General features: G+C 63.3%; 109 protein-coding genes and 1 tRNA gene (1 of these 110 running past the window's edge). 68 read left to right on the top strand and 42 right to left on the bottom strand.

The features are described from left to right. Both JXQ94_RS08410 and JXQ94_RS08405 read left to right on the top strand, forming a co-directional pair. Window positions 1-153 carry the 3' end of a cupin domain-containing protein gene (locus JXQ94_RS08410; RefSeq protein ID WP_421923322.1) on the top strand. Its footprint begins 561 nt before the window's first position, so the window shows 153 of its 714 coding nt (coding positions 562-714); its start codon lies beyond the left edge, outside the window; its stop codon occupies window positions 151-153. 276 nt (window positions 154-429) lie between these two features. After that, window positions 430-738 carry a GIY-YIG nuclease family protein gene (locus JXQ94_RS08405; protein WP_421923321.1) on the top strand — a complete coding sequence of 103 codons (309 nt, stop codon included), beginning with the start codon at window positions 430-432 and terminating at the stop codon, window positions 736-738. Window positions 739-747: 9 nt separating this feature from the next. Here JXQ94_RS08405 and JXQ94_RS08400 read toward each other — a convergent pair whose 3' ends face one another. From JXQ94_RS08400 to JXQ94_RS08375, 6 genes are all read right to left on the bottom strand, one after another. After that, window positions 748-1,665, bottom strand: a complete 918-nt coding sequence (locus JXQ94_RS08400; RefSeq protein ID WP_421923320.1) for an N-acetylneuraminate synthase family protein — start codon at window positions 1,663-1,665, stop codon at window positions 748-750. A 3-nt stretch (window positions 1,666-1,668) separates the two neighbouring features. Continuing rightward, on the bottom strand, window positions 1,669-2,397 hold the full coding sequence (locus tag JXQ94_RS08395) for a cytidylyltransferase domain-containing protein (RefSeq protein ID WP_421923319.1): 729 nt from the start codon (window positions 2,395-2,397) through the stop codon (window positions 1,669-1,671). A gap of 2 nt (window positions 2,398-2,399) precedes the next feature. Beyond that, the gene (locus JXQ94_RS08390) at window positions 2,400-3,443 is read right to left on the bottom strand and encodes a hypothetical protein (protein WP_421923318.1); all 1,044 of its coding nucleotides are present in this window, start codon (window positions 3,441-3,443) and stop codon (window positions 2,400-2,402) included. Continuing rightward, window positions 3,440-4,414, bottom strand: coding sequence for a sulfotransferase family protein (locus tag JXQ94_RS08385; protein WP_421923317.1), 975 nt, complete (start codon window positions 4,412-4,414; stop codon window positions 3,440-3,442). The genes JXQ94_RS08390 and JXQ94_RS08385 overlap by 4 nt, the downstream gene beginning before the upstream one ends. A gap of 83 nt (window positions 4,415-4,497) precedes the next feature. Continuing rightward, window positions 4,498-5,442: a hypothetical protein gene (locus tag JXQ94_RS08380; protein WP_421923316.1), complete on the bottom strand. Its 945-nt coding sequence runs from the start codon at window positions 5,440-5,442 to the stop codon at window positions 4,498-4,500. 5 nt (window positions 5,443-5,447) lie between these two features. Further along, on the bottom strand, window positions 5,448-7,280 hold the full coding sequence (locus JXQ94_RS08375; protein ID WP_421923315.1) for a tetratricopeptide repeat protein: 1,833 nt from the start codon (window positions 7,278-7,280) through the stop codon (window positions 5,448-5,450). Between the two features lie 140 nt (window positions 7,281-7,420). On the opposite strand from JXQ94_RS08375, the gene flbT reads away from it, so the two are divergent. The 7 genes from flbT (at window position 7,421) to pseC (ending at window position 13,220) form a co-directional block, all read left to right on the top strand. After that, window positions 7,421-7,807: a flagellar biosynthesis repressor FlbT gene (gene flbT / locus JXQ94_RS08370; RefSeq protein WP_421923314.1), complete on the top strand. Its 387-nt coding sequence runs from the start codon at window positions 7,421-7,423 to the stop codon at window positions 7,805-7,807. Next, entirely contained in the window at window positions 7,807-8,187 is a 381-nt protein-coding gene (flaF, locus tag JXQ94_RS08365) for a flagellar biosynthesis regulator FlaF (RefSeq protein WP_421923313.1), read from the top strand. Before flbT ends, flaF begins: the two co-directional genes overlap by 1 nt. 200 nt (window positions 8,188-8,387) lie before the next feature. After that, the gene (locus tag JXQ94_RS08360) at window positions 8,388-9,215 is read left to right on the top strand and encodes a flagellin (protein ID WP_421923312.1); all 828 of its coding nucleotides are present in this window, start codon (window positions 8,388-8,390) and stop codon (window positions 9,213-9,215) included. Between the two features lie 352 nt (window positions 9,216-9,567). Beyond that, on the top strand, window positions 9,568-10,392 hold the full coding sequence (locus JXQ94_RS08355; protein WP_421923311.1) for a flagellin: 825 nt from the start codon (window positions 9,568-9,570) through the stop codon (window positions 10,390-10,392). Between the two features lie 189 nt (window positions 10,393-10,581). Next, window positions 10,582-10,857, top strand: a complete 276-nt coding sequence (locus JXQ94_RS08350) for a flagellar protein FlaG (RefSeq protein WP_421923310.1) — start codon at window positions 10,582-10,584, stop codon at window positions 10,855-10,857. 222 nt (window positions 10,858-11,079) lie between these two features. Then, window positions 11,080-11,913: a flagellin gene (locus JXQ94_RS08345; RefSeq protein WP_421923309.1), complete on the top strand. Its 834-nt coding sequence runs from the start codon at window positions 11,080-11,082 to the stop codon at window positions 11,911-11,913. A 140-nt stretch (window positions 11,914-12,053) separates the two neighbouring features. Then, window positions 12,054-13,220 carry a UDP-4-amino-4,6-dideoxy-N-acetyl-beta-L-altrosamine transaminase gene (pseC, locus tag JXQ94_RS08340; protein ID WP_421923308.1) on the top strand — a complete coding sequence of 389 codons (1,167 nt, stop codon included), beginning with the start codon at window positions 12,054-12,056 and terminating at the stop codon, window positions 13,218-13,220. On the opposite strand, the gene pseB is transcribed toward pseC, so the two are convergent. Further along, window positions 13,217-14,290: a UDP-N-acetylglucosamine 4,6-dehydratase (inverting) gene (pseB, locus tag JXQ94_RS08335; RefSeq protein WP_421923307.1), complete on the bottom strand. Its 1,074-nt coding sequence runs from the start codon at window positions 14,288-14,290 to the stop codon at window positions 13,217-13,219. The two genes, pseC and pseB, sit on opposite strands and share 4 nt — an antisense overlap. 237 nt (window positions 14,291-14,527) lie before the next feature. Here pseB and JXQ94_RS08330 point away from each other — a divergent pair, with 237 nt between their 5' ends. Further along, entirely contained in the window at window positions 14,528-17,281 is a 2,754-nt protein-coding gene (locus tag JXQ94_RS08330; protein ID WP_421923306.1) for a hypothetical protein, read from the top strand. On the opposite strand, the gene JXQ94_RS08325 is transcribed toward JXQ94_RS08330, so the two are convergent. The 4 genes from JXQ94_RS08325 to JXQ94_RS08310 all read right to left on the bottom strand — a co-directional run bounded on the left by JXQ94_RS08325 (window position 17,278) and on the right by JXQ94_RS08310 (window position 19,922). Then, complete coding sequence (locus JXQ94_RS08325; protein WP_421923305.1) at window positions 17,278-17,955, bottom strand: class I SAM-dependent methyltransferase; 678 nt, start codon at window positions 17,953-17,955, stop codon at window positions 17,278-17,280. The genes JXQ94_RS08330 and JXQ94_RS08325 overlap by 4 nt on opposite strands. A gap of 70 nt (window positions 17,956-18,025) precedes the next feature. Then, window positions 18,026-18,475 carry a flagellar basal-body protein FlbY gene (locus JXQ94_RS08320; protein WP_295694222.1) on the bottom strand — a complete coding sequence of 150 codons (450 nt, stop codon included), beginning with the start codon at window positions 18,473-18,475 and terminating at the stop codon, window positions 18,026-18,028. Between the two features lie 3 nt (window positions 18,476-18,478). Then, on the bottom strand, window positions 18,479-18,805 hold the full coding sequence (locus tag JXQ94_RS08315) for a rod-binding protein (protein ID WP_421923304.1): 327 nt from the start codon (window positions 18,803-18,805) through the stop codon (window positions 18,479-18,481). A gap of 1 nt (window position 18,806) precedes the next feature. Continuing rightward, a complete protein-coding gene (locus tag JXQ94_RS08310) occupies window positions 18,807-19,922 on the bottom strand; it encodes a flagellar basal body P-ring protein FlgI (RefSeq protein WP_421923303.1) in 1,116 nt (371 codons plus the stop codon). A 249-nt stretch (window positions 19,923-20,171) separates the two neighbouring features. On the opposite strand from JXQ94_RS08310, the gene JXQ94_RS08305 reads away from it, so the two are divergent. Further along, the gene (locus JXQ94_RS08305; protein WP_295694230.1) at window positions 20,172-20,582 is read left to right on the top strand and encodes a flagellar assembly protein FliX; all 411 of its coding nucleotides are present in this window, start codon (window positions 20,172-20,174) and stop codon (window positions 20,580-20,582) included. Window positions 20,583-20,742: 160 nt separating this feature from the next. Beyond that, window positions 20,743-21,171 (top strand): RNA polymerase-binding protein DksA, encoded by a 429-nt coding sequence (gene dksA, locus JXQ94_RS08300; RefSeq protein ID WP_295694233.1) that lies wholly within the window; start codon window positions 20,743-20,745, stop codon window positions 21,169-21,171. 98 nt (window positions 21,172-21,269) lie between these two features. Here the strand turns inward: dksA and JXQ94_RS08295 are convergent, their stop codons facing one another. The 6 genes from JXQ94_RS08295 to JXQ94_RS08270 form a co-directional block, all read right to left on the bottom strand. Then, window positions 21,270-21,569, bottom strand: a complete 300-nt coding sequence (locus tag JXQ94_RS08295) for a hypothetical protein (protein ID WP_421923301.1) — start codon at window positions 21,567-21,569, stop codon at window positions 21,270-21,272. 75 nt (window positions 21,570-21,644) lie between these two features. Further along, the gene (locus JXQ94_RS08290; protein ID WP_421923300.1) at window positions 21,645-22,571 is read right to left on the bottom strand and encodes a TSUP family transporter; all 927 of its coding nucleotides are present in this window, start codon (window positions 22,569-22,571) and stop codon (window positions 21,645-21,647) included. Between the two features lie 120 nt (window positions 22,572-22,691). Continuing rightward, window positions 22,692-23,444 carry a flagellar basal body L-ring protein FlgH gene (gene flgH, locus JXQ94_RS08285; RefSeq protein WP_421923299.1) on the bottom strand — a complete coding sequence of 251 codons (753 nt, stop codon included), beginning with the start codon at window positions 23,442-23,444 and terminating at the stop codon, window positions 22,692-22,694. A gap of 16 nt (window positions 23,445-23,460) precedes the next feature. After that, window positions 23,461-24,405 carry a flagellar basal body P-ring formation chaperone FlgA gene (gene flgA, locus JXQ94_RS08280; RefSeq protein ID WP_421923298.1) on the bottom strand — a complete coding sequence of 315 codons (945 nt, stop codon included), beginning with the start codon at window positions 24,403-24,405 and terminating at the stop codon, window positions 23,461-23,463. 12 nt (window positions 24,406-24,417) lie between these two features. After that, the gene (gene flgG, locus JXQ94_RS08275) at window positions 24,418-25,203 is read right to left on the bottom strand and encodes a flagellar basal-body rod protein FlgG (protein ID WP_421923297.1); all 786 of its coding nucleotides are present in this window, start codon (window positions 25,201-25,203) and stop codon (window positions 24,418-24,420) included. Between the two features lie 16 nt (window positions 25,204-25,219). Beyond that, window positions 25,220-25,969 (bottom strand): flagellar hook-basal body complex protein, encoded by a 750-nt coding sequence (locus JXQ94_RS08270; RefSeq protein ID WP_421923296.1) that lies wholly within the window; start codon window positions 25,967-25,969, stop codon window positions 25,220-25,222. A 262-nt stretch (window positions 25,970-26,231) separates the two neighbouring features. On the opposite strand from JXQ94_RS08270, the gene JXQ94_RS08265 reads away from it, so the two are divergent. From JXQ94_RS08265 to JXQ94_RS08245, 5 genes are read left to right on the top strand one after another with little or no spacing between them, the layout of a single operon-like run. Next, on the top strand, window positions 26,232-26,795 hold the full coding sequence (locus JXQ94_RS08265; protein ID WP_421923295.1) for a flagellar basal body-associated FliL family protein: 564 nt from the start codon (window positions 26,232-26,234) through the stop codon (window positions 26,793-26,795). 29 nt (window positions 26,796-26,824) lie between these two features. After that, window positions 26,825-27,955, top strand: coding sequence for a flagellar motor switch protein FliM (gene fliM, locus JXQ94_RS08260; protein WP_301063920.1), 1,131 nt, complete (start codon window positions 26,825-26,827; stop codon window positions 27,953-27,955). Beyond that, a complete protein-coding gene (locus tag JXQ94_RS08255) occupies window positions 27,952-28,344 on the top strand; it encodes a DUF6468 domain-containing protein (protein WP_421923294.1) in 393 nt (130 codons plus the stop codon). The genes fliM and JXQ94_RS08255 overlap by 4 nt, the downstream gene beginning before the upstream one ends. A gap of 4 nt (window positions 28,345-28,348) precedes the next feature. Continuing rightward, entirely contained in the window at window positions 28,349-29,071 is a 723-nt protein-coding gene (locus JXQ94_RS08250; RefSeq protein WP_421923293.1) for a MotE family protein, read from the top strand. Continuing rightward, complete coding sequence (locus JXQ94_RS08245) at window positions 29,055-32,483, top strand: hypothetical protein (protein WP_421923292.1); 3,429 nt, start codon at window positions 29,055-29,057, stop codon at window positions 32,481-32,483. Before JXQ94_RS08250 ends, JXQ94_RS08245 begins: the two co-directional genes overlap by 17 nt. A gap of 822 nt (window positions 32,484-33,305) precedes the next feature. On the opposite strand, the gene fliP is transcribed toward JXQ94_RS08245, so the two are convergent. After that, window positions 33,306-34,061 (bottom strand): flagellar type III secretion system pore protein FliP, encoded by a 756-nt coding sequence (fliP, locus tag JXQ94_RS08240; protein ID WP_421923291.1) that lies wholly within the window; start codon window positions 34,059-34,061, stop codon window positions 33,306-33,308. Next, window positions 34,058-34,390 (bottom strand): flagellar biosynthetic protein FliO, encoded by a 333-nt coding sequence (locus tag JXQ94_RS08235; RefSeq protein WP_421923290.1) that lies wholly within the window; start codon window positions 34,388-34,390, stop codon window positions 34,058-34,060. The genes fliP and JXQ94_RS08235 overlap by 4 nt, the downstream gene beginning before the upstream one ends. Before the next feature lie 107 nt (window positions 34,391-34,497). Between JXQ94_RS08235 and flgB the strand changes: the two genes are divergently transcribed. The 3 genes from flgB to fliE are packed head-to-tail and all read left to right on the top strand — an operon-like array spanning window position 34,498 to window position 35,724. Continuing rightward, window positions 34,498-34,938 (top strand): flagellar basal body rod protein FlgB, encoded by a 441-nt coding sequence (gene flgB / locus JXQ94_RS08230; protein ID WP_421923289.1) that lies wholly within the window; start codon window positions 34,498-34,500, stop codon window positions 34,936-34,938. Window positions 34,939-34,948: 10 nt separating this feature from the next. Beyond that, the gene (gene flgC, locus JXQ94_RS08225; RefSeq protein WP_295691726.1) at window positions 34,949-35,362 is read left to right on the top strand and encodes a flagellar basal body rod protein FlgC; all 414 of its coding nucleotides are present in this window, start codon (window positions 34,949-34,951) and stop codon (window positions 35,360-35,362) included. A gap of 41 nt (window positions 35,363-35,403) precedes the next feature. Continuing rightward, window positions 35,404-35,724: a flagellar hook-basal body complex protein FliE gene (gene fliE, locus JXQ94_RS08220; RefSeq protein WP_421923288.1), complete on the top strand. Its 321-nt coding sequence runs from the start codon at window positions 35,404-35,406 to the stop codon at window positions 35,722-35,724. 185 nt (window positions 35,725-35,909) lie between these two features. On the opposite strand, the gene JXQ94_RS08215 is transcribed toward fliE, so the two are convergent. The 4 genes from JXQ94_RS08215 to JXQ94_RS08200 form a co-directional block, all read right to left on the bottom strand. Next, window positions 35,910-37,769, bottom strand: a complete 1,860-nt coding sequence (locus tag JXQ94_RS08215; RefSeq protein ID WP_421923287.1) for a DUF885 domain-containing protein — start codon at window positions 37,767-37,769, stop codon at window positions 35,910-35,912. A gap of 187 nt (window positions 37,770-37,956) precedes the next feature. Further along, complete coding sequence (locus tag JXQ94_RS08210; RefSeq protein ID WP_421923286.1) at window positions 37,957-39,855, bottom strand: DUF885 domain-containing protein; 1,899 nt, start codon at window positions 39,853-39,855, stop codon at window positions 37,957-37,959. A gap of 22 nt (window positions 39,856-39,877) precedes the next feature. Then, entirely contained in the window at window positions 39,878-41,779 is a 1,902-nt protein-coding gene (locus JXQ94_RS08205; RefSeq protein WP_421923285.1) for a DUF885 domain-containing protein, read from the bottom strand. 168 nt (window positions 41,780-41,947) lie between these two features. Further along, the gene (locus tag JXQ94_RS08200) at window positions 41,948-43,840 is read right to left on the bottom strand and encodes a DUF885 domain-containing protein (protein ID WP_421923284.1); all 1,893 of its coding nucleotides are present in this window, start codon (window positions 43,838-43,840) and stop codon (window positions 41,948-41,950) included. A gap of 112 nt (window positions 43,841-43,952) precedes the next feature. Here JXQ94_RS08200 and fliQ point away from each other — a divergent pair, with 112 nt between their 5' ends. The 7 genes from fliQ (at window position 43,953) to JXQ94_RS08165 (ending at window position 53,443) form a co-directional block, all read left to right on the top strand. Beyond that, window positions 43,953-44,216 carry a flagellar biosynthesis protein FliQ gene (fliQ, locus tag JXQ94_RS08195; protein WP_421923283.1) on the top strand — a complete coding sequence of 88 codons (264 nt, stop codon included), beginning with the start codon at window positions 43,953-43,955 and terminating at the stop codon, window positions 44,214-44,216. Then, a complete protein-coding gene (gene fliR / locus JXQ94_RS08190; protein WP_295693649.1) occupies window positions 44,213-44,965 on the top strand; it encodes a flagellar biosynthetic protein FliR in 753 nt (250 codons plus the stop codon). Before fliQ ends, fliR begins: the two co-directional genes overlap by 4 nt. A 15-nt stretch (window positions 44,966-44,980) precedes the next feature. Next, window positions 44,981-46,072 carry a flagellar biosynthesis protein FlhB gene (flhB, locus tag JXQ94_RS08185; protein WP_421923282.1) on the top strand — a complete coding sequence of 364 codons (1,092 nt, stop codon included), beginning with the start codon at window positions 44,981-44,983 and terminating at the stop codon, window positions 46,070-46,072. Between the two features lie 39 nt (window positions 46,073-46,111). Continuing rightward, window positions 46,112-48,673: a hybrid sensor histidine kinase/response regulator gene (locus JXQ94_RS08180; RefSeq protein ID WP_421923281.1), complete on the top strand. Its 2,562-nt coding sequence runs from the start codon at window positions 46,112-46,114 to the stop codon at window positions 48,671-48,673. A 119-nt stretch (window positions 48,674-48,792) separates the two neighbouring features. Next, a complete protein-coding gene (locus tag JXQ94_RS08175) occupies window positions 48,793-51,465 on the top strand; it encodes a valine--tRNA ligase (RefSeq protein WP_421923732.1) in 2,673 nt (890 codons plus the stop codon). Continuing rightward, window positions 51,465-52,424, top strand: a complete 960-nt coding sequence (locus tag JXQ94_RS08170) for a hypothetical protein (protein ID WP_421923280.1) — start codon at window positions 51,465-51,467, stop codon at window positions 52,422-52,424. The genes JXQ94_RS08175 and JXQ94_RS08170 overlap by 1 nt, the downstream gene beginning before the upstream one ends. A 44-nt stretch (window positions 52,425-52,468) precedes the next feature. Beyond that, the gene (locus JXQ94_RS08165; protein WP_421923279.1) at window positions 52,469-53,443 is read left to right on the top strand and encodes a DUF3137 domain-containing protein; all 975 of its coding nucleotides are present in this window, start codon (window positions 52,469-52,471) and stop codon (window positions 53,441-53,443) included. A 1-nt stretch (window position 53,444) separates the two neighbouring features. Here the strand turns inward: JXQ94_RS08165 and mnmH are convergent, their stop codons facing one another. Then, window positions 53,445-54,527 (bottom strand): tRNA 2-selenouridine(34) synthase MnmH, encoded by a 1,083-nt coding sequence (gene mnmH, locus JXQ94_RS08160; RefSeq protein WP_421923278.1) that lies wholly within the window; start codon window positions 54,525-54,527, stop codon window positions 53,445-53,447. A 33-nt stretch (window positions 54,528-54,560) separates the two neighbouring features. On the opposite strand from mnmH, the gene selD reads away from it, so the two are divergent. Further along, window positions 54,561-55,610, top strand: a complete 1,050-nt coding sequence (selD, locus tag JXQ94_RS08155; RefSeq protein ID WP_421923277.1) for a selenide, water dikinase SelD — start codon at window positions 54,561-54,563, stop codon at window positions 55,608-55,610. 70 nt (window positions 55,611-55,680) lie between these two features. Here the strand turns inward: selD and JXQ94_RS08150 are convergent, their stop codons facing one another. From JXQ94_RS08150 to JXQ94_RS08130, 5 genes are all read right to left on the bottom strand, one after another. Continuing rightward, entirely contained in the window at window positions 55,681-56,472 is a 792-nt protein-coding gene (locus tag JXQ94_RS08150) for a DUF2145 domain-containing protein (protein WP_421923276.1), read from the bottom strand. Between the two features lie 41 nt (window positions 56,473-56,513). Beyond that, window positions 56,514-56,873: a hypothetical protein gene (locus JXQ94_RS08145; protein ID WP_421923275.1), complete on the bottom strand. Its 360-nt coding sequence runs from the start codon at window positions 56,871-56,873 to the stop codon at window positions 56,514-56,516. Window positions 56,874-56,988: 115 nt separating this feature from the next. After that, window positions 56,989-57,792: a DUF2145 domain-containing protein gene (locus JXQ94_RS08140; RefSeq protein ID WP_421923274.1), complete on the bottom strand. Its 804-nt coding sequence runs from the start codon at window positions 57,790-57,792 to the stop codon at window positions 56,989-56,991. Between the two features lies 1 nt (window position 57,793). Continuing rightward, window positions 57,794-58,072: a hypothetical protein gene (locus JXQ94_RS08135; protein ID WP_421923273.1), complete on the bottom strand. Its 279-nt coding sequence runs from the start codon at window positions 58,070-58,072 to the stop codon at window positions 57,794-57,796. A 166-nt stretch (window positions 58,073-58,238) separates the two neighbouring features. Then, window positions 58,239-59,027, bottom strand: a complete 789-nt coding sequence (locus tag JXQ94_RS08130; RefSeq protein ID WP_421923272.1) for an exodeoxyribonuclease III — start codon at window positions 59,025-59,027, stop codon at window positions 58,239-58,241. A 371-nt stretch (window positions 59,028-59,398) separates the two neighbouring features. Here JXQ94_RS08130 and JXQ94_RS08125 point away from each other — a divergent pair, with 371 nt between their 5' ends. After that, a complete protein-coding gene (locus JXQ94_RS08125; protein WP_421923271.1) occupies window positions 59,399-60,670 on the top strand; it encodes a M1 family aminopeptidase in 1,272 nt (423 codons plus the stop codon). On the opposite strand, the gene JXQ94_RS08120 is transcribed toward JXQ94_RS08125, so the two are convergent. Genes JXQ94_RS08120 through erpA form a run of 3 tightly spaced genes read right to left on the bottom strand, consistent with a single transcriptional unit; the run spans window position 60,664 to window position 62,082 of the window. Then, a complete protein-coding gene (locus JXQ94_RS08120) occupies window positions 60,664-61,341 on the bottom strand; it encodes a nitroreductase (RefSeq protein ID WP_421923270.1) in 678 nt (225 codons plus the stop codon). The genes JXQ94_RS08125 and JXQ94_RS08120 overlap by 7 nt on opposite strands. A gap of 6 nt (window positions 61,342-61,347) precedes the next feature. Next, entirely contained in the window at window positions 61,348-61,695 is a 348-nt protein-coding gene (locus JXQ94_RS08115) for a DUF1428 domain-containing protein (protein WP_421923269.1), read from the bottom strand. Between the two features lie 57 nt (window positions 61,696-61,752). Continuing rightward, entirely contained in the window at window positions 61,753-62,082 is a 330-nt protein-coding gene (erpA, locus tag JXQ94_RS08110; RefSeq protein WP_295693875.1) for an iron-sulfur cluster insertion protein ErpA, read from the bottom strand. 94 nt (window positions 62,083-62,176) lie between these two features. Here erpA and JXQ94_RS08105 point away from each other — a divergent pair, with 94 nt between their 5' ends. From JXQ94_RS08105 to JXQ94_RS08025, 17 genes are all read left to right on the top strand, one after another. After that, window positions 62,177-63,367, top strand: coding sequence for a deoxyguanosinetriphosphate triphosphohydrolase (locus JXQ94_RS08105; protein ID WP_421923268.1), 1,191 nt, complete (start codon window positions 62,177-62,179; stop codon window positions 63,365-63,367). A 98-nt stretch (window positions 63,368-63,465) separates the two neighbouring features. Beyond that, complete coding sequence (locus JXQ94_RS08100; RefSeq protein WP_421923267.1) at window positions 63,466-64,302, top strand: SPOR domain-containing protein; 837 nt, start codon at window positions 63,466-63,468, stop codon at window positions 64,300-64,302. Continuing rightward, a complete protein-coding gene (gene nagZ, locus JXQ94_RS08095) occupies window positions 64,299-65,315 on the top strand; it encodes a beta-N-acetylhexosaminidase (protein WP_421923266.1) in 1,017 nt (338 codons plus the stop codon). Before JXQ94_RS08100 ends, nagZ begins: the two co-directional genes overlap by 4 nt. Before the next feature lie 63 nt (window positions 65,316-65,378). Next, entirely contained in the window at window positions 65,379-66,194 is an 816-nt protein-coding gene (locus tag JXQ94_RS08090) for a segregation and condensation protein A (RefSeq protein ID WP_421923265.1), read from the top strand. Then, on the top strand, window positions 66,187-66,996 hold the full coding sequence (gene scpB / locus JXQ94_RS08085; protein WP_421923264.1) for an SMC-Scp complex subunit ScpB: 810 nt from the start codon (window positions 66,187-66,189) through the stop codon (window positions 66,994-66,996). The genes JXQ94_RS08090 and scpB overlap by 8 nt, the downstream gene beginning before the upstream one ends. A 101-nt stretch (window positions 66,997-67,097) precedes the next feature. Then, entirely contained in the window at window positions 67,098-67,322 is a 225-nt protein-coding gene (locus JXQ94_RS08080; protein ID WP_421923263.1) for a twin-arginine translocase TatA/TatE family subunit, read from the top strand. Between the two features lie 3 nt (window positions 67,323-67,325). Next, window positions 67,326-67,817 (top strand): Sec-independent protein translocase protein TatB, encoded by a 492-nt coding sequence (gene tatB, locus JXQ94_RS08075; RefSeq protein WP_421923262.1) that lies wholly within the window; start codon window positions 67,326-67,328, stop codon window positions 67,815-67,817. Window positions 67,818-67,822: 5 nt separating this feature from the next. Beyond that, entirely contained in the window at window positions 67,823-68,638 is an 816-nt protein-coding gene (gene tatC, locus JXQ94_RS08070; RefSeq protein ID WP_421923261.1) for a twin-arginine translocase subunit TatC, read from the top strand. 70 nt (window positions 68,639-68,708) lie between these two features. Further along, a complete protein-coding gene (serS, locus tag JXQ94_RS08065; protein WP_421923260.1) occupies window positions 68,709-69,986 on the top strand; it encodes a serine--tRNA ligase in 1,278 nt (425 codons plus the stop codon). Window positions 69,987-70,529: 543 nt separating this feature from the next. Beyond that, a complete protein-coding gene (surE, locus tag JXQ94_RS08060) occupies window positions 70,530-71,324 on the top strand; it encodes a 5'/3'-nucleotidase SurE (RefSeq protein ID WP_421923259.1) in 795 nt (264 codons plus the stop codon). A 45-nt stretch (window positions 71,325-71,369) separates the two neighbouring features. Further along, a complete protein-coding gene (locus JXQ94_RS08055) occupies window positions 71,370-72,011 on the top strand; it encodes a protein-L-isoaspartate(D-aspartate) O-methyltransferase (protein WP_421923258.1) in 642 nt (213 codons plus the stop codon). A gap of 36 nt (window positions 72,012-72,047) precedes the next feature. Further along, window positions 72,048-72,437, top strand: coding sequence for a hypothetical protein (locus tag JXQ94_RS08050; RefSeq protein ID WP_421923257.1), 390 nt, complete (start codon window positions 72,048-72,050; stop codon window positions 72,435-72,437). Between the two features lie 123 nt (window positions 72,438-72,560). Beyond that, on the top strand, window positions 72,561-73,493 hold the full coding sequence (locus JXQ94_RS08045) for a peptidoglycan DD-metalloendopeptidase family protein (RefSeq protein ID WP_421923256.1): 933 nt from the start codon (window positions 72,561-72,563) through the stop codon (window positions 73,491-73,493). Between the two features lie 171 nt (window positions 73,494-73,664). After that, the gene (gene yajC / locus JXQ94_RS08040) at window positions 73,665-73,994 is read left to right on the top strand and encodes a preprotein translocase subunit YajC (protein WP_295693916.1); all 330 of its coding nucleotides are present in this window, start codon (window positions 73,665-73,667) and stop codon (window positions 73,992-73,994) included. 50 nt (window positions 73,995-74,044) lie between these two features. Next, window positions 74,045-75,703, top strand: coding sequence for a protein translocase subunit SecD (secD, locus tag JXQ94_RS08035; protein ID WP_421923255.1), 1,659 nt, complete (start codon window positions 74,045-74,047; stop codon window positions 75,701-75,703). A 15-nt stretch (window positions 75,704-75,718) separates the two neighbouring features. Next, on the top strand, window positions 75,719-76,663 hold the full coding sequence (secF, locus tag JXQ94_RS08030) for a protein translocase subunit SecF (protein ID WP_421923254.1): 945 nt from the start codon (window positions 75,719-75,721) through the stop codon (window positions 76,661-76,663). Window positions 76,664-76,757: 94 nt separating this feature from the next. After that, a complete protein-coding gene (locus JXQ94_RS08025) occupies window positions 76,758-77,366 on the top strand; it encodes a urate hydroxylase PuuD (protein ID WP_421923253.1) in 609 nt (202 codons plus the stop codon). A gap of 186 nt (window positions 77,367-77,552) precedes the next feature. On the opposite strand, the gene JXQ94_RS08020 is transcribed toward JXQ94_RS08025, so the two are convergent. Both JXQ94_RS08020 and JXQ94_RS08015 read right to left on the bottom strand, forming a co-directional pair. Next, complete coding sequence (locus JXQ94_RS08020) at window positions 77,553-78,821, bottom strand: serine hydrolase domain-containing protein (protein ID WP_421923252.1); 1,269 nt, start codon at window positions 78,819-78,821, stop codon at window positions 77,553-77,555. Window positions 78,822-78,895: 74 nt separating this feature from the next. Then, the gene (locus JXQ94_RS08015) at window positions 78,896-79,501 is read right to left on the bottom strand and encodes a superoxide dismutase (protein ID WP_421923251.1); all 606 of its coding nucleotides are present in this window, start codon (window positions 79,499-79,501) and stop codon (window positions 78,896-78,898) included. 105 nt (window positions 79,502-79,606) lie between these two features. On the opposite strand from JXQ94_RS08015, the gene JXQ94_RS08010 reads away from it, so the two are divergent. Then, complete coding sequence (locus tag JXQ94_RS08010) at window positions 79,607-80,428, top strand: squalene/phytoene synthase family protein (RefSeq protein ID WP_421923250.1); 822 nt, start codon at window positions 79,607-79,609, stop codon at window positions 80,426-80,428. A gap of 67 nt (window positions 80,429-80,495) precedes the next feature. Further along, on the top strand, window positions 80,496-81,191 hold the full coding sequence (locus tag JXQ94_RS08005) for an SDR family oxidoreductase (RefSeq protein ID WP_421923249.1): 696 nt from the start codon (window positions 80,496-80,498) through the stop codon (window positions 81,189-81,191). 6 nt (window positions 81,192-81,197) lie between these two features. Here JXQ94_RS08005 and trmFO read toward each other — a convergent pair whose 3' ends face one another. Further along, window positions 81,198-82,598 (bottom strand): methylenetetrahydrofolate--tRNA-(uracil(54)-C(5))-methyltransferase (FADH(2)-oxidizing) TrmFO, encoded by a 1,401-nt coding sequence (gene trmFO, locus JXQ94_RS08000; RefSeq protein WP_421923248.1) that lies wholly within the window; start codon window positions 82,596-82,598, stop codon window positions 81,198-81,200. 119 nt (window positions 82,599-82,717) lie between these two features. On the opposite strand from trmFO, the gene JXQ94_RS07995 reads away from it, so the two are divergent. From JXQ94_RS07995 to JXQ94_RS07980, 4 genes are all read left to right on the top strand, one after another. Continuing rightward, complete coding sequence (locus JXQ94_RS07995) at window positions 82,718-83,923, top strand: energy transducer TonB (RefSeq protein WP_421923247.1); 1,206 nt, start codon at window positions 82,718-82,720, stop codon at window positions 83,921-83,923. Between the two features lie 71 nt (window positions 83,924-83,994). Beyond that, the gene (locus JXQ94_RS07990; RefSeq protein ID WP_421923246.1) at window positions 83,995-84,873 is read left to right on the top strand and encodes a hypothetical protein; all 879 of its coding nucleotides are present in this window, start codon (window positions 83,995-83,997) and stop codon (window positions 84,871-84,873) included. A 98-nt stretch (window positions 84,874-84,971) separates the two neighbouring features. Further along, window positions 84,972-86,027, top strand: a complete 1,056-nt coding sequence (locus tag JXQ94_RS07985; RefSeq protein WP_421923245.1) for a hypothetical protein — start codon at window positions 84,972-84,974, stop codon at window positions 86,025-86,027. Window positions 86,028-86,185: 158 nt separating this feature from the next. Beyond that, entirely contained in the window at window positions 86,186-87,067 is an 882-nt protein-coding gene (locus tag JXQ94_RS07980; protein ID WP_421923244.1) for a hypothetical protein, read from the top strand. Window positions 87,068-87,367: 300 nt separating this feature from the next. Here JXQ94_RS07980 and uvrA read toward each other — a convergent pair whose 3' ends face one another. Continuing rightward, window positions 87,368-90,241 carry an excinuclease ABC subunit UvrA gene (gene uvrA / locus JXQ94_RS07975; RefSeq protein WP_421923243.1) on the bottom strand — a complete coding sequence of 958 codons (2,874 nt, stop codon included), beginning with the start codon at window positions 90,239-90,241 and terminating at the stop codon, window positions 87,368-87,370. A gap of 342 nt (window positions 90,242-90,583) precedes the next feature. On the opposite strand from uvrA, the gene JXQ94_RS07970 reads away from it, so the two are divergent. The 4 genes from JXQ94_RS07970 (at window position 90,584) to JXQ94_RS07955 (ending at window position 93,696) form a co-directional block, all read left to right on the top strand. Beyond that, the gene (locus tag JXQ94_RS07970) at window positions 90,584-91,087 is read left to right on the top strand and encodes a single-stranded DNA-binding protein (protein ID WP_421923242.1); all 504 of its coding nucleotides are present in this window, start codon (window positions 90,584-90,586) and stop codon (window positions 91,085-91,087) included. Then, complete coding sequence (locus tag JXQ94_RS07965) at window positions 91,071-91,805, top strand: hypothetical protein (protein WP_421923241.1); 735 nt, start codon at window positions 91,071-91,073, stop codon at window positions 91,803-91,805. Before JXQ94_RS07970 ends, JXQ94_RS07965 begins: the two co-directional genes overlap by 17 nt. A 134-nt stretch (window positions 91,806-91,939) precedes the next feature. Beyond that, on the top strand, window positions 91,940-93,235 hold the full coding sequence (locus JXQ94_RS07960) for an SDR family oxidoreductase (protein ID WP_421923240.1): 1,296 nt from the start codon (window positions 91,940-91,942) through the stop codon (window positions 93,233-93,235). Beyond that, entirely contained in the window at window positions 93,235-93,696 is a 462-nt protein-coding gene (locus JXQ94_RS07955; RefSeq protein WP_421923239.1) for a DUF2269 family protein, read from the top strand. Before JXQ94_RS07960 ends, JXQ94_RS07955 begins: the two co-directional genes overlap by 1 nt. Here the strand turns inward: JXQ94_RS07955 and JXQ94_RS07950 are convergent. Both JXQ94_RS07950 and JXQ94_RS07945 read right to left on the bottom strand, forming a co-directional pair. Next, window positions 93,693-94,736, bottom strand: a complete 1,044-nt coding sequence (locus JXQ94_RS07950; RefSeq protein ID WP_421923238.1) for a Kelch repeat-containing protein — start codon at window positions 94,734-94,736, stop codon at window positions 93,693-93,695. The genes JXQ94_RS07955 and JXQ94_RS07950 overlap by 4 nt on opposite strands. A gap of 11 nt (window positions 94,737-94,747) precedes the next feature. Continuing rightward, a complete protein-coding gene (locus JXQ94_RS07945; protein WP_421923237.1) occupies window positions 94,748-96,049 on the bottom strand; it encodes an alkaline phosphatase family protein in 1,302 nt (433 codons plus the stop codon). A 274-nt stretch (window positions 96,050-96,323) separates the two neighbouring features. Between JXQ94_RS07945 and JXQ94_RS07940 the strand changes: the two genes are divergently transcribed. Continuing rightward, window positions 96,324-96,929, top strand: coding sequence for a type II toxin-antitoxin system RelB/DinJ family antitoxin (locus JXQ94_RS07940; protein WP_421923236.1), 606 nt, complete (start codon window positions 96,324-96,326; stop codon window positions 96,927-96,929). Window positions 96,930-96,978: 49 nt separating this feature from the next. Here JXQ94_RS07940 and JXQ94_RS07935 read toward each other — a convergent pair whose 3' ends face one another. Beyond that, on the bottom strand, window positions 96,979-97,293 hold the full coding sequence (locus JXQ94_RS07935) for a hypothetical protein (RefSeq protein ID WP_421923235.1): 315 nt from the start codon (window positions 97,291-97,293) through the stop codon (window positions 96,979-96,981). Between the two features lie 9 nt (window positions 97,294-97,302). Then, window positions 97,303-98,460 carry a serine hydrolase domain-containing protein gene (locus JXQ94_RS07930; protein WP_421923234.1) on the bottom strand — a complete coding sequence of 386 codons (1,158 nt, stop codon included), beginning with the start codon at window positions 98,458-98,460 and terminating at the stop codon, window positions 97,303-97,305. 89 nt (window positions 98,461-98,549) lie between these two features. Between JXQ94_RS07930 and JXQ94_RS07925 the strand changes: the two genes are divergently transcribed. The 7 genes from JXQ94_RS07925 (at window position 98,550) to JXQ94_RS07895 (ending at window position 106,619) form a co-directional block, all read left to right on the top strand. Further along, window positions 98,550-99,101, top strand: coding sequence for a winged helix-turn-helix domain-containing protein (locus JXQ94_RS07925; protein WP_421923232.1), 552 nt, complete (start codon window positions 98,550-98,552; stop codon window positions 99,099-99,101). Between the two features lie 95 nt (window positions 99,102-99,196). Then, window positions 99,197-100,924 carry an ATP-binding protein gene (locus JXQ94_RS07920; RefSeq protein WP_421923231.1) on the top strand — a complete coding sequence of 576 codons (1,728 nt, stop codon included), beginning with the start codon at window positions 99,197-99,199 and terminating at the stop codon, window positions 100,922-100,924. A 304-nt stretch (window positions 100,925-101,228) separates the two neighbouring features. Further along, on the top strand, window positions 101,229-103,985 hold the full coding sequence (gyrA, locus tag JXQ94_RS07915; RefSeq protein ID WP_421923731.1) for a DNA gyrase subunit A: 2,757 nt from the start codon (window positions 101,229-101,231) through the stop codon (window positions 103,983-103,985). 118 nt (window positions 103,986-104,103) lie between these two features. Next, entirely contained in the window at window positions 104,104-104,592 is a 489-nt protein-coding gene (gene coaD, locus JXQ94_RS07910; RefSeq protein ID WP_421923230.1) for a pantetheine-phosphate adenylyltransferase, read from the top strand. Window positions 104,593-104,594: 2 nt separating this feature from the next. Beyond that, window positions 104,595-105,548, top strand: coding sequence for a peptidylprolyl isomerase (locus JXQ94_RS07905; RefSeq protein WP_421923229.1), 954 nt, complete (start codon window positions 104,595-104,597; stop codon window positions 105,546-105,548). An 8-nt stretch (window positions 105,549-105,556) separates the two neighbouring features. Further along, window positions 105,557-106,009, top strand: coding sequence for a peptidylprolyl isomerase (locus JXQ94_RS07900; protein ID WP_301065711.1), 453 nt, complete (start codon window positions 105,557-105,559; stop codon window positions 106,007-106,009). A 4-nt stretch (window positions 106,010-106,013) separates the two neighbouring features. Then, window positions 106,014-106,619 (top strand): carboxymuconolactone decarboxylase family protein, encoded by a 606-nt coding sequence (locus JXQ94_RS07895; RefSeq protein WP_421923228.1) that lies wholly within the window; start codon window positions 106,014-106,016, stop codon window positions 106,617-106,619. Here the strand turns inward: JXQ94_RS07895 and JXQ94_RS07890 are convergent. Next, window positions 106,616-107,617, bottom strand: a complete 1,002-nt coding sequence (locus tag JXQ94_RS07890; RefSeq protein ID WP_421923227.1) for an endonuclease/exonuclease/phosphatase family protein — start codon at window positions 107,615-107,617, stop codon at window positions 106,616-106,618. The genes JXQ94_RS07895 and JXQ94_RS07890 overlap by 4 nt on opposite strands. Window positions 107,618-107,710: 93 nt before the next feature. On the opposite strand from JXQ94_RS07890, the gene queA reads away from it, so the two are divergent. The 3 genes from queA to JXQ94_RS07875 are packed head-to-tail and all read left to right on the top strand — an operon-like array spanning window position 107,711 to window position 110,438. Next, a complete protein-coding gene (gene queA, locus JXQ94_RS07885; RefSeq protein WP_421923226.1) occupies window positions 107,711-108,772 on the top strand; it encodes a tRNA preQ1(34) S-adenosylmethionine ribosyltransferase-isomerase QueA in 1,062 nt (353 codons plus the stop codon). Further along, complete coding sequence (tgt, locus tag JXQ94_RS07880) at window positions 108,769-109,911, top strand: tRNA guanosine(34) transglycosylase Tgt (protein ID WP_421923225.1); 1,143 nt, start codon at window positions 108,769-108,771, stop codon at window positions 109,909-109,911. The genes queA and tgt overlap by 4 nt, the downstream gene beginning before the upstream one ends. Before the next feature lie 2 nt (window positions 109,912-109,913). Further along, window positions 109,914-110,438 (top strand): GNAT family N-acetyltransferase, encoded by a 525-nt coding sequence (locus tag JXQ94_RS07875; protein ID WP_421923224.1) that lies wholly within the window; start codon window positions 109,914-109,916, stop codon window positions 110,436-110,438. Here the strand turns inward: JXQ94_RS07875 and JXQ94_RS07870 are convergent. Next, complete coding sequence (locus JXQ94_RS07870; RefSeq protein ID WP_421923223.1) at window positions 110,435-111,019, bottom strand: hypothetical protein; 585 nt, start codon at window positions 111,017-111,019, stop codon at window positions 110,435-110,437. The genes JXQ94_RS07875 and JXQ94_RS07870 overlap by 4 nt on opposite strands. A gap of 153 nt (window positions 111,020-111,172) precedes the next feature. On the opposite strand from JXQ94_RS07870, the gene JXQ94_RS07865 reads away from it, so the two are divergent. Next, window positions 111,173-111,248 (top strand) — tRNA-Lys (locus JXQ94_RS07865). The last annotated feature ends 677 nt before the right edge of the window (window positions 111,249-111,925 follow it).

Here is a 111,925-nt window from a genome sequence, read left to right as displayed (position 1 = left end):
CACAAATTCCGCACCTTCGACAGCGAGATGCGGGTGATTGCCTATCATCCGGACAGTGATTTCGGTCCCCAGGATGAGAACCACCCGATGATCAATCGCACGATCGTCGACGGTGTCTCTGCATCGAAAATCGACTCGATCCGCACCAAATAGGGGCGGGTCTGCCGAAACAAAAAGGGGCGCCTCCGGGCACCCCTTTTTTGTTTTAACACGTCGACTTCCAGCCTTCATGCGATGCTCCAAACAAGCGTCACCCTGACGAAGGTCAGGGCCCAGATCATAGAGCGTGATGGCGCCCCAGTTGGATGTACTCAGTCTTATGAACTGGGTCCTGACCTTCGTCAGGATGACGTTTGGAGGAGGCGGAAAAAGTGAGTTCGCATGACCGAAATCACGGGTGGGTCAACAAGCTCGCGTTAAAGTCCAAGTATGGCCCAGCATCCCTGCGTCTCCATCCTCGCCAGCCAACGAAACGGCACGCTCCATATCGGTGTGACGGGCAATATCGCGATGCGGATCATGCTGCACAAGGAAGGCAAGGGGGCCGCCTTCACCCGCATGTACAGGGTCAATCGCCTAGTCTGGTATGAATTTCACCAGGATTTCGGTTTCGCTATCGAACGCGAAAAGCGCCTGAAAAACTGGCATCGCCAATGGAAGATCAATCTGATCGAGCGCACCAATCCCGATTGGGAAGGCCTGTACGACACCATCCAGATGTGGGCGCCGATGGATTGAAGGCGGGGCTCAGGATTCCGCGCGGTCATCCGGAGCGTGTTGTGGGCGCAGCCAGTCGGTGCCGTTTTCGTCCGGCTTTCCGGTGGCGGCGTCATAGCGGCCGCGGCGCAGATTGCGGCGGCGATTGATCTCGCTCGCGGCGGGCCTTTTCTCGCCATCGCCCAGGGCAATTTCCAGATTGCGCAGATCGGTGATCATGGCGGCCAGTTCGTCCATTTCCATGGCGAAGGGATGGTCCGGTCCGGGCGTCGTGCGATCGAAGGTGACATGTTTCTCGATCACGACCGCACCAAGGGCGGCCGCCGCGATTGGTGCCATCGCACCGGGTGAGTGATCGGAGAGGCCGACCGGGAGGCCGAGCGTCCTTCGCATCGTCGTGATCGCGGTCAGGTTAAGATCCTCCCAGGCGGGCGGATAACTGGCGGCGCAGTGCAGCACCGTCAGATTCGGGCAACCGGTCCGGCTGAGCGTGCCCACGGCCTGGGTGACCTCATCCATATAACTGGCGCCGGTGGACAGGATGAGCGGCTTGCCGGTGGCGCCCAGGGCCTCCAGCAATGGTGTGAAGGTGAGGTCGCCGGAGGCAATCTTGTAGCGCTTGACCCCGATCTCTTCCATCAGTGCAACAGCATCCAGCGAGAAGGGCGTGGACATGAATTCCACCCCATTCTCCTCGGCGCAGGCCTTCAAGGGCGCATGCCAGTCATCGGGCAGGCCGGCATTGCCGAATGCGGCGAATTTCGGATTCTCCACGACCTGTCCGTCCGCATCCTTCACAAAGCGGGCGATGAGGCCCTCGCGGCTCAATGTCTGGAATTTGACGATATCGGCCCCGGCCTTGGCGCAGGCCCCGATATAACGCTTGGCGACGTCGATATCGCCGCCGTGGTTGGAGCCGATTTCGGCGATCACATCAATGTGGGTCATGGGTCAGGAGGCCAGGTCTGTGAGGATGGATTTGAGCACATGCGTCTCGTCGAGCAGGCGGCACAAATGCGCCGTGTCGACCGGCCAGTCGCGTTCCGCAAGGCTGGCATAGAGCACCCGCACCAGGGCGAGATCGTCCTGTGTGTCGACCGAAACATCAAACTCCGGCCGATGCAGGGCCTCCGGAAAATCCACCGTGTGACAGCGGAAGCGGTCGAGATGATCCCGAATGAAGACGGTGACATGCTCGCGATCGCGCGGGGTCGTCTCTGCGGCGCTGTCGAGCTGACGCAGGACGGCGGTCTCCACGACCTCGGCGCGCAGGCCCTTGGGCAGGTGACCGGCGCTGGGGCGGGTATATTCGGCGCCCTGGGCCCGATGCTCGGCGACGCAGCGGGCGATCACGGCAGGGTCGCGGAACGGGCTGTCCGAGGTGATTCGGATCAGCGTCTTTGCCAGCGTGTGTTCGGCCACCAGAAGGAAGCGCGACAGCACATCCTCTTCCGAGCCGCGGAAGACACGGATGCCCTCGCTCTCGGCCAGAGCCACGACCGCATCATCATCGGGATTGGTCGTGGTCGCGATGACCAGTTCGTCCACACCCTCAATGGCCCGCAGATGGCGGCACTGATAGGCCAGCAGCGACACATCGTCGTGCAGGGTTTCCAGGATCTTGCCCGGCAGCCGGTTGGAGCCGGTGCGGGCCTGAATGACGGCGACTGTCCGGGTCACGATCATGTCTCCTCGGTCGGCGGGATTTCGATGTCCTGCCAGGTTCGAACCATACGCGTTGGAGCATAGGGCGGAAAGGTTGACGGGATATGGCCGATCAGATGCTCGCGTCCGGCCAGCATGCGGATCAGCAGGGCGGGGATATTGAGGCCTGCCAGCGTCATCAGATAGCCAAAGCCCCACATGCGCGGATTGATCTCCAGCAAATAGGGCAGGGCGTCCCTGGTCGGGCGTTTCAGCTCGACAGCCGCGAGGCCATGCCAGGGGCCGGAAGCCTGGAGCACGGCAAGACCGGCGGCCATCAGGCCGGGATCATCAACCGTCTCGCCGGCGATGGCGACACCGCCGGAAGGCGGGTTGGTTTGCAGCTTTCGGTGCAGGGTCGACACGACCAGGTCGCCCTGGTTCCAGAGCGAGCCGATCGTATAGACGGTTTCCGCCCCGCCGGGGATGAGTTGCTGGACGACACAAGGGCCATGTTCGGCCGACGTCTCGGCCCACACGGCGTGCAGTTCTGCAGGGTCGGCGGGGTAGCTCACACCGCGCGCGCCGCGTGAGCTGCGCGGTTTGAGCACGCAGGGGAAGCCACCGTCCCAGCCCTCGAGGTCCGCGTCGCAGGCGGGTTGCAGCGTGTGTGGATGGGGCAGGCCGACCCGGCTAACCCGATCCAGCAGCAAGCCCTTGTCGATCCCGAAGGCGATCACCTCCGGCTCGGCGACCGGGACGCGCAGGCCGGCTGCGCTCCAGGCGCGGGCAACCGGGGCGAGGGCCGCGATCTCGGCTTCCGATCCGGCGATGATGATGTCGAGCCCCTCGCGTTCGCAGAAGGCCTTCACCGCCGCCCGGTAGGTCGCCGGGTCTGCGGCCGAGGGCAGGATGGTGTGTTCGGTTCCGGGCTCGAAAAGCCCGCCGGCCAGCGCATTGGTGTCAGCGGCGACCAGGCGCAGGGACGGGTCGGCGAGGCGCAGGGACCGCAATGTGCCCAGGCCGGGCGGTGCGCCAACGCCGGTGACGAGGACACCTTTGGTCAGGTCCGACAGGCTCATGTCGACCGCCATTGGTCGAGCGAGCGACCAAGCAGGTGTTCCAGGGCTGCAATCTCGGGCTCGAATTGCGCCTGCAGGCGGGCGCGCATTGCTTCGGCCATTGGCGGGATCGAAACCTTGGTGTCCTGGATCGGGGGGTAGACGCCGTCGGCGCTGGTGGCGCCAGCGACGCCACTGACCGGAGCGATCAGTTCGGCATGCAATGTCTCGAAGCTGGCGCCATCCCGATCATCATGGGCGCCTTCGAGAATGCTCATTTTCGAGCGTGGAATTCCGCCCGTATTATAGCGTTTCTCCACCGTGACCGGCACATCGCTGTCGATCTCCAGAAAGTCGAAAATTCGTCTGACCGTTCCCGGCCCGTCCTGATCGAGCTCGTCCTGCAGCAGGATGAGCATCTTGCCGAAACGGTCGCGATACTCCCGCAGGCGGTCGGCATAGCGGCCGGTATCGGCGTAGAGCCACTGAAAGCCCCAATTGGCGGCAATCCGGCGCGGCTCGTCGGCGAGCGCTTTCTCGAACGAGTAGAATTCCGCATCGCGGCGCACATTCTGGAGGTAGTGGGAATAGGTCCGATCCACCGGATTGCGAAGGATGGCGATGATCCGTGTCTCCGGCCCGCAATAGGTCATCACGCGCGGCGCCGCGATCGGGGCGTAGGCGTAATAGTCCGGCGAGACGTCGCCAATGCGCGCTTGCCCGGCATAATCCACAAACAGGGCCTGATAGTCGCTGACATTCGGCGCCGTGTCGAAATGGTAGAATTCCGGCCAGTAGACCGAGCCGTCGCCGACGCCGGAAAAGAAGCGGCCTTCCTTGCGGACCTTCGACAGGAAGACGTCGTTGTGCTGGCTGAGATAGTGATAGAGCGACGTGGTGCCGGATTTCGGCGCGCCGATGACCAGGAAATTCGGCCAGACCTGGTGGCCGCCGGATGTCGGCCCGGTTTTGCTCCGGCTGTCACCTGTCATGTGCCTGCCCTGTCTTTCTCAATCCGCTCGGGGCGAATCACCGTGGCGCTTGCCGACCAATGGACCTGTTGAGACTTAAGGATTTACTGCGATTCCACGGAACCCGTCGCGGCCAGCCCGATCAGGTGCCGGGCGACCCGGCCTGCACCATCGCCATCGACCAGGGCCTGGCCGGTCCGGGCCATGGCCTGGCGGCGTTCGACATCCGTGATCAGGGCGGTCAATTCGGTCTCGAACTGGCGGTCGAAACCCGGATCCTCCGGATTGAGCGAAAGGCCCAGTCCAACGCTTTCGAATTGCTCCGCCCGGTCCAGCTGATTGGCAGCGATCGGCACGCACAGGGTCGGCAGGCCGGTCGCGGCAGCTTCATGCAGGCTGGTGCCGCCGGCGAGAATGCCGATATCGGCAGCTTGCAGGGCCTGACTCAGGGGCGGTACGGGGCCATCGGTAGCCGGGCCGCGCCACTCGCAGTCGATCGCGGGAAATGCCCGCGCCAGAATGGCGCGAATTCGGGCGAGGAGCGGTGTGTGTGTCCCGCCCAGTGACAGCAGGACATGCCGCGCCGCTGCCCGCACCTTGCGGGCTGGGAGATTGGCGTAGCTATCTGATAGCAACAGGTATTTGGGTCCGCTGAGCGCGCGCGACCCGGAGGGGGACAGGCCGGGCAGGAAGCCCTGGCGGATATGAAGGTCCGGGATGGCGCCATGCAGGAAATTGCCGATCAGGGTGACGTGGAACCCTTGCCTGCGAAGCGCGGCAACCCGTTCAGCCTCGGTGAACTTCCAGTCCGCCACGAGGTGGTGGACCTGCTCTGACCCCAGCTGGTCGACAAGATCGTCATCGCTGTCCAGCGTGACAATCTTGATGGCCGGGGCGAGATCGGCGGGCAGGTGTTGCGGGGTCGTGGTCAGCCAGACGGGCGTCGCGCCTGCCGCGACCAAGGCATTGGCCAGGGCCCCGCATCGCATGACATGCCCCAGCCCGATCCTGTCCGAGCCATCGGCGCGAAGGGCGAGCCGCACCGACATGCGGGTCAGCCCGGTTTGCTGGCCAGCTCGGCCAGATCCGTGGCCACGCGTGACATCGTATTGTCCCAGTCCTGGAAGCCGGAGCCGAAGAAAGAGCGGGTTTGGGGATACCAGTGCTGGCGATCCGATCCGAGTAGCGTCCAGGTCGAGGAGCGGGCGTGGATGAACCAGACCGTGCCACCACAGGCGGCAGCCAGGTTGGAGGTCGCATTCATGGGTCCGATTACAAGGTCACAGGCCGAGGCATAGGCGGCAACCTTGTCGAGATCCATTTTCAGATCGATATCGGTGGGCTGGTGCAGGGTGACGCCAAAACGCTCCTTGGCGAGGGCGAGTTCATCCTCGACCTTGCCATATTGCAGGTTGATGAAGTCCACGCCCGGCGTTTTCAGCACAGTCTCCCAGGCGTCGAAAGCCGAGAAAAAGCGGGAGCGGCGGGCATTCATGTTCAGGGATTTCCACAAAACGCCGACCTTCAGCCCCGTGCCGAACCCGTCGATCTGCTCGCGGAAGGTGGCCTGTACCTCGGCGTCCGGGGTCAGGAAGCCCTTCTCGGCCGGGAAATCCTCAACGCGATTTCGGAATGAGCGAAGCGGCGTGGCCATGGGCGTCCAGAAATCTGCGCCATTCTCCAGCATGGGCGGTACGACGCGCACATCGCGGCCCTCGACACTGGCCGACATGTGATGGCCGACAACCGCGTCGGGAAAGGACCTCTGAACCAGGGGCATGAGGCGGTATTCGCAGGCGATACGCAGCTCCCCGTCCGGCCCGACGGCCTCGAGCAGATCCTTGACGGTATTCATGAAAAGGATTTCGTCGCCGAGTCCCTGCTCGCCAACGAGCAGCAGGGTCTTGCCGCGCATTTGCTCGGCATGGGTGCCATCCCACATCGGGGTTTTGAGGGTGAAAAGCGTGGCCTGGGCCCGGTTCGGGTTGAGCCGGCTCTCATTGGCGGCCCAGCCTTCCTCGATCCGGCCGGCGGCCAGCAGGACCATGGAGCGGCCATGCTGCATGGTGGCCTCCTCCATGGGGTCGGCAGGGTCCAAGAGGGCGGCGTCGAAATGCGGAATGGCAAGCTCGGGTTCGCCCAGCAATTCGTGGATATTGGCCATATTGTTGTGAGCGCGCCCGTAATTCGGCCGCAGGCGAAGCGCTTCTTCATAGAATGTGCGCGCCTGCACGGGGTCACCACTGTCATTGATGACGGTGCCCATCGAATTCCACAGTTCGAAATTGTCCTGATGCGCATAGATCGCCGTGCGCAGGATCTCGATCGCTTCCTCGAACTTGCCCGCATCGCGCAATACGCCGCCGAGATTGATCGCGGCATCGACGGCGGTCGGGGCTAGCTTGTATTGCAGACGGTAGAATTTCTCCGCCGCCTCCAGCATGTCGAGCTTCCAGGCGACGAGGCCGAGCTTCTGGTAGATCTCGGCGTCCTTCGGATCGATTTTCCAGGCGGCTTCGAAAAAGTCGAGCGCGCGCGACAATCGGCCCAGATTGTACAGCATGAGCCCGAGCACATGATTGGTCAGCGCGATGTCGGGGGCGAGCAGCCAGGCCTTGTGGGCGAGACGGGCCGCAGCGACATTGTCGCCTTCGGCTGACGTCTTCATTGCCCGTTTGGCGAGGGCGACGACTTTCTGGAAGGTACGCCGACGTTCGGCAGGCATGCCTTCCAGGTGCGAGTCCACGCGGACCGCCTGGGCACCGAGCGGTACCGCATCGCGGGTTTCATTCTTCTCGATTTCGGCCTGGGCGGATATTTCCGCATCAAGGTCGAGCGCGCTGGCTTCCTGCATGGTCATCAATCCTGCCTCGATTCTGTCGGCCAAGGCAGGAGATTCGCTTTAAGAACTCGCTAATAACGAATGACGGCATGCGGCTGCCGTGGAAACCTTTTCTTCACCCCATATTGCCAACCTGCACGCTGCGAAAATCACTGATCGCACTCGTTGTGGACCGGAGGGACCTCATGCCGCTCAAAATCTCGCTCAAACCCGGCGAGAGGTTTGTTCTGAACGGAGCCGTTATCGAAAACGGTGACCGGCGGGCCAATCTTGTGCTGCAGAACAAGGCTTCGGTGCTTCGCGAGAAGGACATCCTGCAGGCCGAGGACGTCGATACACCCGTCAAGCGGATCTATTTTCCGATCATGATGATGTATCTGTCCGACAAGAATGACGACAAGCTCTACGACGAATTCGTCCTCCGGATGAATGAGTTCATGGGTGTTGTCTCGGATCCGCAGATCCTCGCGCTTTGTGTGAATGTCAGCCGCGATGTCATGGCGGGTGAGCACTACAAGGCGCTGCTGGGGTGCCGCAAACTCATGACCTATGAAGCCGAGAGGCTGAGCTGATGTCGTTTCAAGCCTATCAAAATACCGCGGCGCGGGCCGAAGATCCGCGAGCCACCGAATACCGGCTCTTTGCCCAGGTGACGCGTTCCTTGATGAATGCCAAGACCCTGCCCATGGAAGCAGTCCGCGACCGGGCCGAAGCGATTGACTGGAATCGTCGCGTCTGGAGCAATCTGGCGCTGGATTGCGCCAGCCAGGACAACAAGCTTCCCGAGGCCTTGCGAGCCGCCATCATCTCGCTGTCCATCTTCGTCTCCAAGCACGGCAGTCACGCCATGCGCAATCCCGAGGCGCTCGATGATCTGGTCGACATCAACCGGACTGTCATGCAGGGGCTGATGCCGCAGGCCAATGCCAGCGCGAGCCAGGCCGCCGGGTAACAATTGCCGAGGCGGCAATATCGGGCGGGCAGGAACAGGCACCTTCTTCGGAGGGTGCCTTTTTTAATATCCTAATACTCAGATTTGATTGGTTTTTTCGCGTCCGTTCCGCGGCATGCCGTTTGCGATGCCTGCTGTGAGCAAAAGGCTCGCGGCTGAAAAATTCGGCCTTAAACGCATCCAGAATGGAGAGCAAAAAAATGGCACTTTCTGTCAACACCAACGCTGGGGCGATGATCGCCCTGCAGAATCTGAACAAGACGAACATGTCGATGAATGAGGTTCAGAATCGTATCAACACCGGTCTGGAAGTGGCCAGTGCCAAGGACAATGGCGGTGTTTACGCTATTGCCCAGCGCATGCGCTCTCAGGTCGCCGGCTATGGTGCGGTCTCACAAAGTCTGGACCTCGCAACATCGGTCACCGACGTAGCCCTGGCTGCCGGTGAGGCGATCTCCGATATTCTCGTCGAAATGAAGGAAAAGGCGCTCGCGGCATCTGATGCATCGCTCGATGCAGCCTCCCGAACGGCCCTGAATGAAGACTTCAAGGCCCTGCGGGATCAGATTGCAACGATTACCTCCAATGCGGAGTTCAACGGCACCAACCTGATCAATGGTTCGGTGACCTCGATTTCCGCACTGGCCAATTCGGACGGTTCCAACACGATCACCATTTCTGACCAGAACTTCACTCTGGCAGGTGGTACCGTGACGGTGGCGGCCACGGCTTCCTTCGCTTCGGCAGGTGACGCATCTACGCTTGTCACCACGATCGAGACGTCTCTCGACAACCTGAATACCTCTCTGGCCAAATTGGGTACCGCTTCGAAGTCGTTGGAAATTCACAACAACTTCGTTTCGCGGCTCACCGATACGCTGGAGCAGGGGATCGGCAATCTGGTCGACGCCGACCTGGCCAAGGAAAGCGCCCGACTCCAGTCGCTGCAAGTCAAGCAGCAGCTGGGTGTCCAGGCGCTCTCAATTGCCAACCAGGCGCCGCAGACCATCCTGTCGTTCTTCGGCTAAGTTCGTCCGGCCGGGATCGCCTTCGTGGCGATCCCGGTCATTTTTTTCAGGTTCACCAGCGCTGGCGTATACCCATGTCCAAATTCGACTATTAACCTGATATTAATCATAAAATCTTGCCGATCGGCAGATTTTACCTAGCCATTTGCGCCCTTTGATAGGCAATTTTTGCCGGGCAAATGGTTACCGGGGAAAGTTTGACTCGGCAAAAACAGCCCACCGAATCACGCGACCCCGAGTTAACCTTCGAGGTCAACAGCCAACTGGCACCAGCTTTGCTCTTTCCACAACAGGGTCAGAAGACCCGACGGGCAGAACGTCCGCGTAAAACCAGAATGGAAAGGGCCAAGAAATGGCTACAATCAACACGAATGCTGGCGCCATGGTTGCGCTGCAGAACCTCAACCAGACCAATCGCGACATGGAGCAAGTCCAGAGCCGCATCAACACGGGTCTGGCTGTGGCGTCCGCCAAGGACAATGGCGGCGTGTACGCGATCGCTCAGAAGATGCGTTCCGACGTCAACGGTTATGCCGCTGTCGGCAACTCGCTTGATCTCGCTGCTTCGACCACCGACGTGGCCCTGGCCGCTGGTGAGGCCATCGGCGATATCCTGATCGAGATGAAGGAAAAGGCCCTGGCCGCTTCTGACTCGTCGCTCGACACCGCGTCGCGCACGGCGCTGAACGAAGACTTCAAGGCACTTCGCGATCAGATCACGACGATCGTCGACAATGCTGAATTCAATGGCACGAACCTGATCAACGGTTCCGTGACGTCGATCTCGGCCCTGGCCAATGCTGACGGTTCCAACACCATCACCATCTCCGACCAGAACTTCTCTCTGGGCGGTGGTTCGGTGACCGTGGCTGCGACCGCATCCTTCGCGTCTGCTGGCGATGCTTCCACGCTCGTCACCACGATCGAAACCTCGCTCGACAACCTGAACGCTTCTCTGGCAAAGCTCGGCACCGCGTCCAGCTCGCTCGAGATCCACAAGGGTTTTGTCGGCAAGCTGTCTGACGCCCTGGAAAAGGGTATCGGCAACCTGGTCGATGCGGACCTGGCCAAAGAGAGTGCTCGGCTTCAGTCCCTGCAGGTCAAGCAACAGCTTGGCGTTCAGGCACTGTCGATCGCCAACTCGGCACCCAGCACGATCCTGGGTTACTTCCGTTAATCACGGATTGGGTAGCGGAGCCTCGCTCCGCTACCCGCCTCCGCGGTTGACGCGAAGATTTAGTGAGGCGCTGATGCCTCCGCGTCAGCGAATAGGAAAATGGCAGAAACGGGGTTCAATCCTAGATCTGTTCCCGTCACACCCATCAACGAGAACAGAGACATATCAACTGACCGCCCACGCGATGCCGTGCGGCGGGTCGAGCCTGTTCAGGACAGCGATCGCAGCGCGCAGACCGGTAATCGTCCGGAAGACAATGCCGCTGATATCGAGCGCCTTGCCGCGGACACGCTTGCCAACTCCCGTCTGAAAATCCTCCAGGACAATGCGTCCGGCGACTATATCTATCTGATGGTCGATCAGGATACGGGCGAGACGGTCCGGCGCTGGCCGCCGGAGAAGCATGCCGACCTTATGGAATTCCTGCGTACGCGCACGGGCGGCCTGCTCGATCGACGGGCCTGACGTCCAGGTCCCACCGGGGTGATGACCCGGCAAATTTTGACCCCCCGGGCACATGTGTCCCGGCAATGCGTGGTCAGACGGCGCAAGCCAATCTCTGAATTCATATATCAAGCATTTGACTTAAAACGTTTTTATTGAGCGTCCCAAAACGGCACGCCTTTTGCGCATCCCGTTTCGAACAGCCGCTGAATGGCGGTTTTATGAAACGCGGGAGAATGTCGCATGACGATGAGCGTCCATACCAACACCGGAGCCATGATCGCTCTTCAGAACCTGAACAAGACCAATGACGACATGTTGGGCGTTCAGAACCGTATCAATACCGGCCTGAAGATCAGCGGCGCGAAGGACAATGCGGCCATCTACGCCGTTGCTCAGGGCATGCGAGCCGATATCCGCGCATTGGAAGCGGTCCAGAGCGGTCTCGATCGGGCGTCGACAATCGGTGATGTCGCGCTCGCGGCCGGCGAGTCGATCTCCGACCTTCTGGTCCAGATGCGCGAAAAAGCCACCGCCGCCATGGACCCGTCTCTCGATACCTTCTCGCGCCAGGCCTATGATGCGGACTTCAAGGCGCTGCTCGACCAGATCAGCGGCATCCTCCAGAACGCCGAGTTCGACGGTGCCAACATTCTCGACGGTTCCATCTCCAGCGGTATCGAGTTCCTTGCGGACGCCGACGCGGCCCGCTCGGTCACGCTGAAGGCGCAGGACATGACCATTGGCGGCGCGATCGTCACCATTGCCGCCACCGCCAGCCTTGGTTCTGTGACGCTGGCAACCAACGCTGTTGCCGCGATCAAGACGTCGCTCGAGAATGTCAATCAGGCGCTGGCCAATCTCGGCTCGGATACAAAGAAGCTGGAAGCGCATTCCAGCTTCGTCGGAAAATTGATGGACTCGCTGACCAAGGGTGTCGGCGACCTCGTTGACGCCGATCTCGCGGTAGAAAGTGCGAAACTCCAATCGTTGCAGGTCAAACAGCAACTGGGTGTCCAGGCGCTGTCGATCGCCAATGGCCAGCCGCAGATCATCCTCAACCTGTTCGGCGGCTAACCCGTTCCACCACCTCCACCACCACGGCGCGGCTCCCGGTTTCCGGGGGCCGTTTCCGTTTGGGCGACTCAATCCATGATTTCCGGCATCATTGCGCATGAATGTCGTGCCGCCGGGCACCGCGGCTGGGAGTATTGCCGATGGCTGACGCCTTCTTGCCTTATGGGCGCCAATCAATCGACGACAGCGATATCGAGGCGGTCACCGCCGTTCTGCGTGGCGACTGGCTGACCACGGGCCCGTCAATCGACGCGCTTGAAGTCGCCTTCGCCGCCATGGCCGGCGCCGAGCATGCGGTTGCCTGCTCCAACGGGACCACGGCCCTGCATCTCGCACTCGCGGCTGAGGGCATCGGTCCGGGTGATGTCTGTATCGTGCCCGCGATCACCTTCATGGCGACAGCCAATGCGGCGCTGTATTGTGGCGCCGAGGTCGTCTTTGCCGATGTCGATCCCGACACCGGCCTGATGACGCCGGCGACACTCGCCGAAGCGCTTGCAAAAGCCGGTGATGCGGCTCGGGCGGTTCTGCCTGTCCATCTGGCCGGTCAGTGCGAAGCCATGAGCAAGATGGCGGATCTGGCCGCGAAGGCCGGGGCTGTGCTTGTGGAGGATGCCTGTCACGCGGTCGGCTCGAAATGGCAGGGCGAGCCGGTCGGGAATTGCCGGTTTTCGCGTGCAGCGACTTTCTCCTTCCATCCGGTCAAGACGATCGCGGCCGGCGAGGGTGGCATGGTCACCACCAATGATGCCGAGCTCGCGCGGCGCATGAAGAGCCTGCGCAGTCACGGTATCGAGCGCGATGCCGGTCGGCATCAGCGTCAGGCGGGTGAGCCCTGGTGGCATGAAATGCAGGCGCTCGGATGGAATTATCGTCTCAGTGATATCCAGGCGGCGCTGGCCTTGTCCCAATTGAAGCGTCTCGACGCCTTTGCCGCCCGTCGTCAGGCACTGGCTGCTGCCTATGACGCGGCGCTGGCGGGCAATCATCCCGGGCTTGAGGGGCTGGCAAGAACTCCTGACTGTGATCCCTGTCTTCATCTCTATCCGGTTCGGATCGATTTTCAGGGGAGCGGGAAAAGCCGGGCCGAGGTTATGACCGAGCTGGTCGCGAAGGGCGTGGGCAGCCAGGTCCACTATATCCCGGTTTGCGACCAGCCCTTTTACATCGCGCGCTATGGTGAGGCGGATGTGCCGGGCGCGCGGCGTTATTATGCGCGCACGCTCTCCCTGCCGCTCTTTGTCGGCATGGCCGATGAGGACCCGGCGCGGGTTGTCTCTGTGTTGTCGGACGTTGTGGGCAGCTAGGCGGCGGCTGCCATCCCGATCAATTCGCGCAGCGCCGCACCTGTCAGCTGTTCGGGATTGGTGTTGGACGCGTAGTTGAACCCGTCGGGAACGAGGTGTCCGCCGGACGCCATATAGCGCGCCGTGACCTTGGCCCCGTGCGCCGGCAGGATGGCGAATCGGTCATCCAGCTCGATCGTGGTGCGGGCATCATCTTCCGGGATCATGATCTCGTGCAACTTCTCGCCCGGACGGATTCCGATCACCTTGTGCGGCAGATGCGGCGCCATGGTGCGGGCGAGGTCGGCCGTGCTCATCGACGGAATTTTCGGCACGAAGATCTCGCCACCGCGGGCCATGGACAGGCTGGACAGCACGAAATTCACGCCCTGGTCGAGCGTGATCCAGAACCGCGTCATGCGCGGGTCCGTGATCGGCAGCTCCTGGGCGCCGCTGTCAATCAGGCGTCGGAAATAGGGAATGACCGAGCCGCGCGAGCCGACAACATTGCCGTAGCGCACGACCGAGAAGACCGGCCCCCCTTCACCGCCCATATGCTGGGCAGCGGTGAATATTTTATCCGCAGCCAGTTTCGAGGCGCCATAGAGGTTGATCGGGTTGGCGGCCTTGTCGGTCGACAGGGCGCAGACATGCTTGACGCCGCGCTTGATCGCGGCCCGAACCACATTCTCGGCGCCCATCACATTCGTCTTGATGCATTCGAAGGGATTGTATTCGGCGATCGGCACATGTTTCAGCGCAGCCGCGTGGATGACGATGTCGACATCACGCATGGCCTGGTCGAGCCGCGACTCATCACGAACATCACCGATGAAATAGCGCAGGAAGGGATAGTCGCTGGGCGAAAAATCCTGAGCCATTTCATACTGTTTGAGCTCGTCACGGGAGAAGATGATCAGCTTTTTCGGCTTGTATTCGGCGCAGATGGTCTCGGTCAGCTTGCGGCCGAACGAACCCGTCCCGCCGGTGACGAGAATGGTTTTGCCGTCGAGCGGCATGCGCGGATCGAGGAAGGAGCGTTGGTTCATCATTTCCTCGAAAGGCGTTTCGGGCGCTGTCTTGTCCGACATGCTGGGCCTCGCGATTCGTATCCAGTGACCGACGCTGCGCCGCCAAGGTTAACGGTGGGTTAGGCCTGTCGAAGCGCGAACAGGCTAACAGATTTTCGGCGCTGTGAGCAGGGCAGTCGGATTGCCCTGTCATGCTTGGCGATCCCTCCACTTGTCTCGATCGCATTTACCTTGTTTCGCAACACTTTCTTCGTGTTTCGGGCGCACTGTCGGCACTCAGGAAAAAGGATTCTCGCCGTGAGCGTGATCGGACTCAATGCAGGGCTTCTGACGGGGTGGTACAATTCACGTATCAGCGCCTCGCTGGCCTCCTCGACGGCCCTGTCGTCGGGTGCGTCCGCACGCTCCCAGGCCCCCAAGGCCCCGGCGCCCTGGGAGATCGGGTCTCCGAACCTGATGACGCTGGAAGAGATGAGCCGCAAGGTCCTCGCCAACGGCATCTTCTTCAATGATCCGGATCGCGAGTTTTCCGGCCTCGATGCGCCGAGCGACCACAAGCAACTCTTCTCGCTCCACCAAGGGCTGAAGCGTCTTGCCTCACTGGCGGAAGAGGCCATGGACAAGTCCACGGCCGACACGCGCCGCTCTTTCCTCGACAAGAGCTTCCAGTCAGGCTTGGCCCAGTTCGACGGATTTTTTGACGATCTGGACCTGGAAGAACTGACCCTGTTGAAGGGCGAAGAACTCACCAAGATCGAGAGTGAGGTCGCCATCGCGCGCGGCACCTCCCAGTACAAGACCGATACGATCCACAAGGGCGATTTCGACGCCGAAGTCGCCAGCCTGACCGGCGATGTGCAGTTCTCGGTCTCGGTCAAGAAGAGCGGTATCACCCAGACCATCGATATCAATCTCGCCGATATGGGCGCGACGACCCGCAATCTCGACAACATCTCCGATCACATCAACACGCAGCTGGAAGCCGCGGGCGTGATCTCGCGCTTCGAGCGCACCAAGATCGGCGAGGAAAACGATGTCGGCGTCGTGCCGGGTGACAATTACGGCTTCCTGATCCAGGGCGTGTCGACCGAAACCATATCCTTCTCGGCCAGCGCCGCGGAACCGGCGCTCTATTTTGCCGGCGTGTCGGGGATCAATGACAGTGCCGGCGGGCAGGTGGTGAAACTGACCGACCTGGCCAGCGGCGATCCGCAGACTGGCTATACGACGCGCTTCAGTGCCGACCCGAACGAGACCGAAGTGGCCGTCGTCGGGGGTGAGGAGGGCGAGACCCGGATCAAGCAGGAAGACAATCCGCTCGAGATCCACGCGACGACCGCCTCCAGCGATGGCGGCATTTTTGTCGTCGGCCACACTGGGGCCTCGACGGACGGTCAGGTGCTCAAGGGTGAGCAGGACCTGGTGCTGGCGAAGTATGACTCCACCGGCAATCGCGTCTGGAGTCGTGTTCTTGGCGCAGCCGAGACCGCCGAAGGCCTGTCGATCGCAACCGATGCGGACGGCAATGTCGTTGTCGCCGGCAAGGTTGAGGGCGGTCTGGGCGACAGCACGGATATCGGCGGCTCCGACACTGTGGTCGTGAAATTCTCGGCCAGCGGGGTCGAGCAATGGACCCAGCGGTTTGGCAGCACCAAGGATGACCAGGCCGGCACGGTCGCTATCGGCGATGACGGCACGGTCTATGTTGCGGGCAAATCCGCCGGCGCCTTTGGTGACGATGCCCATGAGGGCGGCAATACCGATGGCTATATCCGGGCGATCGATGCCAGCGGTTCCACTTTGTGGACCCGGCGGGTCGGTTCGACGGGAGACGAGAATGTCGCCGCGATCGCCATCGCCGAGGACGGCAATCTGGTTGTCGCCAGCGAGGAGGATGGCCGGGCCGTCCTGCGCAAGTTTGACGTCTCGGACGACACATCCGCTGCCATCTGGGAACAGGATTTCGGTAGTCTCGATGATGGCCGCATCGGCGGTCTGGCCATCGATGCGAGCGGCATCTATGTCACCGGCGCTGCGGGCGACGGCTTCGCTCCGACCGCCCCGGTCAGCGCCCATGCGGGCGGTGTCCGCGACGCCTTCGTGATGAAGCTGAGCGATGGCGGCACGCCGACCACGGATTTCCTGACTTTTGTCGGGTCGGACAAGGATGACGGCGCTGCCGGTATCCAGGTCGACAATGGCAAGCTCTATATTGCCGGCAAGACGCTGGGCGGGATCAATGGCGATGCCCTGATCGGGGAGCGCGACGCCTTTGCGGCGCAGCTCGACGCCACGACGGGCGCGCTGGACTGGTCGACCCAGGTCTCCGGTCGCGGTGGTCTGGCTGATGCCAAGGGTATCGCCCTGTCGACAACCGATGACAGCGTTCTCGACGCGCTGGGTCTGCCGACCGGCACGCTGACCTATTCCGACAGTCGTGTCGTGACCGACCGCAGTTCGGCGCGCGATGGCGACTATTTCTATCTCTCTGTCGATGGCGGCCGTCGCAAGAAGGTCTCGATCGATGCCGACGATACGATGCGGTCGCTGACCTTCAAGATCAACGCCAAGCTGGTCCTCGACGGGAGCGCCGATGTGCGCCGCTCCAGCGAGGGTGACATGCTGCGTATCAAGGCGGCCGAGGGCTCGACGATCGAGCTCTTTGCCGGCGGCGAGGGGCGCGACCTCCTCAAATCCCTGGGCATCGCGCCGGGGGCCATCGTCAATAACGGCTCTCTGCTCGACAAGGATGACAAGACAACGGATGGGCCACCCCTGTTCGCGCTCGACCTGCCGCAGACCATGTCCCTGAAGGAGTTGGACTCGGCCGAGACGGCGATGGAGGCCCTTCAGGATGCCCTGTCGAAGGTCCAGCGCGCCTATCGGGACCTGACCCTGGACCCGGCCCTGAAGGAATTGCTGAAGGGTCCGCAGGCGGGCAAGAAGGGCGGCACGGTTCCGGCCTATTACAATTCCCAGCTGGCCAATTATCAGGCCGGCCTGGCGCGATTGAGTTCAGGGCCGAGCGGACAGGCCGGGCTCTTCCTCTAGACGCGTTTCACCAGATTCAGGACCAGAAGGCGTGGCGGTGTCTCGGCGCTGATCTTGGTCCCGTCCCCGATCGGCTCTTCGAGCGTGAGCAGCGAAAACCCTGCCGCTTCGGCTGCGGCCAGATAATCTGCAACGCCATGATAATAGGCCTCCACGCGGACGGTCCTGCCATCACCCTGTTCGAAGCGGGCCTGGCTGCCGCCTGACTGCCGGAACGGGTGAATCTCCGACAGGTAAAGGCGTCCGCCCGGGCGCAAGACCCGAGCGGCCTGGACCATGACAGGCAACAGGTCGCGGACATGTTCGAGCACCAGATTGCCAATCACGATGTCCGCGGTCTCCGCGGCCAGCGGCCAGTCCTGGCATATGTCGTGTTCGAGGAAGGTGACATGACCGCCCAGCCTGCGCGCCTGGGCTTTCGCCAGCATTTCCGGTGAGATGTCGATCGCCACCACGCTGGCAGCATGCCGCGCCAGGTGGGCCGTATTCTTGCCGGTTCCGGCTCCGAACTCGACGATTTTTGCGCCGGCCAGGGGCAGGCCGGCAGAGGCGAGGCAAGTCGCGTCAAGGTCACGCGTACGGTTCTCATTCTCGTCATAGATGGCGGCCCAGGCGCGATAGGCGGTCAGGACCGGGATCTCATCATCAGGCGTGTCGGGTGGATTGATCGGCATGAGGCGGCTCCCATGGCGCTGGAATGCCAGCCGGAAGCCGCCTCGTAAATGCGCTATGAACGCCGGCTGGTCAGGCGGTGCGGTTGACCGCGATTGCGAAATTGCCGCCGCGGCCGGCTTGTTGCGCCGCGCCGGGGCCATAGCCGCCCGCCGTGGACCGCTGCCGGGAGGCCTCGTCGGCGATCGCCTTGACCACCCCCTCGGTGACGGTCTTCAGCGCTCCGACAATGCGACCATTTTCAGCCAGGGATTCATGGAAATTGGTGGTTGCCTCCCGCAGGGCAGCCTTGATCGGGGCCGGAGCACCGGCAAACCGGCTCGGCTCCTTGCCGGCGCGGGCCACTTCGGCGCGATAGATATTCGCCAGCTCGGACTTTTCGTCCTGCAGGCTGAGCGCGTCCTGGGGGCGACGGTCCTGGAAGAGGCGGGTTTCCTCATTGATGAGGTCGGTGAGCCGGCGGGTCAGCTTGAGCAGGCCCTCGGCGCGTTCAGCCGGATTGCCGGCAGCGAGTTCGGTCATTGTCTAGATCTCCCCGGTTTCCTGATAGCGCAGGATTTCAGATGTCAGGCGGTCAGCGAGGCCGAGGCCACCGGCCTGAGCCATGACATTGGCGTATTCCTCGTGCAGCAGTCCGGTGAAGGCGCGTTCGCCCGGTCCGCCGCCAAATGGGTTTTCCTCACCGACTTGCGAGAACATCTGCTCGATCATCTGCGAGAGAAAAAAGCTTTCAAATTCCTCGGCCGTTGCACGGGCCTCGGCCTCGTTGCGGGCGCCACCGATATTCGGTGTGCCCTGGGCGCGACCGGCGCCGGCCGCATTGGCGAGCTGGAGTTCGAGCAGATTATCCATCTTACAGGACCTCGATCTCGGCCTGCAGGGCGCCAGCAGCCTTGATCGCCTGCAGGATGGTGATCATGTCACGCGGGCTGACGCCCATCGCATTGAGGCCGTCGACCAGCTGGCTCAGCGAGACGCTCCCGTCGAGCACCCCAAGCTGCATATTGTCCTCTGAAACCGAGACATCCGTGCGCGGCAGGACCACGGTCTCGCCCTGCGAGAAGGGCGCCGGTTGGCTGGCGATGGGGCTCTCGGTGACGGTGATGGTCAGATTGCTCTGGGCAATGGCGACGGTGGAGACGCGGACATTCTCGCCCATCACGATGGTGCCGGTATTCTCGTCAATGATGACGCGGGCCGGGATGTCGGCCTCGACGCGCAGCTGCTCGACTTCCGCCAGCAGGTCGATCATGTCGCCGTCAAACTGGGCCGTGCGCTGCAGGGTCACCGTGCTCGGATCCGACGCGCGAGCGGCGCCCGGGCCGACATAGGCATTGATGGCGTCGGCCATGCGGCGCGCCGTGGTGATGTCCGGATTGCGCAGGGAGAGGCGCAGCGTGTCGCGATTGGCGAGCGCGGCCCAGGGATCGATTCCGGTGCCTTCAAACGGGTTCTCGATAAGCGCCCCATTGGCGATCCGGCCGGACGTCGGCACACCGCGCGTGATCACGGCTGCATCGCCCGCGGCTTCGAAACCGCCAACCGCCAGAGATCCCTGGGCGACGGCCCAGGCGCGACTATTGCTGTCGAAAAGCGGGGTGGCGATCAGGACGCCGCCCTGCAGGCTCGAGGCATCGCCGATGGCCGAGACGGTCACGTCAATACGGCTGCCCTGCGAGGAGAAGGCCGGCAGTGACGCCGTCACCATGACGGCCGCGACATTGCGCGTATTGAGATTGGCCTCTCGCGTGTTCACGTTGAAATGTTCGAGCATCGCGTTGAGCGACTGATTGGTGAAAGCGGAGTTGCGCAGGCTGTCGCCTGACCCGTTGAGACCGACGACCAGACCGTAGCCAACCAGGTGGTTGTCCCGCACATCCTCCACATCAACCATGTCCTTGATGCGCGACGACGCCATGACGGGCGCGGCGAAGGCGAGGGCGGCGAGCAGGGTGATGATCAGGCGCATTTTGCGGTCTCCGGAACGTGTTCGCGTTCGACCTTGCCAGTGCCGTGCCAGTTTTGCGGATTTGGTTAATAAAATAAGACGCTGAAAAACAGGGGCTTACCGTTTATGTTGGCTCTCGCAGGGGCGGAAAATCCCGCCGCCTGCAATCCCGGACCGGCAGAAATTGCCGATCGGGAGGCCCGAGTTAAGGCTCTGTTAATCGGCCCGACCGCATCCCTTGGACGTCATCACGAGGAAATGATTCCCGCCATGAAAGTCTCCGGACCCAGCTCCACCAGTTCCGTTTCAGCCGGCAAGCGCAAGACGACGTCGCGCGCTTCGGGTGAGGGATTCTCGCTGGATACGCCGACCAAGACGGCAGGGTCGATGACGGCCAGTTCCGTCTCCTCCGTTCAATCGGTGGATGCCATCCTCGCGCTTCAGGGCGTGGAAGACTTCACCCATGCCCGCAAGCAGGCGACCGATCGCGCCTTCGACATGCTGGACATGCTTGATGAGCTCAAGATCGCGCTACTGGAAGGCGGTCTGCCCCGCGCCAAGCTGGTCGCGTTGATGGATCTTTTGCAGACCCGTCGCGATGCCACGAATGATGCGCGACTCGAAGCCGCACTCGACGAGGTCGAGACGCGGGCGGCTGTTGAGCTGGCAAAGTTCAGCTGACCTGTTCGGTTCGACACAAATCATTCAAGGTTTTTCGCTATTTGCTTGCCAGGAATGGTGCGGCAACAGCGTCTCCACATTGACTTGAGCCGCTCGGCGAATATTCTCCGCCCGCTTTCTGGGGGAGAGCGGTATACCGCGTTGAGTTGAGTGGGAAGCGATGAGCGAAGCTGAACCGATCGAATTGCCCAAGGATTACTTCCCGTCGGAAGACGAGCCGTTCATGAATGATCGGCAAAAGGAGTATTTCCGTCGTAAACTGCTGGCCTGGAAGGATGACATCCTCCGGGAGAGCCGTTCAACAATCACAAATCTCCAGCAAGACATGGGCGCGCTGCCGGATCTGGCAGATCGTGCGTCGACCGAGACGGACCGTTCGCTTGAGCTGCGGGCCCGTGATCGGCAGCGCAAGCTGATTTCCAAGATCGACAAGGCCCTGCGCCGTCTTGAAGAAGACGAGTATGGCTATTGCGACGAGACCGGCGAGCCGATTTCGCTGGCCCGGCTTGATGCGCGGCCCGTCGCCACGATGAGCCTGGAGGCGCAGGAGCGCCACGAGCGCAAGGAACGCGTCCACCGCGACAGCTAGGCCCAGGCCTTTCAATCCGCTGAAGCCGAGAGCGCGGCTATTGCTGTGACGCGATGGCTTCGCGTGCGTTGAAAGCCGGAATTCCGTCGCGCCTGGGATCACCGGGCGGCTCGGATGCGTCCGGCGCGGAGCTGATCGCGCAACCTGTCCAGCATGTCCCGCGCGTCCGTAACGAGATCGCCCGCATTCGCGGGTTCGCCGCCAGTCTCGAAATGCGTCCGGTCCAGCTCCGTGACCTGATCGATCGCGATGAACAGGTCGCGATAGTCTTCGAGCCGTGTCTGGAAATCCTCTGACGATATGGCGGCCGGTTGGGCGCCAACACCGGGCATCACGGCCAGGAAGGCCAGGCCTGTCAGGCATCGGGAAATGGCGCGGAGCGCGGCGGTCACGGTCATGCTGATCCTCCCCAGTTCAGGCGGGAGCTTAATCCGGTTACGCCAGGCTCGACAATTCATCACGTGGCCGGGTGGCTAGATCACCAGTAGAGCCGAGCTGGATCCGATGATCCAGATCGCTGTCATAAGCTTCAGGCGCAGTCCGCCGAGCGCATGCGCCAGTCGCCGCGCGAGGAAGCCGCCGATCGCGACAGCAGGGGCGGCGAAGACAAGGACGCCCCACTCAAGATGGCCGGCCTCGAGATGGTAGAGACTGCCGGTCCAGACCGTGACGGCAGACACGATGACCGCTGTCGACACGCATATGTCGACCGGGTAGCGGCGCAGGAAAAGCGTCAGGGCCAGCAATTCCCCGATCCCGACCGAGAACAGGGCGGTAGCAGCGCCGCCGGCCAGACCCATGATCGGGATCAGGACAAGGTCCAGTCGTTCCAGTTTCTCACGCTCGGCATGCGGGCCACGCAGGATGACGACCTGGATGATGAGGGCGCAGCCCAGCGCGATCGAGAAGAGCTTGAAGAGCAGGAAGGCGAGTTCGCCATTGATCCGGGCCAGATATTGCGTCGCCAGCAGGGCGGGCAGGCCTGTTGCGAGCGTGATCAAAACGATCCGGCCGACCACGGGTCGGTGCGCGACCTCGTCAGGACGGACATCGGGGCGGTAGTAGCGATTCAGCCAGGTCAGCGCGCCAACGCTCATGCCAAAACACTGGATCGAGAAGCTGACCCCCACGGTCTGCGATGGACCCAGCTCGAGCAGGCCGGTCTCTCGCAGCGCCGAAAACACCGGCACGAAGACGACGCCGCCGCCGACCCCGGTCGAATTGGCGACGAGGGCGCCGGCCAGTCCCACAAAGCTGATCGGCCACAGGCCTGCCAGAGCCGGCCAGTCCGCGGCGGCAAGGACCAGCACGCACAGATAAGCCAGGACCAGCAGGCCGAGACAGGCCAGGGTGAAGGTGCGGACGCGCAGGCGTGGCAGGAAGGAGGGGGCGGGTAACATCGCTCGAGACGTTAGCGCTCCCGGCGCGACCGGCAAGTCTGCAAGCGCACATAAAAAGAGGGCCGTCACGCGCTTGGCGTAACGGCCCAGTTGTTCCCGATGGTGGCGGGGTCTCGTGTCCTAGAACGGCATCAGGATGTCGTAGAGTTCCTGGCCGTAACGGGGGCGCTGGACGTCGGAGAGATGTCCGCGGCCGCCGTAGGAAATGCGGGCTTCGGCGATTTGCGTGTGGGCGATCGTATTGTCCGATCCAATGTCCTGGGGACGCGCAATGCCGGTGATGAGCAATTCGCGCACTTCATTGTTCACGCGGACTTCCTGGCGGCCGGCGATCACCAGATTGCCGTTCGGCAGGACCTGGGTGACGAGCGCCGCCACCGTCAGCGAGATGCTTTCAGTGCGGTTGACCGATCCGGTTCCAGCCAGTGAGGACGAAGAGCCGAGGCTGGTCAGGGATGTCGGATCGATACTGTCATTGAAGAAGCCGGTCAGGTCTGCGCCAAGGAAATTGGTCAGATCGCTGTCTTCGGCCGACGTGCGCGAGCGGTTGGTTGTATTGTTCAGCTGGGCGCTGTCGGAAATATTGATATTGACGGTGACGATATCGCCTACCTGGTCAGCGCGCGGATCGCCGAAGAAGGTCGGCGAATTGGCGTTCCAGAGCGAATTGTTGGCGGCCGAATTCTGCGCATAGCGCTGTTGCGGCATACGCGGCATCGGCATCGGCAATTGTGACGGCCCTGTGCCGGCCAGCGAGGCCGGGTTCTGGATCGGCGTCATTGGCGGGGTCTGTCCAACATAGGACAGGCGATCGGTGGCGCAGGCCTGCAGGGCGAGTGAGGCGAGGACGAGAGCGGTGAATTTGCGGATCATGAGCTGACCTCCTCGATCAAAAGCTTGCGGCCGGCGAGGTGCCGACGCGGGCCCGGCCCGGACCATCGACGAGGGCCTCGACCGTACGGTTCGATTGCAGGTTGACGAAGCGTGCGACTTCGCCGTCGGCGGCATTCTCCATCGCCCGTGCGCGCACGGTGAGCTGGATGCCGGGAACTTCAAACATCAAGGTGACCAGATCCCCACGCTCGACCATGAGCGGGCGTTGCAGGTCATAGCCGCGCAGCGGCTCGTTCGGGCGCAGGGCGCGGCGCGTTTCCATGCCGATCATTTCGGTGGGATCGAGGATGGCATCGGGACGCAGCCGATCGGCGCGCTGACTGATCCAGGCGATGTCGGCACCCGTGATCTCCTGACCCGCAGCGACGGGACGTGCCAGGACGGGCAGATCGATCGTGACATAGGCCCGGCCGGTAACCCGGACGGTCTGGGCGCCGTGATAGGGCGCGATTTCAGCGGCCAGCATGCCGGAGCGACTGTCAAAGCTCAGGTCATGAATCTCCGGACCGCCAGCGCTGTCGAGCGGTGCATGAAGGGCCATCGCCGAATTCGACAACTGCACGTCATGGACCCGGCCTTCGGATGCGAAAAGCTCGCCTTCCAACATGTCGGTCAGGATGTCGGCGGAGACCACGCGGCTGGCCCGTTCGATGGACAGGCGACGCAGGCCGGCGGCATTGGCCCAGTCGAGATCATTCTCCAGCGCGATGCGGCGAATGTAATTGACGTCCAGTGCGGTGCGGCTGCCCGGTGACGGCGCGCGGGCGACGACGATGTCGGCTTGCGCGCCGGTGATGTCGAACAGGTCGCCCAAGGTGATATGGGCACCGTCGACGCGGATCGTCTCGCGCAGCACGACCGGCTCGCCGGCCAGCGCTGCGGATGTGGCCAACGGTACCGTGGTGAGGCAGGCGAGGGCGATGAGGCTTGTACGGATCATCAGTCTCTCCCGTTAGCGAAGGTTGGACGAAGCGGCCATCATCTCGTCCGAAGCGGTGATGACGCGGGCATTCATCTCATAGGCGCGCTGCGCCTGGATCAGGGCGGTGATCTCGGACACCGAGTTGACATTCGAGGTCTCGACGAAGCCCTGGCGGATCGAGCCGAAGCCCGGCGTGCCCGGTGTGCCGGTATTGGCGGCACCGGAGGCGGCGGTCTCCAGGAAGATATTGTCTCCGCGGGCTTCCAGGCCGGCCTGGTTGAAGAAGGTCGCCAGTTCAAGCTGACCAAGGGTCTGCGGATCGACCTGGCCATCAATGAGGGCCTGGACCTGGCCCTGGGCATTGATGGCGATTTCACGCGAGCCCTGCGGAATGGCGATGCCCGGTGCGACCGTGTAGCCGTCGGTGGTCACAAGCTCGCCCTCGGGGCTGATCGAGAAATTGCCGGCGCGGGTATATCCGTCCGAGCCATCCGGCATCTGGACGCGGAAATAGCCATGGCCCGAGATCGCCAGGTCAAACGGGTTGCCGGTGTTCGACAGGGCGCCCTGTTCGGTGATGCGATAGATGGAGGCGGTCTGGACGCCCAGGCCGACCTGGACACCGGTCGGCACGATGGTGCCGGCGTCGGAGGAGTCCATGCCCATTTGCTGGACGTTCTGATAGAGCAGGTCCTGAAACTCGGCGCGCTGGCGCTTGAACCCGGTCGTGTTCATGTTGGCCAGGTTGTTCGAGATCACTTCGACATTGAGCTGTTGAGCCTGCATGCCGGTGGCGGCGGTGGTGAGAGCACGCATATCCGTTCTCCTACGATCAGATCCGGCCAAGGCGCTCAATGGCGCGCTTGTTCAGGTCTTCTGCTTGTTCAAGAAATTTCGAAACCGACTGGTAGCTGCGCATGACAGACATCATGTCGGTGAGTTCGAGGATCGACTGCACATTGGACTGCTCGACAAAGCCCTGGCGGACTGACGGGTCGAGCATGGCCAGCGGTTCGTCGGCAATATCTTCGGCTGGCGGGATCGTGTAGCGACCATTGCCCTGTTTGGACATCTCGGCGCGATTGGCGATCTCGAACACGCCGACCCGGCCGATCTGCTCGCCGTTCTGCACAAGCGCGCCGCCATCCATCACCTCGACATTGCCCCGCGCGGCGTCGATCAGGATCGGGCCGCGGGTATCGGCATCGAGCACCGGCGCGCCATCGGCGGCGACCAGCTGGCCGGCCGCATCAAGGCGGAAGCGGCCGTCGCGTGTGTATTGCTCATTGCCATTCGCCTCGACCGCGAAGAAGCCCTCGCCGTCAATGGAGAGGTCGAACTCGCGACCGGTGAAGGCGAGTTCACCCTGGCGGAAATCACGAGCCATGCCCCACGTATTCACGAACTGGATGTCAGACGGTCCGTCCGCATGTTCGGCGGTGGGCGCAGCGCGGTTTTCCAGCAACAGGGATTCAACCTTGAAGCCGGCCGTGTTGGCGTTGGCGATATTGTTGGCCACGACATCCATAGACCGGCGAAGGGTCATCTGGCGCGAGAGGCCGATCATCATTGCGTTGTCCATCGGGCGGTTCCTTTCTGGAGCCTGGGGTCCGCCGTCGTCATTGCGCGGCAGTTGCCCGACAAGCTGCACGCAGCGTGCCAAGGTTAATTTTCATGGAAAACAAGAGGTTGACGGCGAGAGGTCAAAAAGACCGGCAAGCCTTTCCGGCAAAGACCGTCACAGCGGTGGGAAGAAGTTGCCGGGTCCGCCGCGATCACTACGAAACGTTAACCGCGCTGGCCGTTAATGGGTTCAAGCGATTCCCCCGAATGGGAGCCTGACAATGGCTGACGAGAACGAAGACATCGAAGACGAGACCGAAGGCGAGGAGAAGCCGAAGAAGAACCCTTTGAAATTGGTTCTGTTTATCGGTTTGCCTGTCCTCATCCTGCTGCTTGCGGGCGTGGGTGGTTTCATGATGTTCGCCGGCGGTGGCGATGATGAAGAACAGCATGCGGACGCGAGCCACGGCGAGGCCGGAGACGGTCATGGCGAGGCGGACGCGCACGAGACCGACGAAGTATATTATTATGATCTGCGCGAGGGGGATGGCACCGAAGAGACCATCACCACCAACATCCGGTCCTCGACCGGACGCCCGGTTATCGTGCAGCTCAAGATCACTTTCGAATCGAGCCGTGCCGATCTCGGCCCGATCCTGGAAGAGCATGTCGACCCGATCATGGATCAGTTCATCATGTTCCTGCGCGAACTGCGCGAGGATGATCTCTACGGGTCGGCCGGCATGCACCGCGTGAAGCTGGAATTGCTGCGTCGGGTCAATCTGGCGATCGAGCCGGCCCAGATCGACGCGGTCTGGATCCAGGAATTCATGATTGTCGACTAGGACAGCCCGGACGAACGGAAAGCACGCACATGTCTGACGATATGGACCAAGATGCACTGGCGGCCGAATGGGAGGCCATGGCCGAGGACGGAGACGACCTCGACCTGGCGTCCGAATGGGAGGCGATGGTCGGTGCCGAGGATGACGAGCAGGAGCTGCCCACGGTGGGTGGCGGCGCCGAGCGCATTCTCAACCAGGACGAGATCGACAGCCTGCTTGGCTTCTCGCTGTCCGATGATGACGCTGCGGACAAGTCCGGTATCCGCGCCATCATCAATTCCGCGCTGGTTTCCTATGAGCGCCTGCCCATGCTGGAGATTGTCTTCGACCGCCTCGTGCGGTTGATGACGACCTCGCTGCGCAATTTCACCTCGGACAATGTCGAGGTGTCGCTCGACAATATTTCGTCGATCCGTTTTGGCGATTACCTGAACTCCATTCCGCTGCCGGCCATCCTCGCCGTGTTTCGCGCCCAGCAGCTCGACAATTACGGCCTGCTGACGGTCGACTCCAACCTGATTTACTCGATCGTTGACGTTTTGCTGGGCGGTCGCCGCGGCACCTCGGCCATGCGGATCGAGGGGCGCCCCTACACCACGATCGAGCGCATGCTTGTGCAGCGCATGATCGAGGTCGTGCTGGGTGATGCCAAACAGGCTTTCCAGCCCCTGACCGAAGTCGATTTCGATCTCGAGCGTGTCGAGACCAATCCGCGCTTTGCGGCAATCGCCCGGCCGGCCAATGCAGCCATTCTGGTCAAGCTGCGGATCGACATGGAAGACCGCGGCGGTCGAATCGAGCTTTTGCTTCCCTATGCGACTCTGGAGCCGATCCGGAAAATGCTGCTCCAGCAGTTCATGGGGGAAAAATTTGGACGGGACAATATCTGGGAAGGCCACCTGGCGACCGAACTCTGGTCGACCAAGATGGAGGTTCAGGCCGTGCTCGACGAACAGCGCGTCTCTCTGGGCACCGTGGCCAATTTGAAAGTCGGTGACACGCTCTATCTCGACGCGTCGCCGACCAGTGATGTCGAGCTGCGTTGCGGCCAGGTACCCCTGACACGCGGCCGTATGGGCCGCATTGGACATAGCGTTGCCCTGCGACTGAGCGGTCCGCTCTCGCCGGGTGCCAAGAAAGCGATGATGAGGTTCGCATGACACTCGCCGCCCTGATTTTCGAAGGCCTCGTCGCTGCCCTGCTGGTAGTGGCTGTCGTCATGTGTTGGCGGGTCGACCGTCGTCTCAACGCTCTCAAGAAGGGCCAGGACGGGGTTCGCGAGTCGGTTATCGCCCTCAATGAGGCGACCGACCGGGCCCGTGCCAGTCTTGGTGCACTCGAGCGTGCCACGGCGCAGTCGGCCGAGGTGCTTGAGCAACGCGTGGGCGAGGCCCGCACGCTGGCCGACGAGCTGCGTCTGGTAACCGGCAGTGCCGATCGCAAGGCCGACCGCATGGCTCAGCCCCGTGCGCCGCGCCGTCGCGCTGCCGATATTTTCCCAGATGGTGCCGGTTCGCGTGTCATCAATGATCTCAAGGATGTGAGGTAGCGCCATGCGCGAGCCCCTTCGCTTTCTGACCGTCCTGGCCGTCCTCATGGGCGGGCTGTTGGGCTTGAAAACCCTCTCCATTGCCAATGGCGCCGCCGAATGGTGGGACGCCCAGGGCAGTGCGATGGCCGCGCAGGCGAGCCAGGAGGCCGAGGGCGGTGACGCCGACAGCGACGCGCCAATCATGCCGGCCGAGCACAGTGAGCCGGCCGAGCTCGAAGCCGAGCCGAGCGCGCTGGAGGTCTCTGCGGCCTTCGCAGAACGCATCGCCAGCGGCGTGCGCACCGCCGAGGAAGAGCGTGTCATCTATCGTCTGCGCGAACGGTCCAGCGAACTCGATGCGCGCGAACGTCAGCTGGAAACGCGCGAAGCGCTCATGCTGGCCATGGAGCAACGCGTCGACACCAAGATTGTCGAGCTCGACGCGCTGCGCACCCAGATCGAATCCTTGTCCGGAGAACTCTCCGAACGCGAGGACGCAGATATGGCGGTCATCGTCAGCTGGTACTCGGCCATGGAGCCGGCCGACGCGTCTGACCGCATCGCGACCCTGGACATGGAAACCCAGTTGCAGATTGCCTCGCGCATGTCGCAGCGGACATTCGGCGCGATCCTGGCGGAAATGGATACCGGCTCCGCTGCGGCTCTGACCGAGCGCATGGCCAGCCGCTCCAACCTGCCGGAAACGGTGGCCGAGCTGGAGGCGCGGATTGCCGAAGGCGGCTAGACATATTGGCCGACTGACCGGGAGCCTCCTGCCGCTGCTCCTGGCGTCGACCGCGCTGGCCCAGGCGCCCGCCACGCTCAGTGTCGAGCGTGGCGATAATTCTTTGCGCGTCCTGATCGACTATGCCGACAGTGTTGGCGACTCTCTTCCAAGCGCTGATATCGATGTCGAGCACACGGTTCTCATCGCCCGCCTGAGCGAGCCGATGGAGGCCGATGTCTCCAATCTGGTCGGCGAGCTGGAAGGTCTGGCGGCCCGTGCCCGTCTTGACCCTGACGGCTCGACCCTGCGCATCGCGCTCAACCAGACCGTCGATGCCTATACCTCGTCCAGCTATGACCAGATCGCGATCGATTTCGTGCCGGTGGGCGGTGTCCGCCCGGCCGATATCGTGTCGCCGCGCGAGGCCCGCGAGATCGAGGCCGCGCGGCTCGCGGCCGAGCAGGCGGCTTTGCCACCCCCGCCGCCTCCTCCCGCCGAAGCCCTGCCGGTGCGCTACCGGGTCGGGCAGGCGACCGAATACACCCGCATCGAACTGATGTGGCCACGTGAGGTGGATTTCACCGTCAGCCAGACCGGCAATACGGCCGAAGTCCGCTTTGCTGAACCGGCCGAGATCGATCTCAGCCGTCTGGTCGGATCACCACCCCGTTTCCTCAATTCAATCCAGCCGAGCCGCGAGGGCGATGAATTCGTCCTGACCATGGATGTCGAGCCGGGCGTGACCGTACGGGCCTGGGGCGAGAATGGGCGCGTTGCGATCGATCTGCCTGACCCGGCCTATGTTGATGCTGCCACATTGCTCGCTGAACTGGGTGGGGATGCGGCAGCGACCGCGGCTGCTGCTGCGGCCGAGACGCCAGACCCGGATCCGGAAGAAATTGCGGTGGCGACCCCAACCCGCCCGGCCGAGCGCGCCGTGGCCGAGCCGGTGCCCGTCGCGGACGGGCCGCAGGCTCAGCCTGAGACCGCTCAGCCAGCCATTCTGGCCGCCACGGCGACAGCCCCGCTTCAGACCGCCGCTCCTGGCGCAGACCCGCGTCCGGCCAATGGCATCGTGCGGGCGGAAGTCTCTGATTATAATGGCGACCTTCGGATCGATTTCGAGTGGGCTGCGCCTCTGGGCATGTCGGTGTTCCGGCGCGGAGAAGCGATCTGGATTGTTTTCGACAGCGCGGCCGAACTCGATTTGCGAGAACTGGATGCCGCCAATCGTCGCCATGTCCGGAATTATACCGGCGTCGATGGCGAGGACTGGTCTGCGGCGCGAATTATCGTGCCCTCCACCTCACAGGCCGAAGCGCGGCTCGACGGAAATCGTTGGTCCGTCGTTCTGTCCGAACGCATCGATTCGCCGCCGCGACCGATCAATGTTCGCCGCGATGCCCGGCGCGGTCGCCCCGGTCGGATCCTGATGGATATCACCAGCGCGAATGCCGTTCGCTGGGTCGATGATCCGGTCGTGGGAGACCGGCTGGGCGTAATCACAGCGCAGGGGCCGATCCAGGGGCTGACGGCGCGCAGTGAATTTGTCGGTGGGGCGCTTTTGCCCAGCGCTCATGGCGCGGCTGTCCAGGCCACCGCAGAAGATATCGAGATTACCCTGATTGGCGGCGGAGTTGCGGTCAGCCGGGCCAGCGGGCTCGACCTGACACCGGCCGCCACCGTCGGTCGCAATGACGCGGACGGGTCGGTTCTGGCCAATATCTCCTCGCCCGCCCTGATGTATTTTGACGCCTGGCGCGGTACCGGCAGTTTTGTCGATGAGTGGAATGCCCGGCTGCGCCGCACGGCGTTGGAGGACGGGACAGACGGCCAGATCGCCCTGGCGCGCTTCCTGCTGGCGCGTGACCTCGCCCCGGAGGCGCTGGGCATGCTTCAGGTCGCCGTCGATGCCGATCCGGAACTGGCCAATGACGCGCATGTCCGCTCGATGCGCGGTGTCGCAAGCTACATCATGCGTCGCTATGACGATGCCGACGACTATCTGGCCCATGCCTCGCTGGCCCAGGACCCTGCAGCGGATCTGTGGCGCGGCATGATCGCGGTCGGCGAAGAGCGTTGGCAGGATGCCCGTCGGCGCCTGAGCGCGGGTGAGGCCTCGGTCTACCATTATCCGCCTGAATGGCAGGCGCGCTTCAATGTCGCGCATGCGCGGGCCGCGCTCGAGCTGGGTGATACCGGCGCCGCGCAGGATTATCTTTACGCCGTCGAGGCCGGCGACCCGGACTGGCGGACCCGCCTGGATAGCAATTACGTCGCCGCCCGGTTGTCGGAAGTTTCCGGCGATTCCTTTGACGCAATCCGGCGTCTCGATGCCCTGTCGGAATCCGGTGACCCGGAGATGGAGGCGCGCGCCCTGTTCGACCTCTACCGCCTGCAGTTGGCCGAAGGTCAGATCAGCCGCAGCGAGGCGATCGAGAATCTGGAGAATCTCCGCTTCCGCTGGCGGGGCGACACGATCGAGCTGGAGACGGTTCGTGAACTCGGTGAACTCTATGTCCAGGCAGGCGATTTCGCCGGTGGTCTCGAGACCATGGCGACCGCGCAGGCGCGCTTTCCGGAATCCGAGGCCGGTCGACGTATCGGCGAGGACATGGTGTCCATCTTCCGTCGGCTCTTCCTGGAGGGCGAGGCGGATCGGATGGACCCGGTCGAGGCCGTGGCGATCTTCTATCAATACCAGCATCTGGCCCCGATCGGCGCCGATGGCGACCGCATGATCCGCCGTCTGGCCGATCGCCTGATCGCCTTCGACCTGCTTGATCCCGCGGCGGAACTCCTGCAGCACCAGGTTGACTACCGCCTGCGCGAACCATTGGCCCGGGCGCGTGTCGCGACGGATCTGGCCATCGTCTACCTGATGGATCGCCGCTATGAAGATGCCCTCAACACGATCCGCCGCTCCCGTATCGCGGGATTGCCGGAAGCCATAGTCGATGAGCGCTATCTGCTGGAAGCCCGGGCGCTGTCCGAGTTGGGACGGGCCGATCAGGCGCTTGAGCTGATTGCGTCGGACGAGTCGGAGGCGGCGACGCGTCTGCGGGCCGATGTCGCCTGGACCCAGCGCGACTGGCGCAATGCCGGCCGTCGCCTCGAAGGTATTCTCGGCAATCGTTTCTCCGACCCGGCACCGCTGATCCTGACCGAACAGGATGATCTCCTGCGCGCCGCCATTGCCTACAGCCTGGCCCGTGACAGCGTGAGTGCCGTCCGGCTCGGGGAGCGCTATGGCGAGGCCATGGCCGAGACCGATCAGGCCGCAGCCTTCAATCTCCTGACCGATGATGATGCCACGCCGGGCAATGTCCGCTTTACCGACATGGCGTCGCGCATCGCCAGTATCGACACGCTTGACGCCTTCATGGAGCCCTTCCGGGCCCGCTTCGTGAATGGTGGCGGCCCGAGCTAGGCGCCGCCGTTTTCTACCGGAAAACCGAACAGGCTCTCGCTTCCGCACGCTGTCGCGCCGGAGGATGGGAGGAAGCGGGATGCCGGCGGACACCGGGGTGTCCGTGTGGCGGGTCTGCGGTGTCCGTGGTGTCCTCGGCATCCCGCTTGCGGAGTTTTCCCGGGCTGTCTCCACCCCGTTTCCAATGCGTCAGGTAGATGGGGTCGGTCGTTTAGTGCCCCTCGACCTGGTCGCACGCCCTGCCGGAGCTTCGGATTGTCACATCCGTCGCGCGGACAGGCTCCGCTCGCTTCCGGGCACAAGTGACTGAGCTCGTGCCTCCCGTCCCGAAAACCGAGGGCATTATGGGGCGCGGTGGACGGGGTGCGGACAAGTTTGTCTCTGTCCTCACCCCATAAACTGTCGTCCCGATGACAATCGGGACCCGGGCTGCGACGCGAAGCCGTTGCCAGCACTGGTGAAATCGGGTGTGTGAGCCTGGGTCCTGACCTTCGTCAGGATGACGGTTGGTGGCGGGTTATGCCGGGGATAAACGGCCTCTCCCCGAAATAGATAGACACGCACCCACTCCCGCGCCACGCGCGGATTGACCCATAGATCCCGTGTCAGTCAGCGGGCCGTATCCGGTTCTTGAGGTCAAGGGCGGCGCGTCGGCAAGGGGGTTCGGGCGGGGTGAGCGTGGCCGTGCGGGCGGCTAAGCGTCAAACCGTAGGTGCTCCCGTTTTTCCCGCCTTTGCGGGCATCGGTCGGGATGACAATGACTCTATGGATCCGTCCGCGCGCGACCCGATCACGGACGGGCGCAAGTCCCCGGCTCGGTCGTCAACTCAACGTCCCGAAGCTTTGCACGAGCGATCCCGTCACCAGTCGCCAGCCATCGACGAGCACGAAGAAAATCAGCTTGAACGGGAGCGAGATGACGATCGGTGGCAGCATCATCATGCCCATCGACATGAGGATGGAGGCCACCACGAGGTCGATGATCAGGAAGGGGATGAAGAGCAGGAAGCCAATCTCGAAGGCGCGACGCAGTTCGGAGATCATGAAAGCCGGCGCGACAACCCAGAAAGACGCCTCTTCCGGCGTCTCCGGCACGGCTTGCTGGGACATGTCGATGAAGAGGGCGAGATCGTCCTCGCGCACATGGCTGAGCATGAAGGTCTTCAGTGGGCCGGTGGACAGGTCGAAGGCCTCTGTCAGTTCGATTTCCTCTTCGAGCAAGGGCTGGATGCCCTGTTCGTAGGATTCGGTGAAGACCGGCGCCATGATGAAGCCGGTCAGGAAGATGGCCAGGGAGACCAGGACCGCATTGGGCGGGCTCTGTTGCAGTCCGAGCCCGGTCCGCAGGAGCGACAGGACGACGATAATGCGGACGAAACTGGTCGTCATGATGACGATGGACGGCGCCAGTGACAGGACAGTGAGCAGCGCGATCAGCTGCAGGATGCGCTCGGTGAGGGCCCCTTCCTGCCCGGCGTCGACGGTCACGGTCTGGGCTTCGGCCGGGAAGCCGGCCAGGGTGATCATGCCAATCAGGAAAAGCCCGAGGCAGACCCAGAAACCCTTGCGAGCATTCATGATCGCGACTCCCTGGCGGTGGGCTTCGGCCGGACGGGGTCAGGGCGTGCCGGGCCGGTTGAAAGAAGGGTTTCACGCTCCGCGCCCAGCAAGACGATATGTTCGGTTTCGTCAGCCTGCAGGATGACCAGGCGGCGGCGCGGATCAATGACCAGCGTCTCGCGGATCTTCAGCCGCTTGTCGGCCCCGCCAAGCTGGCGCAGGCCGGTCATTTGCTGCAGCAGCCAGCCTTTCTGGATCGCATAGGCAAACAGGCCCAATCCGCCCAGAAGGACGACCAGGATCGAGATCGCGAACAAGTAGCTGGTCCAGTTGACGATATCGGACATCGAGCCGTGGCCTCATAAACAATAACCACTGTCTGGGGCGATGCGGTTAAGTCCGCGTTAACCGTGCGAGACCACCTTCGTTCATAACTGAGAAAGGGGATTCGCGCATGCGGCCCGACGACGTGCCGGTCCTGGCACTGCTTCGACAATCGATGAGTTTTCACTCTGATCGCCAGCAGGTGATCGCGGAGAACATCGCGAATGCGAATACACCGGGTTACACGCCGCGGGATCTCGATGAGTCCGACTTTCACGCCGCCCTGCGTTCGCAGATGGGCGACCGGTCGACCGCGCCGCGCGGGGCGATTGGCCTGACCACGACCCGGGCCGGTCACATTCCGGCCTCGACGGGTGCAAGCGCCTCCTCGGCGAGCTGGGAACCGATCGACAGCCCGGATTCGGAGACGACGGTAAACGGCAATTCTGTCGTGATTGAAGAACAGATGGTCAGGGCTCAGGAAAACCGCATGCGCTATGAGAGCGCGCTGACCCTCTACCAGAAAAGTCTAGGCCTGTTGCGGACGGCGATCCGTCCGCCGGGCCGCTAGGGAGTGAACCATGGGTAACGCTTCAGACGCGATGCAGATCTCCGCTTTCGGCATGCGGGCGCAAGCCGCCCGGATGCGGATCATCTCGGAGAATATCGCCAATGCCGACTCGACCGCGCGCGAGCCTGGCGGTGATCCCTATCGACGGCAGGTCCCGGTCTTCGAAGCCGAGCTCGATCGGGCGACCGGCCTCAATGCCGTGCGCATGACCGATGTCGCGCACGACCAGAGCGAATTCACGCTCGAATTTGATCCGGGCCATCCGGCTGCCAATGACGAAGGCTATGTCCAATACTCCAACGTGCAGACGCTTGTGGAGATGATGGACATGCGTGAAGCCATGCGAACCTATGAAGCCAATCTCAACATGATCGAAAATGCCCGCCGCATGCAGGAGCGGGCGCTCGATCTCCTGCGCCGCTAGAATAGCCAACGCGCACGCCATCTGAATGAAGGACAAAGTCCATGGCCGCTGACCTTTCTGCCGTACAGGCCTATCAGGCCGCTATCCGGACCGCCCAGCAATCCTCACTGGGCTCGGCCCAGGACGCGGCTTCCGGGGGTGCCGGGATGGATTTTGGCGCGCTGGTCACCAGTGCCGTCGCCGATACCGGACAGACCCTGGCCACTGCCGAGCAAATGACGGCTGCCGGCGCGGCTGGAGAAGCTGAATTGATCGATGTCGTTACCGCCGTCTCGGCTGCCGAAATCTCGCTGGAAACCGTCGTCGCCGTCCGCGATGAGGTGGTGAAGGCCTACCAGGAAATCCTGCGCATGCCGATCTGATCCGGCTGACGCAATACCCGGACCAATGAGCCCCGGCACCGGCCGGGGCTTTTTTGTGTCTGGTGCGGGATGGCGCGGCGTTTATCTCCGCCGCTCGAGCGCGAGTGCCGGTATCGTCGACGTTGAGTGACCACGTGCAAGGTGGGCCCGACCACAGCCGGGCCCTTGATCGCGTGGCGCCCTGCTCAGCCGCGTGTCTCGGCAATCCAGGCCTCGACCTCTTCGGTCAGCATGGAAAGCGGGATCTGGCCAGAAGCGAGAACGCGATCATGGAAGCCGCGCAGGTCGAAATCGGCTCCCAATTCCCGTTCGGCCTGTGCGCGCAGGGCGATGATATGGTTCTTGCCGACCTGATAGGCCGTTGCCTGGCCCGGGAAGACGACATAGCGCTCGACGGCGGGGACTATGTCGGCCTGGGCGTTGGGTGTGTTTTCGGTCAGATAGGTGATCGCGTCCTCACGGCTCCAGCCATAGGCGTGCAGGCCGCTGTCGACGACAAGACGGCAGGCGCGCCACAACTCCATCGCGATACGCCCGGCATTGAGATGAGGATCCTCATAAAGGCCCATCTCCAGCGGCAGGTATTCCGCATAGAGGCCCCAGCCCTCGGCATAGGCGGTGAAGCTGCCAAACTGGCGGAAGCGGGGCAAATTCCCCATTTCCTGCTGGATGGAACGCTGCAGGTGATGGCCCGGAATGCCCTCATGATAGGCCAGCGTCGCCATCTGGTAGGTCGGCATGCTCGCCATGTCGCGCAAATTGGCATAATAGACCGCCGGTCGTGAGCCGTCCGGCGTGGCATTCTGGTAGAAGGCCAGTCCGGCCCCATTCTCGCGGAAGGGCTCGACCCGCCGGACTTCCAGCTCGGCCTGGGGCAGGGTCCCGAACACTTCCGGAAGGCGCTCGCGCATTGCGTCAATGATCGCGGTGGCCTCCGCCATATAGTCCGCCCGACCTTCATCCGTGTTGGGATAATAGAATTGCGGATCTTCGCGCAGATAGTTGAAAAATTCGCCGAGTGAGCCGTCAAAACCGACCTCTGCCATCACGCCGCGCATCTCGGTTTGCAGGCGGTCGACCTCGGCCAGTCCCAGCGCGTGGATTTCCTGCGCGGTCATGTCGGTCGTCGTGAAACCGGTCAGAAGATCGTTGTAATAGGCTTCGCCATCGGGGAGATCGGCGACTCCGTCAGCCGTGGTCGACCGGTCGCGGTGATCTTCCAGCATGGCTTGCAAGCGGGCATAGGCCGGACCGACATCCTCCAGCAAGGCCGTGCGGGCCCGGGCGAGGAGATCGTCGCGCGTGGCCTCATCAAGTTCGATCTCGCCCAGCTTGCGCTGGATATCCGCCCAGAGCGGATGATCCGGTCCGTCATCGAAGGGCGCGCCGGACTGAAGCCCGGCGACGGTTGCGAGGACACGCTCATAGACCCAGGCCGGGGCCTGGATGCCGTTGTCGAAACGGTAGTCGGCTTCCTCGATCTGTTGGCCCAAGGCGTCGTCCATGGTCGACAGGCGCTGGATATAGGCTTCGGCATGTTCGGCGGTCTGGATGCGATGCTGACCGATCAGGAAGGCGACCAGCCCGGTGTGCGGTCCGAAGAGCTGGTTGAAGATGTAGCCATAGCGGCGATAGGGCTCGGCTTCGGCCCCGCGTTCGGTCTGGTATTCGAACAGGCGCCAGGACATCTGGCCGACCGGATCCAGTGCGGCGAAGTCAAAATTGGCGCGCATATGGGCCAGTCGCTCGCGACTCCGGGCAATGGCGGCCTGGGCGGCGGCTTCACTGGTGTCATTCCAGCGTCCGTAATCCTCGTCGATAATGCCCAGGCCGGTCTTGCCGGTGGGGAAGAATTCGAGATCAGCGTTGAAGAGTTCCTCGAACCAGGCATTCAGCCGGTCCGTCTCGGTCTGCTCTGCCGGGGCGGTCTCGGTCTCGGTCTGGGCCTGGGCCGAGGCTGTCACCGCCATGGGTGTGAGCCCGGCCAGGGCCGTGCAGCCGGCCAAGAGCCATGTGCGCAGCGTGGCGCGCGATGTGGTGGTCATGTTGTCCCCTTTACCCTCTGGATCAGCGGGCAAGATCGGGGCGCGGGGCCTGCGGGGGCCTGACGGGCGGCTTACGGTACAGTCATGGCCAATAGATTGCGCCTGTGTCACCAAATGGCCGCCACACATGAAAAAAAGGCCCCCGATCATGCACCGGGGGCCTCGTTTCGTCGGATCGGGGTACGCGCTATTCCTGCGCGTCCTCGATCCAGGCATTGACGCGTTCTTCGAGCACTGACATCGGCATGGCGCCCTGGGTCAGCACCACATCGTGGAAATCGCGGATGTCATAGGCGTCACCGAGCGCTTCCTCGGCGATGCCACGCAAGCGGAGGATTTCCAGCATGCCGACCTTGTAGGCCGTAGCCTGGCCCGGATAGACGATATAGCGGTCGATCGCGGCAACGATATCGCCCTGCGGATTGGGCGTGTTCTCGGCCAGATAGTCGACGGCATCCTGACGTGACCACTGGTGATAGTGGAGACCGGTATCGACGACCAGGCGGCAGGCCCGCCACAACTCCATCGCCAGTCGACCAAAGTCGGAATAGGGGTCGGAGTAGAAGCCGTACTCGACCGGCAGATACTCGGTGTAGAGACCCCAGCCCTCGGTATAGGCGGTATAGCCACCAAAGCGACGGAAGGCCGGAATGCCTTCCAGCTCCTGCATGATGGCCAGTTGCATGTGATGGCCCGGGCTGCCTTCGTGATAGGCGAGGGCCTCCATCTGATAGGTCGGCATCAGCGACATGTCGCGCAGATTGGCGTAGTAGACGCCCGGTCGTGAGCCGTTCGGCGCCGGGCGCTGGTAGAAAGCCTTGCCGGCGCTGTCCTGACGGAAGATTTCGACCCGGCGAACCTCCAGAGCCGCACGCGGGAAGGTGTTGAACATCTGCGGCAGGGTTTCGGTCATCGTATCGATCAGCGCCGTGGCGTCGGCGAGATAATCGGCGCGACCTTCGTCGGTGTTCGGATAGTAGAATTGCTCGTCCGTGCGCATGAATTCGAAGAAGTCCTGCAGCGAGCCCTCAAAACCGACCTGCTCCATGATGCCACGCATCTCGTCGTGAATGCGGGCGACCTCGGCCACGCCGAGCTGGTGGATCTCCTCGGCCGACAGATCCATTGTCGTATAGCCGTTGAGCAGGAAGTTGTAGAATTCGCCGCCATCGGGATGCTTCCACACGCCGTCATCATCGGTTGCGACCTCTGCCTGCTCCTCGAACAGGGCAATCACGCGTCCATAGGCCGGGGCCACGGCCTCGGTGAGGGCGGCTTCGGCCTCAGCGATCAGACGGGCGGTCTCCGCCTCGTCCAGTTCAAGTCCTTCGACCTTGCCGGCGAAGTCGGCGAGCAGCGGGCTGGCCTCGCCATCATCAAACGGAGCGCCGGTGATGATGTTGCGCGCGGTGGCGATCATCGGCTCATAGGTCCAGGCCGGGGTCAGCACGCCGAGTTCGGCCGACCGGCGCGAATTGGCGATATTCTGATCCATATAGGTCGGCAGATTGCGCAGGCGCCCGATATAGGCCTCGGCATCCGCGACCGTATCCACGCGGTGGTTGTTGATGAGGAAAGAGGCCGCATTCATGTGCGGACCGGAGCGCGGCGTGAATGTGTAACCGTGATCGACCCAGCGCTGACCTTCTGCGGCGCGCTCGGCATTGTATTCAAACAGGCGCCAGGAGAGTTGCGCGCTATCGTCCAGCGCATCGAAGTCGAAGGTCTCGCGCATATGGGCAAGATCGGCCTGGCCCATCTGGAAGCCTTCGAGCGCGAATTCCGGAGAGGCGTCGGACCATTGGTCGTAATTGGTCTTCATGCCGAGGAAAGTCTGGGTCATCGGTGAGCGCGCGACATTGCGGTCGAACGCGTCCTGGAACCAGGCATTGAGGCGATCGGACTCGGTCTCTTCGCCGGCGGCCTGCTCGACATCAGCCGAGGTGGCGTCGGCCATTGTCCCGGTCTCGGCTGCAGCCGTTTCGACCGGAGCGGCGTCGCTGGCGAGGGTTTCGTCTTCACTTGCGCCGCAGCCGGCCAGGAGCGCCAGGGCGGAAACGCCGACAATCAGGTTGGAAATACGCATCTTCATATCCCTTGTGCCTTTTCTATTGAGCCGTTTCAGCCCGTTTCTCTTCAACATAATCATTGATCAGTTGGGTCAGAACAGCCAGTGGCAGCGACCCATTGGTCAGGACCACGTCGTGGAATTCACCGTAATCGAAGGCGTCACCCAGCTCGGCCTGGGCGAAATCGCGCAATTGGCGGATCCGCATCTGACCCGTCTTGTAGGAGGTCGCCTGACCCGGCCAGACAATATAGCGCTCGACCTCGCGCGTGATCTCCTCCTCGGTGAAGGATGTGTTCTCGCGCAGATAGTCGATAGCGTCCTCGCGGCTCCATTGCAGCGAATGGATGCCGGTATCCACCACCAGGCGTCCGGCACGCCAGAGCTCATAGGCGAGACGGCCGAAATCCTGATAGGGGTCTGTGAACATCCCCATATCCTTGCCCAGGCTCTCGGCATAGAGCGCCCAGCCTTCGCCGAAGGCAGAGAGATAGAGGAAGCGCTGGAACATCGGCGTGCCCTCCTGCTCCTGCGCCAGCGTCAGCTGGAAATGGTGACCCGGCACGCCTTCATGATAGGCGAGCGTCTCCATCTGGTAGACCGGCAGGTTCCGCATGTTCAGCGTATTGGCGTAGTAGATGCCGGGGCGCGACCCATCCAGGGAACCGGTATTGTAGAAGGCGGAGGGTGAGCCGGCCGCCCGATAGGGTTCGACCTCGCGTACCACCATCTCGCCCGCGGGCAGGGTGTCGAAATAGTCGGGAATGACATCGCGGATGCTGTCGAACACGTCATTGACCTCGGCCATGTAGCGGGCGCGGCCTTCATCGGTGGACGGGTAGTAGAATTGCTCGTCCGTGCGCATGAATTCGAAGAAGTCCTGCAGCGTTCCCTCGAAGGCGACCTCTTCCATGATGCCGCGCATCTCGTCATGGATGCGGTCGATCTCGGCCAGGCCGGTATCATGCACTTCCTGCGGTGACAGGTCGGGCAGGGTGGTGAAAGCGGCCAGCTGGCTTTGGTAATAGGCCTCACCGCGCGGCAGCTTCCAGGCACCATCCCGGTCATCCGTCATTTGCTCATGGCGCTCGAACATGGCGATCAGGCGCTCATAGGCGGGACCGACCACATCCGTCAGCGCGCGGGTGCCGCGGGCAATCAGATCGGCCTTGGCGTCGTCATCTATCTCCAGCGCATTCACCTTGGCGGTAAAGTCGGCGAGGAGCGGCGAAACGGCATCGCTGTCATCAAAGGGTGCGCCGGCGATCACGGCCCGGGTATTGCCCGTCAGGTATTGGAAAGCAAAGCGTGGCGGCATGACACCGGCCTCGGCGCGCCCTTCCGCACGGGCAATCAGGGTGTCGAAGACCGGACCGATCCCGTTGAGCCGCGAGATATATGCTTCGGCGTGCTCGGCGCTTTGGACACGGTGCTGGCCAATCAGGGTCGAGGGCATGCCGGTATGGGGCCCGAACATCTGGGTGAAGACATAGGTCTGGTCCCGGAAGCCGTATTGGCGAATGCCGGTTTCCTGCAGGTATTCAAAAACGCGCCAGGAGACCCGGGCATCGCGATCGAGCGCATCAAAGTCGAACGTCTCGCGCATGTGGGCGAGACGGTCGATACGGCGTTGCTGGGCGGAGGCGGCTGCGGCATCGCTGACATCATCCCAGCGACCATAGGCGTCCAGGTCGTCAATCCGCCCGAGGCCGGTCTGTTGTTGCGGCGAGCGGGCGAGGTCGGCCTCGAAGAGTTCGGAATACCAGGCGTAGAGACGTTCGCTTTCGGTCTGGTCGCTGGAGGCGGCCTCGGTGGCAGCGGCAGCGGCTTCGCTCGTGCCAGTTTCACCCGTCGCAGGCGTCTCGCCAGAAGGCGCAGGCGAACAGGCCGCAAGAAGCGCGGCCAGCGAGGCTGTCGCCAGCCAGATCGGAAGCTTGGTCATGATGGTCTCCCCGGGCGCGACCGATCTCTCTCCCAGACCGGACGGGCCATCGTCAAAAGCAATCCAGCCGCCACACCGATCCCGGTGCGGCGGCTGATGAAATAAGCCGGGCGCAGAATAGCCTCTGCGCGGCCCGGCCTGTCAAACTTCAAGCGCGTTGAATTCGCACTATTCCGTGAGTTTGCGCGCAATCCAGGCGTCGACCAGCTCTTCCAGCAAGGTGAGCGGGATCGACCCGTTGGTCAGCACGATGTCGTGGAATTCGCCGTAGCTGAAGTCATCACCCAGCTGATCCATGGCGCGCTGCCGCAGGTCCAGAATGGTCAGCATGCCAACCTTGTAGGACACGGCCTGACCGGGCCAGACCATATAGCGCCGGACCTCGTTCGCGATGTCGCCTTCCGGCATCGGCGTGGTGGCGAGCATATAGTCAGCGGCCTCCTGCTCGGTCCATTGCAGGTGGTGGATGCCCGTGTCGACGACCAGGCGGGCGGCGCGGAAGACCTCATAGGAGAGGCGTCCGAAGTCCTGATACGGGTCGGTGAAGAAGCCCATGTCCTTGCCGAGATTCTCGGCATAGAGCGCCCAGCCTTCTCCATAGGCGGAATACCATTGCAAGCGCTGGAACATCGGGGCGTTCTCGAGTTCCTGGGCCAGCGAGGACTGGAAGTGGTGGCCCGGCGCGCCTTCGTGATAGGCGAGGGATTCCATCAAATAGGTCGGATTGTCCCGCATATTGGCAAGATTGACGTAATAGGCGCCCGGACGCGTGCCATCGAGCGACCCCTGCTCGTAAAAGGCACCGGTCGCGGTCGTGATACGGTATTCCTCGACCGCACGAACCTCGAGCTCGGCCCGCGGCAGCTGACCGAAATACTCCGGTGCGACTTCGCTGATCTGGTCAATCATGGCCGCCGATTCCGTCAGGTAACGCTCGCGCCCTTCGTCGGAATCCTCGTAGTAAAATTCATCGCTCGTGCGCAGATGTTCGAAGAAGTCCTGCAGCGATCCGTCAAAGCCGACCGTCTCCATGATCTGACGCATCTCGCCATGGATGCGCTCGACCTCGTCGAGACCGATTTGGTGGATCTGGTCCGCCGTCATGTCGGTGCGGGTCGTGTAATTCATCAGCTGGCTGCGGTAATAGGCCTCGCCATCCGGCAGGGCCCAGGCCCCATTATTGGCCTCGCCCGCCATTTCCGCATGTGACTGCATGGTCGCGATCAGATTGTCATAGGCCGGGCCGACGGAGGTGAGCAGGGCAGCCTCGGCGCGGTCGAGGAGGGCCTGGCGGGTCGCGTCATCGATCTCGATGCCGGCCAGTTTGGTCTGGATATCGCCCCAGAGCGGCGAGTCGGTACCGCTGTCATCAAACGGAGCGCCCGTGATGAAGCGCTCGGACGCGCCGACAATGATCGGATAGGCGAAAGCCGGAGCGAGCACGCCCTGCTGGGCCCGTTCGTCAGCCTGCGCGGTATAGACATTGAGTACATCGCCCATGGATTCCAGGCGGCTCATATAGGCTTCGGCATGGTCGAGGTTGTCGATCCGGTGATAGCCGATCAGCGTCGACGGCATCCCGGTATGCTGGCCGAAGAAGGATGAGAAGACAAAGCCGTGATCCCAGAATTCGGACTGCTGGGCGTTGTTCTCGGTGATGAATTCGGCAAAACGCCAGGTGATCTGGGCTTCCGGCGTCAGTGCGTCGAAGTCGAAATTCTCGTGCATGTAGCGCTGGCGGTCGGCGGCGCGTTGCAGACCGGCGCGGAAGGCCGCCTCGCTGGGGTCATTCCATTGGCCATAGGCGTCAAGGTCATCGAGCATGCCCAGATAGGTCTTGCCGATGGGCGAGAACTCGATCTCGGCTTCGAATTCCTGCTGGAACCAGGCGTACAGGCGTTCGGTCTCGGTCTGTTCGCTTGCGGCCGTTTCGGTCGGCGGTGCCGCTGTCTCGATCGCCGGATTGCCCACGGCATCCGCGCGTTCCGGCGTTTCGCCGGGCGAGCAGGCCGCAGCCAGGACAAGAGCGCTCGCGCTGGCGAGCAAGGTGTGAAGGCGCATGGCTGGAGTTTCCCCGTTTACCAGAATTGACTATTTCTTAACGCTGCAAGCTCATGCGTAAAGATAATTAACCGTAAAACCGATTCTCCCCCCGCGGTGAGAGGCGAGACCCGTGACCGGACCTGAAGTCCTTGATTTCGCAAGAGAAGCCATTTGGCTCATGCTGGCAATGTCGGCCCCGGTCATGCTGGTTGGCCTGGCTGTGGGCGTAACGATCGCGTTATTCCAGGCTCTTACGCAAGTTCAGGAGATGACCCTGGTCTTTGTTCCCAAGATCATTGCGATCTTTGTCGCCCTGCTGATTTTCCTGCCCCTCATGGGCGGTCTGATGGCCGGTTTCATGGGCGTTATTTTTGACCGGATCGCGAACCCATGATCCCGGAACTCCCGGCCCTGGTTTATGCGGCGGGTCTGGTCTTTGCCCGTCTCGGGTCGATCCTGATGCTCCTGCCGGGTTTCGGCGAGCCCTCCATCCCGGTCCGCATTCGGCTTGCCTTCGCACTGCTGCTCTGCCTGATCATGGGCCCGATCATCGCGCCGTCCCTGCCGCCCATGCCGGCCCAGCCGCTGGTCATGACAGGTATTGTGATGAGTGAGGTCATCACCGGTCTGATGATCGGTGCGGTGGCGCGTATCTTCATGTCGACCGCCGCGGTGGCCGGACAGGTAATCGGCATGCAGTCCGGCCTCGCCATGGCGCAATCCTTCGACCCCTCCCAAGGGCAGCAGGGCGCGCTGATCGCGACCTTTCTCAATCTGACTTTCCTGCTCGTTCTGCTGACGACAAATACGCATCACATGCTGCTGCAAATGGCCCTGAACTCCTATCAGGTGTTCGAGCCCGGCGGGATGCCGTCCATGACCGATGCAGCGGAATGGGCGCTGACCGCCTTCATCGACGCCTTCCGGATCGGGGTGCAGCTGGCCTCGCCGCTCATACTTTACGGCCTGCTTTTCTATCTCGCCCTTGGCATTCTCTCGCGGTTGATGCCGCAGGCGCAGATTTTCTTTATTGCCATGCCATCGAATATCATGGTCGGTCTGATCATCCTCACGATCGCCCTGGGGGCAATGAGCGCGGTCTGGCTGGAGCGCATGCAGCGCTTTGCCATGGAAATGACCTGACAGGGACGCTAGCGGATGGCCGAAGGCGAAGACGACAGCCAGAAAACAGAGGAACCGACCCAGCGGCGGCTGGATGACGCGCGCAAGAAAGGTGATGTCGCCAAGTCGCAGGAGATTCCCGGCTGGTTCATCCTGGCGGCCGGCCTCGCTCTTCTGGCTTTCATCTTTCCGCTGATGTCCCGGACGCTCGCGGGCTCACTGGAAGTCTTTTTCGAACAACCCCATCGTTTCGCTGTCGAGCCGGGCTCGATGATGACATTGCTGCAGACCATGGCCTGGCAGGTGATTGGCGCAGTCGGATTTGCGGTCCTGGTCCTCGCCATGGCCGGCTTTGCCGGGCATTACATCCAGCAAGGCATGCTGTTCACGACCGAGAAGATCCAGCCCAAGTTTTCAAAGCTGAACCCGATCGAGGGCTTCAAGCGCAATTTCGGTCCCCAAGGCGTGGCCAATTTTCTCAAGGGGGTTGGCAAGATGGCATTGGTCGCCGCTGCCGCTTTCCTGGTCATCTATCCCAAGCGCGAAATCCTGGCAGGCATGCCGGCGCTCGACATTTCAGCCCTGTTGTCGCTTGTCCGCCAGGGGGCGATCGAATTGCTGCTGGCGGCCCTGACCGTCTACGCGGTGATCGCCGGCCTCGATTATGTGTTCCAGCGCCAGAGCTTCATGAAGCGCAACCGGATGTCGCGCCGCGAGATCAAGGACGAGATGAAGCAGTCCGAGGGCGACCCGCTGGTCCGCGCCAAGCTGCGCCAGCTGCGTCAGGAACGGGCCCAGCGCCGCATGATGACCAAAGTGCCCGATGCCACTGTGGTCGTCACCAACCCGACCCACTACGCCATCGCCCTCCATTATGTGCAGGGCCAGACGCCGGCCCCGATCTGTGTGGCCAAGGGGGTCGACGCGGTTGCCCTGCGCATTCGCGAACTGGCCGAGGAAAATTCTGTCCCCATCGTCGAGGATCCGCCCCTCGCGCGTGCCCTGCACGCCACGGCGGATCTCGACGAGGAGATTCCGACCGAACACTTCCAGGCCGTGGCCAAGGTGGTCGGTTATGTTCTGTCTCTCGCTCAGGGACAGCGCGCGCGTTACCGCCCGAGCGAGTAGACTGAGCCGACATCGTTTTGATTCGCGCCGGAGTTCCGCATGGCCGATGCTTCCCCGCCGACCCCGCAGGTCGATGCCAATATTGAACGCAAGCCCTTTTGGTCGAAACCGGCCGGACGTGTGGCGTTCTGGGTGTGCGGGGTCGTCGCGGTCGCGGCGGCGGCGGTGGCGCTGATTGGCGCGGGCCAGGATGGCGGGCATGGCCTGGTCTATCTGTTCGGTCTGGCCGTGATTGCGGTTCTGATCCTGTTTGCCATCGCCGCGGGTGAAGCGGCCGGCCAGACCATGCGGCGCCAGGTGGCGCGCAACCAGGCGCCCAATACCACCGAAATCGGGTTTTCCGCCATGGAAGGCTTTCCCGACCCGGTTCTCATTTCCGACCAGCGCGGCGCGGCCCGTTGGGCCAATGCCGCCTATCGCGAGCTGGCGCGGAAGACAGGTGGTTTTGGTCAGAGTTTCGGCCTGCCGACCGTGGACCGGCTCTGGGCCGGTTCCGGTGGCGGTGACGGCACGGTGTACAGGCTGGCGCGCGCGGCGGCCGGCGGCGAGGGCGCGCGTGAACTCCTGCCACCGCTCGATCTGGGTGAGCATGGTGTCCAGCGTTTCCATCTCGAGGCGGCCCCGCAAGCGGGCGGGCTGATCCTCTGGCGCCTGATGCCGGCCGGCGACCATGAGGCCGGCGCATCCGGCGCCCTTTCGGACTGGTCCCAGCATTCACCGGTCGCCCTGTTTTCCTTGCGGCCCAATGGCGATGTGCCGATGGCCAATGCGACCCTGCGAGACTGGCTCGGCCTGGCCGAAGGCGCTCCGGTCCCCGCGCTCAAGGAGATGCTCACCGGTGATGGTGCCAAGCGCGTCCTGCAGACCCGGGGCGGTGAAGGCGTTGCCCGCATCGATGCCCGTCTGAATGCCCGCGACGGAATCGAGAGTCCGGTCGCGCTGGTTGTCGAATGGGCGCCGGGCGATCCCGGTGCGGGGCGGGCCGTGATGTACGGTCTCTCCGTGACCGGAGCCCCGCCGGGCGTGGCCCAGGCGATGTCTGCCGGTGACGGCTCAGAGGCGCGCCCGACCGGTCGGACCCTGGACGACATGTTCGGCAATGCCCCCTTCGGCGTTGTGCGCCTGGACGGTGCCGATCCGGAAACCGCGATCATCGAGGACGTCAATCCGGCCCTGGTCCAGCTCTCCGGCGGCAAGGCGCTGCCCGGCATCAAATTCTGCGACCTGTTCAACTGGGAAGACGGGCGTTCGCCGACCGATGCCTTTGCCGCCGCCATGGCCGGCAGTGGCGAGCCGGCCGAGGCGCGCCTCGATCACGACGAAACCAGCGTCTATGTCCATCTCGCCTTCTCGCCGGCGCGCGGCGGCAAGCGCGTCGCCTATGTCATTGACGTCACGGCCTGGAAAGAGCTGGAACGCCAGTTCAGCCAGGCCAACAAGATGCAGGCCGTTGGCCAGCTGGCGGGCGGCGTGGCCCACGACTTCAACAATCTGCTGACCGCCGTCCGGCTCAATTGTGATGAGCTCCTGAACCGCCACCCGGTTGGTGATCCGGATTATTCCGAGCTGCAGGCGATCAATCAGACCGTCGCCCGTGCGGCCGGTCTCGTGCGCAAACTGCTCGCCTTCTCGCGCAAGCAGACCTTCCGCATGGAGACGCTGGATATCGGTGATCTCCTGTCAGATGTGTCGGTCCTGCTGCGCCAGATCGTCGAGGAGACGGTGCGGCTGGACATCAAGCACGGTCGCGACCTGCCGATGATCAAGGCCGACAAGGGCCAGCTGGAAACCGCCATCATCAATCTCGCCGCCAATGCCCGCGATGCCATGCGCGAAAATGGCGGCGGCTCTCTGGTGATCACCACATCCCGCGTCGATGTCGACACGGTGCGCAATGCCGGCGCCCCCAATCCGCGCGACGGTGACTGGATGGCCATTGCCGTGACCGATCAGGGTCATGGCATGGACAAGGCGACGATGGAGAAGATTTTCGAGCCCTTCTTCACCACCAAGGAGGCCGGCAAGGGAACCGGCCTGGGGCTTGCCACCGTCTATGGCATCGTCAAGCAATCCGGCGGCTTCCTCTTTGCCGACAGCGAAGTGGGCAAGGGCACGACCTTCACGATCTATCTTCCCGGTCATGAACCAACCGAGGAAGAGGCCGTCGAGCTGGAACAGGCCGAGGTCGCCAAGACGGTCGAGAAAGCACCGGCAGATCTGTCCGGTCGCGGCCGGATCCTGCTGGTCGAGGATGAGGACGCCGTGCGCCAGATCGCGGCCAAGACCCTGATCAAGCGCGGCTATGAGGTGGTCGAAGCCTGCGATGGCGAAGAAGCCTATGAAATCCTCGAAGATGAGGAAGAGGGTTTCGACCTGATGATCTCCGATGTCGTGATGCCGGGCCTGGACGGTCCGGGGCTTTTGAAAAAGGCGCGCGACATGCTGGGTGACACGCGGGTTGTCTTCATCTCCGGTTATGCCGCCGAGCAATTCTCCGAGACCCTGTCCCAGGAGCAGGACGTCTCCTTCCTGCCCAAACCCTTCACGCTCACCCAGCTGGCCGAGAAGGTGAAGGAGGAGCTGGGCGAGAAGGTCGAATAGTTCGTTTCAGTGCCTCTTCCGATCGGCCCTGATCCGCAGTTTGCGGGCTGACAATTCCGGTGAGATGTCCATAAAGGGTGCAAACGCGCGCTGGCGCGCCAGAACAGGCTGTGCGGACCATCATGGACAAGACTTTCAACCCGAATGACGCCGAAACCCGGATCTATCAGGCCTGGGAAGACAGCGGGGCTTTCCAGCCGAAGGACGACGACAATGCCGAGGCGTTCTCGATCGTCATTCCGCCGCCCAATGTCACCGGCCGCCTGCACATCGGTCACGCGCTGAACAATACGCTGCAGGACGTGCTGGTCCGCTACAAGCGCATGCTGGGCTGTTCGGTCCTGTGGCAGCCGGGTACCGACCATGCCGGCATCGCCACCCAGATGGTGGTCGAGCGCCAGCTGGCCGAAGAAGGCAATATGTCCCGCGCCGAGATGGGGCGTGAGGCCTTTCTTGAGCGGGTCTGGGAGTGGAAAGAGGAAAGCGGCGGCGCGATCATGCAGCAGCTGCGCCGCCTCGGCGCGACCTGCGACTGGTCGCGCGAACGTTTCACCCTGGATGAGGGCCTGTCCAAGGCTGTCCTGAAAGTCTTCGTCGAGCTGCATCAACAAGGGCTGATCTACCGCGACAAGCGCCTGGTGAACTGGGACCCGCATTTCCAGACGGCAATCTCCGATCTCGAGGTCGAGAACCGCGAGACACAAGGCCATTTCTGGCATTTCGCCTATCCGCTGGCCGATGGCTCCGGCGAGCTGGTCGTGGCCACCACGCGCCCGGAAACCGTGCTGGGTGACAGCGCTGTCGCCGTCCATCCCGATGACGCGCGCTATCAGCACCTCATCGGCAAGATGATCAAGCTGCCGATCGCCGACGTGGAAATCCCGATCGTCGCTGACGAGCACGCCGATCCCGAGCAGGGCACGGGCTGTGTGAAGATCACCCCGGCCCACGATTTCAACGACTTTGAAGTCGGCAAGCGCAACGACCTGCCCAAGGTCAATATTCTCGACCGGCAGGCCCGCCTTCTGAGCGAAGACGACGGCACGGGCGGCCTGGAGCGTATTCCGGCCGAGTGGCGCGGCATGGACCGTTTCGAGGCCCGCAAGGCGCTGGTCGCGAAAATGGACGAGCTGGGTCTGCTCCGCGAAGTCGAGGACAAGGTCATCCAGCAACCCTATGGCGACCGCTCCGGCGTCGTCATCGAGCCCTGGCTCACCGACCAGTGGTATGTGAATGCCGGTGAGCTGGCCAAGGACGCCATCGCCGCTGTCGAGGACGGCCGCACCACCTTCCATCCCAAGGCCTGGGAAAAGACCTATTTTGAATGGATGCGCAACATCCAGCCCTGGTGCATCTCGCGCCAGCTCTGGTGGGGGCATCGGGTGCCAGCGTGGTATGATGACGACGGCAATGTCTTTGTCGCGGAGAGCGAAGAGGCAGCAGCCGAACAGGCGCGCGCCAAGCTCGGCAGGGACGTGGTGTTGACCCAGGACGAAGACGTCCTCGACACCTGGTTCTCCTCCGCACTCTGGCCCTTCTCGACCTTGGGCTGGCCGGATGACACGCCGGACATGGTCGAGCGCTATTACCCGACCTCGGTGCTGATCACCGCCTTCGACATCATCTTCTTCTGGGTCGCCCGGATGATGATGCAGGGCCTGCATTTCATGAAAGTAGCGCCCTTCAAGGACGTCTATATCCACGCCCTCGTCCGTGATGAAAACGGGCAGAAGATGTCCAAGTCCAAGGGCAATGTGATCGATCCGCTGGAGCTGATCGACGCATACGGTGCCGATGCCGTGCGCTTCACCCTGGCCGCCCAGGCCGGGCAGGGCCGCGATATCCGCATGTCCAAGGAACGCGTCGAGGGCTATCGAAACTTCGGCACCAAGCTGTGGAATGCCGCTCGCTTTGCCGAGATGAATGAGTGTGTCGTGCCCGAGGGGTATGACCCGAAATCCGTCACCCAGACGGTCAACAAGTGGATCCTGTCCGAGGCCGCCCAGGCGGTCGAGGCGATCAATGCGGGCCTGGATACCTACCGCTTCAATGAGGCCGCTGCAGCCGCCTATCGCTTTGTCTGGAATGTTTTCTGCGACTGGCACCTGGAATTCGCCAAACCGCTCTTCAATGGCGAGGACGAGGCGGCCAAGGCCGAGACCCGGGCGACCACCGCCTATGTGCTCGATCAGGCCCTGAAAATGCTCCACCCCTTCATGCCCTTCGTCACAGAGGCGCTGTGGGCGGAGACGGGCACGCGCGACACCCAGCTGATTGTCGCCGACTGGCCGCAGCTGGATGGTCTGCAGGACGCCGACGCCACGGCCGAGATGAACTGGCTGATCCATCTGGTCACGGACATTCGCCGCCTGCGCGCCGAGATGAATATCCCGGCCGGCGCCAAGCTGCCCCTGGTGGCTGTCGAGGCCGATGAGGTCACAACCACGCGCCTCTGGCGCCATTCGACCTTGATCCAGCGCATGGCGCGGTTGTCCTCGATCGATCTCGCCGACACGGTTCCGCCGGCGTCTGCCCAGAGCGTGCTTGGCACGACAACGCTGGCCCTGCCGCTGGAAGGCGTCATCGATTTCGGCGCCGAGAAGGATCGCCTCGCCAAGGAAGTCGCCAAGCTCGATGGCGAGATCACCCGGCTGGAGAAAAAGCTCGGCAATGAGCGTTTCGTCGCCAACGCCCCCGCCGAGGTCGTCGCCGAACAACGTGAAAAACTGACCGACTATGCCGGCCAGAAAACCAAGATGGCCGAAGCCCTGGCCCGGCTCGAGGCGATGTAATGGATGATCGCGCGCTCGAGCAGGTCTGGACGACGCGACTCCAGCCCTGGCTGCAATCTCGTGAAGCCGAACGCCGCCAGGCTGCGACGCGCTTCTGGCTGATCGCAGTGCCCGGTATGGCGGTAGCCGTGGCGCTGGGCTGGTTTGTCCTGACGCGGACTGAATCCCTGATGATTTCGGGCGGCGTGTTTGCCGTGTCTGCGGCGGTGTTGACGGGGATAGGCTGGGGGCCGCTCGCTCGAATAGAAAGCGAGATGCGGCAACAAACCCTGTTGCATCTGGCCGAGGTATTCGGGTTCACACTGGACGATGACGGCGCGCCAAACATTCCGGTCGAACGCTTCCATGAGCTTGACCTGGTCTATTCCGCGCCCGCGACTCTCACGCATTCGCTGAGCCAGACCCGCGCTGGGCGACAGGTCGATGTGACGGTCGGGAGTTTCACCTATCCTTCGCACGATCGCGACAAGCCCGATACATGGCTGACCGATTTCACCGGCGCGCTCATTCGCATCCAGCTGAATCGTCAGCTGGCCGGCGAGGTGATTCTGACGCGTCAGCTCGACTGGTTCTCCGAGTTGTCGCGAAAAGGGGGCAGCTTTCTGGCCAATCGGCTGGACCTGTTCAAGCTCAAGCCTGTCGAGGAAAGCGAGTCGTTCGCGGCCTACGCCAAAACCAGGCGTGACGCTGATGCCCTGCTGACACCCGGTCTGGCGGACGGACTGAAGCAGTTGCAGCCTCGCTTTCGAGGCGTGCCTTTGAGGGTGGCGCTTGTTCCCGAGACGGAAGGCAGCGTGTGCTACATCGCCGCGAATTCACTCGCCCTGACTGATAATACCTCGATCCTCGAACCGCTCGACCGGCGCAGCCGCGTCGATGGGCTGATCCGAGAGATGTCGGCAATTGATGATCTGGTTGACCTCATCATTCGCGAAGTCGACCCTGACGCGGACTCGTAAGCGTCCAAGTTGCACCCGGGCCGGTATCCTTTTTTGGAGGCGTCATGACCGAGCAAGACTGGAACACCGTCTGGACCGAAACGCTCGAGCCCTGGCTGGCGGGGCTGGAGAGTGACCGGAAACGCCTTGTCCTGCTCCGCTGGCGATGGACCGCCGGCGGCATGGCGCTCGGCATTGCCGCCGCGGTCACGCTCGCCTGGAATAATGTCGAGGCGGCGCCGATCGTGATCGCCGCGGTGCTCGGGCCCTTCCTTGGCTACATGATTGGCAGCCATGCGCTGGGCAAAATGTCCAAGCGGATCAAGGCCGAGCTGAACACCACGATCGCCGGGGCGCTGGGGTTGACCTATTCGCCCAAACCTTACTCTCCGGCGCGCTTTGACCGCTTGCGGGAATTCGGCCTGTTGCCGTCCTCGGACCGGCGCAAGTTCGAGGATCATTTTGCGGGTGAGCTGGATGGTTGTGAGTTCGAACTCTACGAGGCGCATCTGGAACAGCGCCGCCGCTCGAAGAAACGCACCTATTACGTCACCGTCTTTCGCGGCGTGATCATCCGCATCAATTTCCCGCGCAAGGTCGAGGGCATTACTGTCATCACGCGCGATGCGGGCTGGTTCAACGGCATCCAGTCCTTTGCCCGCGGTTTCGGGGCTCACAAGCTGGAGCGGATCGGCCTCGTCGATCCCGAATTCGAGAAGGCCTTTGAGGTCTATGGCAATGACCAGGTCCTCGCCCGCTACATGCTCACACCGTCCTTCATGGAACGCCTTCTGGCGCTGGAAACCAGCCTGAATGGCAAGAAGGTCCGGGCCGCCTTTGATGAGGCCAGCGGCGAAGGCGAGCTGCTGATCGCGGCGGAGACCGGCAATCTCTTCGAGGTCGGCTCCATGTCGAAACCGCTGACCGAACCCGGGCGATTCAACAGGATCGTCGAGGAACTCGGCCACATCACCGGTCTGATCGACCTCCTCGTTGCGCCGGCCCGGCTCGGCGAGCATGAGGCCCGCCAGGGCGAGTAGGTCAGGCTGGACGCCCGGCTTCGATCAGGCGCTCGGCCAGGCTTGCCAGCGAGGCCTCGTCCAGATCGGACGTCTCCAGCACAACCGGCTTTCCGGTCTCGCTGCCGCGCTTGCGGGCGCGGTCATAGGCCGGGTCGTAATGGGTGGTGATCAGGGCCGTGGCGAGCGGTTCGAAATCGCCGGCTTCCGCGAGCGCGTGCCAGGCTTCGATCTCCGTCTGTGGATGAAAGCGTCGCAAGCCATCAATGGCCGCCATCAGCTTGTCGGTGTCGCTGGCCAGATCCGGATAGGCGGTCATGAGATAACGCGCGCGGGCGCTGGCAGGTGCCTGGATCCGGATTCGCGGGGCGGCCTGCATCGCGGCCCAGACGCGGGGCGGGACGCGCAGGCGGCCGACCTGCCGGCTTTCCGCCTCGACATAGACCGGGCGGTCCGGATCAAGCGTGCGCAATTGCGTCCAGATCGCGGTCTCGAAGGCCTTCTGGCTTGGTTGCGGCGTATCCGCGAAATTGCCGAAAATGGAGCCGCGATGAGAGGCCAGGCCTTCCAGATCGATCACCTGTTCGCCGCGCGCGGCGAGGATGTGCAGGAGGCGGGTCTTGGCTGTGCCCGTCTGGCCGTCGATCAGGATGATGGGGATGGCGGCTTCGTCTTCCAGCGCCGCGCTGACCTGGCGCCGCCAGGTGCGATACCCGCCCTCGATCAGGGTCGTCTTCCAGCCGACCGCTGCAAGGATGGTCGCCATGGATTGGGACCGCATCCCGCCGCGCCAGCAATAGACAAGAGGTTTGAAGGCCTTCTCCCGGTCTGCCAGAACCGTGTCGATATGGGCGGCGATATTGCGCGCGGTGAGGGCCGCGCCCATACGGCGGGCCTCGAAGACGGAGACCTGGGTATAGTGTGTGCCGACCCGGGCCCGTTCCTCATCATCCAGAACAGGCAGATTGATGGCGCCCGGCAGATGATCGTCGGCGAACTCGGCGGGCGAGCGCACATCGATAATGGCGTCATACTGTGCCAGCGCTTGCGCGGACAGGTCATCCGTGGTGGCTATGCGTTGCATCGGTGTGTCGATCCCGGTCATGCCGGCAGACTAGCCAAAAAGAAGGGGTTCGGGATGATGGATGACACACGGCCAGTGCGCTTGAGTTCATTGGCGCATGGCGGCGGTTGCGGCTGCAAGCTGGATCCGGCAGTCCTCAGCGATATTCTCGGCACGCCGTCGGCCTTCCCCCTGCCGGCGGAACTGATTGTCGATGCCGCCACGCGTGATGACGCGGCTGTCTGGCGTATCAATGACGAGACGGCCTTGGTTGCCACCACGGACTTCTTCACGCCCATCGTCGACGACCCGGACGTGTTCGGCCGGATCGCCGCCACCAATGCCCTCTCCGACGTGTATGCGATGGGGGCGACGCCCATTTTCTGCCTCGCGCTCGTCGGCATGCCGGTCGGCAAGCTGCCGCCGGAGACGATCCGCGACATCCTCGCCGGGGGGCGCGCGGTCGCCGAGGCCGCCGGTGCGCCGGTCGCGGGCGGGCATTCCATCGATGCCGCGGAGCCGATCTATGGTCTCGTGGCGCTGGGGACTGTCCATCCGGACCGCCTCTTGACCAATGCGGGCGCACGCCCGGGCGATGTCCTGGTCCTGGGCAAGCCGATCGGGATCGGTGTCTTCTCGGCAGCGCTGAAGCAGGACCGCCTGTCCGATGCGGCCTACGCCCAGATGGTCGCCTCCACCACCCGTCTCAATACGCCCGGTGCCGGTCTGGCAGCCCTGGGCGGTGTCCATGCCGTGACTGATGTCACCGGCTTTGGCCTTCTCGGACACTTGTCGGAAATGTGCGCCGGGGCGGGTGTCAAAGCAGTCATTGATCGCGCCGCCATTCCGGTCTTCGACGAGGCTCGCACACTGGCCGGCGAGGGATTGAAGACGGGAGCGTCGGGACGCAATTGGGCGGCCGTGAAAGCCGGAATTTCCTGTCCGGAAGATTGGACCGGGATTGATGAAGTCCTGTGGTGTGATCCCCAGACATCGGGCGGATTGCTGGTCAGCTGTGCGCCGGATCAGGCTGATGCGGTGCTCGCGCGCTTTCATGAGCAGGGCCATGCCGACGCTGCCGTGATCGGCCGGGTCGAAACGGGCGAGGGCATATCTGTCATCTAGGCTCCAGCCCAACTCGGCGACGGACGCAATGCGTCCGCCGCCGATACACCCGCGGCCGGGGCTGGCTGGGTCAGCCGGTGGGTGAATGCCGGTCGGGTCTGTCAAGAAATGCTGCGCTGATTTCATAGGTATCGGCCGACAAGTGATGCCGCGTCATGAAATTGGCGAGCGACTGAAACGTGGTGGTGCGGATTGTGCCGCGATGGTCCTCCATGCGAATGCGCTCATCCACCGAGGGGCCGAACAGGCGCTCGAACAAGCCGGTGCGTATTGGCGCGGGCTCGAACCAGGCTTCCAGATTGGCCTTGATCTGAACCCGGTCCGTGGTCTCCCACGTCGCCGCCGCGATCACGTCGAGCAGGTATTCATTGCAATTCTGGTAGCGCGCATCGTGCGGGTTGGAGATCAGCGAATAGTCGGGCTGATGCAGGGCGTCGTCGGCATCAGTGCTCAACATCAACCACAGGCGCCGTTGCATCTCGGGGGAGGGCAGGATGACGCCGACCTCACCGATGACATCGCCACGCGTGAAGTTCAGCGGCCAGTCCTGGGCGAGATAGGATGATCGCGTCTCCTCGGCGTGGTGATAGAGATTGTGAACAGCATAGCCATGCGTTCGGGAGCCATCTTCCAGTTCAATCTCCGACCAGACCCAGAAGGCGCCATGCGTGTAGCGCACGCCATCGGGCAGGTCTTCGCGATAGCGGCCGCTGCGGAATACCAGGGCGACCCGGGCCCCGCGCGCGGCGAGGTCGCGCTCGATCTGTTTGGAAAAGTCCGCCGAGTCTTCGATCGCGAAGGGCGAGACCGGCAGGGCACCCGAGCCGGCCTCGGCTACCGGGGCGGTAGCGAGACCGGTCATGACGAGCGCGGTTAAGGCGATCGCGGATTGGCGGGGCATGATCAAGGCGTGTCCGGTGTCGTGAAGGGGACGGCCGGCGCCTCGTCGGCGACAATGATCGCATCGGTCACCTCGAGCGGCTCCGGTCCGAAGGGGGCAGCCGCCATGTGGGCCGCAAAGTCGAGCGAGTGCTCGACCAGTTCAGGATTGCCGGTCAGAACGCCGGCTGTTGAACCGGTTACGGCGACGACAGAGGCGCCGGTTACGGTGATGCCGGCCGAGGCCAGGGTCGCCGTCGCCTCAACCGAGGCGCCGGCGCTTTCACCGGAAGCCCGGGCTGCAGGATTGCCGCTGTCCGCTGCAGCGAGCGGAGTCTGGGCCAGAGTCAGGGTGAGTGCAGTCAGAAGTGTCAGGGTGCGCATGATGCGTCTCCATCCGGGTGCCAGCCCGATGGCACGGTCTCACAGGCGCCTCCATTTGTAAATGAACAATGTTCGTAAATTTGATTCACACAGCTGGGAGGGGCAAATCCGCGGCTCAGTCCTGGGAGGTGGCCTCGATTTCGAACACATCCTCGGCGAGGTCGAAAGTGAGCATGAAGTCCGCAATAGACCCATAGCTGGCAATCCGGACCGGTCCGCCACTCTGGTCTTCCAGTCTGAGAGCCGGGTCGAACCAGCCGGCGGTCAGTCGCTCCCACCAGCCCATCGCGATCGTTGTCGGTCGGAAATACGCATCCAGATTGACCTTGATACGGGTCCGGTCATCGGTCAGCCAAGCGGCGGCAGCGACAATGTCGAGCAGGAATTCCGCGCTGTTCTGAAAACGCAGATCTGCCGGATTGGACAGTGGGGAATAGGCGGGCTGGTGCAGCTGGTCATACTGGTCCGATGCGATCACATCGAGCAGCCGGATCTGCATTTCCTCGCTGGGAATAATCACCCCGACCTCGCCGAGCGCATCGCCCCGCATGAAGTCGAGCGGCCAGTCCTGAACCAGATGCGAGCCTGTCGGAGCCGCCTGACCGGGATAGAGATTATAGACCGCATAGCCATAGCCCTCAGAGCCATCCGCCTCGGTCACCGGACCGTAGACCCAGAAGGCACCATGGGTGTAGCGCACCCCGTCCGGCAGATCCGCCCTGGGCTCATCAGCCCGGAAAACCAGTGCGATATAGGCGCCGTGCTGGGCGAGCTCACGTTCGACCTGTTTCGAGAAGGCCGCGGCGGCCTGCAGCGTGACGCGGTCGATTGGGTCACGACCGGGATGGCCGTCGCCCTGCGCTTGCGCCGGAACGATAAGGGCAAACAGATAAAGGCAACACGCAATCAGGCGGATCATCCTACCGATCCGGGCCCGGATTGTCCTGGGGCTGCGAAACGACCGTCTCGCTCAGCGGAAGACCGCCTTCCGGTCGCGCACTGTCATCGGAGGTTCCGGCGGCACGACGCTGACGCGCCATGCGCTGGGCGGCGCGGGCATGATTGCGGGTCTGGCCCTGAGGCGCGTCGGTCTCGGCCTCTTCGGTGACGGCAGGGCGGGATTCGGCAGCCGGTGGCTGGGCATCAGCCTGTCCGGCATAGATGGCCAGCGTGAATGTTGAAATCAGTACAAAGCGCATGTCTTGGTCCGTCTAGGCTGGTCCCTCAATGAAACCTTACACGAGCCCATCGCGCCTTTGGAGAAAAAATCGCGATACACGCGAAAATGTGAGGTGGCCGCAGGACCTCGGGTCGGCCGCCAGCGGGCAGGCGTGCCGTGACACTGACGCGCTCGGACCGTCGAAGCTAGAGGTCGAAACTGCCCACGATCGGGATGTGATCGGAAGCCTTTTCCCTGCCGCGTGTCTTGGTGTGGATCTCGATGCCTTCCAGACGGTCGGCGGCCTGTGGTGAGCACAGCAAATGGTCGATCCGGATACCGTGGCCCTTATTCCAGCGCCCGGCCTGGTAATCGAAGAATGTGTATTGATGGCCGCGCCCGTCGAGCTGTTCGAAGGCTTCGGTCAGGCCGAGCCATTTCAGTGCCCGGAAGGCGGCGCGGGTTTGCGGCAGGGCGAGCGCATCGCGCTCCCACTCGGCGATATCCCAGCAGTCACTGTCGCGCGGTATGCAATTATAGTCGCCGGCCAGGATGAGCGGTTCCTCAAAAGCCAGGAGGCCCTCCGCGTGCAAGCGCAGACGCTCCATCCAGGCCAGCTTGTAATCATATTTCGGACCCGGCGCGGGATTGCCATTGGGCAAATAGATCGACGCCACGCGTACCGGCCCGCGCGGGGCCGAGATCACCGCCTCGATATAGCGGGCCTGTTCGTCGCTCTCATCGCCCGGCAGGCCGCAACGGATATCCTCGACCGGATGCTTCGAGAGGATGGCGACGCCATTGTAGGACTTCTGGCCGTGGGTTTCGACATTATAGCCGAGATCCTCGATCTCCATCCGCGGGAAGCCCTCATCCACCGTCTTGATTTCCTGCAGACAGGCGACGTCCGGCTTGGCCTCGCGGAGCCAGTCGAGCACATTCGGCAGGCGGGCCTTGATGGAATTGACGTTCCAGGAGGCAACGGTCAGGGGCATGGCGCTTCACGGGGGCTGTATGGCGGGACATGGCCAGCCTAACCCGTTTCGCGAATGAGGAAAGATGTGCGGCGCGCCCTGATGCAGGGGCAGATCTTGCTGCGGGTCTGCAGGCCATTGTCCGACTTCGCCCCGCCTGCCGGGATGGCCGTGTCTGTCTCGCGGTTCGACTTGCCTGCAACCCGACTCCCGCTTGTGGGTGCTGGCACGGGTCTGCCCGCACGGTTGCAGCCCTGGCACACGTCTCGCGGAGCGAGGGTGGACGGTCGCGCGGACGCAGTTTCACGCCTGTTGAGCCTATCCCGGCGTGGTCAATTGCATCCGAAAGAGCGCGGTGCGGCATCAAGACAGCAGGCACACAGGGGACGACCATGACCATTGCTAAACAAGCCCTCGCGGCACTTGCTGCCGCAACCAGTCTGACAACCGGCGCCATGGCGCAGGAGGCGAGCTATCATTATGAGGGCGATCTGAGACTGAGCCCGCAGACGGGAAGACTGGCGGCCGACTGGACGTTGACCGTGACCGATGACGCGCTCGCCGAAGTCACGGTCTTTCTCAATGCGGCCTTCGGTGAGGCCAGCGTGGCGGGTCCGGGCGTCTCAGGGGTCTCCAGCGCGCTGGCCGAGGGCTTCAGCGGCATGATGCGGTCCTACACGATCATGCTGGAACCGTCTGTCGACGGCTCGGACCGTGTCATCGAGATGCGCTATGGCGGTGCGCTCTTTCCCGAGCCGTCTGCCTCGACCATCAATACGCTCGATACAGAGAAAATCGAGTTCACCGTGGACAGCTTCTGGCTGCCCTTCGATGCGCGATTCTCGGCCCTGATCACCGCCGATCTCGACATCTGGCTGCCGGGCCAGTGGGACGGTGTGACCATGCAGTCGATTACGTCGACGCCGGGCGGGTTCCATATCGACCAGGACGTTCCGGCGCTGGATCTGGCTTTTACGCTGATGTCGGATTTCGAGCGGCATGCTGCGCCCGGCTACGCCATCTATGACACGCGGCAGCCGGCGGGCGGGAATATCGAGGCGGCCGTGGCCGCGCTGGATCATTGTACCGACTATCTCAACACGCTGTCCGGTACGGCGGGCCCGCTGCCAGACGCGTCCATTGTCGTCACCAGCCGCGCGGAGGGCGGGTACTCCCGCGGAACCTTGATCGCCCTGACCGATATTGCGGACGCGTCAGAGTCTGGCCTGACCCAGTTCGTCTGCCATGAGCTTGGCCATTATTGGAGCCATGGCAATGCCATGACGGTCGAGAACTGGCTCAATGAGAGCTTTGCCGACTATGTCGCCATCATGGGCATGCGCGACGCCTTCGGGGAGGCGGTTTTCGCGGACCGTATGGCCGGTTATCAGCGCCAGATCGATGGTGCCTCCGGTGACTTGCCGCCGGTCTGGACACCCGGGATCACAGCACGCCCGCCCTATCTTGTTGCCTACCGCAAGGGACCGCTCGCCCTTGCGCGTGCCGAGGAGCTGATCGGCCGCGAGGCCTTCGCCCGCTTCATCCAGGCGGTGATGGAGGCGCGCGTTTCCACGACCCCGCACATGCTGGACGTGTTTGAATCCGTGGGCGGCGCCGAGGCGCGCTCCCAGTTCGAGCAAATCCTGGCCGATCAGGCTCAGTGATCGAGGAAGGTGGTAAACGCGTCGACTTCGGCGCGCTCCGATCGCAGATCATTGACCCGGGCATCCGGATCGGCATGACCCAGTGCCATGCCGCACCAGATGCGCTCGTCCGGTGACAGGCCGATCGCGGCGCCGACCGTTTTCCAGCGTGTCATCCAGGCTTCCTGGGCGCAGGTCGCCAGACCCTTCTCCTCGGCCGCCAGCATGACGCACATGATGAACATGCCCAGATGACCCCATTGATTGGGGTTCATGCGGGCGTCGAGGCTGAAAAAGAGCCCGACCGGGGCGCCGAAGAATTCGAAGTTTCTGAGCAGATGATTGAGGCGCGCTGCCTTGTTGTCGCGGGCGATCCCCATCGTCTCATACATCTGCTCGCCCAGCGCATGGCGGCGCCCGCGGAATGGTTCCCACAATGATTTGGGATAGGCGCCGAAATCATTCTCGTCGCCGAACGGATCGACCTCGAGGCGCGCGCGTACGGTTTCGATCACGCGCTGTCGCGCCTTGCCGGTGACGACATGGACGGTCCAGGGCTGGACATTGCCGCCGGATGCCGCCCAGCGCGCGATGTCCAGAATCTCGCGGATCTCGGCTTCGCTGACCGGCGTGTCGAGGAAGGCACGCGTGGAAATGCGGCGCCGGGCAATGTCGGAAAATGTGCTGGCCATGAAGTGTCAGATCTCGCCCAGTGATTCAAAACCGCCGAAAATCAGTCGCTTGCCGTCGAATGGCATGTCATTGGCCTTCATCCGCGGATCGGCCATCATCTTTTCCATCGCGGCATTGGCCGTCGCCTTGTCCGGCCAGACCGCCCAGGAAAAGGTGACGGTTTCGCCATCCTTCTTCTGCACAGCTTTCGGGAAGGAGGTCAGCTCGCCCTCCGGCACATCCGCGCCCCAACAATCGACGGCCTGCAGGGCGCCGAATTCTTTCATCATCGCACACATGGCGACGCTGCTTTCGATGAAGGCGTCCCGGTTTTCGTCCGGCACGGCTGCCACATATCCCTGAACATAGGCCATGGTCTTCCTCCCGTTTCCGGGGGGAAGGATAGGGCAGCTTCCTGCGAGGGGCGAGGTCTAGATCGAGAAACTCGTTCCGCAGCCGCAGGCGGCGGTGGCGTTGGGGTTGTGAATCTTGAAGCTGGCCCCGATCAGCTCGTCGACATAATCGATTTCCGAGCCGTCCAGAAAAGGCAGGGACGCTTCGTCGATGACGACTTTGGCACCGTCGCGCTCGATCACCAGATCGTCATTATTGACTGTCTCATCGAGGTCAAATGTGTAGGAAAAGCCGGAGCAGCCGCCGCCGACGACGCCGATGCGCAGCAGCCCGGCAGAGGCCTGGGCCGTGATGATGGTATTGATCTGTTTCGCGGCGGACGCGGAAAGCGAGACATTGACGGACATGGTAGAGCCTGATGCTGGGCCCGGCGGGCCTTTGGTTTCTGCCTGTGTGGTCTTATATGGACCTCCCTCTGCGCGGATAAAAGGCCCCCCTGACATGATCATCGCCGCGACCGACCGAACCCGCGCGCCCTATGCCTGTCACCCGGCGGAGTCGCGCGGGCGCCGCTTTGCCCAGCCTGACAGTGCGATGCGCAACGCCTTTCAGCGTGATCGCGACCGGATTATCCATTCTGCGGCCTTTCGGCGACTGAAGGAGAAGACCCAGGTTTTCGTGGCCCATGAAGGCGACCAGTACCGCACGCGCCTGACTCATTCCCTGGAAGTCTCGCAGATCGCTCGGACCCTGGCTCGCGCGCTGCGCGGGGATGAAGATCTCGCCGAGGCGCTCGCGCTCGCCCATGATCTCGGGCATCCACCCTTTGGCCACGAGGGTGAGCGGGTGCTGGCGCTGAAGATGAAGGATTTCGGCGGCTTCGATCACAATGCCCAGACCCTGCGCGTGATCACCAAGCTTGAAGTGCGCTATCCGGAATTCGACGGTCTCAACCTGACCTGGGAGACGCTGGAAGGCGTCGTCAAGCACAATGGCCCCTTGCTTGGGGCTGGCCTGGACGAGTCGGACCTGCCCTGGGCCTTCACCGATTATGATGGCTGGCGTGCGTTGGAATTCGAGACGCATGCGGGCCTGGAAGCCCAGGTGGCCGCGCTGGCGGATGATATCGCCTACAATAACCACGATATTGATGACGGGCTTCGCTCCGGCCTCCTTGAGATGGAGCCCCTGCTCGAATTGCCGCTGGTCGGCGACATTTTCCGCCGTGCCCGCGAACGTTGGCCCGACAAACCGCAGACGATCATTGTCCATGAGTCCGTTCGCGAGCTGATTGGCGTGATGGTCGAGGATGTGTTGACCGAGACGCGTCGGCGTCTCGACAAGGCCAAGCCTGAAAGCGCCCAGGAATTGCGGGCGCTTGACCACCCGGTCGTGGCCTTCTCGGAAGAGATGACCCTGCACCTGGCCGCGCTGCGTCGCCATCTCTTTGCCCACATGTACAGGCATTACAAGGTCAACCGGATGATGAGCCAGGCGCGCCGTGTGACGAGTGACTTGTTCGATCTGTATCTGAGCGATCCGGGCGTGTTGCCCAGCGATGTGCAGGCGAGCATGTCAGGGGCCGGTACAGCGCAGACAGCGCGCGCGGTGTGCGACTATATCGCCGGGATGACGGATCGCTTTGCAGTGGAAGAGCACAGACGGCTTTTCACCGTGCAGGGGTATTTCTAAACTGTCGCGGCGGTAAGGGCATTCCTGTCGCGATGTTATCGTATGGCTGCCTGTCGCGATTCGCGCGGCCGCCGGACCTGAGGTGAGAACCGGAATTCATGACAGACCAGGACGAGGAAAGCCGGATCGGCGCCTACGCACCACCAGCGGACGAGTTTGCCACTTTCGACGCCCGTGACGAGGACGCTCGTCGCGGCCTGTTGTTGCTGACCACCGCCCTGGCCGCTTTCGTCCTTTTTCTCGGCGTGGTCTGGAGCGCCTATAATCAGGGCTTGCGCGATAGTGGCCGCGATGGCGCGCCGCGCCTTGTCCCCAATGAAGAACCCTATCGCGAGCGCCCGATTGATCCCGGTGGCGCCGAGACGCCGGATACGGAACTGGAAGTCTATGACCGCCTGACCGGCGATGATGCCGGTGAAGACACCGTTTCCCTGCGCCCGGCGCCGGAAGAGCCGCTTGAAGACTCCGCTCGGCCAAGCCTGCGTGTCGAACAGGTCGATGCGGACGAGGCGGCAGATCCGACCGTCGAGACCGAAACCCTGCCGGACGCCACGCCGCGCCAGGCGCCGCAACGGCCGGCCCGGCAGCCCGATCCGGAACCGGAACCCGTCGTGCAGACGCCGGCGCGCGAACCCGATCCGGTACCGGCCGCGACCCCGACAGGGACGGTCGGTGTCGACCTCTCGGGCAGCTGGGTTGTGCAGATCGCCTCTTTCCGCACCGAGTCGGATGCCGAAGCGGCGTGGGTCGCCTTCCGCACACGGTTTTCCGATATTTCCGCTGGCATGGCGCCGGATGTGGCCACTGTCGAGATTGAGGGGCGTGGCACCTATCACCGGCTGCGGATTGCCGCCTTTGCGGATCGAGGCGATGCCGTCGGTTTCTGCACGACGCTGCAGTCACGCGGGCAGGACTGTCTGGTGGCACGCCGATGACGATTGCGTCCGTGATCTACGGCCTCGCGGGGACCACGCTCGGTCCGGACGAGAAAGCCTTCTTTCGCGATATCGACCCGTGGGGCTTCATCCTGTTTGCCCGCAATATCGACGGCATTCGCCAGGTCTCTCGGCTGACGCTGGAACTGCGTGATTGTATCGGTCGTGATGTGCCGATCCTGATCGATCAGGAGGGGGGACGGGTCGCGCGGCTGCGTCCGCCGACCTGGCGCGCCGCGCCGGCCGCCGAACGCTTCGCCGATCTGTGGAAGATTGACGCGGAAATGGCGATCGAGGCCACACGCATCAATCACCGGCTTCTGGCGCATGAGCTGCGCACGATCGGCGTTGATGTCGATTGTGCACCGGTGGCGGACCTGCGGATTGACGGCGCTGATGACATTATCGGCGACCGAGCCTTCGGGCGGACGCCGGAGCCGGTCATCCATCTCGGCCGCGCTGCGATGGATGGCCTGATGGCCGGCGGGGTCGCTCCGATCATCAAGCATATCCCCGGTCATGGGCGGGCACTGGCCGACAGCCATCTGGAATTGCCGGTCGTCCCGGAAGAGCATGGCCTGTTGTCGGAAACCGACTTCGCGCCCTTCAAGGGTCTGAACGACGCACCCATGGCGATGACGGCTCATATCGTCTACGCCGATATCGATTCCGATCATCCAGCGACCCAGTCGGCCGAACTGGTTGGCAAGGTGATCCGCGGCGAGATCGGGTTTGACGGGCTTTTGATGACGGATGATCTGTCGATGAAGGCGCTGACGGGCACATTCCGCGAACGGGGCGAGCGTTCGCTCGGGGCCGGTTGCGACATGCTTTTGCACTGCAATGGTGACATGGACGAGATGATGGCCGTCGCCGAGGGCACGACATCCCTGGCCGGCAAGGCGCTGGAACGCGCCGAGGCTGCCGAGGCGGCGCGGGACGTGATCGAGGATTTTGACCCGGTCGACGCCGAATCGCGTCTCAATAGCTGGCTGGACAGGCTTTCCGCCTGATCCGGATCCGGTCAGCCGCCTGAAGCGGGAGCCCTGGAGCGGGTGCCCTGAAGTGGGAGTGTTGTGAGCGAGGAATTCGAGGAAGACGTCCGGTTTGAAGCCGCCGAGAACGCCGAGACCGATGCGCTCGTTGTGGACGTCGACGGATTCGAGGGGCCACTTCACCTCCTGCTCGCCCTGGCCCGCAAGCGCAAGATCGATCTGGCGAAGATCTCGATCCTCGAACTGGCCGAGCAATATCTGCAATTCATGGAAGCGGCGCGCCAGAAGCGTCTCGACCTGGCCGCCGATTATCTGGTCATGGCGGCATGGCTGGCCTTCCTGAAATCCAAACTCTTATTGCCCAAGCCGCAGAAGGATGAGGAGGAGCAGCCGGCCGAGGCCCTGGCTGCCGCTCTGGCCTTCCGGCTGCGGCGCCTGGAGGCGATGCGGGCGGCGGGTGACGCGCTGTTTGCCCGGTCGCTCCTGGGCACGGATATTCACGGCCGCGGCATGCCGGAGGGGGTGCGGGCGACGCGCTCGGTCGTCTATGAAGCGGATCTGCACGACTTGCTGTCTGCCTATGCCAGTCGCCGCGTGAAACAGGCGCGGTCTGTTTACCGCCCGCCGACGCCCAAGGTTTATGGCCTGGAAACTGCAAGGGATCGCCTCGAGACACTGATGCCACAAATCAGTGAATGGCGAGATCTGGATAGCCTTCTTCCCGGGGCCGGGGAGCTGGGTGCCAATCCACCTCCGATGCGGTCAGTGCGTGCCAGTTCAATGCTGGCCGCGCTTGAAATCACCAAGGAGGGCCATGCACGATTGCGTCAGCGTGAAGCCTATGCGCCGCTCTTCGTGAGGGCGCAGGCGGGGGAAGAGGGCGCGACTGATGAGTGACGAAACAACGACTGAAGAGCCAACGGACGCAATCTCCAGCGCGATCTCGGCGTTACGCGAGCGCGCCGCGCACCAGGGACCCAGCGTGGTCGCCGATGCCGAAGCCTCCGAGGCTCTCGGCGTGCATCTCGCCGTCAATACCGAACGCCAGAATCTGCGCGTGCTGGAAGCGCTGCTCTTTGCCGCCGCCGAACCGCTCGATGAGGAAACCCTGATCGGCCGGCTGCCGCTGGAAACCAATATTCAGGACCTGCTCGCAAAACTGCAGGCAGAATACGCCGAACGCGGCGTGCATCTCACCGAAGTGGGCGGACGCTGGCGCTTCGAAACGGCACCGGACCTCGCTGACGTGCTGGTCGAGGTCAAGCAGGAGCCGCGCAAGCTTTCCCAGGCGGCGCTCGAGACCCTGTCCATCATCGCCTACCACCAACCGGTCACGCGCGCCGAAATCGAGGAAATTCGCGGCGTTGCGGTTTCACGGGGCACGTTGGACCTGTTGTTCGAACTGCGCTGGGTGCGCCCGCGCGGCCGACGCCGCACCCCCGGTCGCCCGGTCACCTACGGCACGACCCAGGCTTTCATGGAATATTTCTCGCTGCAGTCGATCGGTGATTTGCCCGGCATGTCGGACCTCAAGGCCGCCGGCCTGCTCGATGCGCGCCTGCCGCCGGACTTTTCGGTTCCGGATCCGACCCGCAGTGTCGAACCCGACCTTCTGGAAGACCCGCTGAGCGACGAGGAGGCCCACGCCTTCCATGTCGACTTCATGGATGGGGATGACGACCCGGATGGTGCAGCGTGACGCCAGGCGTGCGATCATTCGCCCCGATGTCTGACTGACAGGTTGGACGAGGCCCGGCAAACGCAGTAGACCCAGTTAACTCGGTTCAGACGGAGGGGCATATGGCTCCCGGTATGTGGCAAATTCTTCTCGTGGTTCTTCTCGCCGTCCTGCTGTTCGGCGGGCGGGGGAAAATCGCTTCGGTCATGGGTGACTTCGCCAAGGGTATCACCAGTTTCCGCAAGGGACTGAAGGATGATGAAGGTGAGGGTGACGAGGCCGACAGCGACACGCCTGCCGGTTCGCTCAATGCCGAGGCCCGCGAAGACGAAAAAACCGGGAGCTAGGCGATGAGCCCCGGCATTGGCATGCCGGAATTGCTGGTGGTCCTGGTCCTCGCCCTGGTCGTGGTGGGGCCACAGCAATTGCCGGTCATGATGCGCAAGGTCGGCCAGATGATGGCCCAGGCCCGCGCCATGGCGAAGGATTTCCAGAACAGTTTCGAGGAAATCGGTCGCGAGACCGAGCTGTCCGAACTGCGCCGCGAGATCGAGGCGCTCAAGGATGCCAATCCGATCAACCAGATCCATGGCGAACTCGACAAGGCGGCACGCGGTGCACAGGAAGATGATATCCGCGCCCTGAAGCTGAAGCATGCCGAGACGGGCCAGGCGGAGGGCGAAGACGCCCGGTCGGACAAGCTGGCCGCGCTCGACGTCCACAAGCCGGAAGGCGCAACACCGGAAAGCGATGCGCAGGCCGATGCCGCTGCAAGCGGTGACGCGGCAGAGCCGACCGAGCCGGCACCTGCCAGGCCGGTCGATGAAATCAAGGGACGCTGAGCCGGATGGCTGAGATCGAGCAAGATGAAGTCGAGGCGAGCCGCGCGCCGCTGATCGAGCACCTGGTCGAACTGCGTTCGCGCCTCGTGGTGATCATGGGCTTTTTGCTGGCCGGGTTCATTGGCTGTTTCCTGGTCTCCGAGACGCTCTATCAATGGCTGCTCCTGCCCTATCGTGACGCGGCATCGATCGTTCGGGGCGTCCCGGTGGAAGAGCTGGACCTGACCGCCAATTTCTTCGCTCCGCTGGAGTTTTTCTTCGTCCGCCTGAAACTGTCCCTGGTGGGCTCGATCATCATCATTTTCCCGGTCATCGCCTGGCAGATCTACGGCTTTGTCGCGCCGGGTCTGTACAAGAATGAGCGCGGTGCCTTCGCGCCCTTCCTGGCCATGTCGCCGGTCCTGTTCGGCCTGGGCGTGAGCTTCGTCTATTTCTTCGTCCTGCCGATGGTGATGCGTTTCTCGCTGGGTCAGGAGCAATCGGCGGAGCTGGTCGGGACGCGGATCGAGCTTTTGCTCAATGTCTCCGATTACATGAACCTCATCACCACGCTGATGCTGGTGTTCGGCATCTCCTTCCAGATGCCGGTCTTCCTCATGCTGCTGGCGAAGGCCGGTATTCTCAAGGCGAAGACCCTGCTCAAGGGCTGGCGTTTCGCGGTCGTGGGGATTGCCCTGTTTGCCGCCTTTGCCACACCGCCGGACCCGATTTCTCAGATCATGCTCGGTGGCGCGCTGATGCTGCTCTACTTCATCTCGATTGGCGGCATGCACCTGATGCAGTCTTCCGAGACCGAGGCGGACGAGGCCGAAGAAGGCTGATCCGGTTTACGGCGCGCGCGGGCAGGGCTATAGCCCGGCCTCGTTATTTCATTCCAACCGGATCAGACCCATGCATGACATCAAGCTCATCCGCGACAATCCCGACGCTTTCGACGCTGGCCTTGCCAAGCGTGGCCTGGCGCCGCAATCCGCGATCCTGATCGAGCTTGATGCCTCCCGTCGTGACGCGCTGGGCAAGCAGCAGGAAGCCGAGACCGAGCGCAATACGCTGTCCAAGCAGATCGGCAAGGCCAAGGCGACCGGCGACGAGGCCGAGTTCAATCGTCTGCGCGGTGAGGTCGACCGTCTCAAATCCGTGCTCGAAGACGCCGGTCAGCAGGCCCGCCATTTCGACGAGACCCTGAACCAGCATCTCGCGGCCCTGCCAAACCTGCCGCATGACGACGTGCCGCAAGGTGCTGATGAGGCGGACAATGAGGAAGTGCGTCGCTGGGGTGACCCCCGGGCGATGGCGTTCACGCCGCGCGATCACGTCGACCTCGGGGAAGGCCTCGGCCAGATGGACTTCAAGAAGGCGGCGGAAATCTCCGGTTCGCGCTTTGTCGCCCTGCGCGGCGGACTGGCGCGCATGGAGCGGGCCCTGGCGCAATTCATGCTCGACCTGCACACCACCGAGCACGGCTATGAAGAGGTCAGCCCGCCCTACATGGTGCGTGACGAGGCCGTCTTCGGGACCGGCCAATTGCCGAAATTTTCCGAGGACCTCTTCCGCACGACCGATCATCGCTGGCTGATCCCGACGGCGGAAGTGCCGCTGACCAATCTCGCGCGCGAGACGATCCATGCCGAGACCGATCTGCCGATGCGCATGACCGCCTATACGCCCTGCTTCCGGTCTGAAGCCGGTTCGGCGGGGCGCGATACGCGCGGCATGATCCGTCTGCACCAATTCCAGAAGGTGGAGATGGTTTCCATCATCGCGCCGGAAGAGAGCGATGCCGAGCTCGAGCGGATGACGGGCTGCGCCGAGAAAGTCCTGCAGCTGCTGGAACTGCCCTATCGGGTCATGAAGCTGTGTACCGGTGATATGGGGTTTGCCGCCCGCCGCACCTTCGATCTGGAAGTCTGGATGCCGAGCCAGGATTGCTATCGCGAGATATCCTCCTGTTCGACCTGTGGTGACTTCCAGGCCCGCCGGATGGATGCCCGCTACCGCAAGGAAGGCGAGAAGCGTCCGGCCTTCCTCCACACGCTGAATGGGTCCGGCGTTGCCGTCGGGCGCGCGCTCGTGGCGGTGCTGGAAAACCATCAAAACGCCGATGGATCCATCACCATTCCGGCAGCCCTGCGCCCCTATATGGGCGGCGCGGAGACGATAACAGCCTGAGACACGGGATTCAGCCCTGTCAGTATGTCCATCTGGCCGGCAGGTCAGACGTCGCGTTCGACCGATGGAAGCGGCTGCGGCATCGCGAGACGTCGCACCGGCACGTGTGAGAATTCGCGTGTGGATGTCCGCAATCAAGGGCGGCCGTCTGGCCCCTGTCATGCCGGGGCGCCGCGATCGCCCACCCATTTGGGTGATTGCTCCCTTTGATGATTCTTGTCTCTCTCACCGGGACCGGCGTCGCCGGAACGGAACTCAAGAGCGTGCATTGCGCGCTTGGCCAGGCAGAGGCATTCGACTTGCCCAGTTGGGTGATTTCGGCCTGCCCCAGGATGATGCTGCACTGGCACTGCCCGTGCCCGACCTGCCGGAAATCCGGTGGTCGTCGCAGTGTTGAACTGGTCTGACGAGTGCACAGGCGGTCCTCCCCAAGGGCCGCCTGTCGCTTGTCGGGCACAATTGTGACCGCGTCCGGGGACTGGCGGCTGGCTCGAATTGCGTTAGAAGCAGGCGAACGCCAACACAGCAAGCGACCGGTTGATCATGATCCCTGAAAATCCCCGCATCCTCCTCACCAATGACGACGGCATCCGGGCCCACGGGCTCAAGGTGCTGGAGACGATTGCGCGCCAGTTGACGGACGATGTCTGGATCGTGGCGCCGGCCGAGGAACAGTCCGGGGCCGGGCGCTCGCTGTCGCTGCATGACCCGCTGCGGGTTCGGCATTTCGACGAACGCCGCATGTCTGTCTCCGGGACACCGACGGACTGCGTGCTGATGGGGGTGCAGGACCTGATCCCGGGCAAGCAGCCCGATCTCGTTCTGTCCGGCGTCAATCGTGGCCAGAATATCGCCGAGGACGTGACCTTCTCCGGCACTGTCGCCGGGGCCATGCAGGGCATGCAGCTCGGCATACCGTCGGTGGCGCTGTCCCAGGCCTATGGCTTCGGCAAGGATGACCCGATCCAGTGGGAGACCGCAGAAATGTATGGCGCGCCGATCCTGCGCCGCCTGTTCGATCTGAAATGGCCGGACGATGTGCTGATCAACATCAATTTCCCTGACCGCAAGCCGGACGATGTCGAGGAGGTCGAGGTCACCCGCCAGGGCCGCCGCGACCAGCATATCCTGCACGCCGAGCACCGTGTTGATCCGCGCGGCATGGATTATTACTGGCTTGCCTTCAAGGGTCTGTTGTCCAATCCGCCGGACGGCGTTGATCTGCGCGCGATCTATGATGGCAAGATCTCGGTCACGCCGCTGCATATGGACCTCACCCATGGCGAGACGCTGGGCAATCTGAAGAGCATGCTCGGCGGCGTCCCGCCCAAATCCTGATCCCGCCTCCGGCGGCGTACTGGCCCGCGAAGAAGGTTGCCTCGCATGCAGATGCCTGATCCCCGCATGATCCAGCTCGTGATGAGCCTGCGTGGTGGCGGTGTGACCGATGCCACGGTCATGGGAGCGCTCGAACGCACCCCGCGCCATCTCTTCGTACCGCAACGCTTTGGCGACCAGGCCTATGATGACAGGGCCCTGCCAATCGATTGCGGCCAGACCATTTCGCAGCCGCTCATCGTGGCCTTGATGACCCAGGCGCTGAAACTGGATGACCGCTGCAAGGTGCTCGAGATCGGGACCGGGTCAGGCTATCAGGCCGCCGTCCTGGCGCGGCTGGCCCGGCGGGTCTATTCGGTCGAGCGCTATCGTACGCTGTCGCGTGAAGCGGAGGCGCGTTTCGAGGCCATGCGCCTGAGCAATATCGTGACCCGTATTGGCGATGGATCGGTCGGCTGGCCTGAACAGGCACCTTTTGACCGGATCATCCTGACGGCCTCGGCGCCGACGCGGCCGGATGCCATTCTCGAACAGCTCAAGGATGGCGGCATCGCGGTGGCCCCGGTGGATCGTGAAAACCGGCAGGTTCTGGTGCGTTATGTCCGCGAGGGTGACAGCATCACCGAAACCGACATCATGGATGTGCGTTTCGTGCCCTTGGTGAAGGGCGAGGCGCGGGCGCTATAGCGCCTGTTCTGCCGGAGATTGGGCCAGGGTGACGATATGGGGATAGAGTATTTCGAACCGGGCGAGGACGGCTTGGCCAGGGCGATCATTACGGGGCTCGCCTCGCGCACCGAGCATGCGGCGATGGAAGAGCGCGCACGCCAGGATATCCGGTCCGGTCGCCTGCAAGGCATCATTATCGACGCAAGCCGCGCGGAGCTACCGGCCAAGCCGAGCTTTTCGCGGGAGATCTGGGATGATTTTCTCGGCGTGCTCGAAGCACGACCCTTTGCCTATGTGCCCCCGCGTGGGCATGACGGCGCCGAGCGCCAGGCGATGATTGCCGAGCTGGTCGGGGATTGGGAAAGCCATTATTGCGCGGTCGCCTCGGAGGCGGACGGGCGTGCCTGGTGTCTCGCCAGCCTGGCCGCGCTTCGGAACGCATGACCGCGGGCAGGCCGCTTCATTAAAATTGCACCCGGCTTGCGGGAAGGGGCGGTGTGGATAACCGCCGGTTAAGCCTTCTCTGGCTTGATGGCCCGGCTATTCCTGTCGGAGGTCGAGTCCGAAATGCGTCGAATGTCCCTGATCTGCCTCGTTGCGGTGGTGAGTGCGAGCCTTGCGGCCTGCGCCTCCAACCCGCGTGAGCCGGCGCGGGTGGACTATCGCAGTTTCGGCAATGGGTCGTCCTCTTCTTCTTCGTCATCGGCGCGTTCCCCGCGCCGTGCCAGCATGAATTGCGGCTCCGGCTATACCGTTCGGACCAATGATACCCTGTCGGAAATCGCTGAGCGCTGTGGGGTCAGCATGTCTGACCTGGCCGGTACAAATGGTCTCAACGCGCCTTACACGCTGCGCGTCGGGCAGACGATCGCGATGCCGCGTCCGCCGGTCCATGTCGTTCAGCGCGGCGAAAACCTCTATCGGATCGGCCTGCGCTATGGCGTGCCTTTCCAGCAGCTCGCGAACCATAATGGCATCCGAGCGCCATACGAGATCGAGGTTGGTCAGCAGATCAATTTGCCGGTCGGAACCCAGGTCGCCAGTACGACATCGGGTGGCTCCTCGCGTGCGCCAACCACGTCGTCGAACCGCGACACCTACACGCCGCCCCCCGCTGAAGCCGGGGCGCCTCGCTTTGACTGGCCGATCCGTGGTCAGGTATTGTCCAGTTTCGGTCGCCGACCCAATGGTGAGCGCAATGACGGCATCAATATCGAGGCGCCGTCCGGCGCTGAGGTGCGTGCCGCGGCTCCGGGTCAGGTGGTCTATGCCGGCAGTGAGTTGGCGGGCTATGGCCAGCTCGTCCTGATCCGCCATTCAGCTGGTTATGTCACGGCGTATGCACACAATTCCCGCCTTCTTGTGCGAGAAGGCGACCAGATTTCCCGCGGCCAGATCATCGCCCAGGCCGGAGCGACCGGGACGGTAGACCGTCCGCAGGTCCATTTCGAGATCCGATCGGGGGTGAACCCGGTCGATCCGATGTCCTATCTCAACTAGGGCCCGCACCGGTCACGCTGTGGCAAAGGTCACACAATAGCACCGCTTTCCAACAGCCGACCCTTGTTGCAACCAAGGCCCGTCCCGATATAGTCCCGCGCATTCGAATTTCCGGGTCTATGCGCAGATTTGTTGCGTCACACACCCACCAGTCGCGGAGCGCGCTACTTCATGGAACAGTTTCTGCAATCACCGATTCCCATGCTCGTCCTCATGGGCCTGGTCTTCTACTTCCTGCTTATCCGCCCGCAGCAAAAGCGGATGAAAGAGCACAAAACGCTGATCGAGGGCCTGAAGCGCGGTGATGAAGTCATCACCCAGGGCGGCATGATCGGCAAGATTGCCAAGGTCGGTGATGAAGAAGTGACGTTGGATTTGGGCGAGGGCGTGAAGGTCCGCATCGTCCGCTCCACAATCGCTGACGTGAAGGGGCGCACCGCTCCGAAGCCGGCCAATGATGCCAAGAATGACGACAAGAAAGATGACAAGGAAATCGGCTGAGCCGGTTGACCGTCACCCCTGATCGTCCCTGACCAAGAGGCCGCGCTGTCATGCTGCATTTCGGGCGTTGGAAACTTTTTTCCATCATCTTCATCACGCTTCTCGGCGTGATGTACACCATCCCCAATTTCGTGCCGGAGACCGACCGGTACACGATCAATGAGGCGGATGGCACACGCACGGCCAACGGCATCTGGCGCTTCATACCGTCCGGGACGATCAATCTCGGCCTCGATCTTCAGGGCGGTTCGCATATCGTCTTTGAAGTTGACATGGACGAGGTCCGTGATGCCCAGCTGGAAGCACTGGCATCCGACATCCGCACGTCGCTGCGCAATGCGCCGCCCGTGCTTGCCCGCTCTGTCTCCGTGATCGGCGACGAAGTTGTCGTCCTGATGTTACGCCCGGAAGAGCGTGAAACGGCATTGGAGCGCATCCGGGCGCTCAATTCACCGGTCACCACGGGGGCAGGCCAGGCGGGCTTTGCCAACATGTATGACATCGCGGCTGATCAGTCGGACCCGTCCGCCATTCGCATCACCGTGACGTCCGAGCAGTATGAGTCGATCCGGAACCGGACGCTGGAACAGTCGATCACGGTTATTCGCCGCCGTCTCGACGGTCTCGGTACGACGGATCCGACCATTGCCCGCTCCGGTGATCGCCGCGTTCTGGTGCAGGTGCCGGGTGCCGATGATCCGCAGGAAATCATTGATCTGGTCGCAACCCAGGCGTCGATGAGTTTTCACATGGTGGACGAGAATGTGGATCCCGGGCCGAATGGCCAGGGACGCACGCCGCCCGGCGTGAGTGTCTTCCCGCTGGCGGATACGGGCGGTACAGCCTGGCTCGCGGTCGAGACGCGTCAGCGCCTGACCGGGGAAAACCTCAATCAGTCCTATGTCGTCGCAAACCATCCGAATTTCGTTGGTCCGGTGGTTGGCTTCCGGCTCGATACCCAGGGCGCGTTGATTTTCGGCGAGCTGACCCGCGCCAATCGCGGTCGCCGCTTCGCCATTGTGCTGGATGAGCAGATCATCACCGCGCCGACCATCAACGAACCGATCCTCGGTGGGTCCGGTGTCATCGGCGGGAATTATACCTATGAGACTGCCAATCAGTTGGTCATCCTGCTCAATGCCGGCGCCCTGCCAGCCTCGCTGACACCGGTCGAGCAACGGGTCGTCACGGCCTCGCTGGGGCGTGACCAGATCGAGAGCGGCCGACTTGCCGTGGCGATCGGCTTTGCCCTCGTCATTGCCTTCATGATCGCGATGTATGGCGTCTTCGGAGTCTTCTCCACCACAGCCTTGCTGGTCAATGTGGTCCTGATCCTGGGCGGCCTGTCCGGTCTCGGGATGACGCTGACCCTGCCGGGTATCGCCGGTATCATCCTGACCATCGGTATGGCGGTTGACGCCAATGTTCTGATCTACGAGCGAATACGCGAAGAGTCGAAAAACAACCGAACGCCGGTGCAGGCGCTCCAGGCCGGCTATGAGCGGGCCCTCGCGGCCATTCTCGATGCCAATATCACCACATTCATCGCCGCTGCCGTGCTCTACATGCTCGGTGCCGGACCGGTGCGGGGTTTCGCGGTTACGCTGGGGGTCGGCATTCTGACCTCGGTGTTCACCGCTTTCGTCGTCTCCCGCCTGCTGGCGGTTCTTTGGCTGCGGGCCGTCAAGCCCACCAAGCTGCCGCTTTAAGGGGAGGAAACCGACATGTCCCTCGCACTCGTCAAATATCTCCCCACCTCGGGCACGATCCCCTTCATCCGCGGGCGTTTCATTGCCCTTGGACTGTCCGCGCTATTCATCGCTTTCTCGATGTTCGAGTTCGCGACAGTCGGCATCAATTTCGGCATTGATTTTCGCGGCGGCATCCAGACCGAAGTGGTCGCCGATGAGACCACCGCTATCGAAGACTTGCGTACCACGGCCAATGCGCTGGGTCTGGGCGAAGCCCGGGTCCAGGGCGCCGGCAGTGCCGGTGAAGGCCTGACCACCTACCTTATTTCGCTGCCCTTGCAGGAAGGTGAGGGTCTGGAGGGTGAGGCTGCCCAGAATGATGCGCGCGAAGCGCTGGAAACCGCGCTGGAGGCCGCGTATCCGACCATCGACATGCGCGGCACGACCGTGATTGGTGGCGCGGTATCCGGTGAGTTGATCATCACCGGGTTCACAGCCATTGGCGTCGCGCTCTTCTTGATGCTGGTCTACATCTGGTTCCGGTTCGAGTGGCAGTACTCGGTTGGCGCCATCATCGCCCTGACCCATGACGTCATCGCGACGGTTGGCATGTTCTCGCTGACCCAGATGACCTTTGACCTGGCGACCGTGGCCGCCATCCTGACCATTGTCGGTTACTCGATGAACGACACCGTCGTGGTTTATGACCGGATCCGGGAGAATTTGCGCAAATACAAGCGCAAGCCCTTGGAGGAAGTGCTCGACCTGTCGATCAACAACACATTGTCGCGCACCATCCTGACCTCCGTGACCACGCTGGTAGCGCTGATTTCGCTCTACCTCATCGGTGGAACCGCCCTGAAAGGCTTCGCCTTTGCGATGATCTGGGGCGTGTTGATCGGGACCTTCTCGTCCATCTTCGTGGCCGCGCCGATCCTGCTCTTCACCAATGTTCAGCGTGACAGCAGCGACAGCTGAACGGGTGTAGAGGCAGCGGCCCTATCCTGAGAGGCGAGTTCCGGTGTAATTTCCCTCCACTGGCAGGATGATTCTGCTCAATGGGGAGGGAAAAATGGCTGGAATTCTCAGCAATCTGCGCACGACGGTAATCGTCTCCTTCGTGCTCGCCGCAATCTATCTGGGCGCCTATGTCATGTCTGGTGCGATCGCGCTCGACGGTGCCTTCTGGCAAGCGCTCGCACGCTGGACGCATGTTGTCGCCGGCATCATGTGGATCGGTCTGCTCTGGTATTTCAACTTCGTGCAGATCCCGAACATGCCGAACATCCCGGATGATCAGAAGCCGGCAATCGGCAAGGTGATCGCGCCGGCAGCGCTGTTCTGGTTCCGCTGGGGCGCGGCCTTCACAGTCCTGACCGGCCTCTTGGTGGCAGGCCTGCGCGGCTATTCGATGGACGTGCTCAGCCTGGGTATCGTCTCCGACACCTACTCACCGCAATATTCCTTCATCGGTATCGGCATGTGGCTGGCCATCATCATGGCGATCAATGTCTGGTTCGTGATCTGGCCCAACCAGAAAATCGCGCTGGGTATTGTCGAGGCCGATGCCGAGGCCAAGCCGAAGGCGGCCCGCACGGCGATGCTGTTCTCGCGCACCAACACGCTCCTGTCCTTCCCGATGCTGATCGCGATGGCCATGGCGCAGACGATCTTTGGCTAGTAGCTGAGCCAGATTGTCGACCTGAAACGTTCAGGGCCCGCCGGAGACATGGCGGGCCCTGTTCACGTTCGGGGGGTACGTGAGCCGCGGGTCAGCGAGACAGGGAGGGAAGCGACCCGTTGCCCTCCTAGAACGCGGGACCGCGAGCCTTTCCGTCGCCCGGCAGCGAAAAACTTTCAGTCGCCCTTACTGCTGCGCGAAACTGCCATAGACCATGGGGCGGAAGACACGCAGGGTGCGCGGCTCCGGACGATGCTCGGACGGCTGGATCTGCGTCATGATGACGGCGGCGGTGCGGGTTTGCGGACTGACAAAGAAGTCGGTGTCGAACAGGCCGCCCCAGCTCAGATCGCCGGGCACACCCAGCGGGTCCTGTCCGTCTTCCGGCGGCAAGATAATGTCCATGCCCAGAGCAAAGCTGCGCCCATTCCAGCCATCGCCGAGCTGATCGGCTGTGGCATGCGGACGCGCGAAGTCCGTGAAGGTTTCCGGCGCCAGGATCTGAACCTCGCCCAACCGGCCACCATTGGCCAGCATCATGGCGAAACGGATGTAGTCGGAAGCGGTCGAGACAAGGCCGCCGCCACCGGACGCCCAGTCAGGATTACCCTGTTCGAACGCAACCATTTCACCGGTCTCGGTGTGAACATAGAGCGGCGACATGGCGTCTTCATCGAAATCGACATCGTCGAAGAAGAACCCGGTGGAGTGCATGGCGAGCGGGGTGAACAGCTCGGTCTCCAGGAAATCCTCAAACGGCATCCCCGACGCGACTTCAACGACGCGACCTGCGACATCAAGGGAGTAGGAATAGATCCAGCGTTGCCCCGGATCGGTATAGAGCGGGAGCTGCGAGAGCTGCTGCATACGCGCCTCCAGATCGCCCTCTCCGGAATAAAGGGAGTTCTCGAGATAAAGGCGCCCCAGATCGGTCTCGCCCTCGAAGATATAGCCAATCCCCGCTGTATGGGTGAGCAGGTGCTCGATCGTCATGGTGGCGGACGGAGCGCGGGTGGCAATATGGCCGTCCGCTCCGGCCATTGGCGTGACCGCGACACGCACATTGGCAAATTCGGGAATGTAGTCGCTGACGGCATCATCCAGAGAGATATCGCCGCGCTCGACCAGCATCATGATGGCGACTGCCGTCACGGGCTTCGTCATTGAGGCAATCCGCACCGGGCTGTCGACGGTGAAGGCTTCACCGGTTTCCAGATTGATCTGTCCGGCCTCGGACACAAAGGCGATTTGTTCGCCACGGGCAATGATCGCGGCATAGCCCGGACGGGCGCCCTCCGCGGCGAGCTCATCCAGGCGTGCATCAAGTGCCGCGAGCACGGCGGGCTGAAAGCCCAGAGCCGCCGGATCTTCAGAGATCGTGATGTCCTGCGCATGAACCGGCAGGATCGCCGTCGTGGCCAGCGCGAACGCAGCCAAGGCTTGTTTGAACGCCATTTAACCTTCCCCTCGGGATAGTGTTTATCGACCGGGGGGAAGGTTAGGGCGCAAGGGCCGCTCTGACGAGGGCCTTATTGGGCAGCCGCGAGATTTTCAGCCGCGAATTCCCAGTTCACCAGCTTGTCGAGGAAGGTGGTGATGTAGTCGGGGCGGCGGTTCTGGAAATCGAGATAATAGGCATGCTCCCAGACATCCATGGTGAGAAGCGGGGTCACGCCCTCCTCGGTCAGCGGGGTCTCCGCATTCAGCGTCTTGCGGACTTCCAGCTTGCCATTGGCCAGAACCAGCCAGGCCCAGCCAGAGCCGAACTGCGTCGCGCCGGCATCGGCGAAAGCGGTCTTGAAGGCGTCCAGGGACCCGAAATCACGATCGATCATCGCGGCCAGATCGCCGGTCGGGGCGCCGCCGCCATTGGGGCGCATGGATTGCCAGTAAAAGGTGTGGTTCCAGATCTGGGCGGCATTGTTGAAAATACCGGCCTTGCCGGCGTCACCGGCCGAGGCCTTGATCACGTCTTCCAGCGACAGCGCCGCCAGATCCGTCCCGTCAACGAGGCCATTGAGTTTGCCGACATAGGCGTTGTGATGCTTCCCGTGGTGGAAATCGAGCGTCTGGGAGGAGATATGGGGGGCCAGCGCGTCCTTGGCGTAGGGAAGATCGGGCAGGGTGAAAGCCATGAGTACCTCTTGCAGTGACAAAGTCGGGAAGGATGTGGGCCGGTTGGGCCGTTTTCATGTTCGCACATATGGTGTGGACTGCGGCCATGTCCACCGGGGAGACGCATGACAGTCAAAGAAATCGACAGCTTGCTCAAGACCGCTGACCCGGATCGCTATTTGTGCGCGCTTTTCGCACAGACCGATCAGCGGGCCGGCCTTCTTGCATTGTACGGGCTCAATCACGAGCTCGGACGGATTGCGGACAGCAGCTCGGAAAGCCTGATTGGCGAGATGAAGCTGACCTGGTGGCGTGATGCGGTCGCAGACCTTTACGCGACGCCGAAAAAAGTGCGGCGCCACGACGTGACCGAGGGCCTGGCCCCGCTGACCGGTCAGATCGGTCTCGCGGATGTGTCGCCGATGATCGAGGCGCGTTTCGAGGACATCGCCGCGCGTCCCTTCACGGACCTCGGAGACATTCTCGCCTATGTCGACAATACGGCAGTGTGTCTGGCTCGTCTGGCGCTGAAATCGCTCGACGCGACCGACAGTGTATCCGAAGACACCGTGATAGCGGCCGGGCGAGCCTGGGGGCTGACCGGTCTGCTGCGCGCGTTTCCGCTGCGCGCCCGGATCGGTCGGGCTCCGGTTGGCGGTGACGCGCTCGGCGCCGTCGGCGCGACCCCGGCCATGCTGGCCCAGGGGCTGGGCGAGGCGAAAGTCGCAGAGGCCCGCCAAGCGGTGATCGAGGCTGCATGGGCGGCGTGCGAGCGCCTGGCCAAGGCCGGGCCCCTCCCGGCCGAGGCCGTCCCCGCAATCGGCTATTGCCGCCTCGCATCGACCCATCTCGCGCGCCTGCCGGCCAATCCCTACGGGCTGGCGCCGGACATCAATCCCCTCTCTCGCCGGTTGCGACTGACTTGGCTGGCATTGAGCGGTCGATAGACCGCGTCCGCCTCTTGCACTCAGACCCGCCTCGCGTCCAACATGGCAGCAACGAGGGAGACGACCTATGCATCATGCGCTCATCACCGGAGCCAATCGCGGACTCGGGCTGGAACATGCCCGGCAATTGCTCGAGCGCGGCTGGCATGTCAGCGCGGCTGTCCGCAATCCGGACGCCGCCACCGAGCTGGCAGCTCTGGCCAAGGGCGATGGCAAGCTGGATATTCACGCCTATGACGCGGCCGACCCGGCCAGTGCAGCGGCGCTGGCCGCGGCCGTGACCGGACCGGTCGACCTCCTTTTTGCCAATGCCGGCATGGCGTCGGCCGAAACTCGCGCCTTCGGCCAGGCGGCCGGCGCGGCGATGCTGGATGAGTTCAGGGTCAATACGATCGCGCCGCTGGCCCTGGTCGAGGCCTTTGCCAGCCAGGTCGAAGCCTCCGAGATGAAAGTGATTGCGCTGCAATCCTCTCGCATGGGGTCTGTGCGCGAAAATGAGAGTGGTGGTGCCTACGGCTATCGCAGCTCGAAAGCGGCGCTCAACGCCATCGGCAAATCGCTCAGCATCGACCTGAAGGATCGCGGCATCGTTGTGCTCATCCTCCATCCGGGCTGGGTGAAGACCGATATGGGCGGCCCGAACGGTCAACTGACCGTCCAGGAATCGGTTTCCGGACAGCTTGATCTGATCGCCCGCGCCTACGGCAATCCGGTGATGAGCGGCCGCTTCTATCACGTCTCCGGCCAGGACCTGCCCTGGTAGGCCGGTTCAGGCGGCCTGCCAGCTCGCCAGGTCCGCCAGCGCTCGCTCCGACATCGCCATCTTGCGGGCCGGGGTCTTGGCCTTGCCCTTGATGCGGTTGCCTTCGGCATCGACGGTCGGCTGTTCGATCGGCGGGAAGAGGCCGAAATTGACATTCATCGGCTGGAAGGAGCCCTTGCCGCCGTCCAGGTGGCCGCCAGTGACATGGCCGATCAGGGCGCCCAGCGCCGTGGTGGCCGGCGGGGGCGTCAGACTGCCGCCGAGGCGTTCGGCGGCGGCGTAACGGCCGGCCAGAAGGCCCATCGCGGCGCTCTCGACATAGCCCTCGACCCCGATCAGCTGGCCGGCAAAGCGCAGGCGCGGCTGGCTCTTCAGGCGCAATTGCGCGTCGAGCAGTTTGGGCGAATTGAGGAAGGTGTTGCGGTGAATGCCGCCGAGGCGGGCAAAACGCGCCTCCTCGAGGCCCGGTATCATCCGCAGGACGTCGCCCTGGGCGCCGTATTTCATCTTGGTCTGGAAGCCGACAAGGTTGAACAGGGTGCCCAGCGCATTGTCCTGTCGCAGCTGGACAATGGCCCAGGGTTTCACGGTCGGATTGTGTGGATTGGTCAGGCCGACCGGTTTCATCGGGCCGTGACGCAGGGTTTCGCGACCGCGCTCGGCCATGACTTCAATCGGCAGGCACCCGTCGAAATAGGGGGTGTTGGCCTCCCATTCCTTGAACTCGGTCTTCTCGGACGAAATCAAGGCATCGATGAAGGCGTCATACTGGTCCTTGTCCATCGGGCAGTTGAGATAGGCCTTGCGCTCGGCGTCGGTCTCGCCCTTGTCATAGCGTGACTGGAACCAGGCCTTCTCGGTATTGACGCTGTCGCGATAGACGACCGGCGCAATGGCATCGAAGAAGGCAAGCTCACCCTCACCGGTCTGTTTCAGGATCGCCTCGGACAGGCTCTCCGAGGTCAGCGGACCGGTGGCGATGATGACGCTGTCCCAGTCTTCCGGCGGCAGGGCCGGGATTTCCTCGCGGTTGATCGTGACCAGCGGATGCTCGGATAGCTCCCGGGTGACAGCCTGCGAGAAGACGTCGCGATCCACGGCCAGCGCGCCGCCGGCGGGCAGACGGGCGGCATCACCCTGGCGCAGGATGATCGAGTCGAGGCGGCGCATCTCTTCGTGCAGCAGGCCGACCGCATTGGTGCGGTGGTCGTCCGAGCGGAAGGAGTTGGAGCACACCAGCTCGGCCAGCCCGTCCGTGTGGTGGGCATCGGTGCCCTTCACGCCGCGCATCTCGTGCAGGATGACGGGCACGCCCCTGGAAACGAGCTGCCAGGTGGCCTCGGAGCCGGCCATGCCGCCGCCGATGACGTGAACGGGTTTGATTGCGTGATCTGTCATGCGCGGCATATCGAGCCCGGGCGCGTTGAAGTCAAGCGGGCGGGGGCAGGGCGGCAAGCGATGTCGTGGTACCGGCTTGACGGCCGCGTTGGGAGTACGGATAAATCTGTACAACAGGGGGTTGTTTCATGAAGTGGTTGTTTGGCGCGCTGGTCGCACTCACTTTGGGCAGTGTGACATATGCCCAGGGTCTGCCGGATTCCGTGACAGAGCCTTATCTCGAATTCGAGGCGGCGCTTCGGGCTGGTGATGTCGCGGCCGTGCTGGATGCAGCCAATCGAGCCTACGAGGCCGGGCAGGCCGCAGATATTGACCTGTCCGTTCTCGCGACGCTCGCAGAGAATTACGGGTATGGTGCCGCCCTCAACCAGGATTATGAGACGGCACAGATCGGCTGGCGCGAAGCCGCCCAACTTTCGGACAGGGCGCGCGGGGACCCCGTGGAGCGGGCCTGGCGTTGGCACAATGCGGCTTTGTTCGCATTGCAGAATGACGATCGGAGTGATGCCTTTGCCTGTTCGCGCCGCGCGACCAATGCGCTCGACGAACTTGGTGGCGAGCTCGGTGCCGCATCGGATTTCGCCGGTACCGCCTTTCTGACACGTGCAGCGCTGTCCATGGGTCGAGGTCGTATCAGCAGTGCCGGGGAGGCCGCTCTCCAGTCCGCCGCGGCTTTCGAGGCGGTTCTGGACGAGCCGACCTCCAGCTATGCGCTCGCCCTGTTCTATGCCGGCATCGCGCAAACGCTTGACCGGGACTTTGAGGCCGCGACCTACTCGCTTCATATGGCGACAGACGTGATGGAAGATGTGGCGCCGGACCATCCCGACATGCGCACCATGTGGGCCGCATACGTCTCCGCGAGCGGATATATCCGCGAGCGTGATATCCCGGCGGGAGAGGCGGAGGAGGCAGGGGGCGACGCGGCGGTCGAGACCGCCCAGACGCGCGTGGATGCCAGGCTTGCGGAAAATCCCTTCCATACGGCGCGCTACATGACGCGAGAAATCGAGGAAGACGCCGCGGAGGACGCCCATGAAACCGGTGAGCCGCTACCGTGTTGCGACGCTCAACCCATCAGGCGACGCGAACCGAGTTATCCCATGAACGCCGCATACTCGAACCTCGACGGCGTGGTCTATCTGACCTTTGCGGTCACCGAAGATGGGCGCACGGACGCCATCGAGGTAACCGGCGCCTTTCCGCCTGGCATTTTCGACGAGGTCTCGGTCGCGGCTGTGGAGACCTGGCAATATGAACCCGCGACCCGGGACGGTGTTCCTGTCCGCCGCGAAGGGGTGGAAACCCGTTTCGACTTCCGCATGGAGCGCTGACGCGACCGTGCGTCGCGCTTGATCCTTGGCGGCAGGGCGGTATCTCTGGCATCGAAGTGATCGGAGCCGTCATGTCGAGCCAGCCCATTCCCGTCCTGCCCAGCGTGGCCAAGGCCTATGCCTTGCTGATTACGCATTGGTCGCGCTTCTTGATGGCCGGCCTGCCCTTTACGCTCGCCTATGCGATCCAGCTCTGGCTGGTCCAAAAGGCGCTCGCGGCGCCGCTCGACGGGTTCTGGCTGACCCTTGATGCGACCGTGATGATCGCGGCGACGGTGGGCAGTCTGGCTTTTTCGGCCATGTGTTTCCGGCTCGCCGTGCGCGATGAGTATGGCGGTCAGTTCGGTCTGCAATTGTCCGGCGATGAGTGGCGCTTCTTCCTGGTGGCCCTGCTCAATGCGGCGCTGGTGCTGATCGTGGCCCTACTGGCGGCGATGTTTGCCTTTGTTGTCTTCACCACGATCGCCGGTGGTGCTGTGGAAGGCGCCGGTATCGACCCGGAAGAATCCGGTTTCGATCTGCCAATGGCGATGAGCTATATGGGCACTGCCGACTGGGTGGCCGCCTGGGCCGTGAACATGGTGGCATTCCTGCTGGTCGCCTGGCTTGTGGCGCGCCTTTCCGTGTCCTTTCCGGCGAGTTTTGCGCAAAAGGCGGTACGGGTCCTGTCGGTCTGGACGCTGAGCGAGGGCCAGGCCTGGCGTATCCTGGCGGCCATGGCGCTCGCTGGCCTCCCGCTCATCGTGGTGGAAGTCGCGCTCTACGAAGCGCTCTGTATGGCGCTGGACGCCCGGCCTTTGTTGACCCCGGTTTCGGTTGGCGAGGTCATGGTGACGGACGGCGTGTTTGCCCGCATCCCGGAATACCTTCGTGTCGCAGGCCTTTTCTCGATCGTGAATCTGCCCGTGATGGCCGGGCTTTACGCGCAGTTTTACCGCGCACGCGCCTAGACGATCAAAGGGCGGGACATCGCCTGTCTCGTTCCCGCTGGTGATTTACCCCGGTTGCGCCATGATGCGATCATCATGGCATAGTGGAGGGACTGATCATGGCCAGGCAAGACTTTGACATCGGCAAGGGAATCTTCTGGTTCTTCATCCGTTTTGGCGAGAAGCCGGGCGGGGCGATCTGGCTGATCACCGTCCAGGCCCTGTGTGCGATGGCTCTGCTGGCCCTCTCTGTCATGGTGATGGGACCGGCCTATCTCAATCTTTTCCAGCTTATCGAGGCAGATGCAGCCCGGAATCTCAGCGATGCCGAAGAGCTTCAGCTGGTCTTCGATTTCCTGCTGCCGCTCCTGTCTTACGGTTTCATGATTATTCCGATCGGCCTTCTGTTCGCCGTGATGTTCCAGGCCGCCTGGCTGCGCTTTCTCACCAAGGGTGAGATCAAGCCGGTCATTCCGCTGCGACTGGGCGCAGACGAGATCCGTCTGATCGGCGTCAATCTCCTCTACATCGTGATCGTCATTGCCGGCTATTTCGGCGTTGCCGCGGTGTTGGGCGTTTTCGGGGTGGGGGCAGCTTTCGTGTTCCATGGCGGCGGCGACAGCGCGGCTATGGGCATTGGCGCGGGCTTGCTGATTACGCTGGCCGTGCTCGGCGTCCTGGCAGGCCTGATCATGTTGGCCATCCGGCTGGCATCGGCACCGGCGCTGACGATCCTGGATGGTCGCCTGCGCTTCTTTGAGAGCTGGGAGGCGACCAATGGCGTTTTCTGGCACATGCTGCTGGCCTATGTCGTCGTCTGGGCCCTCTTGGCCATTGGCGGCAGTATCCTCAGTGGAATCGTGCAATTGGCCGTGCTGGCCGCCTTCCTGCCCACGATCATTGAATTCGTGGAAATCGCCGAGCAGGGCCAGCATGTCGACCCGGATGTCGCGCTCGCCACCGTGCAAGCCTGGATCAGCGAGCCACTCACCGTCGTCAGCCTGCTGATCGGTTTCGGGGTGCTGTATGTCGTTCAGGTCCTGTTCGAAGCGGTCTGGCATTCGGTCGGCGCCTACAATGCCGTGCGAGCCCGCAGTGGCGGCGAGGGCGAAGCCTCTGATGTGCCGACCCTGGCAGCAGACCATCCGATGGGGGCTTCACCCAGCGAGGGGTGATGCGATCACGCATTCTGAAGGACAAGGCCGGGTCGCCCCAGGGCGGGTCGGCCTTTTCTCTGCGTGTCCGATTCTGAATCGCAACTTCAGATTAAGTCTGCTATTCTGACAGGGTGAGGCTGTATGGACAGCCCTCATCCCCAGAAGGAGGCATCACCATGACCACCAATCTTGCAGGCGTGTACATTACCGGCTTGTTCGGCACGAACGGGCGGCTCGCCCAGACCCAGAGTGAGTTGTTGGCGTCGCAGATGAATGACTACATTTTCTGGTCGGTTCATGTGAATGCGGATGCCAGCCTGCACTATAACGATGTGCCATTGGCGTCGGGCGGCACGCTCGACCCGACCACGGGCGCGGGCATTGGCGGTATCATCAGCGCCGCCCGCAAGGCCGGGCTGGCCCAGAATGTCTGGTTCTCGATCGGCGCCGGCGGAGTCTCGGACTTCCAGAATATCCAGGCCATTCTCGCCGCGGGTGGCGCGCTGGAAGACGAGCTTTATGCCAATCTGAAAGCCCTGATGGATCTTGGCGCAACCGGGTTTGACCTCGACTATGAGGAAGACCTCAGCGACCCGGTGAGCCTGATCAGCCAGTTCACAGTCGGCCTCAATCAGCGCCTCGGCGCCAAGCTAACCTATTGCCCCTATTACGGCACAACGATGTGGATTGATTGCCTCACGGCCAATATGACCGCGCTGGGCAGCCAGCCGGTCGTTGGTTTCAACCTGCAATGCTATTCGGGGGGCGGCGGCAATGATCCGCGGACCTGGGTCAGCGCCATCACCGCAGCTGGCGCATCGACCGGTGTGAGCGATGCTGTGAGCTTTGTCAGGCCGGGCATGGCCGTGGCCGGATCGCCTTCTTCACCGGCGCTGACGCCGGCACAGATGACAGCCCAGTTGAACAGTTGGGGGTCGCCCGGCGGCTGGATCTGGAATTCTGCCAATGTGCTCAATTCCCAGCCCGGCACCGGCGACTCGATTGCGGACTATGCAAGCGCCTTGCTCGCCGCTGTTTCGGTGGCCGAAAAGGCCTGACCGCCAGGACTGGCAGGGCCGGGTGCGTCGCGGTGCACCGCAACGCCCCGGCTTGCCAGACAGGATCGACCGCGCCTGGCCTCCCGATCCGTGAGGGACGCGGTCGATCCTGGATGCGGCCGATTCTGGACGCGGCCGGCCCTGGAAGTGGACGGCCCTGGAGGCGGCCAGTCCTGGAGGCGGCCAGTCCTGGAAGTGGCCAGTCCTGGAAGTGGCCAGTCCTGGAAGTAGACGGTCCTGGATGCCGATTGGCTGGGAGGCTGGCCTGCTGCGACAGGCGAGCCACACACCGACGGCACGTTAACCCGCCTTCTTGCGCAGCGCTTTCGCCCGTTCCAGCATCGGTGCCAGATAGCGACCGGTCCAGCTGCGCTCGACCTTGGCGACGTCTTCCGGCGTGCCGACCGCGACGATTTCGCCGCCGCCATCACCGCCCTCGGGACCCAGATCGATCAGCCAGTCGGCGGTCTTGATGACGTCGAGATTGTGCTCGATGACCACCACGGTATTCCCGGCCTCGACCAGCTCGTGCAGGACTTCCAGCAGTTTGCGGACATCCTCGAAATGCAGGCCGGTGGTCGGCTCGTCGAGAATGTAGAGCGTCTTGCCGGTGGCGCGCTTGGAGAGTTCCTTGGAGAGTTTCACGCGCTGGGCCTCACCGCCGGAGAGCTGGGTCGCCGGCTGGCCGATCTTCAGATAGCCCAGACCGACGCGTTTGAGGGTTTCCATCTTGTCGCGCACGGCAGGCACCGCCTTGAAGAAATCCGCGCCTTCCTCGACCGTCATGTCCAGCACATCGGCGATCGACTTGCCCTTGAACTGGACCTCCAGCGTTTCGCGATTGAAGCGTTTGCCGTGGCAGACATCGCATGGCACATAGACGTCCGGCAGGAAGTGCATCTCGATCTTCACCACACCATCGCCCTGGCAGGCTTCGCAGCGTCCCCCCTTCACATTGAAGGAAAAACGGCCCGGCTTGTAGCCGCGCGTCTTGGCTTCCGGCAGCTGGGAAAACCATTCGCGGATCGGGGTGAAGGCGCCGGTATAGGTGGCCGGATTGGAGCGCGGTGTCCGGCCGATGGGCGACTGGTCGATATCGATGACCTTGTCGAGCCGGTCGAGACCGTCAATGCGATCATGCGGCGCGGGGACTTGCTGGGCCTTTTGCAATTTGCGTGCGGCGGCCTTGTAGAAGGTCTCGATGGTCAGGGTTGATTTGCCGCCGCCGGATACGCCGGTGACGCAGGACATCACGCCGAGCGGGAATTGAGCGTCGACGGATTTGAGATTGTTTCCGGTCGCGCCGATGACTTTCACCATGCGCTTCCTGTCAATCTTGCGGCGCTGCGTCGGGACTTCGATACGCCGTGTTCCGAGCAGATACTGGCCCGTGAGACTGTTCGGGTTGTTGGTCACTTCCGAGGGCGTGCCAGCGGCCACGATCTCACCGCCATGAACCCCGGCCGCCGGGCCGAGATCGACGACATAGTCTGCGGTCTGGATGGCCTCTTCATCATGCTCGACGATGATCACCGTATTGCCCAGATCACGCAGGTCACGCAGGCTTTCCAGCAGGCGGGTATTGTCGCGCTGGTGCAGGCCGATCGAGGGTTCGTCGAGGACATAGAGCACGCCGGTCAGGCCGGATCCGATCTGGCTGGCGAGGCGGATGCGCTGGCTCTCACCGCCCGACAGCGTGCCCGATGCCCGGTCCAGGGTGAGATAGTCGAGGCCGACATCGACCAGGAATTTCAGGCGTTCGCGGATTTCCTTGAGAATACGCTCGGCGATCTGCCGGTGTTTCGGAGACAGGGTCGCCTCGACCGCGCCAAACCAGTCGCGGGCCTTGCGAATGGAGAGTTTGGAGGCGTCGGCAATGTCCTGCCCGTCAATCTTCACGCACAGCGCTTCCGGCTTCAGGCGCCGACCGCCACAGGTCTCGCAAGGCTGGGAGGACTGGAAGCGGGCGAGATCCTCGCGCACCCAGCTACTGTCCGTCTCACGCCAGCGGCGTTCGAGATTGGGAATAACCCCCTCGAAGGGTTTCTGGGTCTCGAATTTCCGCAGCCCGTCCTCATAGACGAAGGTGACCTTCTCCGTGGTGCCGAACAGCACGATCTTGCGGAAGGGCTCGGGCAGGTCGCGCCAGGCCTGGAACATGTCGCCGCCGAAATGCCCGGCGAGCGCTTGCAGCGTCTGCTGGTAAAGCTTCGAGGTCGCCCGGCTCCAGGGCGCGATCGCGCCATCGGAGAGCGGTTTGTCGCGATCGGGAACGACGAGGTCCTCGTCGAATTTCAGGGACTGGCCGAGACCATCGCAGGTCGGGCAGGCGCCGAAGGGGTTGTTGAAGGAGAAGAGGCGGGGCTCAATTTCCGAGATGGTGAAGCCGGAGACCGGGCAGGCGAACTTCTCCGAGAAGATCAGTCGCTCGGCCTTGCCCTTCCCGTCCTGGCGGTCGGCGAATTCCGCGACGGCCAAACCATCGGCCAGGCGCAGCGCGGTTTCCAGACTGTCGGCGAGCCGGCTTTCAATGTCCGGCTTGATGACCACGCGATCCACGACCACGTCGATATCGTGCTTGAACTTCTTGTCGAGCGTCGGCGCGTCTTCCAGCGTGTAGAATTCACCATCCACCTTGACCCGCTGGAAGCCGGCCTTCAGCCATTCGGCGAACTCCTTGCGGTATTCGCCCTTGCGGCCCCGGACGACGGGCGCCAGCAGGTAAAGGCGAGCGCCGTCCTCGAGCGCCATCATGCGGTCGACCATCTGGCTGACGGTCTGGCTCTCGATCGGCAGGCCGGTGGCCGGCGAGTAGGGCGTGCCGACCCGGGCCCAGAGCAGGCGCATATAGTCGTAGATCTCGGTGACCGTGCCGACGGTGGAGCGCGGATTCTTCGAGGTGGTCTTCTGCTCGATGGAGATCGCTGGCGAAAGGCCTTCAATGGAATCCATGTCCGGCTTGGACATCAATTCCAGGAATTGGCGGGCATAGGCCGACAGGCTCTCGACATAGCGGCGCTGGCCCTCGGCGTAAATCGTGTCGAAGGCTAGGGAGGACTTGCCCGACCCGGACAGTCCCGTGAACACAATCAGCTTGTCGCGCGGCAGCTCGACGGAAACATTCTTCAGATTGTGTTCGCGTGCGCCCTGCACGCGGATTTTGTCGAGCGCCATGCCTCAGCCTGTCCTCATTGGTCGCGCCTGTCGGTTGGGATTCGCAACCACACCGGAACGTTAGGGGAACATTGTGCGATCTGTCCAGCGCACAACGCGGTCCCGTTGAGATAGGACGCCAGCGTCCCGGGGTCCAGCGTTGCGGCGGAAGGCAGCTGACATGACGGTGGCAGGAGCGCGAGATCGGTCGATCTGCGATCCGTCTGAGTCGCTCGGCTGGACTCTGTGCCGCCCCTCCTCTCAAATCAGCCTGACTCGCAGGCCTGAATTGACCTGCGGAACAGAATGTGAACACTGGGCTGCCCCCTGCACGGGACGCGCAGCAAGGATGGAGAACGGGCGATGGCGGGAAGCGTCAACAAGGTAATTCTGGTTGGTAATCTGGGACGTGATCCGGAGATCCGTCGCATGAATAACGGCGATCCGGTCGTCAATCTCTCGGTTGCGACCTCTGAAAGCTGGCGTGACAAGTCCTCCGGCGAGCGCCGTGAGAAGACCGAATGGCACCGGGTCGTGATCTTCAACGACAATCTGGCCAAGGTTGCGGAGAACTATCTCAAGAAGGGCTCCAAGGTTTACGTGGAAGGCCAGCTCCAGACCCGTAAATGGACGGACCAGAACGGGCAGGAGAAATACTCCACCGAGGTCGTGCTGCAGCGTTTCCGCGGCGAGCTGACCATGCTGGACGGCCGCAATGAAGGCGGTTCCGGTGGTGGATTTGGCGGCGGCAGCAGCAGCGGCGGCTATGATCAGGCGGGTGGCGGGTCTGGTGGTGGCCAGCGCTCGTCGGATGGTCCCAAGGAAGATTTCCGAAATGCAGATCTCGATGATGAAATTCCGTTCTAGCCTGAATCGTCTCCTGATGGCGGGCCTGCTGGCGACCGGTCTGGTCGCCTCTGGCGCGTCCGCCCAGGACGTGGCCGAGGATTCCAATCAGCGCTCCCCCGAACTGGTGGTCGTACCGCTTGGAGAGGATGAGGGCGAGGCGCATTTCGTTGTCGGCCAGATGGCCTGGGGCGATGTGTTGGGCCTGCTCAACCAGCTGCAGGATCAGCCGCCCGAGCGCACGATCGAGGTGGCGCAGACGCTCTGGACGTCCCGTGATGAAAATCCGCCCTTCTTCCTGTTCGAGTTGGCGAGGCTGACCGCCGAGTCAGACCCGGCATTCGCGGTGCAGGCCTATTTCCTGGGCCGTTCGCGGACCATGTATGATGCGGCACGCTGTCTCGACTCGACCGCGCTGGACGTCATCAATGAGGCGTCAGCCTATGCCGGCGAGGAAGTTGTGCAGGTCATCGCCTCCCGCCCGGAACTCACCATCGCGGCCATCGAGCAGGTGATCGACAGCGGCAGCGCTTTCTCCAGCGTGGCCTCACCCTGGTGGGCCTGTTCCTTCGGCACCAATGCCTATTTCGCGGCGGTCAATGAGCAGACCCTGTCCGGAGACGAATGGCTGATGGTGCAGAGCCGCTGGCCATCGGTTCAGCAGCGGATCTCCACCAATCTGCAAAATAATCTGACCATGATGCAGGACGCCGTCGCCGCCGCCACGGCGAGCGAATAGATCGGGCCAGGGCGGGCGCCGGGCGTGCGCTCCGGCGCCGTCCCGGGCCTCACCGCAGGAGGCGCTGGGGTCGGCCTTGTCTTGATGGATGCGCGGCCTGACCTGGCCGCGCCTTCGTCTTCGAGGGGAGTGAAATGCGGGTTCTGATCACCGGTGCATCGGGCTTTATCGGCTGCCATCTCGCCGCCTCCGCTCTGGCCGCGGGCCATGAGGTTCGCGCGGCGGCTCGCAATCCGGCGGCGTCGGCGCGACGCCTCGCCGGGCCCGACTGGATCGGTTGCGACTTCCGTCATGACCGCGTGGAAGACTGGCTGCCGCGCCTCGTGGGTGTGGACGCTGTCATCAATTGCGTCGGCGTGCTTCAGGACGGGTTCGGGGATGACAGTCGCAAGGCGCATGTCGACGGAGCCGCGGCCTTGTTCGAGGCCTGCGAGCGCGCCGGCGTCCGCCGCGTCCTGCACATTTCCGCCGTCGGTGTCTCGCAAGCCGCAGACTCCGACTATGCCCGGGACAAGCTGGCCGGGGAGGCGGCGCTGAAAGCGTGCGACCTCGACTGGCTGATCCTGCGCCCCTCTCTTGTCATCGCCCGCAATGTCTATGGCGGCACGGCGCTGATGCGGAGTTTGTGCGGCATACCTTTCGTGACGCCGCTGGTCGGCGGCGGGCAGGTCTTCCGCCCTATCGGCATGGATGATCTGTGCGCGGCCATCCTTGACCTGCTTCGGCCCGAAGCTCCGAGCCGGCAGAGTTTTGATCTGGCGGGCCCCGAGCGGGTCAACCTGGCCGAGACCGTGCGGGGGTATCGCCGCTGGCTGGGTTTCGGCGGCAGTCGCATCCTCACCATCCCGCGCTGGCTGGCCCGTCCGGCTTTCTGGATGGGGGATGTCATGGGCTGGTTGGGTGTGCGTACCTCGATGCGCACCAATGCGCTCAAACAGCTCGATTTCGACGTTGAGGGTGATCCGACCGAATGGCTTGCCGCGACCGGGGCGAAACCGCGTGGCTTCAGCGACTGGCTGGCAGCCAACCCGGCCGGTCTGCAGGACCGCTGGCATGCCCGGCTTGGCCTTGCCCGACCGCTGGCGCGCTGGGTGCTGGGTCTTTACTGGCTGCTGACCGGCGTGCTCTCCCTGACGATTGCCAAGGATCATGCCTATTCGGTGCTGACGGCCGGTGGGTTCTCCGAGGCTGCCCAGCCGCCAGTCCTGTGGTTCGGCTCCCTGTTCGACATCGCGATGGGACTGGGCATGCTGGCGAAATGGCGGGTGCGCTGGCTGGCGACGATCATGATCGCCGGGACCTTCGCCTATATCTTCACGCTCAGCGTGACCCTGCCGGGTCTGTGGGCCGATGCCTTGGGGCCGATCCTGAAAGTCTTCCCGATGATGGCGCTGGCCCTGATGATCGCCGCCACCGAGGACGACCGCTGATGGAGCTCTATCCACTCCTGCGCCTGGTCCACATCCTGGGCGCGGCGGTGTTGTTCGGATCGGGCGCGGCGATTGCCTTTTTCATGCTTATGGCCTGGCGCAGTGGCGACCGCGCCGCCTTCGCGCTGGTTGCCCGCCATGTGGTGCTGGCCGACTGGGTGTTCACAGCGAGCGCGGTCATGCTTCAACCGCTGTCCGGTCTGGCCCTGGCGCATGTCGCGGGATGGTCGCTGACCTCTCCCTGGCTGCTGGCGAGTGTCGGACTCTATCTCTTCATCGGCGTGTGTTGGTTGCCGGTGGTGTGGATCCAGATGCGGGTCAAGCGCCGCCTCGCCGATGCCGACGGACCCGACATCCCCGACGACGTGCATCGCCTGATGCGGATCTGGTTCGTTCTGGGCTGGCCCGCCTTTGCGGCCTTGCTCGCGATTGTCTGGCTGATGATCACCAAGCCGGTCTAGCGCTTGGGCTCGTCCGGCAGTCTCAGGCGCTCGACAAGATTGCTTGTATTGCGTCCGCTGGCGCTGGAGGCCCCGCCGATGGCGTAGATGTCACCGCCAAGGCTGACACCGCCCAGGCCATGGCGCGGGGTGAGCATGTCCGGGCCTGCTTCCCAGTGGTCTGCTTCGGGATCATAGATCCACACCTCCGGATAGACCCCGCCGCCATTGTCGAAATACTCGCCGCCGAAAGCGACAAGCCTGCCACCGGCCACCGCGGCTGCAAGCCCGCCCTGGGCCTGGGGCAGGGGCGCCCGGCTTTCCCAGTGGTCGGCGACCGGATCATAGACCTCGTGATGGTCGGAATTGCCGGCATTGACCCGGCGACCGCCCACGACATGGAACTGCCCGTCGAGCACGGCCCCGGCCGCCGAATTGCGGGGATTGGGGTTGGGCGCGCGACGGGTCCAGCGGTCGCCGCTGGCGTCATAGGCAAAATGGTCGCCGCGATCGCCATGATCGGGCCAGTTGGCATTGGACGCGCCGTTCGGCTGGCGCCCTGTGGCAACATGGATCAGGCCGCCCAGAGACACCGCGCAGGTCTCGGCATAAGGCACCGGCATGGGCGCCATCTCGACCCATTCATCGCTGGCGAGCTCATAGCGCGTCGTGTTCGGGAGCATCTCCCAGATGCCGCCATTGCCAGCCCGAAAGCCACCAATCCCGTAAATGAATCCGTCATGGCCGACGAGATTGGGATGGTGGCGCGGTTCCGGCAGCGGGGCGCGGGTTTCCCAGCTTGAGCCGGCATTCGCCGGATCCGCCTGGATGAAGAGTTGATCGGAAACACTGTCGACATCCGGCCCGTCGCGCGCTTCCAGCCCGCCGGCGAGATAAAGGCGCCCTTCCAGCCCGGTCGGATAGACTTCCTGCACACGGCGAGGCAGGGCGGCCATCGGTTGCCAGGCGGCAGTTTCCGGCTGTCGCGCGGCCCATGCCGGTGCGGGCAGGCCACAGGCGGCGAGGCCCGCCAACAGGATGCGTCTGTTCATGCGGGCCATGTGAGCCTCCCTCAATCTGCCGGACAGCGCCCGCCGGTAATCCGGGCAACCTCTTCTGCGCTCCCATCGGTCTGCGCCGGCTCCAGGTCCAGCGCGCAGGCGATCAGGCCGTAGACATTGATATTGTCAAAGGCGGCCGGGCGGGCGCCTTCCGGGAAGATCGGGCCGACGCCTATAAAGGTGGCGCCCATCGAGTCGGCGCGATTGTCATAGCCGTGTGTGGCTCTCAAACCGGCGAGATAGGGATTGGAGAGGTCGGTGTCCGAGGCAGTCAGGAGCCAGCCCGGATCGGCCAGAATGAAGAGATCCGGGCCGCGGTCCGGGTGATCGAAGCGCCAGGCCGCCGGCATGTCCTCGCGGCGATAGGCGGTCATGTGCGGATGGGCGTCTGCCAGTTCGGCATGGGCACGCTCGACGGTCGCCTCATCGCCATAGGCCATCAGGAAGGGCTCGAGTCCGGCCCCGTACTGGCCGGCGAATTCCTCGATGAAGAGACCGTCCAGATCGGCAAATTCATCGACCGCGATTGTCCGCTCGGTCGAGACATTCACCATGCCATGGTCGGAGACGATGATGATCGTCGCCCGGCCCATGACGCCGCGCGCTTCCAGCCCGGCCACCAGATCGCCGACGAGGGCGTCGACCCGGGCGACGGCGTCACCTTCGGCTTCCGTTTCAACGCCGCCGCGATGTTCGACCGTGTCGACATGATCCATGTAGAAGGCCGCGAAACGCGGCTGTTCAGCGATCGGCGCGTCGAACCAGGACAGGACTTCCGCGACGCGGTCTTCATAGGGTCTGTCGTGCTCATACGGGTGCCAGACCGTTGGTCGGGTTCCCTGGATTTCCACTTCCGAGCCGAGCCAGAACATGATGTGCGAGCGCAGGCCCTGCTGCTCGGCAGTGATCCAGATCGGCTCGCCGCCCCACCAGCGCGGGTCCTGCGGGCTGCCGCCGGAATTGGAGAAGGTCTCGTTCAGGCGACGGTCCCAGGGCGAGTTGGAGACCATGCCATGGTGCTCGGGATAGAGCCCGGTCGCCAGGGAGTAGAAATTGACGAAGGTCTTGGTGGGCATGACCGACACCATCCGCTCCGGCCGCGTGCCGCGCGCGGCAAGGGCGCGCAGATTGGGCGCGTCATGGCGGTCAATGGCGTCATAACGCAGACCGTCGAGGCCAATCATGATCACGACCGGCGGCTCGTCGCCGCTGTCGGTGCCCGGGGCGGGCGCCGGGTCCGGAGCGCCGGGCAGATGCGCGCAGGCCGCGACGAGCGCAGTCAGACAGGTGAGGGCGAGAAGGCGTGACAGCATGGATATCCCCGATGGCGCGACACTGATGCAAGGCGCGATAGTCAGGCAGGGGCGAGCCGACAAGGCAAGGATTTGTGACGCCGAGTCTGCGATTTCCCGGAAGCCGTCCTCAGGTGACCGAAAATTCATCAATGAAATCAGTGTCCGGACGCTATAATGCGTGCGTCAGGACGGCAAATCGGTTCTTCTTGGCAGGCAGGGTGTGGCCAGGTCGGGTCGCACTCGGGTGCCAGCGTGAAACAGGGGCCGACCAGCCTTGCGGGTCGGAAATGACATGAAACGGCGTGAGAAGCAGAGCGAATTCCTGGAAATCCGCATTGGTCACCAGACCAAGCAGGACTTCATGGAGGCGTGTCAGTCGCATGGCGTGACGGCCAGCGAAGTGCTTCGTGCCTATGTCGAGACCTACCCCGTTTCGCGCCATCGCCGCCGGGTGCTCCCCCATCTCAATGTGAAGGAGTACACCATGCCTGCAAGCTTTCTCGCCCTCGTGACCGCGGTCGCCGTTGTCTCGGGTCTGCAGACCGCCCCCTCCGTCGACGCCGACGACCACGATCTGGATGCCAGCTTCGCGTCGGTCGACCGCGATGGCAGCAATGATTTCGACCTCGCCGAACTCTTCGTCGAAGCCGGCCTGACAACCGATGGCCATCTTGGCGCGGAACTGCGTGACGAGGTCACCGGCTCTGTCCAGACCGCTCTGGCCGAGCTTGGCATGAATGCCCAGCAGGGCGTCGCCTCGCCGGACTATCTCGACCGCGTCATCGCCAATGCCGAAGAAAGCGCCGCGCGCAGTGTGACCGCGGTCTTCCACAGGATTGATGCCAATGGAGATGGCCGCGTCACGCGTGATGAGTTCATGAATTACAGCGTGGAGTGATCGCCGGCAGGCGCTGCGACCCGGCCGCCATGCGGCCGGGTCCTGACGCTCAGCCTGTCTGCAAGCCGGCGATCCGAACCGGGTCGCCTGCCGTGGTGTCGAACGTGATCGCCAGGTGCTCGCCCAACCCTGCGGCAAACACGGTGATGCGGGCCTGCGTGGCGGTTGCGGTGAAGCCGGTCACCGGCTGACCCCCGAAATCAGCCGCGAGCTGTGCGAACATGGACACGTGCTGGTCCATGTCGGCGACGGCGAGCAGGTCCGGGGTGAACCGGGCCTCGATGAAGGCGCGGTGTGCGTCGGCATCGCCCGCCAAGGCGGCCATGAAATCCTCGACCAGCTTGCCGGTCGGCGTGTCCGGCAAGGCGACCGTCTAGTGGGACGATGCCGTCGCTGCCGGGATCTCATACGGCTGATCAAACCAGGCGGCGGTCAGCACGCTGACCACGCGGTCGGCATTCAGGCGGCGCTGATCGGTGGCGACGAAGAGGACCAGGCCGTGATCGGCGAGCTCTCGCCAATGGGCGTTGAAATGCCGATTGCCACCATTATGCCAGTACATGCGGCCCAGCTCGGCGTGATCCTCGACGACCAGGCCATAGCCATAATGCGAGACGCCGCCGCCTTCATCCTGAAACGGGGTCTGGCCGAGATCGCGCGCGTCCGGCGAGATCAGCTCACCGGCCGACCAGGCCTGGCGCCAGGCCAGCATGTCGGGCGCGGTCGAGACCAGCCCGCCATTGCCGGTCAGGTTCCAATTGGGCGGATGTCCACCCCAGGACGCTTCGGACACGTCACGCCCGTCGGCGAGGTGGACCGAGCGGTCACCATCAAAGACGGTCTGATAGCCGGTCTGGTGGATACCGACCGCCATCAGGTATTCGCGCAGCAGCGCCTCATAGGTCTGCCCGGTGGCGCGTTCCATGATCGCCGCTGCCAGCGAGAAGCCGACATTGGAGTAGTAATAACCCGTGCCGGGCTCGAACTGCAGGGGAGCGGCGAAGGCATTGGCCAGAAATGTGTCGAAATCCTCGTCGACAAGATCATCGCCGACATCGCCCGGGAGGCCGGCTGCATGGGTCAGCATCTGGTGCAGGGTGATCCCGGCCTTGTCCGCCGGGACATCGTCGAACACCTCATCCAGGCGTATCCCTGCCGACAGCGTGCCCTCGCTGATCAGCTGGGCCGCCAGCATGCCGGTATAGCTTTTGGTGATCGAGCCGATATCGACCTGGGTATCAGGACCATAGGGGCGGCCGGTCTGCGGGTCGGCCGCGCCGGCGCCGCGCATCAACAGGGTCTCGCCCGACTGCGAGATGCCGACAATGCCGGTGAAACCGGCGGCTTCGAGGGCGTCAAAGGCGTCCGACAGGCGGTCGCGGGCGGCCTCGACCTCGCTGGCTGGCGCGGCGTCCGGTCCTGGCGCCTGACTGCATCCCGCCGCGCTGACGGCCAGCGCCAGGCCCAGGGCCAGACCGGTCACACCGGTGAGTCGGACCTGTCCGCGGCTGAGGAATGACAAAGCTTTCATGGTTGTAGCTCTCCTTGCTCATGTTAGCCCCGACTGGCTAGGATGACGGCGGTTCCGCGTCCTGACGAAAACCTGTTGGATAGGCTGACATGACATTGTCCTCACCCGGCGGTGACGCCCCCGCCACGCGTTTCCGGATCGGATCGGCCCATTGTGACCTGATGTCGCTCGAGCTGGTGCGCGAGGGCGAAACCCATCGTCTTGAGCCACGTCTTGCCGGGGTCCTGCACCTGCTCGCCCGGCGCGGCATCAGCCCGGTCACCCGCGACGAGTTTCTCGAAACCGTCTGGGAGGAGGATGGCAGCGATGAAGCGCTCAACCAGGCCATTTCCCGCCTGCGGCGCCTTCTGGGCGATGCCAGCCTGATCCGCACCCTGCCGCGGGTCGGTTACAGCCTGAGTGCGCCGGTCGAAGGTGCCGGGGTCCTGCCAAGCCCGACCCCGACCTCGCCCTTCCTGGCCTGGCTGCGCACCGGGCTGGGCTTCGTGAAACGCCCCTTCCTGACCGGCCTCGTCGTCGGTGCCCTCGTCACAGCCCTTCTCGCCAGCGTCTTCTGGCCGCGCACGCTGGAGCAGGAATTCGAAGTGTTCGGCGGAGAGTTGGGCGAGGCGGGGGTGACCTTGCCGGATGAGGCTGGGTAGGGGGCGTCCGGGCGGCCCCCGCCGGACGATGCGTTCAGCGATTCTCAACATGATTGCCGTAAGACTTGCGCAGGGGCCGCGACGCGGGATGAATCATGTTGGATCTGAAGCAGAAAATATGGCCGGATCAGTCGGAACATGGCCGCTTGCGGCTCGCGAGCGAGCGCGCCGTGTCAGTGTTTTTCACGCTGGCGGGCGTATCCGGGCTCGCCATAACCCTGATCAATATTCCCTATCTTGAAGACTATCCGCTGACGGTCACGCTGGGCGGTCTGATCGCACTCTTGTGCCTGGCCGGCCCCTTCATGATCGTCGGAACACAGCATTTCGCGCGGAATACGCGCATTTTCGCGCACCTGGTCGCATCCCTCCTCCTTGCGCTCTCGCTGACCGCCCAGGAGATGGTGAGCCCAAGCAATCTGCTGTTTATCCCTGCCGTACTGACGGTGACGCTGGCGTTGGGGTGGCGGGATGGACTGGCCACCCTTCTCATGGCCTGTGCCGCCTATCTCGGCACTTTCCTGATGACAGGCGCTCAGTGGGCGAGTGATTTGCCCGATGTGAGCATTTTCACGCTAATTGCCGGCCAGGTCTTGGCGGCGTCGTTCGTGTTTGCGGGCGCTCGTGTCTTTCGCACGCAGATGGTGCAGGCGGCGATCGAACTTCAGCGCAAGTCCGAGCAGGCGGAAGAAGCGACCCGGGTGAAGTCCGAGTTTCTCGCCACGGTCAGTCATGAGATCCGCACACCACTCAATGGTGTTCTGGGCATGGCGCGGGTGCTGGATGATGGAAGCTTGCGACCGGACCAGCGCGACCAGGTCCAGGCCATCACCAAATCGGGTGAAGTCCTGCTGAGCACGCTCAATGATGTTCTGGATCTCTCGCGTATCGAGGAAGGTCTGATGGCTGTCGAGACCCGGCCGTTCGATTTGCCGGCGATGATCAATGGCGTGGCCCAGCTCTATGTTATCGCAGCCGCTGAGAAATCGGTGGAGTTTGTCATCGAGATCAGTCCGGATCTCGACCTGGGCCGGAAGCGGGTCGGTGACGAGAACCGGATCACGCAGATCCTTCACAATCTTCTTTCCAACGCGATCAAGTTCACGGCGGAAGGCCGCGTGGATCTCGTTGTTTCGCCGGGCGAGACGCCATCGGATATTCGCTTCACTGCGCGCGATACGGGTATCGGGATGAGCGAAGCGGAAGTCCGCCGGGTTTTCGAGCGTTTCACCCAAGCTGATCAGAGCACGTCCAGAAAGTATGGGGGCAGTGGCCTGGGATTGTGCATCGCGTCGCAATTGGCTGCGCTTATGGGGGGGCGAATTGACGTGCAAAGCGAACCCGGAGTTGGATCCTGCTTCACGGCAAGCTTGAAGCTGCCGGTCCATGACAGCGCGACTGTGCAGGGCGGGTCCGAAGCGACCGCGGCCAGCGGGCCGGCAAACGCGGACGCCCGGGACCTCAAAATCCTGGTCGTGGACGATGTCAGCATCAATCGCGAGGTCATGCGTGGCCTGTTGGCGAAACTCGGCTTCTCTGCTGAATTTGCCGCCTCCGGCGAGGAGGCCATGGACGCGGTTCGAAAGGCGGAATTCGGGACGATCTTCCTTGATATCTCGATGCCCGGGCTCAGTGGCTATGAGGTTCTTGAACAGATCAGGGCGCTGGAACGCGCTCAAGCTCGCCCGCCCAGCAAGATTGTCGCGCAGACCGCAAACATGATGACCCATCAGGTGCGTGAATATGGCGAGGCAGGTTTTGATGGCGTGCTTGGCAAGCCAGTCCGGCTGGAATTGTTGCAGGCGCATCTCGACGCGGCTTGATCGGCCTTTGATAATCGGGATCATTATCCCGCCCCCCAACCGCCCCCCGCGTTTGCTCTCCACCCCCACGATTGTTAAGACTTGGTGACAGGAAAGCCGCCTGATTCACACTGTCGATTCGCGCCCGCGCGCGAGGCTTGGTGATCGGCGGCGATTTTCGTGACGCGTCCGGTCTGCCATCCGGCACGCCGCGCCACGACAGAATGAAAAGAGGGCCGCCTTGAGCGATCACGACGACACGCCGACGACAGCCGAAGACGGTTCCGGAAACGGGGCAGACAATACGGGCGGTCAGCCGCCGGCCCTGCCGGACGGGGTTGGCAATATCGCCATCGAAGACGAGATGAAGTCCTCTTATCTCGACTATGCGATGAGCGTGATCGTGTCGCGGGCCATTCCCGATGCGCGGGACGGGCTGAAGCCGGTCCACCGCCGCATCCTCTACACCATGCACGAGAACGGGCAGACGCACGAAAAATCCTATCGCAAGTGTGCGACCGCCGTCGGTGACGTGATGGGTCGCTATCACCCGCATGGTGATCAGGCAGTCTACGACTCGCTGGTGCGACTGGCCCAGCCCTGGTCGATGCGCGTGCCGCTGATCGACGGGCAGGGCAATTTCGGCTCGGTCGATGGTGATCCGCCCGCCGCCTATCGTTACACCGAGGCGCGGATGCAGAAGGTCGCCCAGTCGCTGCTGGCCGATATCGACAAGGACACGGTCAATTTCGTCGAGAACTATTCGGCCGAGCGCAAGGAACCGGTCGTGCTGCCGGCGCGCTACCCGAACCTGCTGGTCAATGGTGCCGGCGGTATCGCGGTCGGCATGGCGACGAATGTCCCGCCGCACAATCTGGGTGAGGTGATCGATGGCACGCTGGCGCTGCTGGAAAATCCGTCGCTGACCGAAAGCGAACTCCTGGACTATATCCCGGGTCCCGACTTCCCGACGGGTGGCCTCATCCTGGGGCGGACAGGGGCCCGCAATGCGGTCCTGACCGGGCGTGGCTCTGTCGTGATGCGCTCGCGCACCTCGATCGAGGAAGTGCGCAAGGACCGCATGGCCATTATCGTCCACGAGATCCCCTACCAGGTGAACAAGGCCTCGATGATCGAGAAGATCGCCGACCTTGTGCGCGACAAGAAGATCGAGGGCATCGCTGATCTGCGCGACGAAAGTGACCGCAATGGCATGCGTGTCGTGATCGAATTGAAGCGCGACGCCGTCGCTGATGTCATTCTCAACCAGCTCTTCCGCTGGTCGCCGATGCAGTCGAGTTTCGGCGCCAATATGCTGTCGCTCGTCGGTGGTCGTCCGCAATTGCTGGGCGCGCTGGATATCCTGAAGGAGTTCCTCCGCTTCCGCGAAGAGGTCGTGGCGCGACGGGCCAAGTTCGAGCTCAACAAGGCGCGCGACCGGGCGCATGTGATTGTTGGTCTGGCACTGGCTGTCGCCAATATCGACGAGGTCATCGCCCTGATCCGCAAGGCGCCGAACCCGGCGACCGCCCGCGAGCAATTGATGGCGCGCGACTGGCCGGCGCTTGATGTCGCCCCGCTGGTCGAACTGGTCGCCGATCCGCGCTCCATGCTGCGCGAGGACAAGACGCTGCGCCTCACCGAGGAACAGGCCCGGGCCATCCTGGAATTGCGCCTCAACCGCCTGACCGGTCTGGGACGCGAAGAGCTCGGCAATGAAGCGGCGACGCTGGCCGAGCAGATCGCCGATCTCCTCGACCTGCTGCGATCCCGCCAGCGCGTGCTTGATATCATCCGGGACGAGCTGACCGAGGTTCGCGAGAATTACGCCACACCGCGGCGCTCCGAATTCGTCGATGCCGAGCTCGACTTCGAGGATGAGGACCTGATCCCGCGCGAGGAGATGGTGGTGACCGTCACCCATGGCGGCTATGCCAAGCGCACGGCGCTGTCGGACTATCGCGCCCAGCGCCGCGGCGGCAAGGGTCGTTCGGGCATGGCGACCAAGGACGAGGATTTCATTGCCACGCTCTTCGTGGCCTCGACCCACGCGCCTCTGCTCTTCTTCTCCAATCGCGGCATGGTCTACAAGACCAAGACCTGGCGCCTGCCCTTGGGCGCGCCGAATACGCGCGGCAAGGCCCTGGTCAATCTTCTGCCGCTGGAGCAGGGCGAGACCATCACCTCGATCATGGCATTGCCCGAGGATGAGAGCACATGGGCCGACATGAATGTCATGTTCGCCACCAACAAGGGCACGGTCCGCCGCAACAAGCTGTCGGACTTCGTCCAGGTCAATCGCAATGGCAAGATTGCGATGAAGCTGGAGGAAGAGGACGACCAGATCGTCAATGTGGTGCTGTGCACCGAGCAGGACGATGTCTTCCTGACCACCCACAAGGGCCGGGCCATCCGCTTCCCGGCGACCGATGTCCGTGTCTTTGCCGGCCGCAATTCGGTCGGGGTGCGGGGTATCCGCCTGGCCGAGGGCGATACGCTGATCTCGATGGCGATCCTGCATCATATTGATGTCACCTCTCCGGAGGCGCGCGCCTATCTGAAACATGCCACGGCGATGCGTCGGGCCCTGGGGGATGATGAAGAGGTCGAAGTCGCGGTCGCAGACGGTGATGATGAGGGTGGCGAAGATGCGGCCCTCTCGACCGAGCGTCTGGCCGAGCTGGGTGCCGCCGAGGAATTCCTCCTCACCGTTGCCTCCGACGGCATGGGCAAGCGCTCCTCTGCCTATGACTTCCGGGTCATGGGGCGCGGCAATAACGGTGTCGCGGCCACGGATATCAAGCGGGATATTCCGCTCTCGGCCAGCTTCCCGGTCGAGGATGCCGATCAGATCATGGCCGTCACGGATGGCGGCCAGCTGATCCGCTTCCCGGTCGACACTGTCCGGATTGCCAGCCGGTCCTCGCGCGGTGTCCGCCTGATCCGCCTCAATGAGGGCGAGAATGTTGTGGCCGTTGTCCGCATCCAGGATGCGGGCGATGACGGTGAAGAGGACATCGATCCGGACGCCCTGCCGGCCCCGGATTCGGCTCCGGAGAGCGGTAGCGAAGCCAGCGAGTAGCGCGCGAGTCGCACACTGGGCGAGGCGGGATGATTGATCTCGCCTCGCCGGTCTGCCAGACAGGACTGCGACACCGGGCCGGTGTCGCAGGGGCGCCTAGCCCGGGGAGAGAATGGCCATGACCCGTACCGCGCTCTATCCGGGCACGTTCGATCCGCTGACCAATGGTCATATCGACATCATTGGACGGGCTGTGAAGCTCGTTGACCACCTCGTCATCGGCGTTGCCATCAATGAAGGCAAGAATCCGCTTTTTAACCTGGAAGAGCGCGTCGACATGGTCCGCTCCGAGGTCGCCCAATTTGCCGACGGCGCCCAGATTGATGTGCGGCCCTTTGACGGACTGCTGATGCATTTCGCCGAGGAGATCGGCGCCCAGTCCATCGTGCGCGGGCTTCGGGCCGTGTCCGATTTCGAGTATGAGTTCCAGATGGTGGCCATGAACCAGCAGCTCAATGATGATATTGAGACGCTGTTCCTGATGGCTGATCCACGCCACCAGGCGATTGCGTCACGCCTGGTCAAGGAAATCGCCCGTCTTGGCGGAGATGTCTCCGCCTTTGTGACGCCCAGTATTGAACGCCGATTGAAGGAGCGTCTTGCGTGATCATGCGTTTCACCCTTTCCGCCTCCCTGGCCCTCGCGCTGACCACCGCCGCCTGCGCCCGCGAGACCACCGCCGACACGACCGAAGCCGATGCCGGCGCCACCCCTGCCGTCGCCGCCGCGGCAGCCCAGGACACCGCGCCGGCGCCGCAATGGGATCTGCCCGCCGATGCCTGGCGCACGGCTGACCAGGAAGACCTGCTCTATATCGAGACCGATCACGGCATGGTCATTGTCGAGATGGCGCCGGAATTTGCCCCCAATCACGTCGCGCGCATGCGCACGCTCGCCCAGGAGCGATTCTATGACTTCCTGGTCTGGCATCGGGTGATTGACGGCTTCATGGCCCAGGGCGGGGGCGCCCGCTCCAATCCCGGCCATGCTGCGGACGTGGACGGTCTGCAGGCCGAATTCACCGTGCGCCGCTCCGGCGAGCCGGTTGTGACAGAGTTGCAGGATCGCATGATCAATCCACGCTCCCTGCCGCAAATGGCCAAGGCCGGTTTCTGGGATGGCTTCCCGGCCGGGACCCAGACTGCGGCGCTGGCCGCAATCACCGGCGACGGCCAGGTGCAGTCCTGGCTCCTGCATTGCACCGGCGCTGCCGCTGCCGCTCGGACCGGCGACCCCAATTCGGCCCGCAGCCAATTCTACATCACGCGCGGCAATCCCGAGCATCTCAATGCGCAATACACAGCCTGGGGCCGCGTGCGCGTCGGTCAGGAAGCGGTAGATGCGATTGCCGTCGGCTCGGCGATGGATGACCCGGATTTCCGTCCCGACAATATCCGCTCCATGCGGACCGGTGATGAATTGCCGGCCGAAGCGCAGGTGACCATCGAGGTGGCTGATACCGACAGCGCGGCCTTTGCCGCCTATCTCGACACGCTGCGCGACCCGTCTGGCAATCTGCCGGACATTTGCGATATCACCGTGCCGACCCGGATTGTTGAATAGGAAGACCCATGGCTGAAGAACAACTCGTATTCACGCTTGAAGGCGGTGACGTCACGATCAAGCTGCGTCCCGACCTCGCACCCAAGCACGTGGCGCGGATTACCGAGATGGCAAAGGAAGGCTTTTATGACGGGCTGAACTTCCACCGTGTCATTGATGGTTTCGTGGCCCAGGGCGGTTGCCCGAACGGCAATGGCATGGGCGGTTCCGGCCAGCATATCCCGGCCGAATTCTCGGCAGAGCCGCATGTGCGCGGCACGATGTCGATGGCCCGCGCTGCCGATCCCGACAGTGCGTCGAGCCAGTTCTTCATCTGCCTGGACGATGTGCCCTACCTCAACAACCAGTACACGGTCTGGGGTGAAGTGATCTCCGGTATGGAACATGTCGACGCGCTGCCCAAGGGCGAGCCGCCGGCCAATCCAGGCAAGATCATCAAGGCTTCGGTCATCGAGGCCTAGGGCCTTGAGCTGGATAAGGACACTCGATCGAAAGGCGGCCGATGGTCGCCTTTCGGCTATCTATGACCGGGTCGCCGGCAAGGCCGGTCAGGTTGACAATATTCTCGCCTCGCACTCCCTGCGTCCGCACACGCTGGAAGGCCATATGGCCCTCTACAAGGCGGTGTTGCACCACTATGGCAACAGCCTCGACAAGGCCTATCTGGAGGCCATCGGCACCTGGGTCTCGTCGCTGAACAAGTGCGCCTATTGCGTCGAGCATCATTTCGCCGGGCTCAAGCGCCTGCTGGCCGATGACGAGCGCGCCGCGCAAATCCGCGATGCCATCGATAGCGGTATTCCCGAGCGCGCCTTTTCGGGACGCGAGCTGGCAGGACTGCGTTATGCGGACATTCTCACGCGCGCCCCGCACACGTTGACGGAGCAGCACGTCATCGCGCTGCGCGATGCCGGTTTCGAGGATGGCGAAATTCTCGAGATCAACCAGGTCACGGCCTATTTCGCCTATGCCAATCGCACCGTGCTGGGGCTGGGCGTCAATCCGGCGGGCGAAGCACTTGGCCTGTCACCGAACACCTCGGATGATCCGGATAACTGGTCTCACGACTAGTCGTTGGTCAGCTGCAGGCGCGCGACCAGTGGCCGATGGTCGGAGCCGGTATTGGGGCCCGCCTCGATCCATACCGTTTCCCAGGCGTCACCGGCAAAGATGTGATCAATCCCGACCAGCATGGGCGGGATCAGGAAACCGGCCGACGGGTCGGCGCTGAACAGGCCCTCCGATGGCCAGGTCGGCAGGGCTATCGAACGCCGCTCCAGATCGAGATCACGCTCGATCCGCGCCAGGGCCCTAGACGGCGCGGCGGCGTTGAAATCGCCCATCACGATCAGGCCGTCTTGCGGGTCTCCGCCAAGGGCACGGGCCAGATTGCGGCGCTGGCAGTCCTGGGCAGCGCTGGGGAAGGGCCAGGTGAGGTGAACGGAGACGATGACCGCCTCGCGCCCGTCCGGCAGTGCGACCCGGGCCCAGACCGCGGGCGGCAACTCCCAGTCACAGGGCACGGCATTCGCGAAGGAAATCTCCGGCGGGTGACGCACACAGCCACTGTCCAGGATGGGCAGGTGTGACAGGACTCGTGTCGACCGGCAGCGGGCAATATGGGGAAAGCTCGCCTCGAGGGTATCAACCACCGGCTTGGCATGCCGGGTCGCCTCCTGCAGGGCGAGAATGTCGGGCGCCATGTCAGCGACCATTTCAGGCACACCGACCGGATTGCGGCTCAGCCCCCAGAGATTCTGTGTCATGACTGTGAGTTCATAGCGCTCGTCAAGCATCACCGGGGCGGCCGGGGTCGAGGTCGAGATGCGCCGCACCCATTCCGGCGCGGCGGGCAGTGCGATCGCCAGACAGCCGAGAGCGAGCAGGGCCGGGACAAGGCGATGACGATTGCGCAGGGAGGCGAGTGTCACGCCAGCCGCGAAGACCATGACCAGCGGCCAGATCTGGCGCCAGGCATCAAAACCCCGCCAGACCGGCGCCAGGGTGATGAAGGCGGCGAGGCCGAGGACGGCGCACAGGGCCAGGATAGCGGAGATTGTGTGACGCACGGTGTGAACTCGGGGTGTGAGCCGGATGGAATAGCAGGCTTTCTACACGCCAAAGATTGCGAAGGCGTGTGTCCGAATATAGACCCCGCAGCCATGCGTGTTTCCGACTTTGACTTCCACCTCCCCGAGGAGCGGATCGCCCTGCGGCCCGCCCGCCCGCGCGACGCGGCGCGGATGCTTCATGTTGCGCCCAATGGCGTCTTCTCCGATCGCGGTGTGCGTGACCTGCCGGACCTCCTCCAGCGCGGCGATCTCATGGTGTTCAACGACACCCGCGTCATCCCGGCAGCGCTCAAGGGCGTGCGTCCGGCCCGGGCGGTGGGTGGTGGCGGACCCGTCGAGGTCGAGGTCAATCTGCACAAGCGCATCGACGCCTCGGCCTGGCGGGCTTTCGTGCGCCCCGCCAAGCGCTTGCGCACCGGCGACAGGATTGCGTTCGGCGAGACGCTTGAAGCCGAAGTGACCGGCAAATCCGAGGGCGGTGATGTCCGTCTGGTCTTCAATGCGACCGGTCCGGCACTCGATGCCGCCATCGCCGTGGCGGGTGAAATGCCGCTGCCGCCCTATATCGCGCGCAAGCGCGGGGTCGATGAGCAGGACGAGGCGGATTATCAGACCCTGTTTGCGACCCATGAAGGCTCGGTCGCAGCGCCCACCGCAGGGCTGCACTTCACGCCGGAACTGATGGCAGCGCTCGAGGCCCGGGGTGTCGAACAGACCCGCGTGACCCTGCATGTCGGGGCGGGGACTTTCCTGCCGGTGAAGTCCGACGACACCGATGATCACCAGATGCATTCGGAGTGGTGCACGGTCTCGGTCGATGCGGCAGCGGCCATCAATGCCGCCAAGGCCGAAGGCCGCCGGGTCATTCCTGTGGGCACCACGGCCCTGCGGACGATTGAGAGCCTGGCGAGCGGGCCGGGGGTGATCCGGGCGGGCAGTCGCGACACGGATATCTTCATCACGCCGGGATCGGACTTTGCCATCACCGACATGTTGATGACGAATTTCCACCTGCCGAAATCAACGCTTTTCATGCTGGTCAGCGCGTTGTCCGGCCTGAATGTCATGCAGCGTGCCTATGCGCATGCCATCGAGGCGGAGTATCGTTTCTATTCCTATGGCGATGCCTGCCTGCTGGAGCGCCGCACATGACCAGCTTTCCCTACGAGATACACGCCACCGACGGGGCCGCCCGTACTGGCGTCCTGAAAACGCCGCGCGGCGATATCCGCACGCCGGCCTTCATGCCGGTGGGGACGGCGGCGACGGTGAAGGCGCTCTATATGGACCAGGTTCGCGAGACCGGGGCCGATATCATCCTGGGCAATACCTATCACCTCATGCTGCGGCCCGGTGCCGAGCGGGTGAAGCGTCTGGGTGGCCTGCACACATTCTCGACCTGGAAAGGCCCGATGCTGACAGACAGTGGCGGCTTCCAGGTCTGGTCCCTGTCCAAGCTGCGCAAGATGACCGAGGAGGGGGTGAAGTTCCGCTCCCATATCGACGGTTCGGAGCACAATCTCACGCCGGAGCGCTCGATCGAGATCCAGGCCGATCTCTTGGGCGCCGACATCTCGATGCAGCTGGACGAGTGCACGCCCTTTGGCTGTTCCGAAACCGAAGCCCGGACCAGCATGGAACTCTCCATCCGCTGGGGGCAGCGCTCCAAGGCGGCGTTCGGCACGCGCGACACCCAGGCCCTGTTCGGCATCGTCCAGGGCTCGGTGTATGAAAACCTGCGCCGGGAAAGCGCCGAGCGCCTGATCGAGACCGGTTATGACGGTTATGCCATCGGCGGACTCGCGGTCGGTGAGGGGTTCGAAAAGATGTGCGACGTGCTCGACTTCACCACGCCGCACCTGCCCTCCGCGCGGCCGCGCTATCTGATGGGCGTCGGCAAGCCGATCGACCTCGTCGAGGCCGTCGCCCGCGGGGTCGACATGTTCGACTGCGTCCTGCCGACCCGGTCCGGTCGTCATGGTCAGGCCTGGTCGGATCATGGACCGATCAATATCAAGCGCGCCGAGTTCGCCGAGGATGAGACCCCGCTCAACCCGGAGATCGACTGCCCGGCCAGCACGGATTACTCGAAAGCCTATCTCCACCACCTCTTTCGCGCCGGAGAATATCTCTCCGCCATGCTGCTCTCCTGGCACAATATCGCCTATTTCCAGCACCTGACGGCGCGGATGCGCACGGCGATTGCGGCGGGGGAGTTCGAGGCCTTCCGCCGGGACTTCCGGGCGAAGTGGGAGCAGGGCCAGGCGGAAGCGGCCGAGCGGGCGGGCTAGGCATGTCGGTGACGGTTCGCCTTCTCGATCCTGCCGAATTGAGGCGCGAGTTGTCCGATTTTCCCCGCTTGTTGGTGGGGTGCGTCGAAGCGGGTGCCTCGATCGGCTTTCTGTCGCCTTTTAGCGACCAAGACGCCGGTCACTTCTGGGCCGCCATCGGGGATCAGGTTGTACGGGGTGACCGGGTGATCTGGTCGGCCCGCGACACCGCCACCGGCGCACTCCTCGGCACGGTCCAGCTGATCACCGGCCTGCCGGACAACCAGCCCCATCGCGGCGATGTCGCCAAGTTGATGGTCTCGCCTGATGCCCGCCGCCGCGGCGTGGCGGATGCGTTGATGGAGACGCTTGAGACTCATGCCCGCAAGACCGGGCTGCGCACGCTTGTGCTCGACACCGTGACCGGCTCGCCCGCCGAGGCGCTCTACCGCAAGCGCGGCTGGGTCGAGGTCGGTGCGGTGCCGGACTATGCCCTGTTTCCCGATGGCAGTCCCTGTTCGACGACCTTCTTCTACAAAACCGTCTAGCGGTGTTCTTCCTCGACGAGGCCATAGGCCTCGAACGCTCGCCGCATCTGCGCCGGGGGGCAGCCAAAGCCGTCATACAGTCCGCGCAGATAGGCCCGTCGCCGCTGGGCCATCTCGCGTTGTTCGCGGGCCTCACGTTCGATCCGCCCCGCGCGACCCAGGAAACGAACCACCGGACGCACCGGGTTCAGCCCGACAATCGTCGAGCGATAGAGGCCGCGCGCGCCATCGGCGGCGGCGTCTGGCGCCTGGGCGGCGATATGGGCGCTCTGGCCCATCCAGGTGTCATGATCATGCTCGTCTTCTTCGGCGAGGCGGCGTTCTTCCTCGACATCCGGGCCGAGAACGACCGTCAGGCGGGCCACGTCCTGCGCGATGGTCGAGCAGCGCCGGCGCGAGCCCTCACCGCCATAGGGCGTGGGGACGGTTTCCTCGCCCTCATCGACCATGACGCGGCCCGGCCGCTCGCGGGGCAGGCCGACAGCGTCTTCCAGTGCCTCGGCTGTTTCCTCGCGCGCAAAGCTGCCGGCATCGCCGGCGGTCTGGCGTGTGGACGAGCATGCGGTCGCGCCTAACGCCACGAGCAAGCATGCCAACAGACTCAATCTTCGCCTCATGCGCTGCATTTTAATCGGCGATTGCGGCGAAATCTCATCAAAAATGCTGAAATCCGCAGCCTTACCCCGATTGACCCCCCCAAATCGCGCGTATAGGTTCCGCGCTCCTCGTTCGGGGAGCCGATAGCTCAGCTGGTAGAGCAACTGACTTTTAATCAGTAGGTCCAGGGTTCGAATCCCTGTCGGCTCACCATTTCAGGACCTTCCGCAACATCCCTTGAAATGGACCGCCGCCGCGTGCGGGGACCCTCTTGTTTTGCGCGCGCAAAGCGCGGCCCGTCCCATAAATCCCATGTCAGCCAGCGGATGCGGCTTTCTTTCGGCAAGGGATTTAGGGCGGAGTGTGCGTGGGCACGCGTCTCTCTGACCTCGGCACACACTTCCGGCTCCGCACGCTGTCGCGGCGGAGGTGGGAGGAAGCGGGATGCCGGCGGACACCGGGGTGTCCGTGTGGCGGGTCTGCGGTGTCCGTGGTGTCCTCGGCATCCCGCTTGCGGAGTTTTCCCGGGCTGTCTCCACCCCGTTTCCAATGCGACAGGTAGATGGGGTCGGTCGTTTAGTGCCCCGCGACCTGGTCGCACGCCCTGCCGGAGCTTCGGATTGTCACATCCGTCGCGCGGACAGGCTCCGCTCGCTTCCGGGCACAAGTGACTGAGCTCGTGCCTCCCGTCCCGAAAACCACGGCTAGTATCGCTCGGGGTTGGAGGGGCGGGGATAAGTTTTTGGTCCGAGACGCTTTCCCCCTCCCTTGGGAGAAGGCCAGGGTGAGGGGTAAGTCCCGGTGACAGCGGGAGTTTTGCCCCTCATCCGGCCTCCGGCCACCGTCTGCTGAGGGAGAAGGAAAGTGGTGCCGAGTGTGGGACAAACACC

The sequence above is a fragment of the Maricaulis maris genome, from assembly GCF_049116555.1.
Lineage (GTDB): Bacteria > Pseudomonadota > Alphaproteobacteria > Caulobacterales > Maricaulaceae > Maricaulis > Maricaulis maris_C.
The sequence above is the reverse complement of the archived record's forward strand: the minus strand, read 5'-3'. Positions and strand labels throughout refer to the sequence as shown.

Bases quoted from the DNA above. Each gene is read 5' to 3' on its own strand.
- JXQ94_RS08405 (WP_421923321.1), top strand. From the start codon at position 430: ATGGCCCAGCATCCCTGCGTCTCCATCCTCGCCAGCCAACGAAACGGC.
- JXQ94_RS08400 (WP_421923320.1), bottom strand. From the start codon at position 1,665: ATGACCCACATTGATGTGATCGCCGAAATCGGCTCCAACCACGGCGGC.
- JXQ94_RS08390 (WP_421923318.1), bottom strand. From the start codon at position 3,443: ATGAGCCTGTCGGACCTGACCAAAGGTGTCCTCGTCACCGGCGTTGGC.
- JXQ94_RS08385 (WP_421923317.1), bottom strand. From the start codon at position 4,414: ATGACAGGTGACAGCCGGAGCAAAACCGGGCCGACATCCGGCGGCCAC.
- JXQ94_RS08380 (WP_421923316.1), bottom strand. From the start codon at position 5,442: ATGTCGGTGCGGCTCGCCCTTCGCGCCGATGGCTCGGACAGGATCGGG.
- flbT (WP_421923314.1), top strand. From the start codon at position 7,421: ATGCCGCTCAAAATCTCGCTCAAACCCGGCGAGAGGTTTGTTCTGAAC.
- flaF (WP_421923313.1), top strand. From the start codon at position 7,807: ATGTCGTTTCAAGCCTATCAAAATACCGCGGCGCGGGCCGAAGATCCG.
- JXQ94_RS08360 (WP_421923312.1), top strand. From the start codon at position 8,388: ATGGCACTTTCTGTCAACACCAACGCTGGGGCGATGATCGCCCTGCAG.
- JXQ94_RS08355 (WP_421923311.1), top strand. From the start codon at position 9,568: ATGGCTACAATCAACACGAATGCTGGCGCCATGGTTGCGCTGCAGAAC.
- JXQ94_RS08345 (WP_421923309.1), top strand. From the start codon at position 11,080: ATGACGATGAGCGTCCATACCAACACCGGAGCCATGATCGCTCTTCAG.
- pseC (WP_421923308.1), top strand. From the start codon at position 12,054: ATGGCTGACGCCTTCTTGCCTTATGGGCGCCAATCAATCGACGACAGC.
- pseB (WP_421923307.1), bottom strand. From the start codon at position 14,290: ATGTCGGACAAGACAGCGCCCGAAACGCCTTTCGAGGAAATGATGAAC.
- JXQ94_RS08325 (WP_421923305.1), bottom strand. From the start codon at position 17,955: ATGCCGATCAATCCACCCGACACGCCTGATGATGAGATCCCGGTCCTG.
- JXQ94_RS08320 (WP_295694222.1), bottom strand. From the start codon at position 18,475: ATGACCGAACTCGCTGCCGGCAATCCGGCTGAACGCGCCGAGGGCCTG.
- JXQ94_RS08315 (WP_421923304.1), bottom strand. From the start codon at position 18,805: ATGGATAATCTGCTCGAACTCCAGCTCGCCAATGCGGCCGGCGCCGGT.
- JXQ94_RS08310 (WP_421923303.1), bottom strand. From the start codon at position 19,922: ATGCGCCTGATCATCACCCTGCTCGCCGCCCTCGCCTTCGCCGCGCCC.
- JXQ94_RS08305 (WP_295694230.1), top strand. From the start codon at position 20,172: ATGAAAGTCTCCGGACCCAGCTCCACCAGTTCCGTTTCAGCCGGCAAG.
- dksA (WP_295694233.1), top strand. From the start codon at position 20,743: ATGAGCGAAGCTGAACCGATCGAATTGCCCAAGGATTACTTCCCGTCG.
- JXQ94_RS08295 (WP_421923301.1), bottom strand. From the start codon at position 21,569: ATGACCGTGACCGCCGCGCTCCGCGCCATTTCCCGATGCCTGACAGGC.
- JXQ94_RS08290 (WP_421923300.1), bottom strand. From the start codon at position 22,571: ATGTTACCCGCCCCCTCCTTCCTGCCACGCCTGCGCGTCCGCACCTTC.
- flgH (WP_421923299.1), bottom strand. From the start codon at position 23,444: ATGATCCGCAAATTCACCGCTCTCGTCCTCGCCTCACTCGCCCTGCAG.
- flgA (WP_421923298.1), bottom strand. From the start codon at position 24,405: ATGATCCGTACAAGCCTCATCGCCCTCGCCTGCCTCACCACGGTACCG.
- flgG (WP_421923297.1), bottom strand. From the start codon at position 25,203: ATGCGTGCTCTCACCACCGCCGCCACCGGCATGCAGGCTCAACAGCTC.
- JXQ94_RS08270 (WP_421923296.1), bottom strand. From the start codon at position 25,969: ATGGACAACGCAATGATGATCGGCCTCTCGCGCCAGATGACCCTTCGC.
- JXQ94_RS08265 (WP_421923295.1), top strand. From the start codon at position 26,232: ATGGCTGACGAGAACGAAGACATCGAAGACGAGACCGAAGGCGAGGAG.
- fliM (WP_301063920.1), top strand. From the start codon at position 26,825: ATGTCTGACGATATGGACCAAGATGCACTGGCGGCCGAATGGGAGGCC.
- JXQ94_RS08255 (WP_421923294.1), top strand. From the start codon at position 27,952: ATGACACTCGCCGCCCTGATTTTCGAAGGCCTCGTCGCTGCCCTGCTG.
- JXQ94_RS08250 (WP_421923293.1), top strand. From the start codon at position 28,349: ATGCGCGAGCCCCTTCGCTTTCTGACCGTCCTGGCCGTCCTCATGGGC.
- fliP (WP_421923291.1), bottom strand. From the start codon at position 34,061: ATGAATGCTCGCAAGGGTTTCTGGGTCTGCCTCGGGCTTTTCCTGATT.
- JXQ94_RS08235 (WP_421923290.1), bottom strand. From the start codon at position 34,390: ATGTCCGATATCGTCAACTGGACCAGCTACTTGTTCGCGATCTCGATC.
- flgB (WP_421923289.1), top strand. From the start codon at position 34,498: ATGCGGCCCGACGACGTGCCGGTCCTGGCACTGCTTCGACAATCGATG.
- flgC (WP_295691726.1), top strand. From the start codon at position 34,949: ATGGGTAACGCTTCAGACGCGATGCAGATCTCCGCTTTCGGCATGCGG.
- fliE (WP_421923288.1), top strand. From the start codon at position 35,404: ATGGCCGCTGACCTTTCTGCCGTACAGGCCTATCAGGCCGCTATCCGG.
- JXQ94_RS08215 (WP_421923287.1), bottom strand. From the start codon at position 37,769: ATGACCACCACATCGCGCGCCACGCTGCGCACATGGCTCTTGGCCGGC.
- JXQ94_RS08210 (WP_421923286.1), bottom strand. From the start codon at position 39,855: ATGCGTATTTCCAACCTGATTGTCGGCGTTTCCGCCCTGGCGCTCCTG.
- JXQ94_RS08205 (WP_421923285.1), bottom strand. From the start codon at position 41,779: ATGACCAAGCTTCCGATCTGGCTGGCGACAGCCTCGCTGGCCGCGCTT.
- JXQ94_RS08200 (WP_421923284.1), bottom strand. From the start codon at position 43,840: ATGCGCCTTCACACCTTGCTCGCCAGCGCGAGCGCTCTTGTCCTGGCT.
- fliR (WP_295693649.1), top strand. From the start codon at position 44,213: ATGATCCCGGAACTCCCGGCCCTGGTTTATGCGGCGGGTCTGGTCTTT.
- flhB (WP_421923282.1), top strand. From the start codon at position 44,981: ATGGCCGAAGGCGAAGACGACAGCCAGAAAACAGAGGAACCGACCCAG.
- JXQ94_RS08180 (WP_421923281.1), top strand. From the start codon at position 46,112: ATGGCCGATGCTTCCCCGCCGACCCCGCAGGTCGATGCCAATATTGAA.
- JXQ94_RS08170 (WP_421923280.1), top strand. From the start codon at position 51,465: ATGGATGATCGCGCGCTCGAGCAGGTCTGGACGACGCGACTCCAGCCC.
- JXQ94_RS08165 (WP_421923279.1), top strand. From the start codon at position 52,469: ATGACCGAGCAAGACTGGAACACCGTCTGGACCGAAACGCTCGAGCCC.
- mnmH (WP_421923278.1), bottom strand. From the start codon at position 54,527: ATGACCGGGATCGACACACCGATGCAACGCATAGCCACCACGGATGAC.
- selD (WP_421923277.1), top strand. From the start codon at position 54,561: ATGATGGATGACACACGGCCAGTGCGCTTGAGTTCATTGGCGCATGGC.
- JXQ94_RS08150 (WP_421923276.1), bottom strand. From the start codon at position 56,472: ATGACCGGTCTCGCTACCGCCCCGGTAGCCGAGGCCGGCTCGGGTGCC.
- JXQ94_RS08145 (WP_421923275.1), bottom strand. From the start codon at position 56,873: ATGCGCACCCTGACACTTCTGACTGCACTCACCCTGACTCTGGCCCAG.
- JXQ94_RS08140 (WP_421923274.1), bottom strand. From the start codon at position 57,792: ATGATCCGCCTGATTGCGTGTTGCCTTTATCTGTTTGCCCTTATCGTT.
- JXQ94_RS08135 (WP_421923273.1), bottom strand. From the start codon at position 58,072: ATGCGCTTTGTACTGATTTCAACATTCACGCTGGCCATCTATGCCGGA.
- JXQ94_RS08130 (WP_421923272.1), bottom strand. From the start codon at position 59,027: ATGCCCCTGACCGTTGCCTCCTGGAACGTCAATTCCATCAAGGCCCGC.
- JXQ94_RS08125 (WP_421923271.1), top strand. From the start codon at position 59,399: ATGACCATTGCTAAACAAGCCCTCGCGGCACTTGCTGCCGCAACCAGT.
- JXQ94_RS08120 (WP_421923270.1), bottom strand. From the start codon at position 61,341: ATGGCCAGCACATTTTCCGACATTGCCCGGCGCCGCATTTCCACGCGT.
- JXQ94_RS08115 (WP_421923269.1), bottom strand. From the start codon at position 61,695: ATGGCCTATGTTCAGGGATATGTGGCAGCCGTGCCGGACGAAAACCGG.
- erpA (WP_295693875.1), bottom strand. From the start codon at position 62,082: ATGTCCGTCAATGTCTCGCTTTCCGCGTCCGCCGCGAAACAGATCAAT.
- JXQ94_RS08105 (WP_421923268.1), top strand. From the start codon at position 62,177: ATGATCATCGCCGCGACCGACCGAACCCGCGCGCCCTATGCCTGTCAC.
- JXQ94_RS08100 (WP_421923267.1), top strand. From the start codon at position 63,466: ATGACAGACCAGGACGAGGAAAGCCGGATCGGCGCCTACGCACCACCA.
- nagZ (WP_421923266.1), top strand. From the start codon at position 64,299: ATGACGATTGCGTCCGTGATCTACGGCCTCGCGGGGACCACGCTCGGT.
- scpB (WP_421923264.1), top strand. From the start codon at position 66,187: ATGAGTGACGAAACAACGACTGAAGAGCCAACGGACGCAATCTCCAGC.
- JXQ94_RS08080 (WP_421923263.1), top strand. From the start codon at position 67,098: ATGGCTCCCGGTATGTGGCAAATTCTTCTCGTGGTTCTTCTCGCCGTC.
- tatB (WP_421923262.1), top strand. From the start codon at position 67,326: ATGAGCCCCGGCATTGGCATGCCGGAATTGCTGGTGGTCCTGGTCCTC.
- tatC (WP_421923261.1), top strand. From the start codon at position 67,823: ATGGCTGAGATCGAGCAAGATGAAGTCGAGGCGAGCCGCGCGCCGCTG.
- serS (WP_421923260.1), top strand. From the start codon at position 68,709: ATGCATGACATCAAGCTCATCCGCGACAATCCCGACGCTTTCGACGCT.
- surE (WP_421923259.1), top strand. From the start codon at position 70,530: ATGATCCCTGAAAATCCCCGCATCCTCCTCACCAATGACGACGGCATC.
- JXQ94_RS08055 (WP_421923258.1), top strand. From the start codon at position 71,370: ATGCAGATGCCTGATCCCCGCATGATCCAGCTCGTGATGAGCCTGCGT.
- JXQ94_RS08050 (WP_421923257.1), top strand. From the start codon at position 72,048: ATGGGGATAGAGTATTTCGAACCGGGCGAGGACGGCTTGGCCAGGGCG.
- JXQ94_RS08045 (WP_421923256.1), top strand. From the start codon at position 72,561: ATGCGTCGAATGTCCCTGATCTGCCTCGTTGCGGTGGTGAGTGCGAGC.
- yajC (WP_295693916.1), top strand. From the start codon at position 73,665: ATGGAACAGTTTCTGCAATCACCGATTCCCATGCTCGTCCTCATGGGC.
- secD (WP_421923255.1), top strand. From the start codon at position 74,045: ATGCTGCATTTCGGGCGTTGGAAACTTTTTTCCATCATCTTCATCACG.
- secF (WP_421923254.1), top strand. From the start codon at position 75,719: ATGTCCCTCGCACTCGTCAAATATCTCCCCACCTCGGGCACGATCCCC.
- JXQ94_RS08025 (WP_421923253.1), top strand. From the start codon at position 76,758: ATGGCTGGAATTCTCAGCAATCTGCGCACGACGGTAATCGTCTCCTTC.
- JXQ94_RS08020 (WP_421923252.1), bottom strand. From the start codon at position 78,821: ATGGCGTTCAAACAAGCCTTGGCTGCGTTCGCGCTGGCCACGACGGCG.
- JXQ94_RS08015 (WP_421923251.1), bottom strand. From the start codon at position 79,501: ATGGCTTTCACCCTGCCCGATCTTCCCTACGCCAAGGACGCGCTGGCC.
- JXQ94_RS08010 (WP_421923250.1), top strand. From the start codon at position 79,607: ATGACAGTCAAAGAAATCGACAGCTTGCTCAAGACCGCTGACCCGGAT.
- JXQ94_RS08005 (WP_421923249.1), top strand. From the start codon at position 80,496: ATGCATCATGCGCTCATCACCGGAGCCAATCGCGGACTCGGGCTGGAA.
- trmFO (WP_421923248.1), bottom strand. From the start codon at position 82,598: ATGCCGCGCATGACAGATCACGCAATCAAACCCGTTCACGTCATCGGC.
- JXQ94_RS07995 (WP_421923247.1), top strand. From the start codon at position 82,718: ATGAAGTGGTTGTTTGGCGCGCTGGTCGCACTCACTTTGGGCAGTGTG.
- JXQ94_RS07990 (WP_421923246.1), top strand. From the start codon at position 83,995: ATGTCGAGCCAGCCCATTCCCGTCCTGCCCAGCGTGGCCAAGGCCTAT.
- JXQ94_RS07985 (WP_421923245.1), top strand. From the start codon at position 84,972: ATGGCCAGGCAAGACTTTGACATCGGCAAGGGAATCTTCTGGTTCTTC.
- JXQ94_RS07980 (WP_421923244.1), top strand. From the start codon at position 86,186: ATGACCACCAATCTTGCAGGCGTGTACATTACCGGCTTGTTCGGCACG.
- uvrA (WP_421923243.1), bottom strand. From the start codon at position 90,241: ATGGCGCTCGACAAAATCCGCGTGCAGGGCGCACGCGAACACAATCTG.
- JXQ94_RS07970 (WP_421923242.1), top strand. From the start codon at position 90,584: ATGGCGGGAAGCGTCAACAAGGTAATTCTGGTTGGTAATCTGGGACGT.
- JXQ94_RS07965 (WP_421923241.1), top strand. From the start codon at position 91,071: ATGAAATTCCGTTCTAGCCTGAATCGTCTCCTGATGGCGGGCCTGCTG.
- JXQ94_RS07960 (WP_421923240.1), top strand. From the start codon at position 91,940: ATGCGGGTTCTGATCACCGGTGCATCGGGCTTTATCGGCTGCCATCTC.
- JXQ94_RS07955 (WP_421923239.1), top strand. From the start codon at position 93,235: ATGGAGCTCTATCCACTCCTGCGCCTGGTCCACATCCTGGGCGCGGCG.
- JXQ94_RS07950 (WP_421923238.1), bottom strand. From the start codon at position 94,736: ATGGCCCGCATGAACAGACGCATCCTGTTGGCGGGCCTCGCCGCCTGT.
- JXQ94_RS07945 (WP_421923237.1), bottom strand. From the start codon at position 96,049: ATGCTGTCACGCCTTCTCGCCCTCACCTGTCTGACTGCGCTCGTCGCG.
- JXQ94_RS07940 (WP_421923236.1), top strand. From the start codon at position 96,324: ATGAAACGGCGTGAGAAGCAGAGCGAATTCCTGGAAATCCGCATTGGT.
- JXQ94_RS07930 (WP_421923234.1), bottom strand. From the start codon at position 98,460: ATGAAAGCTTTGTCATTCCTCAGCCGCGGACAGGTCCGACTCACCGGT.
- JXQ94_RS07925 (WP_421923232.1), top strand. From the start codon at position 98,550: ATGACATTGTCCTCACCCGGCGGTGACGCCCCCGCCACGCGTTTCCGG.
- JXQ94_RS07920 (WP_421923231.1), top strand. From the start codon at position 99,197: ATGTTGGATCTGAAGCAGAAAATATGGCCGGATCAGTCGGAACATGGC.
- coaD (WP_421923230.1), top strand. From the start codon at position 104,104: ATGACCCGTACCGCGCTCTATCCGGGCACGTTCGATCCGCTGACCAAT.
- JXQ94_RS07905 (WP_421923229.1), top strand. From the start codon at position 104,595: ATGCGTTTCACCCTTTCCGCCTCCCTGGCCCTCGCGCTGACCACCGCC.
- JXQ94_RS07900 (WP_301065711.1), top strand. From the start codon at position 105,557: ATGGCTGAAGAACAACTCGTATTCACGCTTGAAGGCGGTGACGTCACG.
- queA (WP_421923226.1), top strand. From the start codon at position 107,711: ATGCGTGTTTCCGACTTTGACTTCCACCTCCCCGAGGAGCGGATCGCC.
- tgt (WP_421923225.1), top strand. From the start codon at position 108,769: ATGACCAGCTTTCCCTACGAGATACACGCCACCGACGGGGCCGCCCGT.
- JXQ94_RS07875 (WP_421923224.1), top strand. From the start codon at position 109,914: ATGTCGGTGACGGTTCGCCTTCTCGATCCTGCCGAATTGAGGCGCGAG.